This is a genomic window from Pseudomonadota bacterium (assembly GCA_013285445.1).
In the GTDB taxonomy this organism is placed as follows: Bacteria; Pseudomonadota; Gammaproteobacteria; order Xanthomonadales; family Wenzhouxiangellaceae; genus Wenzhouxiangella.
The window spans coordinates 1954240-2068255 of sequence record CP053448.1 but is presented as its reverse complement, the minus strand read 5'-3'; the positions used below and the strand labels follow the sequence as shown (position 1 = coordinate 2068255).

General features: G+C 64.1%; 103 protein-coding genes, 2 tRNA genes and 1 pseudogene (2 of these 106 running past the window's edge). 62 read left to right on the top strand and 44 right to left on the bottom strand.

The genetic code is table 11. The features are described 5' to 3' along the window. The 4 genes from HND55_09410 to HND55_09395 form a co-directional block, all read right to left on the bottom strand. Window positions 1-1064, bottom strand: partial view of a class I SAM-dependent DNA methyltransferase gene (locus HND55_09410; GenBank protein QKK02844.1) — the 5' end (the start) only. It extends 2425 nt beyond the left edge of the window; the window shows 1064 of its 3489 coding nt (coding positions 1-1064); it begins with the start codon at window positions 1062-1064; the stop codon falls past the left edge of the window. Window positions 1065-1168: 104 nt separating this feature from the next. Continuing rightward, window positions 1169-1750, bottom strand: coding sequence for a hypothetical protein (locus HND55_09405; protein QKK02843.1), 582 nt, complete (start codon window positions 1748-1750; stop codon window positions 1169-1171). Continuing rightward, entirely contained in the window at window positions 1747-2193 is a 447-nt protein-coding gene (locus HND55_09400) for a sigma-70 family RNA polymerase sigma factor (GenBank protein ID QKK04058.1), read from the bottom strand. Before HND55_09400 ends, HND55_09405 begins: the two co-directional genes overlap by 4 nt. A gap of 53 nt (window positions 2194-2246) precedes the next feature. Beyond that, window positions 2247-2990 carry a hypothetical protein gene (locus tag HND55_09395; protein QKK02842.1) on the bottom strand — a complete coding sequence of 248 codons (744 nt, stop codon included), beginning with the start codon at window positions 2988-2990 and terminating at the stop codon, window positions 2247-2249. 120 nt (window positions 2991-3110) lie between these two features. On the opposite strand from HND55_09395, the gene HND55_09390 reads away from it, so the two are divergent. Genes HND55_09390 through HND55_09370 form a run of 5 tightly spaced genes read left to right on the top strand, consistent with a single transcriptional unit; the run spans window position 3111 to window position 7838 of the window. Next, complete coding sequence (locus tag HND55_09390) at window positions 3111-4352, top strand: alpha/beta hydrolase (GenBank protein QKK02841.1); 1242 nt, start codon at window positions 3111-3113, stop codon at window positions 4350-4352. Between the two features lie 57 nt (window positions 4353-4409). Continuing rightward, window positions 4410-5315, top strand: coding sequence for an AEC family transporter (locus HND55_09385; protein ID QKK02840.1), 906 nt, complete (start codon window positions 4410-4412; stop codon window positions 5313-5315). Between the two features lie 27 nt (window positions 5316-5342). Then, entirely contained in the window at window positions 5343-5867 is a 525-nt protein-coding gene (locus HND55_09380; GenBank protein QKK02839.1) for a disulfide bond formation protein B, read from the top strand. Beyond that, window positions 5860-7233, top strand: coding sequence for a 3-deoxy-7-phosphoheptulonate synthase class II (locus HND55_09375; GenBank protein ID QKK02838.1), 1374 nt, complete (start codon window positions 5860-5862; stop codon window positions 7231-7233). Before HND55_09380 ends, HND55_09375 begins: the two co-directional genes overlap by 8 nt. Before the next feature lie 56 nt (window positions 7234-7289). Continuing rightward, entirely contained in the window at window positions 7290-7838 is a 549-nt protein-coding gene (locus HND55_09370) for a superoxide dismutase family protein (GenBank protein QKK02837.1), read from the top strand. Here HND55_09370 and HND55_09365 read toward each other — a convergent pair whose 3' ends face one another. Beyond that, window positions 7839-8816, bottom strand: a complete 978-nt coding sequence (locus HND55_09365) for a malate dehydrogenase (protein ID QKK02836.1) — start codon at window positions 8814-8816, stop codon at window positions 7839-7841. A gap of 94 nt (window positions 8817-8910) precedes the next feature. After that, window positions 8911-9291, bottom strand: coding sequence for a hypothetical protein (locus HND55_09360; GenBank protein ID QKK02835.1), 381 nt, complete (start codon window positions 9289-9291; stop codon window positions 8911-8913). Between the two features lie 193 nt (window positions 9292-9484). On the opposite strand from HND55_09360, the gene HND55_09355 reads away from it, so the two are divergent. Further along, window positions 9485-10066 carry a hypothetical protein gene (locus tag HND55_09355; GenBank protein ID QKK04057.1) on the top strand — a complete coding sequence of 194 codons (582 nt, stop codon included), beginning with the start codon at window positions 9485-9487 and terminating at the stop codon, window positions 10064-10066. Then, window positions 10063-10935, top strand: coding sequence for an acyl-CoA thioesterase II (locus tag HND55_09350; GenBank protein ID QKK02834.1), 873 nt, complete (start codon window positions 10063-10065; stop codon window positions 10933-10935). Before HND55_09355 ends, HND55_09350 begins: the two co-directional genes overlap by 4 nt. Here HND55_09350 and HND55_09345 read toward each other — a convergent pair. The 3 genes from HND55_09345 to HND55_09335 are packed head-to-tail and all read right to left on the bottom strand — an operon-like array spanning window position 10932 to window position 13579. After that, the gene (locus HND55_09345) at window positions 10932-12005 is read right to left on the bottom strand and encodes a succinylglutamate desuccinylase/aspartoacylase family protein (protein ID QKK02833.1); all 1074 of its coding nucleotides are present in this window, start codon (window positions 12003-12005) and stop codon (window positions 10932-10934) included. The two genes, HND55_09350 and HND55_09345, sit on opposite strands and share 4 nt — an antisense overlap. Continuing rightward, a complete protein-coding gene (locus HND55_09340) occupies window positions 12002-13288 on the bottom strand; it encodes a DUF4010 domain-containing protein (protein QKK02832.1) in 1287 nt (428 codons plus the stop codon). Before HND55_09340 ends, HND55_09345 begins: the two co-directional genes overlap by 4 nt. A 21-nt stretch (window positions 13289-13309) precedes the next feature. Further along, complete coding sequence (locus tag HND55_09335; protein QKK02831.1) at window positions 13310-13579, bottom strand: hypothetical protein; 270 nt, start codon at window positions 13577-13579, stop codon at window positions 13310-13312. Between the two features lie 132 nt (window positions 13580-13711). Here HND55_09335 and typA point away from each other — a divergent pair, with 132 nt between their 5' ends. From typA to prpC, 7 genes are all read left to right on the top strand, one after another. Beyond that, on the top strand, window positions 13712-15541 hold the full coding sequence (gene typA, locus HND55_09330) for a translational GTPase TypA (protein QKK02830.1): 1830 nt from the start codon (window positions 13712-13714) through the stop codon (window positions 15539-15541). Then, complete coding sequence (locus tag HND55_09325; protein QKK02829.1) at window positions 15538-16617, top strand: CapA family protein; 1080 nt, start codon at window positions 15538-15540, stop codon at window positions 16615-16617. The genes typA and HND55_09325 overlap by 4 nt, the downstream gene beginning before the upstream one ends. Next, on the top strand, window positions 16614-17306 hold the full coding sequence (locus HND55_09320; protein ID QKK02828.1) for a hypothetical protein: 693 nt from the start codon (window positions 16614-16616) through the stop codon (window positions 17304-17306). The genes HND55_09325 and HND55_09320 overlap by 4 nt, the downstream gene beginning before the upstream one ends. Before the next feature lie 331 nt (window positions 17307-17637). After that, window positions 17638-18267 (top strand): PH domain-containing protein, encoded by a 630-nt coding sequence (locus tag HND55_09315; protein ID QKK02827.1) that lies wholly within the window; start codon window positions 17638-17640, stop codon window positions 18265-18267. Further along, complete coding sequence (locus HND55_09310; GenBank protein QKK02826.1) at window positions 18254-19783, top strand: PH domain-containing protein; 1530 nt, start codon at window positions 18254-18256, stop codon at window positions 19781-19783. Before HND55_09315 ends, HND55_09310 begins: the two co-directional genes overlap by 14 nt. Before the next feature lie 70 nt (window positions 19784-19853). Then, the gene (gene prpB, locus HND55_09305; protein QKK02825.1) at window positions 19854-20738 is read left to right on the top strand and encodes a methylisocitrate lyase; all 885 of its coding nucleotides are present in this window, start codon (window positions 19854-19856) and stop codon (window positions 20736-20738) included. Continuing rightward, window positions 20735-21856 (top strand): 2-methylcitrate synthase, encoded by a 1122-nt coding sequence (gene prpC / locus HND55_09300; GenBank protein QKK02824.1) that lies wholly within the window; start codon window positions 20735-20737, stop codon window positions 21854-21856. The genes prpB and prpC overlap by 4 nt, the downstream gene beginning before the upstream one ends. Window positions 21857-22095: 239 nt before the next feature. Here prpC and HND55_09295 read toward each other — a convergent pair whose 3' ends face one another. From HND55_09295 to HND55_09285, 3 genes are read right to left on the bottom strand one after another with little or no spacing between them, the layout of a single operon-like run. Continuing rightward, a complete protein-coding gene (locus HND55_09295) occupies window positions 22096-22704 on the bottom strand; it encodes a DUF502 domain-containing protein (protein ID QKK02823.1) in 609 nt (202 codons plus the stop codon). Next, window positions 22694-22903, bottom strand: coding sequence for a hypothetical protein (locus tag HND55_09290; GenBank protein ID QKK02822.1), 210 nt, complete (start codon window positions 22901-22903; stop codon window positions 22694-22696). Before HND55_09290 ends, HND55_09295 begins: the two co-directional genes overlap by 11 nt. A 22-nt stretch (window positions 22904-22925) precedes the next feature. After that, window positions 22926-23993 (bottom strand): peptidase M14, encoded by a 1068-nt coding sequence (locus HND55_09285; GenBank protein QKK02821.1) that lies wholly within the window; start codon window positions 23991-23993, stop codon window positions 22926-22928. A 175-nt stretch (window positions 23994-24168) separates the two neighbouring features. On the opposite strand from HND55_09285, the gene HND55_09280 reads away from it, so the two are divergent. The 4 genes from HND55_09280 to HND55_09265 are packed head-to-tail and all read left to right on the top strand — an operon-like array spanning window position 24169 to window position 28722. Continuing rightward, entirely contained in the window at window positions 24169-25089 is a 921-nt protein-coding gene (locus HND55_09280; GenBank protein ID QKK02820.1) for an ABC transporter ATP-binding protein, read from the top strand. Continuing rightward, a complete protein-coding gene (locus tag HND55_09275; protein QKK02819.1) occupies window positions 25086-25826 on the top strand; it encodes an ABC transporter permease subunit in 741 nt (246 codons plus the stop codon). The genes HND55_09280 and HND55_09275 overlap by 4 nt, the downstream gene beginning before the upstream one ends. A 2-nt stretch (window positions 25827-25828) precedes the next feature. Beyond that, window positions 25829-27682 (top strand): hypothetical protein, encoded by a 1854-nt coding sequence (locus HND55_09270; protein ID QKK02818.1) that lies wholly within the window; start codon window positions 25829-25831, stop codon window positions 27680-27682. Continuing rightward, entirely contained in the window at window positions 27679-28722 is a 1044-nt protein-coding gene (locus HND55_09265) for a DUF4340 domain-containing protein (protein ID QKK02817.1), read from the top strand. The genes HND55_09270 and HND55_09265 overlap by 4 nt, the downstream gene beginning before the upstream one ends. Window positions 28723-28727: 5 nt before the next feature. On the opposite strand, the gene HND55_09260 is transcribed toward HND55_09265, so the two are convergent. Beyond that, on the bottom strand, window positions 28728-29630 hold the full coding sequence (locus HND55_09260; GenBank protein ID QKK04056.1) for a LysR family transcriptional regulator: 903 nt from the start codon (window positions 29628-29630) through the stop codon (window positions 28728-28730). Between the two features lie 663 nt (window positions 29631-30293). On the opposite strand from HND55_09260, the gene HND55_09255 reads away from it, so the two are divergent. From HND55_09255 to HND55_09245, 3 genes are all read left to right on the top strand, one after another. Then, entirely contained in the window at window positions 30294-30833 is a 540-nt protein-coding gene (locus HND55_09255; GenBank protein QKK02816.1) for a peroxiredoxin, read from the top strand. A gap of 89 nt (window positions 30834-30922) precedes the next feature. Then, window positions 30923-31480 carry an alkyl hydroperoxide reductase gene (locus HND55_09250; GenBank protein QKK02815.1) on the top strand — a complete coding sequence of 186 codons (558 nt, stop codon included), beginning with the start codon at window positions 30923-30925 and terminating at the stop codon, window positions 31478-31480. Window positions 31481-31585: 105 nt separating this feature from the next. Next, window positions 31586-31978, top strand: coding sequence for an acyl-CoA thioesterase (locus HND55_09245; protein ID QKK02814.1), 393 nt, complete (start codon window positions 31586-31588; stop codon window positions 31976-31978). Here HND55_09245 and HND55_09240 read toward each other — a convergent pair. After that, a complete protein-coding gene (locus HND55_09240) occupies window positions 31965-33071 on the bottom strand; it encodes a hypothetical protein (GenBank protein QKK02813.1) in 1107 nt (368 codons plus the stop codon). The genes HND55_09245 and HND55_09240 overlap by 14 nt on opposite strands. 126 nt (window positions 33072-33197) lie before the next feature. On the opposite strand from HND55_09240, the gene HND55_09235 reads away from it, so the two are divergent. Genes HND55_09235 through HND55_09225 form a run of 3 tightly spaced genes read left to right on the top strand, consistent with a single transcriptional unit; the run spans window position 33198 to window position 35210 of the window. Continuing rightward, window positions 33198-34208: a tryptophan--tRNA ligase gene (locus HND55_09235; GenBank protein QKK02812.1), complete on the top strand. Its 1011-nt coding sequence runs from the start codon at window positions 33198-33200 to the stop codon at window positions 34206-34208. After that, on the top strand, window positions 34205-34933 hold the full coding sequence (locus HND55_09230; protein QKK02811.1) for a fumarylacetoacetate hydrolase family protein: 729 nt from the start codon (window positions 34205-34207) through the stop codon (window positions 34931-34933). Before HND55_09235 ends, HND55_09230 begins: the two co-directional genes overlap by 4 nt. Continuing rightward, window positions 34923-35210, top strand: coding sequence for a hypothetical protein (locus HND55_09225; GenBank protein ID QKK02810.1), 288 nt, complete (start codon window positions 34923-34925; stop codon window positions 35208-35210). Before HND55_09230 ends, HND55_09225 begins: the two co-directional genes overlap by 11 nt. Window positions 35211-35423: 213 nt before the next feature. Here HND55_09225 and HND55_09220 read toward each other — a convergent pair whose 3' ends face one another. The 6 genes from HND55_09220 to pdhA all read right to left on the bottom strand — a co-directional run bounded on the left by HND55_09220 (window position 35424) and on the right by pdhA (window position 41160). Further along, on the bottom strand, window positions 35424-35972 hold the full coding sequence (locus HND55_09220; GenBank protein ID QKK02809.1) for an Hsp20/alpha crystallin family protein: 549 nt from the start codon (window positions 35970-35972) through the stop codon (window positions 35424-35426). A gap of 152 nt (window positions 35973-36124) precedes the next feature. After that, window positions 36125-37030, bottom strand: coding sequence for a 30S ribosomal protein S6--L-glutamate ligase (gene rimK / locus HND55_09215; protein QKK02808.1), 906 nt, complete (start codon window positions 37028-37030; stop codon window positions 36125-36127). 35 nt (window positions 37031-37065) lie between these two features. Next, entirely contained in the window at window positions 37066-37515 is a 450-nt protein-coding gene (locus HND55_09210) for an ATP-dependent zinc protease (protein ID QKK02807.1), read from the bottom strand. Between the two features lie 98 nt (window positions 37516-37613). Then, a complete protein-coding gene (locus HND55_09205) occupies window positions 37614-39083 on the bottom strand; it encodes a 2-oxo acid dehydrogenase subunit E2 (GenBank protein ID QKK02806.1) in 1470 nt (489 codons plus the stop codon). Further along, window positions 39080-40060, bottom strand: a complete 981-nt coding sequence (locus tag HND55_09200) for an alpha-ketoacid dehydrogenase subunit beta (GenBank protein ID QKK02805.1) — start codon at window positions 40058-40060, stop codon at window positions 39080-39082. Before HND55_09200 ends, HND55_09205 begins: the two co-directional genes overlap by 4 nt. Next, complete coding sequence (gene pdhA, locus HND55_09195) at window positions 40060-41160, bottom strand: pyruvate dehydrogenase (acetyl-transferring) E1 component subunit alpha (GenBank protein ID QKK02804.1); 1101 nt, start codon at window positions 41158-41160, stop codon at window positions 40060-40062. Before pdhA ends, HND55_09200 begins: the two co-directional genes overlap by 1 nt. Window positions 41161-41361: 201 nt before the next feature. Here pdhA and HND55_09190 point away from each other — a divergent pair, with 201 nt between their 5' ends. The 3 genes from HND55_09190 (at window position 41362) to HND55_09180 (ending at window position 46385) form a co-directional block, all read left to right on the top strand. Next, window positions 41362-44220 (top strand): penicillin acylase family protein, encoded by a 2859-nt coding sequence (locus HND55_09190; protein QKK02803.1) that lies wholly within the window; start codon window positions 41362-41364, stop codon window positions 44218-44220. Between the two features lie 149 nt (window positions 44221-44369). Next, window positions 44370-44825 (top strand): hypothetical protein, encoded by a 456-nt coding sequence (locus tag HND55_09185; protein ID QKK02802.1) that lies wholly within the window; start codon window positions 44370-44372, stop codon window positions 44823-44825. Between the two features lie 69 nt (window positions 44826-44894). Continuing rightward, entirely contained in the window at window positions 44895-46385 is a 1491-nt protein-coding gene (locus HND55_09180; protein QKK02801.1) for a wax ester/triacylglycerol synthase family O-acyltransferase, read from the top strand. Between the two features lie 73 nt (window positions 46386-46458). On the opposite strand, the gene HND55_09175 is transcribed toward HND55_09180, so the two are convergent. Next, window positions 46459-47235 (bottom strand): hypothetical protein, encoded by a 777-nt coding sequence (locus tag HND55_09175; protein ID QKK02800.1) that lies wholly within the window; start codon window positions 47233-47235, stop codon window positions 46459-46461. Between the two features lie 26 nt (window positions 47236-47261). Between HND55_09175 and HND55_09170 the strand changes: the two genes are divergently transcribed. Next, window positions 47262-47906 carry a phasin family protein gene (locus tag HND55_09170; GenBank protein ID QKK02799.1) on the top strand — a complete coding sequence of 215 codons (645 nt, stop codon included), beginning with the start codon at window positions 47262-47264 and terminating at the stop codon, window positions 47904-47906. A 144-nt stretch (window positions 47907-48050) separates the two neighbouring features. Here the strand turns inward: HND55_09170 and HND55_09165 are convergent, their stop codons facing one another. Further along, entirely contained in the window at window positions 48051-49163 is a 1113-nt protein-coding gene (locus tag HND55_09165; protein ID QKK02798.1) for an AI-2E family transporter, read from the bottom strand. A 137-nt stretch (window positions 49164-49300) separates the two neighbouring features. On the opposite strand from HND55_09165, the gene HND55_09160 reads away from it, so the two are divergent. The 4 genes from HND55_09160 to HND55_09145 all read left to right on the top strand — a co-directional run bounded on the left by HND55_09160 (window position 49301) and on the right by HND55_09145 (window position 55043). Then, the gene (locus HND55_09160; GenBank protein QKK02797.1) at window positions 49301-50578 is read left to right on the top strand and encodes an arginine deiminase; all 1278 of its coding nucleotides are present in this window, start codon (window positions 49301-49303) and stop codon (window positions 50576-50578) included. A gap of 81 nt (window positions 50579-50659) precedes the next feature. Beyond that, the gene (locus HND55_09155) at window positions 50660-52306 is read left to right on the top strand and encodes an amidohydrolase family protein (protein QKK02796.1); all 1647 of its coding nucleotides are present in this window, start codon (window positions 50660-50662) and stop codon (window positions 52304-52306) included. Beyond that, complete coding sequence (locus HND55_09150) at window positions 52303-53763, top strand: amidohydrolase family protein (GenBank protein ID QKK02795.1); 1461 nt, start codon at window positions 52303-52305, stop codon at window positions 53761-53763. Before HND55_09155 ends, HND55_09150 begins: the two co-directional genes overlap by 4 nt. 2 nt (window positions 53764-53765) lie before the next feature. Further along, complete coding sequence (locus tag HND55_09145; protein QKK02794.1) at window positions 53766-55043, top strand: amidohydrolase family protein; 1278 nt, start codon at window positions 53766-53768, stop codon at window positions 55041-55043. 872 nt (window positions 55044-55915) lie between these two features. Here the strand turns inward: HND55_09145 and HND55_09140 are convergent. After that, window positions 55916-57010 (bottom strand): PQQ-dependent sugar dehydrogenase, encoded by a 1095-nt coding sequence (locus HND55_09140; GenBank protein QKK02793.1) that lies wholly within the window; start codon window positions 57008-57010, stop codon window positions 55916-55918. Between the two features lie 110 nt (window positions 57011-57120). Here HND55_09140 and HND55_09135 point away from each other — a divergent pair. After that, a pseudogene (locus HND55_09135) lies at window positions 57121-57543 on the top strand (hypothetical protein). Between the two features lie 2 nt (window positions 57544-57545). On the opposite strand, the gene HND55_09130 reads toward HND55_09135, so the two are convergent. After that, the gene (locus tag HND55_09130; GenBank protein QKK02792.1) at window positions 57546-58178 is read right to left on the bottom strand and encodes a lysozyme-like domain containing protein; all 633 of its coding nucleotides are present in this window, start codon (window positions 58176-58178) and stop codon (window positions 57546-57548) included. Between the two features lie 102 nt (window positions 58179-58280). On the opposite strand from HND55_09130, the gene HND55_09125 reads away from it, so the two are divergent. Together HND55_09125 and HND55_09120 are read left to right on the top strand one after the other, a co-directional pair. Next, complete coding sequence (locus tag HND55_09125; protein QKK02791.1) at window positions 58281-59963, top strand: ubiquinone biosynthesis protein UbiB; 1683 nt, start codon at window positions 58281-58283, stop codon at window positions 59961-59963. Window positions 59964-60005: 42 nt separating this feature from the next. Beyond that, entirely contained in the window at window positions 60006-60656 is a 651-nt protein-coding gene (locus tag HND55_09120; protein ID QKK02790.1) for a hypothetical protein, read from the top strand. 42 nt (window positions 60657-60698) lie between these two features. Here HND55_09120 and HND55_09115 read toward each other — a convergent pair whose 3' ends face one another. Continuing rightward, window positions 60699-61277, bottom strand: coding sequence for a peroxidase-related enzyme (locus tag HND55_09115; protein ID QKK02789.1), 579 nt, complete (start codon window positions 61275-61277; stop codon window positions 60699-60701). Window positions 61278-61719: 442 nt separating this feature from the next. After that, entirely contained in the window at window positions 61720-63171 is a 1452-nt protein-coding gene (locus tag HND55_09110; GenBank protein ID QKK04055.1) for a phospholipase, read from the bottom strand. 199 nt (window positions 63172-63370) lie between these two features. Here HND55_09110 and HND55_09105 point away from each other — a divergent pair, with 199 nt between their 5' ends. From HND55_09105 to bfr, 3 genes are all read left to right on the top strand, one after another. Continuing rightward, a complete protein-coding gene (locus HND55_09105; GenBank protein QKK02788.1) occupies window positions 63371-64015 on the top strand; it encodes a gluconate 2-dehydrogenase subunit 3 family protein in 645 nt (214 codons plus the stop codon). Next, window positions 64008-65693 carry a GMC family oxidoreductase gene (locus HND55_09100; protein QKK02787.1) on the top strand — a complete coding sequence of 562 codons (1686 nt, stop codon included), beginning with the start codon at window positions 64008-64010 and terminating at the stop codon, window positions 65691-65693. The genes HND55_09105 and HND55_09100 overlap by 8 nt, the downstream gene beginning before the upstream one ends. A 79-nt stretch (window positions 65694-65772) precedes the next feature. Next, window positions 65773-66249, top strand: a complete 477-nt coding sequence (gene bfr, locus HND55_09095) for a bacterioferritin (GenBank protein QKK02786.1) — start codon at window positions 65773-65775, stop codon at window positions 66247-66249. Window position 66250: 1 nt separating this feature from the next. Here the strand turns inward: bfr and HND55_09090 are convergent, their stop codons facing one another. From HND55_09090 to serA, 7 genes are all read right to left on the bottom strand, one after another. Beyond that, a complete protein-coding gene (locus tag HND55_09090) occupies window positions 66251-66757 on the bottom strand; it encodes a DUF411 domain-containing protein (GenBank protein ID QKK02785.1) in 507 nt (168 codons plus the stop codon). A gap of 31 nt (window positions 66758-66788) precedes the next feature. Next, entirely contained in the window at window positions 66789-69929 is a 3141-nt protein-coding gene (locus HND55_09085; GenBank protein QKK02784.1) for an efflux RND transporter permease subunit, read from the bottom strand. After that, entirely contained in the window at window positions 69926-71410 is a 1485-nt protein-coding gene (locus tag HND55_09080) for an efflux RND transporter periplasmic adaptor subunit (protein QKK02783.1), read from the bottom strand. Before HND55_09080 ends, HND55_09085 begins: the two co-directional genes overlap by 4 nt. Continuing rightward, entirely contained in the window at window positions 71407-72570 is a 1164-nt protein-coding gene (locus HND55_09075; protein ID QKK02782.1) for a TolC family protein, read from the bottom strand. The genes HND55_09080 and HND55_09075 overlap by 4 nt, the downstream gene beginning before the upstream one ends. A 286-nt stretch (window positions 72571-72856) precedes the next feature. After that, on the bottom strand, window positions 72857-73267 hold the full coding sequence (locus HND55_09070) for a hypothetical protein (protein ID QKK02781.1): 411 nt from the start codon (window positions 73265-73267) through the stop codon (window positions 72857-72859). A 169-nt stretch (window positions 73268-73436) separates the two neighbouring features. Further along, complete coding sequence (locus HND55_09065; protein ID QKK02780.1) at window positions 73437-73712, bottom strand: N-acetyltransferase; 276 nt, start codon at window positions 73710-73712, stop codon at window positions 73437-73439. A gap of 14 nt (window positions 73713-73726) precedes the next feature. Next, the gene (serA, locus tag HND55_09060) at window positions 73727-74959 is read right to left on the bottom strand and encodes a phosphoglycerate dehydrogenase (GenBank protein QKK02779.1); all 1233 of its coding nucleotides are present in this window, start codon (window positions 74957-74959) and stop codon (window positions 73727-73729) included. 76 nt (window positions 74960-75035) lie between these two features. Here serA and HND55_09055 point away from each other — a divergent pair, with 76 nt between their 5' ends. Beyond that, window positions 75036-76400, top strand: a complete 1365-nt coding sequence (locus HND55_09055; GenBank protein ID QKK02778.1) for an FAD-binding oxidoreductase — start codon at window positions 75036-75038, stop codon at window positions 76398-76400. A 130-nt stretch (window positions 76401-76530) separates the two neighbouring features. Here the strand turns inward: HND55_09055 and HND55_09050 are convergent, their stop codons facing one another. The 3 genes from HND55_09050 to HND55_09040 form a co-directional block, all read right to left on the bottom strand. Further along, entirely contained in the window at window positions 76531-78339 is a 1809-nt protein-coding gene (locus HND55_09050) for a hypothetical protein (protein ID QKK02777.1), read from the bottom strand. Between the two features lie 408 nt (window positions 78340-78747). Then, window positions 78748-82173 (bottom strand): transcription-repair coupling factor, encoded by a 3426-nt coding sequence (gene mfd, locus HND55_09045; GenBank protein QKK02776.1) that lies wholly within the window; start codon window positions 82171-82173, stop codon window positions 78748-78750. A 61-nt stretch (window positions 82174-82234) separates the two neighbouring features. After that, window positions 82235-84145: a hypothetical protein gene (locus tag HND55_09040; protein QKK02775.1), complete on the bottom strand. Its 1911-nt coding sequence runs from the start codon at window positions 84143-84145 to the stop codon at window positions 82235-82237. 173 nt (window positions 84146-84318) lie between these two features. On the opposite strand from HND55_09040, the gene HND55_09035 reads away from it, so the two are divergent. From HND55_09035 to HND55_08980, 12 genes are all read left to right on the top strand, one after another. Further along, entirely contained in the window at window positions 84319-85350 is a 1032-nt protein-coding gene (locus HND55_09035; protein QKK02774.1) for a glycosyltransferase family 2 protein, read from the top strand. Window positions 85351-85410: 60 nt separating this feature from the next. Further along, window positions 85411-85487: transfer RNA gene (locus HND55_09030), tRNA-Val, on the top strand. Window positions 85488-85880: 393 nt separating this feature from the next. After that, window positions 85881-87803, top strand: coding sequence for a threonine--tRNA ligase (gene thrS, locus HND55_09025; protein QKK02773.1), 1923 nt, complete (start codon window positions 85881-85883; stop codon window positions 87801-87803). Between the two features lie 33 nt (window positions 87804-87836). After that, a complete protein-coding gene (infC, locus tag HND55_09020; GenBank protein ID QKK04054.1) occupies window positions 87837-88355 on the top strand; it encodes a translation initiation factor IF-3 in 519 nt (172 codons plus the stop codon). Between the two features lie 128 nt (window positions 88356-88483). Further along, the gene (gene rpmI, locus HND55_09015) at window positions 88484-88681 is read left to right on the top strand and encodes a 50S ribosomal protein L35 (GenBank protein QKK02772.1); all 198 of its coding nucleotides are present in this window, start codon (window positions 88484-88486) and stop codon (window positions 88679-88681) included. Window positions 88682-88693: 12 nt separating this feature from the next. Further along, window positions 88694-89050, top strand: coding sequence for a 50S ribosomal protein L20 (gene rplT / locus HND55_09010; GenBank protein QKK02771.1), 357 nt, complete (start codon window positions 88694-88696; stop codon window positions 89048-89050). Window positions 89051-89061: 11 nt separating this feature from the next. Then, entirely contained in the window at window positions 89062-90063 is a 1002-nt protein-coding gene (gene pheS / locus HND55_09005) for a phenylalanine--tRNA ligase subunit alpha (protein ID QKK02770.1), read from the top strand. A 17-nt stretch (window positions 90064-90080) separates the two neighbouring features. Beyond that, window positions 90081-92456 carry a phenylalanine--tRNA ligase subunit beta gene (pheT, locus tag HND55_09000; GenBank protein ID QKK02769.1) on the top strand — a complete coding sequence of 792 codons (2376 nt, stop codon included), beginning with the start codon at window positions 90081-90083 and terminating at the stop codon, window positions 92454-92456. 8 nt (window positions 92457-92464) lie between these two features. Then, complete coding sequence (locus tag HND55_08995) at window positions 92465-92764, top strand: integration host factor subunit alpha (GenBank protein QKK02768.1); 300 nt, start codon at window positions 92465-92467, stop codon at window positions 92762-92764. After that, entirely contained in the window at window positions 92745-93101 is a 357-nt protein-coding gene (locus HND55_08990; protein ID QKK02767.1) for a MerR family transcriptional regulator, read from the top strand. The genes HND55_08995 and HND55_08990 overlap by 20 nt, the downstream gene beginning before the upstream one ends. A gap of 98 nt (window positions 93102-93199) precedes the next feature. After that, window positions 93200-93276: transfer RNA gene (locus tag HND55_08985), tRNA-Pro, on the top strand. Between the two features lie 155 nt (window positions 93277-93431). After that, window positions 93432-94379, top strand: coding sequence for a GTP cyclohydrolase I FolE2 (locus HND55_08980; GenBank protein ID QKK04053.1), 948 nt, complete (start codon window positions 93432-93434; stop codon window positions 94377-94379). 132 nt (window positions 94380-94511) lie between these two features. Here the strand turns inward: HND55_08980 and HND55_08975 are convergent, their stop codons facing one another. The 3 genes from HND55_08975 to HND55_08965 are packed head-to-tail and all read right to left on the bottom strand — an operon-like array spanning window position 94512 to window position 97903. Continuing rightward, entirely contained in the window at window positions 94512-95423 is a 912-nt protein-coding gene (locus HND55_08975; protein ID QKK02766.1) for a hypothetical protein, read from the bottom strand. Beyond that, on the bottom strand, window positions 95407-96222 hold the full coding sequence (locus tag HND55_08970) for a M23 family metallopeptidase (protein QKK04052.1): 816 nt from the start codon (window positions 96220-96222) through the stop codon (window positions 95407-95409). The genes HND55_08975 and HND55_08970 overlap by 17 nt, the downstream gene beginning before the upstream one ends. Window positions 96223-96268: 46 nt before the next feature. Continuing rightward, window positions 96269-97903 carry a LysM peptidoglycan-binding domain-containing protein gene (locus HND55_08965; protein QKK02765.1) on the bottom strand — a complete coding sequence of 545 codons (1635 nt, stop codon included), beginning with the start codon at window positions 97901-97903 and terminating at the stop codon, window positions 96269-96271. Between the two features lie 85 nt (window positions 97904-97988). Here HND55_08965 and rnr point away from each other — a divergent pair, with 85 nt between their 5' ends. The 3 genes from rnr to HND55_08950 are packed head-to-tail and all read left to right on the top strand — an operon-like array spanning window position 97989 to window position 101432. Continuing rightward, window positions 97989-100124: a ribonuclease R gene (gene rnr / locus HND55_08960; protein ID QKK02764.1), complete on the top strand. Its 2136-nt coding sequence runs from the start codon at window positions 97989-97991 to the stop codon at window positions 100122-100124. A 19-nt stretch (window positions 100125-100143) separates the two neighbouring features. Further along, entirely contained in the window at window positions 100144-100869 is a 726-nt protein-coding gene (rlmB, locus tag HND55_08955) for a 23S rRNA (guanosine(2251)-2'-O)-methyltransferase RlmB (protein QKK04051.1), read from the top strand. Continuing rightward, window positions 100860-101432, top strand: coding sequence for a nucleoside deaminase (locus HND55_08950; protein QKK02763.1), 573 nt, complete (start codon window positions 100860-100862; stop codon window positions 101430-101432). The genes rlmB and HND55_08950 overlap by 10 nt, the downstream gene beginning before the upstream one ends. 67 nt (window positions 101433-101499) lie before the next feature. Here HND55_08950 and HND55_08945 read toward each other — a convergent pair whose 3' ends face one another. Next, on the bottom strand, window positions 101500-101862 hold the full coding sequence (locus HND55_08945; protein ID QKK02762.1) for a DUF4168 domain-containing protein: 363 nt from the start codon (window positions 101860-101862) through the stop codon (window positions 101500-101502). A gap of 133 nt (window positions 101863-101995) precedes the next feature. On the opposite strand from HND55_08945, the gene HND55_08940 reads away from it, so the two are divergent. Together HND55_08940 and HND55_08935 are read left to right on the top strand one after the other, a co-directional pair. Beyond that, window positions 101996-103465 (top strand): HAMP domain-containing protein, encoded by a 1470-nt coding sequence (locus HND55_08940; GenBank protein QKK02761.1) that lies wholly within the window; start codon window positions 101996-101998, stop codon window positions 103463-103465. After that, the gene (locus tag HND55_08935) at window positions 103462-104859 is read left to right on the top strand and encodes a sigma-54-dependent Fis family transcriptional regulator (GenBank protein QKK02760.1); all 1398 of its coding nucleotides are present in this window, start codon (window positions 103462-103464) and stop codon (window positions 104857-104859) included. The genes HND55_08940 and HND55_08935 overlap by 4 nt, the downstream gene beginning before the upstream one ends. 8 nt (window positions 104860-104867) lie before the next feature. Here HND55_08935 and HND55_08930 read toward each other — a convergent pair whose 3' ends face one another. From HND55_08930 to HND55_08920, 3 genes are all read right to left on the bottom strand, one after another. Continuing rightward, on the bottom strand, window positions 104868-105542 hold the full coding sequence (locus HND55_08930; GenBank protein ID QKK01165.1) for a pseudouridine synthase: 675 nt from the start codon (window positions 105540-105542) through the stop codon (window positions 104868-104870). A 115-nt stretch (window positions 105543-105657) separates the two neighbouring features. After that, window positions 105658-106434 (bottom strand): SMC-Scp complex subunit ScpB, encoded by a 777-nt coding sequence (scpB, locus tag HND55_08925; protein ID QKK02759.1) that lies wholly within the window; start codon window positions 106432-106434, stop codon window positions 105658-105660. Window positions 106435-106440: 6 nt separating this feature from the next. Next, window positions 106441-107223, bottom strand: a complete 783-nt coding sequence (locus tag HND55_08920; protein ID QKK04050.1) for a segregation/condensation protein A — start codon at window positions 107221-107223, stop codon at window positions 106441-106443. A gap of 156 nt (window positions 107224-107379) precedes the next feature. Between HND55_08920 and HND55_08915 the strand changes: the two genes are divergently transcribed. The 3 genes from HND55_08915 to HND55_08905 all read left to right on the top strand — a co-directional run bounded on the left by HND55_08915 (window position 107380) and on the right by HND55_08905 (window position 108768). Then, window positions 107380-107679, top strand: a complete 300-nt coding sequence (locus tag HND55_08915; protein QKK02758.1) for a YciI family protein — start codon at window positions 107380-107382, stop codon at window positions 107677-107679. Next, window positions 107676-107945, top strand: coding sequence for a BolA family transcriptional regulator (locus HND55_08910; GenBank protein ID QKK02757.1), 270 nt, complete (start codon window positions 107676-107678; stop codon window positions 107943-107945). Before HND55_08915 ends, HND55_08910 begins: the two co-directional genes overlap by 4 nt. Window positions 107946-108042: 97 nt before the next feature. Next, entirely contained in the window at window positions 108043-108768 is a 726-nt protein-coding gene (locus HND55_08905) for a peptidyl-prolyl cis-trans isomerase (protein ID QKK02756.1), read from the top strand. Between the two features lie 72 nt (window positions 108769-108840). Here HND55_08905 and queF read toward each other — a convergent pair whose 3' ends face one another. Beyond that, window positions 108841-109230 (bottom strand): NADPH-dependent 7-cyano-7-deazaguanine reductase QueF, encoded by a 390-nt coding sequence (gene queF / locus HND55_08900; protein QKK02755.1) that lies wholly within the window; start codon window positions 109228-109230, stop codon window positions 108841-108843. A gap of 66 nt (window positions 109231-109296) precedes the next feature. Between queF and smc the strand changes: the two genes are divergently transcribed. The 3 genes in view from smc to ligA are tightly spaced (at most 55 nt apart) and all read left to right on the top strand, a layout consistent with a single transcriptional unit that may run on beyond the window. Beyond that, complete coding sequence (gene smc, locus HND55_08895) at window positions 109297-112785, top strand: chromosome segregation protein SMC (protein ID QKK02754.1); 3489 nt, start codon at window positions 109297-109299, stop codon at window positions 112783-112785. 55 nt (window positions 112786-112840) lie between these two features. Continuing rightward, window positions 112841-113545: a cell division protein ZipA gene (zipA, locus tag HND55_08890; GenBank protein ID QKK02753.1), complete on the top strand. Its 705-nt coding sequence runs from the start codon at window positions 112841-112843 to the stop codon at window positions 113543-113545. 7 nt (window positions 113546-113552) lie between these two features. Continuing rightward, window positions 113553-114016: the 5' portion of an NAD-dependent DNA ligase LigA gene (gene ligA, locus HND55_08885; protein ID QKK02752.1), read on the top strand. The gene runs 1558 nt beyond the window's last position; the window shows 464 of its 2022 coding nt (coding positions 1-464); the start codon lies at window positions 113553-113555; its stop codon lies off the right edge, out of view.

The window sequence follows — 114016 nt, the reverse complement described above, 5'->3', positions numbered from 1 at the left end:
ATGACCAGGCGCTCGACGTAGGCTCGGGGCGTGTAGTGTGCGCCGAGCTTGTGGCGTTCTTCGGGGTCTAGCGCACGTTCCAACAATGTGCCGAAGATGGCCGGTTCGACCTGGCTCCAGTCGTGCTTGGCCGCGTCGATCAGCAGTTCGATCTGGTCGGCGTCGAGGGCGATCGGGTTGATGTCGACGAACAGGCTGCCGTTGAAGCGCAGGATCTCGCTGTTGAGCACGCCGCTGTAGCCGCCGGTGTTCATCGTTTCCCACAGGTTGCCGACGGCGCTGGCGAAGTGTTCGGGCGTATCTTTAAGTTTCTGGAGTAGGGCGGTGAACTCGCCGGTGGGCAGCAGGCCGACGTCCTCGCAGAACATGGTGAACAGGCAGCGCTTGATGAAGTGGGCGACGCGTTCGACCTTGTAGCCGTCCTTTTCCAGGGTGCGCGCCAGCTTGGCCAGGGTGTCGCTGATCTCGCGGGTGACGCGGGCGGCGTACTTGGACGGGTCCAGGCTGTCGGGGTCGGTCCAGATCTTCTTGAGGCGCTCGCGGACTTTTTCCTCGCGCAGGTCTTCGAGGTGGATGCGGTGCGCTCTAGGGTCCGGGAAGGGCACATAGGTCGCGCCCGAGCGGGTGAACTCGGAATAGACCTCGATGGTCTTGCCGACGTCGCAGGTCAGCAGGAAGGGCGGGCGGCCTTCCTCGGCGGGCAGGGCGCGGATGTAGGTGTCGGCCTGGGCGGCGGCGCGCAGCATGGCCTTGTCCCAGCGGCTGGATTCGTGCTTTTCGCTGACCTGCTTGGCCTCGAGCACGAAGTGGCCACGGCGGTAGAGGTCGATATAGCCGCGCGTGGTGGAGCCGTCGGGGTGGTTGATGTCGACCCGTCGTTCGAACACGTAGCCGTTCTTCGCCGGGTCGGGGCCGGCCGGCTCCGGGCCGGGCAGGTCGAGCAGCTGGCACAGCTCGGTCAGGAAGAGCTGGTAGTTGGCGCGCTCCTTGCCGCCGGTGTCGGTCCAGCGGTCGATGAAGGCCTCGACGGCCTCGGGTGTGTGCTTGTCGGTGGCGTCGTTCATGCGTGGTGGTGCCACTGCCCCTCGTTTCCGGTTTCAGAGCCTACCAGCATTGGCCTTGCGGGGGAATGCCCGGTTCGCCGGCCGGGGCCGGGCGGTTGCCTGGCTCAGCCGGAGGATGGCGGGTCGACCGCGTCGAGCTCGTGCTTGCGGCGCGTGACCCGGCGGGCGACGGCCCGCTTACGGATCAGCGTGATCAGCCAGATGCCCAGCACCAGAATGGTCGACAGCAGCCAGGACCGTGCACCTTCGCCGTCCACCAGGGCCGACTTGAAGGTTATGAGCACCGTCACGACGCAGAGTGCGGCGACGCCGACCAGGCTGGCTTGCCAGTAGCGCAATTGGCCGTCCAGACGCCGGCGCTCGTGTTCGAGCAGGGCGGCCGCGTCGGCGGGGCGCTGTACCCAGCTTCTGCGGCGCTGGCGAAACGCCCATGCGACGAACAGGCCGGCGAGTGCCGCCAGGCCACCAGCCAGCGAACGCTCCATGACGGGCAGTCCGGGCATCAGGACGGTTGCCAGGCACACTGCAATCGTGACCAGGCCAAGTACGACCTCCAGCGCGGTCACCAGCTTGTCGCGGCGATTGCGACGCCGAGCGTTCTCGAGCAGGGCATCGATATCCAGGTCCCGGGTCGCGGATGCGCGCCATTCACGGCGCCAGGCGTCGAAATCGTGATCATCACTCATGTTTTCACTCCAGGAGCAAGCAGGGCCTTGAGCTGTTTTCGGCCGCGGCTGAGGCGCTGTGCGACGGCGTTCTCCTCCAGCCCTAATGTAGCGCCGATCTCGGCATGGCTGAACCCTTCAAGCATTAGTTCCACGCATTGGCGGCTGGTCAGGGGAAGACGGCGGATCGCCCAGGTCAGATCGATGCGCTCCGTGAGCCGGCCATCGGCTGACGATAACTGTTCGGCGGTCGCTTCCGCGGTCGCTTTTCGGTCGAGAATGCGCTGGCGTTTGAGCACATGATCGACCGCCCGATTGTGTGCCACGCGGGCCACGAAGGTCTTCAGGCTGGATTCCGCTCGAAAGGCGGGCAGGGCCTTCCACAATCCCAGCACGATCTCCTGCAACAGATCTTCGCGCAGCGCAGCGTCGGCTTCGTAGCTTATGGCAATACGCGAAAGCATGGGGCCGAAGCGCTCCAGCAGCTGCCTGATGTCGTCCGTGGTGCCTGCCGGATTCACGCTTTGTGGCTCGCCTGCCGTCGCAGGTCAATATACGCAGCCAGCCCGACACACAATAGCCACGGGCCCAGCAGCAGCGTCGGTAGCAGATAGGCGGACGGCGAAATGAAGAAGACCAGCATCATCATCATGGCCACAAGAACCATCGGCGCGGCGTTGCGCAGGCACAGCCGAATGCTTGTCAGCAGGGCCGGTCCCAATGAATAGCGGTCGATCAGAATCAGCGGTGCGCTGAACATCATGATTGTCGATAGGGGTACGCCGGCGGCCAGAATAAGCCCGATCTGAAACTCGCCGGGGGGCAAATCACTCGTCGCTCGGGCAAAGATCAGCAGATCCAGGGCACCCGGGCCGAGCAGCAAGCGGCCGGCTGCCACCTGCACGAGGAAAACCAGAAGCTGGACAACTGCCAGGCCGGCCAGAGCCGCCCATGAGCCGGTGACCGCGCTAAGGGTTTGCCGGAGCCGCAGCCGTCCGCCGATGTGAAGCCGGTAGAGGGGCAGCCAGAACAGGCCGCCAAATAATCCGGCTGCGATTTTCGACAGGGTGATGCCAACGAATGGAATCGCGGTCTGGATCTGCATTTCGATGGCCAGGAGCAGAAGCATCAGGCCGAACAGGCGGCTTGGTGCGCGCCGGAACAGTTGCCATCCGGACCGCAGCCAGCCGGCGAAGCGCGCGGCTGGATGCGCCGGGGTATCGATGGCCACAGCGGCGGGAATTGTGATTGTGTCGGTCATGGGGTGCCTGGTTGCGTTTTGGTTTCGATACCCATAGACGTGCCGTGCCACGAAAACCTGACGAAGATCGCAGCGGCCAGCGCCGGACGCGGCCCGCGTTGACGTCGACGGGAAGTGTGTATGATGAATGCCCGCACTGACTGGCCGGCATCGATGAAGCCTTCCGGCACCGAACTGACTCCCTCTGATCTGCACGGCCTGAGCCTGCTGGCGGCCGATGGCGTGGTCGGGGTCAGCCGGCTGGTTGAACAGCTTCACCACACGATCGCCCGGGTCTCGCCGCCGGTGGGTTCGGCCGCTGACGCAGCCACGCGCGGCATCACCGGGCTGGTCTATCGATCGGTACGCGCCATTGCTGGCCTGGCCGGCAGCGGCGCCGGGGTGACGCTTGGCCGGTTCGCGCCGCGCGTGCCGATCGGCCGATGGCGCCGGGATGAGCTGCTCAGCGTGCTCAACGGCGTGCTGGGCGATCACCTGGAAAGCCGGGGCAACCCGCTGGCGATCGATATGCGCCTGATCTTCGACGGCGTGGCGCTGGATCTGGAAAGCGAGCTGCCGGAGCTGCTGGCGCAAGGGGCCGGCCGCAAACTGCTGGTCAGCCTGCACGGGCTGTGCATGAGCGAGTCTCGCTGGGCTCCTCCCGACCGCAATGGCAGCCTGCCAGAGGCGCTGGCGCGCATGCACGGCTACACGCCGGTGTATCTGCGCTACAACAGCGGCCGGCATATCTCGACCAATGGCGCCGAGCTGGCCTCGAAGCTGGCCAGGCTGGTCAAGATCTGGCCGCAGCCGGTCGAGCAGATCGTTTTGCTGGGGCACAGCATGGGCGGGCTGGTCGCGCGCAGCGCCTGCCATCACGGGGTCGTTGACGGCAGTGGCTGGGTCGAGGCGCTGTCGGCCATCGTTGCCCTGGGCAGCCCGCATCACGGTGCGCCGCTGGAGCGGATCGGCGATCGATTCGATCGATTGCTGGGGATCAGCCCCTACAGCGCGCCGTTTGCGCGGCTCGGGCGACTGCGCTCGGCCGGCATCACCGATCTGCGCCACGGCAATCTGTGCCGCGAGGATTGGCAGGACCGGGATCGATTCGAATCCGCCGAGGACTGCCGCCGACCGGTCGAGCTGCCTGCCCATGTTCGCCTTTGCCTGGTCGCGGCCACGCTCGATCAGCGCACCGATTCTCTGCGTTCGCGCACCATCGGCGATGGGCTGGTGCCGGTGCCCAGCGCCCTGGGCCAGCATGCCAGGCCCGAGCTCAACCTGCCGGCCCGGCCGGAACACCAGTTCGTGATTGGGCGCAGCAATCACGTGGGCCTGATCCATCACCGACGCGTTCTGCGGCAGATCCGGGACTGGGTGTAGCAAGAGCGGGTCGCGGCAGCGCCGACAGCGGCTTGAGAGACGGTATGATCGGCGCCCATGTCGGCCTATTTCGTCATCATCTCGCTGATCGTTGCCGGGCGGCTGCTGGCGCAGTGGTTTCCGGCCAGCGCGCCGGAAGTACTCAATCGGGTGGTGATCATGCTGTGCCTGCCGGCGCTGATCTTCATTCATGTGCCGACTCTCGAACCGACGCTCGATCTGCTGCCGCTGGTGATCGTGCCCTGGGCGCTGCTGGCGGTCAGTGCGGCCCTGGTCTGGCTGCTGGCGCGCCGAATGGCGCTGCGCCGGGAGTCAGTGGCCGTGCTGCTGCTGTTGCTGCCCCTGGGCAATACCTCGTTTCTGGGGTTTCCGCTGATCGAAGCGCTGCTCGGTGCCGGGTTCGTGCGCTATGCGGTGGTCTACGATCAGTTTGGATCGTTCCTGATCGTTTGCACGCACGCCCTGTTCGTGCTGGCCTGGTTCGGCACCGGGCAGCGCCCGAGCCTGCTGGCCATGGCGCGCCGGATGATCGGGTTTCCGCCGTTTCTGGCGCTGATCGCGGCGCTGCTGCTGGGCAATGCCTGGTTTCCGGAGTGGCTGATGACGCTGGCGCGGAGCTTTGCCGATATGCTGCTGCCGCTGGTCACGCTGGCAATTGGCATGAGCCTGCGCCTGCGCCTGGTACCGGCCTATCGTCGGCCGCTGATCATCGGTCTGGTCAGCAAACTGCTGCTGCTGCCCGCGGTGGCCGTGGCGTTGCTGCTCTGGCTCGATGCACGACCCGATATCGCCCGGGTTGCCACACTCGAGGCGGCCATGCCGCCGATGATTACCGCGGCGGCGCTGCTGTCTGCGGCCCGCCTGGCGCCGCAGCTGGCCGCTGCGCTGGTGGCCTGGGGCATCATGCTGTCGGCGCTGACCGTGCCGCTGTGGCACTACCTGTCGGGTTGGGTCTTCGCCTGACCCGGAGTGCTGCATTACAATAGCCCGATGATGAAACTGATTGACGGTCGTACACCATTTGCGCTGGTCTTTATGGCCTGTGCCGGTCTGCTCGGGTATGCCTACTATGCACAGTATGTGATGGGGCTGGAGCCCTGTCCGCTGTGCATTCTGCAGCGGCTGGGGTTCATGTTGATGGGCGTGTTCGCGCTGCTGGGTGCGCTGCACGGGCCGAGCGCCTGGGGGCGCTGGGTCTACGGCGTGCCGATTTTGGCCGGGGCAGGCTGGGGCATCACCACGGCCGCGCGCCACATCTGGCTGCAGAATCTGCCGGCTGACCAGGTGCCCGACTGCGGGCCCGGGCTGTACTTCATGCTCGAGTACGACTTTCCGATGATGGAAATCCTGCGCGAGGCGTTTACGGGTGCAGGCGAATGTGCCGAGGTCGACTGGCAGTTTCTCGGTCTGTCGATGCCGGTATGGACGCTGATCTGGTATGTTGGCCTTGCCGTGTTCATGCTGGGCGCGCTACTTTTGGCCAATCGAGATCCCGGACCGAGATCCCATGTCTGACAAGTCATTCAAGACCATCACCCCGGCGAAGGGCTGGCGTCCGGATTCCTGGCGGCAGAAAACGGCCCGTCAGCAGGCGACCTATCCGGATGAGACCGAATTTCGCCGCGCCTTGCTTCGGCTGGCCGCGATGCCGCCACTGGTCACCTCGTGGGAAGTGCTGTCTCTGAAAGAACAGATCGCCGAGGCCCAGGCCGGCAGGCGCTTTGTGCTGCAGGGTGGTGATTGTGCCGAACTGTTCGACGAGTGCGAGCCGAGCATCATCGCCAACCGGCTCAAAGTGCTGCTGCAGATGTCGCTGGTGCTGCTGCACGGCATGGAAAAGCCGGTCGTACGTATCGGCCGTTTCGCAGGCCAGTACGCCAAGCCCCGGTCGGCCGATACCGAAACGCGGGACGGTGTGACCCTGCCGAGTTATCGCGGTGATCTGGTCAACGCGCCAGACTTCACGGACGAGGCGCGCCGCCCCGATCCCGACCGGCTGCTGCGCGGCTACGCCAGCTCGGCAATGACCATGAATTTCGTCCGGGCACTGGTCGATGGCGGTTTTGCCGATCTGCATCATCCCGAGTACTGGAACCTGAGCTGGGTCGAACACTCCCCGCTGGCTACCGAGTTCGAGCGCATCGCCGACAGCATCGGGCACTCGGTCAGGTTCATGGAAACGATCACCGGGCGCGAGCCCGGCAGCCTCAAGCGGGTGGATTTCTTTACCTCACATGAGGCGCTGCACCTGCACTACGAGCAGGCGCTGACCCAGCGGGTGCCGCGCCAGTGGGGCTGGTTCAACCTGTCGACGCATTTTCCCTGGATCGGCATGCGCACGGCCGAAGTCGACGGTGCGCACGTCGAGCTGTTCCGCGGCATCCGCAATCCGGTCGGCATCAAGGTCGGACCCGGCATGACGGCGGGCTGGATCCGGAACCTGATCGAAGTACTCAACCCGGACGACGAGCCCGGAAGAATCGTGCTGATTCACCGGATGGGCGCCGGTCAGATCGCCGACAAGCTGCCGCCGCTGATCGAGGCGGTACAGGCCGCCGGTTCACCGGTTTTGTGGATCTGCGACCCGATGCACGGCAACACCGAGAAAACCGACAGCGGTTACAAGACCCGTCGGTTTGTCAATATCGTTTCCGAGGTCGAGCAGGCGTTCGATATTCATGCCGCCTGCGGTTCGCGCCTGGGCGGCGTGCACCTGGAGCTGACCGGAGAAAACGTCACCGAGTGCATCGGCGGCGCACGCGATCTGGCCGAGCACGATCTGTCCCGCGCCTACAAGACGACGGTCGATCCGCGCCTGAACTACGAGCAGTCGCTGGAGCTGGCCATGCGCATTGTCGGCAAGCATCGCAGCCTGGGCTGAGCGGCTTTACGGGCATCCGTTATCATGCTGCTGAATCCGACTCAGCGAGAAATCCGATGCGCACTGTTTTTCTGATAGCCACCAGCCTGATGGTGACCGGTCTGGTACTCCCCGGCAGCGCACAGGCTAACGATAGCGGTCAGCCGATGGGCGCCGAGGCGGTGTTTGTTGACCGGGCCGGCAACGAGCTTGGCCGGGCCGAACTGACGCAGGGGTCAAATGGCACCCTGGTCGATCTGCATCTCGACGGGCTGCCGGCCGGCATGAAGGCCATTCACATTCATGCCGTCGGTACCTGCGCCGATCACGGCGAAGGCTTTCAGGCCTCGACTGGCCACCTCAATCCGGATGATCGCCAGCATGGCCTGATGAACCCGGACGGACCGGACGCCGGCGATTTTCCCAACTTCTACGTGCATGAGGACGGCCGGGCGCGAGCCCAGATGTTCAATCCGCGCGCCAGCCTCGACGGCTCGACCGGCGCCCGGATTCTGGACCACGACGGCGCGGCCCTGGTCATCCACGAAAAGCCAGATGACCACCTGGCACAGCCGATCGGCGGGGCCGGCAAGCGCGTTGCCTGTGGTGTGATCGAGGCCCGGTGATCAGAGCAGGCGTTCGACCGCCTGCCGTTCTTCCCGCAGTTCCCGGTCGGTGGCGTCCAGTCGCGTCTGCGAGAACTCGTTGATCTCGAGGCCCTGGACGATGCTCCACCGGCCCTGAGCGCAGGTGCAGGGGAACGAGAAAATCACCCCCGGCTCGATGCCGTAGCTGCCGTCGGCGGTCACCGCCATCGACACCCAGTCATCGCCTTCGGTGCCCAGTGCCCAACTGCGGATATGGTCGATCGCTGCGGAGGCAGCCGAGGCCGCACTCGAGGCGCCACGCGCCTTGATGATGGCCGCGCCGCGCTGCTGAACGGTCGGGATGAAGTCGTTTTCATACCAGTCACGGTCAACCTGTTCGGTCGCCGGCTGTCCGTCGATTCGGGCGTGATGAATGTCTGGATACTGGGTGGAGGAGTGGTTGCCCCAGATGATCATCCGGTCGATGGCGGTGTGATGGACATCGGTCTTGCCGGCCAGCTGAGCCAGGGCCCGATTGTGGTCGAGTCTGGTCATGGCGGTGAAGTTCTCGGGCGGCAGATCCGGCGCGTTGGCCTGGGCGATCAGGCAGTTGGTGTTGGCCGGGTTGCCGACGACCAGCACCTTTACCTCCCGGCTGGCCACGGCGTTCAGGCTCTTGCCCTGCGGCCCGAAAATCTTGCCGTTCTCGGCCAGCAGGTCGGCGCGCTCCATGCCCGCTCCGCGCGGCTTGGCGCCGACCAGCAAGGCGTAGTCGGCATCCCTGAAGCCCTCATCGATGTCGGTCGTTGCGACAATGCCCTGGAGCAACGGAAACGCTGCGTCTTCGAGCTCCATGGCGACACCCTTGAGCGCGTCAATGGCCGGCGGAATCTCGATCAGCTGCAGAATGACAGGCTGGTCCTTACCGAGCATGTCGCCGGCGGCGATGCGGAAACAGAGCTGGTAGCCGATCTGGCCGGCCGCGCCGGTAATGGCTACGCGCACGGGTTCATTCATGGGATTGCTCCTGCTGTGATAACCGGAAAACCGGTTATTCTAGCGCAATCCCCCTCGACAAGGCGCGCCGGGGCCGGGCGCCCAGGCCGTGGCCCTATTCGATGATCTCGCGGGCGGTTGCAAGATACGCGCTGCCGCTTTGCCGAACCGTTTCGTGGTCGATGTGCTCGGAGGCCAGATGCAGGCGCTCGAGCGTTTCGGCCAGTTCCTCGAGTTCCTCGCTGATCTTGCCCAGCGCGTTCTCCAGGGTGTAGGTCAACTCGTGGATCTGGCCGAAATCCTCGAGGCTGAGTTCATCCTGTTCCATTATTTGCGCCAGTTTGGCGTTGTATTCCGAGAAATTGCTGATGGCCTGCTCGAGCGTTTCGGCCGGTTCGCCTTCGAAATGCTCGACGCGCTCGTCGCCGGCCAGCGCTGTGGCAGTCAGGGCGAAGGTCAGGGCGGCAGCGGTCAGATACAGCTTTCCAGGATTCATGCAGTGTCTCCTTTTCGGCGTGAGAAAATAGGTGTATGAAGCGCATTTTATATGATAATAATTCCCATTCATAGTGTTGCGTGGTGACCTTGGCTGAGGGGGTGCTCGCTGCCGCGATGAGTCCTGCGGCGGCCGGGTTGACTTACCCCGGGACATGCCGGATGGTTATGCGACTTTGTGATCTGGAGCGATGATGATGCGATTGCGAACGGTATCGCTGCTGCTGGCCGGCTGCCTGCTGCTGCCGTCTCTGGCGCCGGCCGAAGGGCTCGACGCGTTCTGGTCCCGCCTGCAGGCACTGTGCGGGAAAGCGTTCGAAGGCCAACTGATCGAGACCCCGGAAGGTGAGGACGGTTTTGCCGGCCAGCGCCTGGTGATGCACGTGCGCGAGTGTGGCGATGCCGTGATCCGGATTCCTTTCATGGTTGGCGAGGATCACTCACGTACCTGGGTGCTGACCCACAAGGGCGACCGCATCGAGCTCAAGCATGACCACAGGCACGAGGATGGCTCGCCCGACGAGGTCACCCTGTACGGCGGCACGACAACCAACACGGGCACTGCCGGCGCGCAGTATTTCCCGGCCGACCAGCACACCCGCGAGCTGATCGAGTCGGCCTTCTCGAACGTCTGGACGATGCGGATCGAGCCGGGCGAGCGCTTCACCTACGGTTTGTGGCGCCTGGGCACGCCGCGCGTATTCCGGATTGATTTCGATCTGGGCGAGGCCGTGGAACCGCCGCCGTCGCCCTGGGGCCGGGAGGATGAGTCGTGAACGAAAGCCTTCGGGACGTCATCGGCCTGCTCCACCTCGAGCGGCTGGAAGACAACCTGTTTCGCGGCGAGAGTCGCGATATCGGCGCACCGCAGGTCTTCGGCGGCCAGGTGCTCGGTCAGGCGCTTTCGGCCGCGCACCGGACCGTCGAGGCGCGTTTTCCGCATTCGCTGCACGCCTACTTTCTTCGGCCGGGTGATTTCAACGAGCCGGTGGTCTACCAGGTCGAGCGTTCGCGCGACGGCGGCAGCTACTCCAACCGCCGTGTGGTGGCCATTCAGCACGGCCGGCCGATCCTCAACCTGGCCGCCTCCTTTCATATCGACGAGAACGGCTTCGATCACCAGGTCGGAATGCCGCAGGTCGCCGGACCCGAGGGCCTGACCAAGAGCATCGACATCCAGGACTCGATCATCGACCGGGTGCCTGAAAAGATGCGCCGTCTGCTGGCTCATCGACCGCCGCTGGAGTTCCGGCCGGTTGAGTTGCCCAAGTTCATCGATCCCGAGGCGAGGGCGCCGAAAAAACACGTTTGGATGCGCGCCTGGGACCGGCTGCCCGACGATCCGGAGCTGCATCGCAATCTGCTGACCTACGTCTCCGACTACGAGCTGCTGGGTACCGCCACCCTGCCGCATGAAATGGACTTCAGCACCCGCCCGGTGCAGATGGCCTCGATCGATCACGCGTTGTGGTTCCACCGGCCGTTCCGCGTCGACGAGTGGCTGCTCTATGCCTGCGACAGCCCCACCAGCCACGGCGGGCGAGGCTTCAGCCGCGGACAGTTCTTTGCCCGGACCGGCGAGCTGGTGGCATCCACCGCACAGGAGGGCGTCATCCGGCCCTGGGATCCGGCCAAGGCCGCTTAGTCGCGTGGACCAGGCGCTGGTTCGGACTGACCCGTGTCGGCGTACGGATAGTCTTCGGATTCCAGGTTTTCCTGATAGCCTTCGACACGCTCGTGGGCGATATCGGTCCGGTAGAAGCTGGCGATGTGGTAGATCGCGTCGCCCTCGTTGACCAGCGGCAGGTTCAGTCGCCCGATGACAATGCCCGAAAGCGGTGCCTTGATTTCAGCCTCCTGCTCTCCGAACGGGTCGGAAACGGCGCCCAGTACAGTTTCGTCACGCGTCACGCGGTCGCCAAGCCGGGCCCAGGCACGAAACAGGCCGCTTTGCGGGGCGCGTACCCAGCTGCTTGAACGGGCGACGACCGGTGCGGGCGGCGGCTTCTTGCGTGTTCTCGACAGCATGCCGAGCGCACGCATGACGCGCAAGACGCCATCAACGCCGCCGCGGATGGCGACTTCATCGAAGCGCAGCGCCTCGCCGGCCTCGTAGAGCAGGATGGGAATGTCATGGTCCATGGCCGCCATGCGCAGGGAGCCGTCGCGCATGGCCGAATTGAGGATGACCGGCGTGCCGAATGCCCGGGCCAGGCGCAGTGTCTCCTCATCGTCGAGGTTGGCGCGAATCTGCGGCAGGTTGCCCCGATGGACCGCCCCGGTGTGCAGGTCGATGCCGTGCGTTGACGGGCTGACGATCTCGGTCATGAACAGATGGGCGACCCGCGCGGCCAGCGACCCCTTTCCCGACCCCGGAAAACTGCGGTTGAGATCGCGTCGGTCGGGGAAATAGCGCGACAGGTTGATAAAGCCGTGCAGGTTGACGATCGGCACCGCGATCAGCGTGCCCTTGAGTCGCCGAAGCGCCGGCACCTTCAGCAATCGGCGAATGATCTCCACGCCATTGAGCTCGTCACCGTGAACGGCGGCCGAGACGAACAGCACCGGGCCGGCGCGCTTGCCGCACAACACCTGGACCGGCATGGTGGTCGGTGAGTGGGTGTAGAGCCGTCCGACCTCGAGGTCGATGCTGCGGCGTTCGCCGGGTTCGACCGTGACGCCGCCGATCGTCACCGCCTTGTTGCGTGCGCTCACCCTGGGCTCCCGGTGAAGGGCGAGAAGAAAACAGCCAGCAGGGCGAGAACCGCGCCCGTTGCCAGCGGCAACAGCACGCGAAGACCCAGGGATCGACCGCCGATGACCAGCGCCATGCCGGCCTTGAGCAGGGAGTTGCTGCCGGCCGCGATCACGATGCCGGCCGCAGCCACGCGCAGAGCCACGTCCTGTTCGCTCATGCGGGCCAGCGAGATCGTGATGGCGTCAACATCGGCCAGGCCCGACGCCGCGGCCAGGGTCCACAGACCGGCATCGCCGGCCCATTCGCGCAGCGCCTGACCCAGCAGCATGATCACGGCCAGCAGCGCTCCGAAGAACAGGGCTGACTTGAGCTCCATGGGGTTTCGCATCAGTCTTGATTCGTCCGCGGTCTTGTTCGCGCCTCCGCGCATCAGGTACAAGCCCACTGGCGCCAGGGTGGCCGCGAGCAGCAGCAGTGCGGGCAGCAACAGGGGCCTGAAAAGGGGGGCATGCAGTAGCGTGGCGACGAACATCATGCGCGCGATCATCGCTCCGCAGGCCAGCAGAATGCCGGCTGCAAGCATCCTGGAGAGGTCCTGCTCGCGCGCGGCGATGCGGGAAAAGGCCAGGGTGGTTGCCGTCGACGAGGCCATGCCGCCGAACAGACCGCCGAACACGATACCGCGGCTGGCCCCGAAGACCCGGATGGCGATGTAGCCGAAAAACGAGATGCCCGCGACGAGCACGACCATCAGCCAGATGACGTAAGGGTTCAGGGCTTCCCAGGGGCCGTAGCCCTGGTTTGGAAGTATCGGCAGCAAGACCACCGAGATCAGCAGGAATATCAGGCCGGCGGTCAGTTCCTCACGTCGCAGCCGCTCAAGCCAGCCATGCAGACGCGCCTTATGGCCGAGCAGCAGCGCCATGACGATCGCCGCCGCGGCCGCCGGCGCAATCTGACCGATTCCCGCCAGCGCGCCGAGCAGGTAGGTCGCCATGGCCGCCGTTTCGCTGGTAATGCCGTAGTCGTGGCCGGCTCGCGTCGTCACCACGTAGGCGGCGGCGCTGGCGCTGGCGATGGCCAGGCCAATGAAGACCAGCCCGATCAGCCAGTATCCGTCGTCCGCGCTGATCAGGCCGACTGCGCCGCCGACCAGGCCGATCAGGGCATAGGTTCGCAGGCCAGCCACGCGCTGGCCTTCCTGACTGTCGCGTCGCTGCCAGCCACGCTCGATGCCGACCAGCAGGCCGATGGCCAGGGCGACCGCCAGGCGAACGAATTGTTCGGATTCGATGGGCATGGGCCCATCATAACCGCGGGACTATTCCTCGAAACGGTCCTGGAACAGAAAATCGGGCAGCGCTTCAAGCAGCTCGGCCCAGAAGCCCCCGGTCAGTTTCCACTGGCCGCCGGACAGTTCGCGCGGTTCGGTGGCTTCCCACTGGCCGATGGTGCCGGCCAGGGTCCAGGGGCCACCCGAGCTTTCCATCGTGCCGCCGCCGGCTATGACGTAGCGGCTGATCTCGAAGTCTCCGGCGTTGGCGGTGGCGGCCACGGCCAGCAGCAGGACGCTCAGCAGCAGTTTCTTCATGGCATGTCTCCGGACGTGCTCGAAACCGATTGTGGCCCAGTCTGGCGCACTTGGCAAGCGCACGAGACTGGCGGGTTTGCGTCAACGCGCAGGGCCCCATCGCGCCTATAATGGTCGGCTTCGCTGCGCTGGATGACAACTGACCTCATGAAGCTGCGCAATATCGCCATCATTGCCCATGTAGATCACGGGAAAACGACCCTGGTCGATCAGCTGCTCAGGCAGTCGGGCCAGTTTGCCGCGCACGAGCGCCTGACCGAGCGGGTGATGGATTCCGAGGACCAGGAGCGGGAGCGCGGTATCACCATCCTGGCCAAGAACACAGCGATCACCTGGCGCGACTGGCGCATCAATATCGTCGACACGCCCGGCCACGCCGACTTCGGTGGCGAGGTCGAGCGGGTGCTTTCCATGGTCGATTCGGTGCTGTTGCTGGTCGATGCGGTCGACGGGCCGATGCCACAGACGCGATTCGTTACCCAGAAGGCGTTTGCCATGGGGTTTCGGCCGATCGTGGTGATCAACAAGGTCGATCGGCCCGGTGCGCGGCCGGACTGGGTGCTCAATCAGACTTTCGATTTGTTCGACAAGCTGGGTGCATCCGACGAGCAGCTCGACTTTCCGGTCATTTACGCCTCGGCGCTCAACGGCTACGCCTCAACCGAGCCCGGGGTCACCAGCGGTGATCTCACGCCGCTGTTCGAGGCGCTGATCGAGCATGTGCCGGCGCCGAACGTGGATCCGGACGGGCCGTTTCAAATGCAGATCTCGAGCCTGTCGTATTCATCGTATGTCGGGCTGATCGGCATTGGCCGCGTCCAGCGCGGGCAGGTCAGGCCCAACCAGCCGGTGGCCGTGGTCAATCGCGAGGGCAGCAAGCGCTCCGGCCGCATTCTGCAGGTACTGGGCTTTAACGGTCTCAAGCGCGAAGAGATCGGTGAAGCGATGGCCGGCGACATCATTGCCGTGACCGGTATCGACGGGCTCGGGATTTCGGACACGCTATGCGACCCGGAACGGGTCGAGGCCCTGCCGCCGCTGAGCGTCGACGAGCCCACGATCCACATGACCTTCCGGGTCAACAGCTCGCCGTTTGCCGGACGCGAAGGCAAGTATCTGACCAGCCGGCAGCTCCGGGCCAGGCTGTTTCAGGAAGCCAGCCACAACGTCGCCTTGCAGGTCAGCGAAACCGAAGATCCCGAGCAGTTCGACGTCGCAGGCCGCGGTGAACTGCACCTGGCGGTGCTGATCGAAACCATGCGCCGGGAAGGCTTCGAGCTGGCCGTCTCGCGCCCGCGGGTGCGCAAGCGCGAGAGCGAGGGCAGCGAAATCCGGGAGCCCTGGGAACAGGTCGTGCTGGACTTGGACGAGCAGTACCAGGGGGCGGTGATGCAGGCGATGGGTGAGCGTCGGGGCCAGCTTCAGGACATGCAGCCGGACGGCAGGGGCCGGGTGCGGCTGGACTACATCGCCCCGGCGCGCGGCCTGATCGGGTTCCAGAGCGCCTATCGCACGATGACCTCGGGGACAGGCCTGTTTTTCCGCGTATTCGATCACTGGGGCCCGGCGACCGAGCGCGTCGCCGAGCGCGCCAACGGCACGCTGATCAGCATGGAAAACGGCACCACAGTGGCCTATGCGCTGTTCAACCTCCAGGAGCGCGGCAAGCTGTTCGTCGGTCCGGGCGAGGAGGTGTATGAGGGCCAGATCATCGGCCTGCACGCGCGCGAGAACGACCTGGTCGTGAACCCCATGAAGGCCAAGAAGCTCACCAATATCCGTGCCGCCGGGAAGGACGACAACGTTCTGCTCACGCCGCCGGTGCGCATGACGCTCGAGCAGGCCATGGAGTTCATCAACGACGATGAGCTGGTTGAAATAACGCCGGTAAACATTCGTTTGCGAAAAAGACGTCTCAAGGAGCATGAACGCAAGCGGGCCGAGCGCACGATGACTTCATGAGCCAGCGGGCCGGTATTGCCACGGCCGTGCTGGCCAGTCTGGCGCTGGCCGCGCTGCTGGTGTTCTGGTTACAGTCGTCGGCCCGGCTGCCGGTCAGGCTGGTCGCCGTGGGCGATACCAGTGGCTATCGGATGCTTGAAGAGCTTCCGCCCGGCCAGGACCCGCTCGAGCGGGTGCGAGCGTCGATCGGCGAGTCGGATGTGTTCGTGTTCAACTACGAGGGCGTGATCCTCGATACCGAAGCGCAGGCTGTCGCCTGTCCGGTTTCCAGCCATCAGTCAACTTTTTACACCGCAACGGGAATTGCAGAGCGCCTGCGTGCCGGCACCGTCAGTGTCGCCACCCTGGCCAACAATCACATTCTCGATTGCGGCCCGGACGGGATCGACAGCACGATCGCCCGGCTTCAGGCCGCCGGAATCCGGACGCTTGGTGCCGGAAGGGATCGGCCTTCGGCCTGTCGGCCGCTCAAGCTCGACCTGCGCGGGAGGAAACTTGCGCTGCTGGCCTATCTGGCGGTGCCCGGCGACGGGCTGTGTGCCGGGCCCGATCGTGCCGGTGCCGCCTGCTTCGAGCACTGTGAGGGTCCGCGCCGCATTGCCGAGTTGGCGGCCGCCGGGTACTCGGTCGTCGTGGCGCTGCACAAACACCTCGGTCCCAGCTGGACCGAGCGCGTGCATCCCGAGCACGCGGCACTGGTCGATGAGGTGATGGCCGCGGGCGCCCGGATCGTGCTTGGTCACGGCGCGCACATGCCCCAGGCGGTGCAGGCGCGGGGTGGCCGACTGGCCCTGTTCGGTCTCGGCAATTTCCTGTTCAACACCGACTATGCCATGCCCCTGGAGGCCCATCGCAGCGTGCTGGCGCACCTGTCCCTGGAGCCGGATCAGGCGAGCCTGCGCCTGGAACCCGTGATGCTGGAACGCAGCGGCCTTCCATACCCCGCGCTGCCGCATGAGGGCGATGCGATCCTCTATCGCATTGCCTGGCTGTCGGAGTCCTTCGGTACAACCTTACGCGTGCATCCGGATGCCCGGGGCTCGAGCGCGCAGCTGGTGGTGAGCCGTCACCGATGAGCACCAGCCCCCCTGGCCGTGACCGCTCCGGCGTGAGTGCCATACCCGAACCGCTTCGGATTCTGATCGGCCTTGGCATTGGCTACCTGCGCTGGGTGAGCCTGACCCCGATGGTCGTGCTGTGGGCGTTTTACGCCTTCATGGTCGTGTTCATGGTGTATGTCAATTTCGAGGATTCGTTCTGGGATGGCGTTGAACGGGGCTACGAGGTCTACAGCGAATGGTTCGGGCCGATCGCCTGGATCGAGGAGAACGCGCCCGGGCCGGAATCGGAGGGCAGGGTGCGCGATGCCGGCGAGGCCCACCAGGAGGCGCTGCAGCTTGGCCTGGAAGACGTTATGCCCTGGATTCTGAAGGCCTGGGGGATCATTGCCCTGGCCGCCTGGCTGCTCAGCCTGCTTCGCAGCCTGGTGTTCGGCCCGCGGCCTCCGCGCACGCTGCCCGAGAAGCTGCGTGTGTTGTTCATTGCTGTCGCTGCCGGCTGGATCTTGCTGTGGGTGGCCTATTTTTTCGGCCACACCACTTATCATGGCAGCATCGCTGGCTGGTTCGCTCTGTTTACCGGCGTTGCCATTCTGGTCGGCGCTGTGAGTGCCATAACGCTCATGATCAGCGAGGTTCTCGGCTTTTTGGGCAAACAGCTCGAGCCGCTGCCGGAGCGAGACAGCACTAGTGGTCCTTCAACCTGATAATTTAGGGTTCAGTTGGTCTGTCAGCGTTCAGGGCAAGGCGCGGCTCGCAGTGAATGGCCATCGCCCTTTGCAAGAGCCGGAACGCCGCCATGGACGCTGACAGACCAACCCTTCGGGGCGCTCCTGTGGCGCTCCGCTGCTGCGTTCCGCCGCTTGGCAAGGGCGATGGCCATTCCCGGCGCGGCGCGCCTTGCGGCGAAACGCCACAGGAACGCTGAACCCTAAATTATCAGGTTGAAGGACCACTAGCCCGTCATGACCATTGACACTTTGGCAGCCTTCGGAGACAGACGATAATGATTGAGTCAACGGGATGAATGGCTGCAGGATGGAGCAGGCAGAGATCTTCAGCAACGAACAGGTGGATCCTGGGGCGCTGCCCGATTTTCAGCGCGTCGAGCTGACCCCTGTGGTGCCGGCATACCTGTCCTGGGCGCTGATTACGCAGACGGCGTTCTGGTTGATTCTGGCCGGCGCGGCAGTGGCTGTCATCTGGTTGCCCCTGCCTTTCGACCCCGCCGACTGGCCTGGATCCCGAGCCTTGCCGCTGCCGTTTGTGATGCTGGCAATCATGGGTGCTGTCTACGCCCGTCTGGATGCGCGCACCCGCGCCTGGGCGCTGCGCGAGCACGACCTGGTCTACCGCCATGGTGTGGTCTGGCGCAAAACCGTGATTCTGCCGTTTGCCCGCATTCAGCACGTCGAGGCGATGCACGGGCCGCTGGAGCGCTATCTCGGCCTGATGCGCCTGAAGTGCTATACGGCTGGTGGTCTGGAGGCTGATTTGACCGTCAAGGGGCTGGATGCCGGCTCGGCGCGACGGGTCCGGCAGTATCTGCTCGAGCAGATTGGCGCTTCGGCCGATGCCGAGGTTGACGCGGCAGGAGCGTCCTCAACGCTGCCATCGTCGCAAGGCTCAGGCATGCAGGCCGGAGAGATCGGGCGTGGCTCCGACTGACGTGAATCGCTGGCAGCGCCTGGCACCCATGGCGCTGTTGTTCCTGATCATCAACGGTGGCATCAAGTTCGTTCGCGAGAATCTTTTCCTGTTTGCCGGGGCCGGCGCCGGATTTGCCTTTGTGGAGCAGCTCGGTCTGCGCGAATTCGTGCTGGGGGGCGCGGGACTGCTGCTGATCGCGGTCCTTGTGGCGCTGATTCATTACCGGCGCTTTCGTTTCCGCATCGAGGGCGATGCGATGCGTGTCCGCAGCGGCCTGATCGAGAAAAAAGACAAGCGCGTTCGCTTCGCCCGTGTCCAGAACGTGGCGCTGAGTCAGCCGATCTACTTTCGTCCCTTCGGTCTGGTGCGCTTCAGCCTGGAAACGCCGGGTGCCGAGTCCACGGAGGTCGAGCTGCCGGGCATCAGCCGCGAATTGGCGCTGGCGCTGCGCGATCGGATCGCTCTGGCCGGCAGCGAGGCAGTCGAAGTCTCAGATGCCGCCGAATCCGCACCTCCGGCTGATTCCGAGCCCGCGCCAACCTCGGCTGCAGCGTCCGGGGTGGCAGTGCACGCGCCCGGAGTCCTGCGCGTGTTCGGTCATGGCCTGGTCAGCAACCAGGTCTGGCTGATTGCCGGCGTCGCCGCCTGGCTGTTCGGCTCTCTCGAGGAGCGGGTCGAGGGGTGGATCGAGTCTACCGGCATCAGCGTAATCTGGCAGCAGCTGCTTGATGCCGGCGTGGCCGGTGTCCTGGCTTTACTGGTCATGCTGGTGGTCGGCCTGTTCACGCTGTCGGGGCTGCTATCGTTGATCCGGTTCCACGGATTCCAGCTGCATGAGCATGCCGATCGATTTGTCGCCGGTTCCGGTTTGCTGGACCGGCGGGAAAAAACGCTCCGGCGTTGCAAGCTGACCGGAATCAGTCTGCACCAGACCGCCGCGGGCAGGTTGCTGGGGCTGGCCTATATCGTTGGCCGCCAGGCGACCAGTTCGCAGAACGAGATCGATCCCCGTGGCCGGAACTTCCTGATCCCGGGGCTGGGGAAAACGGATATCGGGCTGACCGACCGTCTGATGCCGGGCCTGTCATTGCCGCAGACGTTTCGGCCAATCAGCAGTCGTTTTCGGGCCGTGTGGTGGTCACGGACCAGTGCTGTGGCTCTGGCGGTCACTGGCGTGGCCTGGTGGCACCAGCCTTCGATGCGCCTGTACCTGGCCGGCGGCCTGATCGTTCTGCTGGTGGTCCTGTGGCTGATCCACCGCCGCTGGCGCTGCTGGGGCTGGCGCTGTGATGGCGGCGTATGCTGGATCCGTCAGGGCCTGTTCGGACTGCGTCACGATGGTTTCGAACTGGCTATGGTGCAGCAGGCCGCGGTTGTCAGCACGCCTTACCAGCGGCGACACGGTTTGGCGTCGATCAAGCTGGTGTTGCCGCACGGTCACCTCGAGCTGCCCTTTGTCGATGCGCAGGCGGCCGCCGATCTGGTCAATCGTGCGATCCATGCCGCCGAAACGGCTTCGATCCATCGGGTCTGACTCGCCTCGGCGCCGGGCGGCGCCATGATAAAATAAACGGCTGTCCCCTTTCCCCGGAGTGCGTCTTCGCATGAGTGATCTCGCGCCTGGCGCCCGTTTTCGTCAACGGGTTGCCGATAATCCGCCGCTGCAGGTGGTGGGCACCGTCAACGCCTACTGCGCGCTGCTCGCCGAGCAGGCAGGGCATCAAGCCATCTACCTGTCCGGGGCCGGGGTAGCCAACTCGTCCTTTGGTCTGCCGGATTTGGGCATAACCCAGCTGGCCGATGTGGTCGAGGACGCGCGCCGGATCACATCGATCAGCGACCTGCCGCTGCTGGTCGATGTCGATACCGGCTGGGGCAGCGCCTTCAATATCGCCCGCACGGTGCGCGAGATGGAGCGCGCCGGCGTGGCAGCGATTCACCTTGAGGATCAGGTCGCGGCCAAGCGCTGCGGTCATCGCCCCAACAAGGCGCTGGTCAGCCCCGACGAGATGGCGGACCGGGTGCGTGCGGCGGTCGACGCGCGGCAGGACGCGTCCTTCGTGTTCATGGCGCGCACCGACGCTTACGCCGGCGAGGGCATGGCCGCAGCGGTCGACCGCGCCAGCCTGTACGTCGAGTGCGGTGCGGACATGATCTTCGCCGAGGCGCTGCATACCCTGGAGGAATTCGCGGAATTTGCCCGCCAGGTCGACGTGCCGGTGCTGGCCAATATCACCGAGTTTGGCAAGACGCCACTGTTTTCGGTCGCCGAACTGCGCGAAGCCGGGGCCGGGCTGGTGCTCTACCCGCTGTCGGCGTTTCGCGCCATGAGCCAGGCCGCGCTGGCCGTCTACCAGGCGATCGGACGAGACGGCCACCAGAGGAACGTGGTCGATGCCATGCAGACCCGGGACGAACTTTACGAGGTTCTCGGCTACCACGAGTTCGAGCAGAAACTGGATCAGTTGTTCAGCAAGGAGCAGTCATGACCGACAAGAAACCCGGAGCCGGCCTGCGCGGCCAGTCCGCCGGCCAGACCGAGATCTGCACCGTGGGTGCGGCCGGCAACAGCCTGCGCTATCGCGGCTACGCCGTCGACGAGCTGGCCGAGAAGGCCTCGTTCAACGAAGTCGCCCACCTGATTCTCAAGGGCCATCTGCCCAACCGTGAGGAACTGGATGCCTACACCACGCGCCTGAAGTCGCTCAGGGGCCTGCCCGACGCGCTCAAGGACGTGCTCGAGCGCATTCCCGCCAGTGCCCATCCGATGGACGTAATGCGCACCGGCTGCTCCTTCCTGGGCAACCTGGAGACCGAAGAGAGCTTCGATGCGCAGCAGGACGTGGCCGATCGTCTGCTGGCGACCTTCCCGTCGATGATTGCCTACTGGTACCGCTTCAGCCATGACGGTAAGCGCATCGACGTCGAAACCGAAGACGACAGCATCGGCGGACATTTCCTGAATCTGCTGCACGGCAAGACCCCGAGCGAGCTGCACGCGCGGGTCATGGACGTCTCGCTGATCCTGTATGCCGAGCACGAGTTCAACGCCTCGACCTTCACCGCCCGGGTGTGCGCCTCGACCCTGTCGGACATGCACAGCTGCGTGACCGGGGCGATCGGATCTCTGCGCGGCCCGCTGCACGGCGGCGCCAACGAGATGGCCATGGCCATGCTCGAGAAATACCATTCGCCCGAACAGGCGCGCGAGGATGTCTTGAGCAAGCTGGCGGCGAAGGAAAAGATCATGGGCTTCGGCCACGCCGTCTACCGCGAGAAGGACCCGCGCAACGCCATCATCCGCGAGTGGTCGCGCAAGCTGGCCGGCGACGTCGGTGACGACACGCTGTTCGCGGTCTCGGAGATCGTCGAGAAAACCATGTGGGAGGAAAAGAAGCTGTTCGCCAATGCCGACTTCTACCATGCCTCGGCCTATCACTTCATGGGCATTCCCACGAGCCTGTTCACCCCGATCTTCGTGATGTCGCGCGTGACCGGCTGGGCCGCTCACATCATGGAACAGCGTGCCAACAACCGCATCATCCGCCCGGGTGCGGACTATATCGGACCCGAAGACCGTTCCGTGCCTTCGATCGAGGAACGCTGAATCCGGGAGTGGGACGCGGTTCGGGTGTTTTCATGCGCTCATACGAAATCTTCGGTTTCCAAATCGCGCATGAAACCACCCGAACCGCTCGATTGCTGGTGATGTAACTACCGGGCGCGGTCAGACCAGCCCAAACCACTCCACGAATGGCGCCCTGGCGCCTTGGCCGGGCGATTTGGAAATCTTCGATTTCGTATGAGCCTGGCCAAGGTGCCAGGCCGCCGCCCGGCGTAAGATTCCTAACCTCCGCGTCGAGACATCGCCGCAGTCAGGATCAGTCGCAGTGCGTCCTCGAAGGGCAGGTCCATCGGCTCGCACCATTCCTTCGGTACAAAAATGGTGTAGCCGGCCACCTGGTAGCTCAACGGCAGGTAGACGGCGACCTCGCCCTCCTCGCCGAAGGGCAGGTTGGAAAAGTCCTCTCGTGTGATGAAGCCCATGACGCCGATTTTCAGCACCGGATGGCGCACCATGACCGCCTGGCTGAATCGCTCGGCGTCGTCGCCGGAAAAGTACTCCACGAAATCCTTGGTCGCCCGGAACACCGACTTGACCAGGGGCATGCGGTCGAGGATGGCCTCGCCGAGGTCGATCAGCTTGCGGAATAGCCAGACCTGGCTGAGCAGGCCGATCAGCAGGACCAGGCCGATGCCGCCGACCAGCCCCATGCCGGTGATGTACCAGTCCGCCGGCAGAACGAGCTTGATCAGCGAGCCGATGCCGCGTTCGGCTACACCCGCCAGCCACAAGACGATGAGCAGGGTAAGCGCGATCGGGATGATCGTGCCCAGGCCCTTGAGAAACAGACGGACCAGGCGCGTGACCAGGCTGTCAGATTCAGAGGTCATCGATCTGCCGCTTCAGCTTTTCGCGCTGGTCGGTGACGATCCGCTCAAGTGTCTCGATGCGTTCGCGCAGCTCGGTTTCAAGGCGGTCCAGGCGCTCAGTATCCGCACCGGTTGGGCGTTTCGATTCGAATCGGTAACGGCTGATAAGGGTGATGGCCACGATCGCGGTGATCGCAACCAGGGCGGTGTACAGGTTCATGGCATGGCTCCGGTGTGCGCGTTCATGGGCTCGATTCGGGCAACTCACGCGATTGTATCGGTTCATCGGGTAAGCGGCCGCCTATGGCGACCCGCTCCATCAGGTAGCATAGACAGTCCTGTCGAATGATGCCGGCATCAGTCGTCAGCATGGCCGGCATCATCGGTCGTCGGGTCACGATGTCCCCATTGCGGTTGCCGAACCAGTCGCGCGAGACGTTGGCGCCGTCATGGGTGATGGCGCGGAGCGCTTCGCCGGTATCGACATTGATGCTGGCCAGGCGTGTGCCGGGCGGCAGTTCGCGGAAATTGAGCTGATCGAGATCTGGCCGGAACACGATATTGGAAGCATCGGGGACGAAGCTGAAGGAATGATCGGCGGCCACGTAAAGCGTTGCAACCATGCGGAACAGTTCGATGTCCTCGGGAGCGGGGGGCTGGCCGGAAATGTGCTCGAGGTTGAGGACGGTGTCGAGGTAGGTCATGGCATGGTCGGTACCGGCCAGTTTGCCCGGGGGGCCGCATTCCAGGGTGACGGCAGGGCAGAACCTGCCGAAGGCCATCGACTGAACGCCCTGCGGCTGTGTAAAGTAGATGACGGTACGCGAAAATAGCGCGGCCAGGCGCAGCCGCTGCGGCTCGATCGCGTTGACGGCCGCGTAGTGCGGATTCTCTCCGGTGTTGTTGTGAACATCGATACTGGCGAACGGCTCAAGTGCCCGGGCATGGTCGGTGATGTGCCGGAACAGCTCATGCCAGGGGCTCGGACCGGTATCCGAGCCGGGCCAGCAGCGGTTGAAGTCCGGCTGGTCGGTCAGGTGGCGCTGGTGCCTGGAGGCGGCTCGAACGTTGGCGATCAGCAGCATCAGGCTGCGCGGCAGCGGGTCACGCGCATAGCGGCCCTTGAGCAGTCGCCTCGTCGCCTCCCAGCCCGAGATCTCATTGCCGTGCTGGAGCACGCATACGAACAGCGGCTGTGGTCGTCGCCCCGGCAGATGGATGATGGTCGGGCCACTGAGTCTGGTGTGCAGCTGATCGGCGCTGCAGTCGAGCAGTCCGTCCGGCAGGTGGTCGAGAATGGTCGGTTCCATGGATTCGCGTGTCACTTCGAGTGACATAAACTAACCGTTCTGCCGCCGGCTGGAAAGACCTGTTAGGGTGAGCGCTGAAAACCCGCGCTGCAGATCTTGAAAGCCGGGGGAACGGACCCCAATCTCCGTTCGCAATGGCCCCGGCCAAATAACCAGACCCAACGAGAACGGACGGATGCTAGCAGCCAAGAATTTGACGCGCCATTTCGGCGCCCTGGTCGCCGTGGACAACCTGTCGTTCCAGGTCGAGCCCGGCACGGTGCTCGGTTTTCTCGGGCCCAACGGGGCCGGCAAATCGACCACCATGAAAATGCTGACCGGCTTCCTCGCCCCGACCTCGGGGACGGCTGAGGTCTTTGGTCACGATATCAGCCGTTCAGCCATTCAAGCCCGGCGGATGATTGGCTACCTGCCGGAAGGAGCGCCCCTGTATGGAGAGCTGTCGGTCGACCAGTTCCTGCGCTTCGTGGCCGAGGCGCGCGGATTCGCCGGCGAGGAGCGCGTTCGCCGGGTGAAAGAGGCGGCCGACCGGCTTGAGCTGAGCGCGGTCATGGGACAGAGCATCGAGACCTTGTCAAAGGGTTTCAAGCGGCGCGTCGGGCTGGCCCAGGCCATTTTGCACGATCCGCCCACGCTGATCCTCGATGAGCCGACCGATGGCCTGGACCCCAATCAGAAACACCAGGTCCGGCAACTGATCAGGCAGATGGCTGCCGACAAGATCATCGTCATATCGACCCATATCCTTGAAGAGGTCGATGCACTGTGCAGTCGGGCAATGATCATCGCGCAGGGCAGGCTGCTGGCCGACGATACGCCGGCCGGGCTGCTGGCGCGGTCGCGCTACCACGGTGCCGTCACGCTGCAGGTCGACGATCCGGAGCGAGCCGCGTCACGACTGGGTGAGCTGACCGAGGCACGCGAGGTGGAAGTGCGCGCCGGTCGGGTCACCGTATTCCCCTCAGGGCAAGGCCACCTGTTCCAGGCGGTCAACGGCCTGGTGGATTCGCAGGGCTGGTCGGTTGAGCAGATGCAGCTCGAGTCCGGTCGGCTCGATGAAGTGTTCCGGACAGTAACGCGCGAGGAGGCGGCATGAGCATTGGCAATACCCGCACGGTCATGCGGCGCGAGCTGATCAGCTATTTCGCCACACCGGTGGCCTATGTGTTCATCGTGATCTTTCTGGTGATGTCGGCCGCCTTTACCTTCTACCTCGGCGGCTTCTTCGAGCGCGAGATTGCTGATCTGGAACCGTTTTTCCGCTTTCACCCGTGGCTGTATCTGTTCCTGGTGCCGGCCGTGGGAATGCGGCTCTGGGCCGAGGAGCGCAAGTACGGCACCATCGAGCTGCTGCTGACCCTGCCCATCAGCGTCTCCGAGGCGGTTGTCGGCAAATTCCTCGCGGCCTGGTTGTTTGTCGGCCTGGCGCTGGCTCTGACCTTTCCGATGTGGATCACGGTCAATATCCTTGGCAATCCCGACAACGGGGTCATCCTGGCGGCCTATATCGGCAGCTGGCTGATGGCCGGTGGGCTGCTGGCGATCAGTGCCTGTCTGTCGGCGACCACCCGCAACCAGATCGTGGCCTTCATTGTCTCGGTGGTGGTGTGTTTCGGCTTTCTGCTGTCCGGGCTGCCAATGGTGCTCGACCTGTTTCGCGGCTGGCTGCCGCAGGCGCTGGTCGACGGCATTGCCAATCTGAGCTTTCTGGTCCACTTCAACTCGATCTCGCGCGGCGTGATTGATCTGCGCGATATCGTCTATTTCGCCCTGGTTATCGGCTTCTGGCTGACGGCCAATCGTATCGTGCTTGAACTGAGGAAGGCGGACTGATCATGAACAGACTCTTCAGCGCAAGCGGACTGATTCTGCTCGCCATTCTGTTTCTGGCGCTCACGATCCTGACCGGCGCGCTCATCCGCGGTGCTCGCGTTGACCTGACCGAGCAGGGCCTTTACACGCTCAGCGAGGGCACGGTCAATCTGCTCGAGAGCCTGGAGGCGCCGATCACGCTGGAGTTCTATTTCAGCGAAGAGGCCAGCAGCGATCTGCCAATGGTGCGCAACTTTGCCCGCCGCGTGCAGGAATTGCTCGATGAAATGGCCGAGCGCGCCGACGGCGAGCTGCGCGTTCGCCGCATTGATCCGGCGCCGTTTTCCGAACAGGAGGATCAGGCGGCCCGCTACGGTCTCGAGGCCGTGCCGGTCAGCAATGCCGGGGATACGCTTTATCTCGGCATAGTCGGGACCAATCAGATCGACGGCCTCGAGGTGCTGCCGTTCATCTCGCCGGCGCGTGAGTCGTTTCTGGAGTACGAACTGGCGCGCATGGTCTACACCCTCAGCCAGCCCGACCGGCCACGGGTCGGTCTGCTCAGCGGCCTGCCCTTGCAGGGCGGGGTGAATATGCAGACCGGCCAGCGCAACGAGCCATGGGCCATTCATGACCAGATCCAGGAGTTGTTCGAGGTCGAACGAGTCCGGCCAACCGACGAGCAACTGCCCGATGCGCTCGATGTGCTGGTCCTGATTCATCCGCAGCAGCTATCCGACGAGCTGCTGCGCGCGATTGATCGCTTCGTGACCGAAGGCGGGCGTTTGCTGGCATTCGTCGACCCGCACGCAGAGACGGCCCAGCCGGACAATCCGGCCGATCCGATGGCGGCCATGAGTCTGGATCGTGTATCCAGCCTTGAGCCCCTGTTCGATGCCTGGGGTGTCCGGTTCTCGGACGACCGCTTCGTGGCCGACCTGGGACAGGCGCTCCAGGTCACGATCCAGGGCGCGCGCCGTGCCGTGCGCCATCCGGCGATCCTTGGCGTGTCGGGCGAAAACGTCAACGCCGATGACGTGGTCACCGGTGAGCTCGATGTCGTCAATCTGGCCAGCAGCGGGCACTTCCAGGCCGCCGAGGATAGCCAGGTCACCATCGAGCCGCTGCTGACCTCCAGTGAACAGGCCGGGCTGCTCGATGCCAGCAGTCTGCAGTTTCTCAATGATCCCTCCGAGCTGATTCCGCAGGTCGGGGTGACCGGTGAACGGATGGTGCTGGCCGCGCGGCTGAGTGGCTCGGTGCCGTCGGCCTTTAGTGACGCCGACCCGGAAAGTGAGTCCCTGTACCCCATCAACGCGATTGTGGTCGGGGACGCCGATTTGCTGGCCGATCAGTATTGGGTCCAGCGTCAGCGCTTCTTCGGCACCACGCTGCTCGATCCGTTCGCGTCCAATGGGGACTTCGTCGTCAACGCCATCGACAACCTGCTCGGTAATGCCGACCTGATCAGCGTGCGCAGCCGCGCCAGTTCGCGTCGGCCGTTCACGCTGGTCGATTCGTTGCGGCGTGAAGCCGAGCAGAATCTGCGCCAGACCGAGGAGCGGCTGGAAAACGAACTGGCCGAAACCGAGCGCCGTCTGAACGAACTGCAGCAGGCGCGCGGCGATACCGATCTGTCGATTCTGACCGCCGAGCAGGAAGCCGAGCTCGATCGATTCATGGAACAGCGCATCGAGATTCGGCGGCAGCTGCGTCAGGTCCGGCGCGAGCTTGACCGTGACATCGAGGCCCTGGGCACACGGGTCAAGTTGCTCAATATCGCGCTGATGCCGGTCCTGGTCACGGTTTTTGCGTTGCTGATTGCCTGGCGCCGACGACGCGTTGGTCGTCAGTCGGCAGGGGGTAGCTCGTCATGACGGCTCGCACGCTGATCATTCTGGGCGTTTTGACTGTGATGGCCCTGGTCGTGGCGCTGCTGGTCTCGAATCCGTCGACCCGCACGGACACGGGTATGGAAAGCGGTTATCTGCTGCCCGAACTCAGGGCCAGAATCAACGATATCGAGTCGATTGATATTGTTGCAGCCGGCGGCGAGACATCGGTTACGCTTCGTCGCGAGCGGGAACGCTGGCGAGTGCGCGAACGATTCGACTACGAAGCGGATTTTGCCGCCGTTCACGACTTGCTCAGAGACCTGGCCGAGGCACGCATCGTCGAGCAGAAGACCGACAATCCCGAATGGTATGGCCGGCTCGGTGTGGCTGATATCGCAGAGGACGGCGCCGCCGGCGTGCGAGTGGATTTTCCAGGCGCCGAACTGCCCGGCATCATCCTCGGTGATCCGGACAGTGCCGGCATCGGTCGCTACGCACGCCTGGCCGACCGGGCCCGGAGTGTGTTGATCGACCGCGATCCGGACGTGCCGACCGATCCGCTTGAGTGGCTCGAAAAGGCGATCATGGACATTCCGGCTGCCGATATCGAGGCGGTCACGCTGCGCCACCCGGATGGCGAGACCGTGGAGCTGCGCCCGGGTGACCAAGAGGGCAGCACATGGGTGGTGCTTGGGGTGCCCGAAGGCCGCGAGGCGCGTCAGGCCTGGTATCAGCGTCAGACCGCCGATGCGCTGTCATCGCTGAATATGGAGAACGTGCGTGTTCATGAAACGTTGCCCGATGATGCGGTTCGGGCACTGTTTCGGACCCGGGACGGGCTCAATTTCGTGGCCACGCTGTTTACCGATGACGACGGGCACTGGGTGCATTTCTCGGTCAGCGCCGAATTGCCGGCCACCGACGATGGAGCACTGAACGACGATCAGGCTGAACTCAGCGCCGATGCAGCCGCAGTCGACGAACGACTGTCGCCCTGGCAGTTCTCGATTGACGAGTCGCGCCATGACCGCATGACGCGTCGGCTCGAGGATTTCCTGGTTGTCGAATCGGACGAACCATAAGCGCTTCAGGGCGTGAGCAGGTCCGGATCGATTCGGCCGAAGTAATCGGCCAGCTCTTCCAGAAATGCGCTCAGCGCAGAGCTCTTGCGCCAGACCATGGCAATCGTGCGCTTCGGACCCGGGGCGCGGAACGGCCGGATGACGACATTCTCGGTATGGGCCACCGGTGGTTTGACGGCCAGGGTTGGCATCAGCGTAATGCCAGTATTTGCGGCAACCATCTGGCGGAGGGTTTCCATGCTGGTGGCGTGAAAGTCCAGTCTTTCGTGGGCGCCGGCCAGCTGGCACACCTCCAGCGCCTGGTCGCGCAGGCAGTGTCCGTCTTCAAGCAGCAGCAGTTCCTGGTCTTCGAGGTGCTCGAGCGTGATTTCGCGCTGTCCGTTGAGCGGATGGTTCTCGGGCATGGCCAGAACAAACGGCTCCTCGAACAGAACCCGCTGCTCCAGGCTGTCGTCGCCAACCGGCAGTGCGAGCAGGCCGGCGTCGAGCCGTCCTTCGGCCAGCATGGCCAGCACGTCCCCGGTCTTTTCCTCGAAAAGGCGCAAGGTCAGGCGCGGAAAGGCACGGCGTATCTGTGGCACGACGTGCGGCAGCAGGTAGGGTGCCAGAGTCGGGAAGATGCCGATGCGCACGGTGCCGCTGTGCGGATCACGAGCGCGCATGGCGGTTGCGCGGATGGCGTCGGTTTCGGCCAGGATGATCCGTGCCCGGGCAACGATTTCTTCGCCCACCGGCGTGAGCATGACCTGTCGTGGATGGCGCTCGACCAGCTGTACGTCCAGCGTTTCCTCCAGTTTGCGGATCTGGGTGCTCAGCGTGGGCTGGCTGACATGGCAGCGTTCTGCGGCACGACTGAAATGACGGGTTTCGGCGAGCGTAACCAGGTACTGCAGCGCGCGGATATTCATTGAAGCAGATGGCATTGAACGAACGCTGGATTGTTGAGTGTCATGGGCTTCATGTCAACGGTCCGGGCTGACGCGCGGCAGGCGTGTTGCTTCTGACTGGCGTCCAAATGAGCAGCCGGAAGCGGTTTGGCTGCGCGGTGTCCCGGTACAGCCGACCGTGCTCGAGCCCGGTGAGAATCTGATCTGTTCAGCCAGTTACACCGGCTATTGCATAAATTCTCGGCGCCGGACCGCTACGTTGCCCGGTATAGAAGCGTTTCCGGGCCGCGTGCTGGATGATAGTGGTATTAGCCGTACCTGCCATACCTGTGCCGGTCATGGCACCATTTGGGCTGGTGCTGATGACGCTCTTGATAGGCCTGGCTGGCCTGGGCAGGGCCGGCCGAAACAGTCTGACCGGCTAATGCCGTGAGTGAGCCCGCACGCCGGGCTCACATGACAATCCCGGCCGATGCTGTGTTGGCAGGCCGGCGGCCGTAAGGGGGTACAGGCGAAAGACGCTTGCTTGCAAGTTATACGCCTATCAATAGGCGAAGCCTATTGAAATAATCAAAATAATCAATTGGATATATACCATCATTGTCGCTATCTTATCTACCGAGAGGCGCATCGCCGGTGCGCCGGAAACGTGAAAGCATTAACGTTTACAAGGAGATCAATAACATGCTGACGATTGGTGACAAGTTCCCGAACTACAAACTGAAAGCCACGGTGGGCACCGACATCGAAACGGCCTTTACCGATATTGACAACAATACCTACGAAGGCAAGTGGCAGCTGGTGTTTTTCTACCCCAAGGATTTCACCTTTGTTTGTCCGACCGAAATCAAGGCGTTCAGCGATCTCGCCGACGAGTTTGCCGATCGTGACTGCCAGGTATTGGCCGCCAGCACCGACACCGAGTTCGTGCATCTGGCCTGGCGTCAGCATCACGACGACCTGAAGGACCTCAGGATTCCGATGCTGGCCGATGTCAAGCGCGAACTGAGCTCGGCGCTGGGCATCCTGCACCCGGATGAAGGTGTTGCGACCCGGGCGACCTTTCTGGTCGATCCGCAGGGCATCATCCGCCATGTTTCGGTAACCGACATGAATGTCGGCCGCAATCCCAAGGAAGTGCTGCGAGTTCTCGATGCGCTCCAGACCGACGAACTTTGCCCGTGCAACTGGGAGCCGGGTCAGGACACGCTTCAGGCGGCCTGATCGGTCACGCGCAGGGCACACGGCCCGTCACGGCGGAGGCAGTATCGCCTCCGCCGCTGTTTGAATGAATGCACCCGGGAGTTTCCCTTATGAGTATCGAATCGATCAAGCATCGCATTCCCGACTACGCCAGGGATTTGCGTATCAACCTCGGCAACGTGCTGGATCCGGAACGGGCCGAGGGCATGACAACAGAGCAGCTCTACGCGACGGCCCTGGCCACTGCAATCGCCAGCCGCAACAGTGAGCTGGTGGCTTCACTTGAAGCAGCTGCTGCCGAAGTGCTCGATGAGTCATGGCTCAATGCGGCGCGGGCGGCTGCCGCCATCATGGGGATGAACAACATCTATTACCGCTTCATCCACCTGGCCTCGAACGAGGAGTACGCCAGGATGCCCGCGCGTTTGCGCATGAACGTGATCGGCAATCCCGGCATCGACAAGGCAGACTTCGAACTGCTGTCGCTCGCGGTTTCAGCCGTCAACGGCTGTGGCATGTGCATCGACAGCCATGAAAAGGTGCTCAAGAACGCCGGCGTCGGTAGCGCCGTGATCCAGCACGCGGTGCGCATTGCCTCGGTCATGCACGCCGTGGCCACGGTCCTCGACGCCGAGCAGGCGAGCGCGGCCGCCAGGGCCGCTGCCTGATAGAACCGACCTGTGGTTGCACCCCGGGATCCGATTGAGCCCCGTCATTGCGCGGGGTTTTTTTGGAGCCGGCATGTGTGTTGCTGACCTCGTATACTTGCCTCCATGGACGAACAGGCCCATCGAGTCGAACGGTCGCGCACCCGCATCACCAAGCTGGTGTTTCCGCAGGACACCAATCCCATTGGCACGCTCTATGGGGGCACGGCACTGCAGTGGATGGATGAGGTGGCCTTTCTGACCGCCACGCGATTCGCCCGCTGTCAGGTCGTGACGGTTTCCATGGATCGGGTCGACTTCAAGGTCCCCATCCCGCAGGGCGCGATCGTGGAGCTGGTGGGCGAGGTCGTCAGGGTGGGCCGTACCTCGCTGGGTGTGCGCGTCCAGATTCTGGTTGAAGCCGTTGAGTCCGGTGCCCAGAAACTTGCGATCGAGGGCCACCTGGCCATGGTCGCCGTCGATGATGTAATGGAGCCGATACCGGTCATTCGCGACTGAGTGTTTCCAGGCGTTCGATTGTTGCGGCAAGGTCGGCCTCCATCGCATCGCCGCGAGCCAGCAGGTCGCCACCGACAAGAATAGCGGCCTGGCTGCCGAGTTCTTGCAGCGCCTGCGGCAGATGATCGAGCGTTTTGCCGCCGCCGATGCAAGGCAGGGTTGGGCGCATGCTTCCAAGCGGCTGGGTCAGGGCGCGGCAGGAGTCTGTGCTGTCGTCCTGACGGGATTGGATGCGACCGCCGCTGCCGGGGAAAATGCTGATATCGGCGCCAGCCAGTCGTACCAGCGTGCCCAGCGCGACCGCAGTGCGGATGCCGTGATCAGCCGGTTCGGTCAGGCTGCCGGAGAACGCGGGGTGGGCCAGCCACATCAGTCCGTGGCGTCGGGCCGCGTTTGATGCGGTTTCCAGTCCCATCACCCAGGGGCACATCACGACGCCGGCAAGGCCGCGCTCGGCCACGACCTCCAGTTGTGCATCGAGCCAGTCGCCGCTGCCGGCCACATGCGGCAGATACAGGCATCGTCGTCCAGTAATATCAGCTGCTTTTTCAATCGATTGCGCGCATAAATTAATTCTGTTTGTAAATACGTCGAGCTCGCGCTCGACCAGGTTCTGGTCGTCTTTGAGCAGGTCGCCGCCGGCGCGCGCAAACCGCAGCGCGATGTCGGCCAGCCGCTGCGGTGGTGTTCCGCGCGGCTTGAGCACGCTCATCAGCAGTCCGCGGTCGTGAACGTCGATATATTCACGAATCCCCGGGATGCCGCCTCGCGGCCCGCCCAGCTCGTCGAGCAGCGTGCGAGGCAGTTCAACATCAACCAAACGAATACGCGGGTAGAACGACACGTTGCCCCATAACAGATGCACGAGTTGCCCAAGCTGCCCGCTGGCCAGCTCGGCGGGGTAGCCGATCCGCATCGACCAACGCCCTGCAGCCAGCTCGGTGACGTCGAGCACCCGGCCAAGATAGCGCTGTGAAATCGCCGGCGAAATCAGCTCGCGCGGGGTTTCAAGACTCTGTTCCCGGGCGATGTGTTCGGCCAGCACCTCCGGATCACGCTGCGGTCGGGTGGCGATGTAGGTGGCCTTGATCACGAGAAAAACGCCTGTTGTTTGAAGTAGGTTTCGGATTGGCGACGAATGGCGACGGGAAATCGCGCAGCCTTGCAGCCCATCACGGGTAAAATAACGGCTTTTGCAGCCACGGGAAACACCAGCCGGATGACCGACAAGGCACGAGTATTGACCGGGATCACCACGACGGGTACGCCGCATCTGGGCAACTATGTTGGCGCCATCAAGCCGGCCATTGCCGCCAGCCGTGATCCACAGACCGATTCGTTCTACTTTCTGGCTGATTATCATGCCCTGGTCAAGTGTGAAGCTCCCGACCGCGTTCGGCGCTCGACTCTGGAAATTGCCGCAACCTGGCTGGCGCTGGGACTGGATACGGAACGCTCGGTGTTCTATCGCCAGTCCGATATACCGGAAATCGCGGAGCTGACCTGGCTGCTGACCTGCGTGACCGCCAAGGGTCTGATGAACCGGGCGCATGCCTACAAGGCCGCGGTTGACGAAAACCTGCAGGCGGCGGAGGACCCGGATTTGGGCATTTCCATGGGTTTGTTCTGCTACCCGGTGCTGATGGCGGCCGATATCCTGATGTTCAACGCGCATCGGGTTCCGGTCGGCCGTGACCAGCTCCAGCACCTGGAAATGGCGCGTGATATTGCCCAGCGCTTCAACCACCGCTACGGCGAGCAATTTGTTCTGCCCGAGGCGCAGATCGACGAGCATGTCGCCACGCTGCCGGGCACCGACGGGCGAAAGATGTCGAAAAGCTACGACAACACCATTCCGCTGTGGCTGTCCGGAAGGCAGCTCCGGAAGGCGATCATGAAGATCAAGACCAATTCGCAGGAGCCTGGTGAGCCCAAGGATCCGGATTCAGCCGCTGTGTTCGCGGTCTACGCCGCGTTTGCCACGCCGGAGCAGCGCGACGCGATGCGCCGGGCCTTTGCCGATGGCATCGCCTGGGGAGAGGTCAAGCAGCAGCTGTTTGAGTTGGTCGATGCGGAGCTCGCCAGTGCGCGAGAACGCTACGACGCTCTGATCAACAATCCCGAACAGGTCGAGCAAGCGCTCGAATGTGGCGCCGAGCGGGCAAGGGAAATCAGCCAGCCATTCATCGCCAGACTGCGCGAGGCGGTTGGTATCCGGGCGCTGGGATGAGTTTGCAGACGGTGCAATGGCAGCCGCCGACCCTGGCGGTTACCGATGGCAGCCTGTTTCCCGCGCGCCACGTCTGGTGCGTGGGCCGAAACTATGTTGAGCACGCGCGCGAGATGGGTGCCGAACCGGGCGAGCCGGTGTTCTTTTCAAAGCCGGCTCAGGCCCTGGTGCAGCGTGACGAGATCGCCTTTCCTCCGGATACCGGTGTCTTGCATCACGAAGTGGAGATGGTTGCCGTTGTCGGGCGCGGCGGACGGAATCTTTCGCCCGGGCAGGCGGCGCGAGCCGTGTTCGGCTATGCCGTGGGCGTCGATCTGACCCGACGCGACGTCCAGTCCCGGGCCAAGCAGGCGGGACACCCCTGGGAGATGAGCAAGGGATTCGATCAATCTGCGCCGATTGCTTCCCTGGTGCGGGCCGATTGCTGGCAGCCAAAGCCCGGTTGCCGCATCACTCTGGCCGTCAACGGTCGGCTGCACCAGCAAGCCACACTGGGCGACATGATTTGGTCGACCGGAGCGCTGCTCAGCCGGCTTTCGCAGCAGGTAACGCTTTCGGCCGGAGACGTGATTTTTACCGGCACGCCGGCCGGTGTTTCCGCACTGCAAATCGGTGATCGGGTGCGCGCCGAAATTGACGGTCTGCCGGTGCTGACATTCAGCGTTGGCGATGACGCCCGGTGCAGCGCTGCCCCGTCCAAAGGAAACGAAACTGATGGTGATTGACCTGCTGATTCTGGCCCCGGTCGTGATCTTCCTGCTGTGGCTGTATGGCTACTCGGCTCCTTCCGGACGACCGACGCGCGATCGCTGGTTGGACCGGGCCACAGCAGCCGCTGCCGTTGTGGGCGGTGTGGGTACATTGCTTGGATTGCACGCGCTACTGGATGTCGACGGCCTGGCGCGCAACGTGATCGCGGTAGCGGCCGCCTATCTGGTTTTTCTGACGCTGCTCTCACTGGGCTGGCTGCGTCGCTGGTACGCTAGCCCGCATTCTTCATGAATTCACTCGCGCCCTAGCTTGCGCCTTGTCCGCACAGCGGCTCCCGAAGGGCCGCCGCACAAGCGCCGTGGGCGGCGTTGCACTCGCTTGAATTGGCGACAGCCAGTCCTGCGCTCGCGCGCAGAGATGTTCAGAGGCTCCTTAGGTCACACTCAGCCGCCGGCAAAAAATGGGGTGGCGGGAAGCCACCCCGGTAAGTCCAGACGGCCTTGGTCAGCTGCTCTTGATCTCGATGCGGCGTCCGCGGACGGATTCGATGTCCTTGCGACGCGGAATGGTGACCTCCAGTACGCCGTTGCTGAGCTCGGCGGAAATCTGATCGCTGTCGGCATCCGCCGGAAGGGTCAGCATCCGCTCGAACCGGCCGAAACGACGTTCGACCCGGTGATACTGGTTGTCATTGCCGGTCTTGACTTCGCGCTCCTTGCGGGCACGAATGACCAGAGCATCGTCGTCGACGCTCAGATCGACGCTGTCACGATCCACGCCGGGCAGCTCGACCGAGAGCTGATAGCTGTCTTCGGTTTCGAAGATATCGAGCTGGGGCTGCATGACCGCGGCCAGGCTGGCACCGCTGCCGCTCAGGGGCTGCGAAACCGACCAGCCGGTGTTGCCGAAAAAGCTGTCGAACAGCCGGTTCATCTCGTCGTGGATACGCGCAAACGGATCGTCGCGCAACGAGTCGCCGGTCAGGCCCGAAACCGTTGGCAGGGAACCGCGTCGGAACCATTGACTCGGCGTGGTCATTTGGGTCATTGCCATACGTGTCACCTCCTCAAGACAATCAGTTAATGAATTGAGAAAGACAGACGAACAACAATGTCGTCGGCAAGCACCCTTGTGCTTGCGGTAGGTAAGGTAGGGGCATACGACAGGATTTCAAGACCCCGATTCGGCCCCCCGGGATCCCGCCTTCACCCCTTCCCGCGGGTGCGGGTCTTGTTCTTCCTTGCGTTTTTTTCGAGAAAGCCGATGATCATGCCGGCGACATCCTTGCCGGTGGCCGTTTCGATTCCTTCCAGGCCCGGCGAGGAGTTGACTTCCATGACCAGCGGACCGTGATTGGAGCGCAGCAAATCAACGCCGGCCACGTTGAGGCCCATGATGCGAGCGGCTCGCGCCGCCGTCGAGCGCTCTTCAGGCGTGATCTTGATCAGCGAAGCCGTGCCTCCCCGGTGCAGATTGGACCGGAATTCGCCCGGCTTGGCCTGCCGCTTGATGGCTGCCACCACCTTTTCTCCCACCACGAAGCAGCGGATATCGGCACCGCCGGCCTCCTTGATGTATTCCTGCACCATGATGGAAACATCCAGTCCCATGAAGGCCTCCAGCACGCTCTCGGCGGCCTTGCGCGTCTCGCACAGCACAACCCCAATGCCCTGTGTGCCTTCGAGCAGCTTGACGACCAGCGGCGCACCGCCCACCATTTCGATGACGTCGCCGATATCGTCCGGAGCGCGGGCGAACCCGGTGACCGGCAGACCGATCCCGCGGCGCGCGAGCAGCTGCAGCGAGCGCAGCTTGTCGCGCGAGCGGGTAACCGCCACCGATTCGTTGAGCGGAAAGGTTCCCATCATCTCGAACTGACGCAGCACCGCGGTTCCGTAGAAGGTGATCGAGGAGCCAATGCGCGGAATCACGGCGTCGAACGGCTCGAGCTGCTGACCCCTGAAGTGCATGGTGGGGCGATGCGAGGCGATGTTCATGTAGCAGCGCAATGTATCGACGACCTGGACGTCATGGCCGCGCTCAATGGCCGCGTCGTACAGCCGACGGGTCGAATAGATGCGGCGGCTGCGTGAGAGTATGGCGATGCGCATGGTCGGCGAGCCCCTCAGGAATGAGTTTTGATCGTTTACAGGCGCGGCTTGCCCTGCAGAAATGTGCGCGCCGGGTAGACCAGGGCGTGGTTTTCCATTGCCGTGCGACCCAGCAGCATGCGATAGCGCATTTTCTCACGATTGGTCAGGGTGATGTCCACATCCCAGCGCGAATGACCGATGACCAGAGGCGTGCGGATCGCGAAGCGCTCCTCCATCTCACCGGACGTGTTGCGTACGCGCCGAATGCGATGGAGGTCGGCCTCACAGCGCTGCCAGCGGTTGGGCTCAGGATGGCCCATGTGGACGTGAAAGACGACGCGATCGACGCCGTCGCGCTCAGTGCGCTCGATAATGCTGGCGTGCAGGGCGCAGGATCTGGCGCCCGTATCGACCCGCGCGCGCAGGCGGTCGATGCCCAGCTCGGGCAGCGCCACCCACTCGCAGGCACCGATGATCATATTGGGTGCGACGTGGCCCTTCATGCGGCTGGTTCAGAACCGGCAGCCAGAGTCCCGTCCCGGTCAGGAGGCAGATGCTCATGCCACACTCCGAACCCGGCCGCCAGGAACACCGGATGTTCCTACTCCGCCTGTGACAGGTCGTCGAGCATGGCCCGCAGAAAACGCGCTGCCTCGCCGCCGGTGACCGTCCGGTGGTCGAAGGTCAGCGACAGCGGAATCATGCGATGCACCTCGATGCCGCCGAGAACCGGGACCACTTCATGGCGCACCACGCCGGCGGCCACAATGGCCACGCACGGCGGGTTGATGATGGGCGTGGCGTAGCGGCCCGCAAATACACCGAAGTTCGACAGCATGATGGTGTAGTCCTTGAGGTCCTCCGGCGGAATGCTGCGGTTTCTGACATTGTCCTTGAGGCGATTAATTTCTGCGCGCACGTCCTCGCGCGAGCCCTTGTCAACGCCGCGCAGGCGGGCGACAAACAGTCCGTCCCCGGTATCGACCGCCATGCCCACATCCATACCCTTGTGAACCATGCGCATGTTTTGTTCATCGTCGAACCAGGCGTTGAGACCGGGTTCGGCGCGGGCGCCGGCTGCCAGGCTGCGCAGAAGCCGGTAGGTCACGTCCTCACCACTTCGCCAGGCCTGGATATCTGCATCATCCATCAGCGTGGTCGGTACCACGCGTGCATGGGACTCGCTCATTGCGCGTGCCATGGTGCGGCGCGTTCCACGCAGTGGCTGCCAGTCACCATCTGCGGCAGATGGCGCGGGCGTAGCGGTCCCGGAATCCTCCCGGCTGGCGCTGCGCGCCGGTGACTCGGCGGAAGCGGCGGACGAGGCAGCTTGCTCGTTGCCTCTCGGCTCGGGCCCGGATCCGGCCTGCTGGGACGGGGCCGCCTGGCGCACGTCCGCCGCGGTGACTACTCCGTCGGCACCGCTTGGCTCGACCCGGGTCAGATCAACGCGCAACTTGCGCGCGAGTGCGCGAACTGCTGGCGTGACCTTGACGCCGCCGATTTGGCTGGTGCGCTCGGTCAGGACTTCACCGCTGCTCTGGACGCTGCCGACCACGGTGCCCGAGTCGCTTTCGTCCTTCTCTTCGCCAGGCTCGGGACTTTCGTCTTCATCGTGGAGATGCGGCTGAGGCTCCTGGGCGGCGCTTGTTTCCTGCTGTTCCGAAGCAGACTCGGCCGGGGTGTCGATGTCGCGGTCAAAATCGCCGTCGTCAATTTCGATTTCCTCGAAGTCGGGTTCATCCTGCGAGTCGGCACCAGGCGCGCTTTCGCGTTCGTCTGATGTCGCCTGTTCTGCAGCGCTATCCTCGGCCTCGGCCGGCTCGTCGGCTTCGCCGGCGACCTCGAATTCAGCCAGTGGTGCGCCGGTCTGGATCACGTCGCCCGGGCCGCCGTGGAACTTGACAACGCGGCCCTCGAACGGGCTGGGTACCTCGACGACAGCCTTGGCCGTTTCCATCGAGACCAGCGGTTGATCGATGTCGACTTCGTCACCTTCGGACACCAGCCATTCCACTATTTCGGCATCGGGCAGCCCTTCGCCGAGATCGGGCAGATTGAAAACTTTCATGAAACCTCCAGGACCTGTTGGGCCGCGTCGACGATACGCTTGACGCTGGGCATATACTTCATCTCGTTACGGTAGAGCGGCATGACAACATCGTAGCCGCAGACGCGCTTGACCGGTGCGTGCAGATTCCAGATGCCGATGTCGGCCAGGCTGGCGGCGATCTCGGCTGCCAGACCGCAGTGTCGGGGTGCTTCCTGGACGATCACGCAGCGTCCGGTCCGTTCGACGGATTCGACGATCGTGTCCATGTCGAGGGGTTTGACCGTGGCCACATCGATGACTTCTACGCTGATGCCTTCGCCCTCGAGCTGGTCGGCGGCGGCCAGCGTTTCCTTGACCATGGCCCCCCAGGTGACCAGGGTCAGATCACTGCCGTCGCGCAAGGTATAGCACACATCCAATGGCAGTTCTTCGCCGTCGTCGGCGACTTCTTCCTTCTGCCAGCGGTAGATGCGTTTGGGTTCCATGAAGATGACCGGATCCGGGTCGCGAATGGCGGCCAGCAGCAGGCCGTAGGCCCGCGACGGCGAGGACGGGATGACCACCCGCAAACCCGGAATGTGGCCAAACAGGGTCTCGGGGCTTTCGGAGTGCAGCTCCGGTGCGTGGATGCCGCCGCCGGACGGGAAGCGCAGCACCATCGGGCACGACAGGCGTCCGCGGGTTCGGTTGCGCATACGGCTGGCGTGACAGAAGATATGGTCCAGCATCGGGATGGAAAAGCCACAGAACTGCGCTTCGGCAACCGGCTTCATGCCGTGTGCGGCCATACCGACGCTCATGCCGGCGATCATGACTTCAGCCAGCGGCGTGTCGATAACGCGTTCATCGCCGAAGCGTTCGTGCAGTCCGGCTGTGGCTCGAAACACGCCACCGTTGACGCCCACATCCTCGCCCAGCACGACGACGGCAGGGTCATCCTGCATGGCACGGGCCAGGGCCATGGTCACGCCTTCAATCAGAGTAATCGCCGCCATCAGTGATGCCCTCCGTCGTCGGCGTAGCGCTCGGCCAGCGCGCGCTGTTCCACCAGGTCATGGGGCAGCTGCTCGAACATGTGATCGAACATGGCCGTGACCGGCTGGGGATCATTCTCGATGATGTCGAAGTACTCGTCGGCGGCCTGCTGGACCCATTCCTTACATTCGACGTTCAGTGCCTCCTCCTTCTGGTCGTCCCAGGCGCCCTGGTTGATCAGGTAAGCCCTGAGGCGTTTGATCGGCTCGTTGTCCCAGGCCTGTTCGACTTCCTCGGCCGGCCGGTAGCGGCGGGCGTCGTCGGCGGTGGTGTGATCACCGAGCCGGTAGGTCAACATCTCGATCACGAATGCGCCCTTGCCCTGGCGTGCTGCGTTGACGGCCTTTTCCATGGCCCAGACGCAGGCAATCAGGTCGTTGCCGTCGACCTGGATGCTGGGCAGGCCGCCGGCGATGCCTTTCTGGGCCAGGGTGCTGGCCTTGTTCTGCTTGCTGCGCGGCACCGAAATGGCCCACTGATTATTGACAATGACCAGGACCAGCGGCAGCTTCCAGGCGCTGCCGGCGTTGATCGCCTCGAGAAAATCGCCTTTGGACGAGCCGCCATCGCCGACTATGGCGACCGCGACCCGGGTTTCCTTGCGCAGCTTGAACGCCATGGCGGCGCCCGCGGCGTGCAGGCACTGGGTGGCGATCGGCACGCACCAGGCAAAGTCGTGTCGCGGGATTTCGAAGTCATTGCCGCGTTCGTCCCCGCCCCAGTACAGCAGCACGTCGGTCAGCTTGACGCCGCGATAGAACTGGGCACCGTATTCACGGTAGGACGGCGCCAGGCAGTCCTCGTCCTTCATGGCGGCCCCGACGGCAATATGCGCAGCCTCATGACCCAGACTCGAGGCGTAGGTGCCGATCTTGCCGGTGCGCTGCAGCGTGATCGCTTTTTTGTCAAAAGTTCGGGTCAGCACCATGAGCTTGTAGAGTTCCACCAGCCGCTTGAGATCGCGCGCCAGCGCGGGAATCTGCTGGTCGTGAACCAGGGTTCCATCGGGCTTGAGAAACTGGAAATAATCGACCTTGAATGCGGCGACCGTGCGCGCCATGATGACTCCTCTTGATGATTGTGCCGGCAGCCGGAGTGCCAGGCCGGCCATTTTGAACCGGGGGCGTATTATAAGCGCAGCTTTGGCTCCGGTTAAACTCGTGCGAATCCTGTCCGGAGGCGCGCAGGTGGCGGACTTGATGTCAAGGCCGGTTTCTGTGCCATAATCGTGCATTCTGCAAAACTCTCGGGGACTCCAAGCATGAAAACAATCGCTACTCTGATCGCCGGGCTGGCTCTGGCTGTGAGCGCCCAGGCGCAAACCATTCAGGTGCCGGGCATCTCCGGCGAGGTGACCGTCTATACCGACTCCAACGGCATTCCGACCATCGTCGGAGAAACCGAAACCGACGTGAATTTCGTGCGTGGCTTCCTGCACGCCCGGGATCGGTTGTTCCAGATGGATTATCTGCGCCGGGTCGCATCCGGCACGCTGGCCGAGTTGCTTGGGCCGGCCGCACTGGCAAGTGACGTACAGCTGCGCACCCTTGGCCTGCGCCGCGGTGCGCTGGCCACCTGGGTGAATCTGGGTAGCGACGAAAAGGGCTGGGCCAAGGCCTATGCCGATGGCGTCAATGCCGCCATTGCGGCCGCCGAGGCCGCTGGCCAGCTGCCCCCGGAGTACGGTGTGCTCGAGCTGACGACGGTCGAGCCGTGGTCGCCGGTCGATTCCCTGGTGCTCGGCAAACTTCTCGCGTTCCAGCTGTCTTTCGACTCGGGCGTGGTTGACCGAACGATTCGCCTGGCGACCTACCAGGGCGTGGGCGAGGTCGTCGGCTTTGACGGTGTCGCGCTGTTTTTCGAGGATCTTTCGCGCAGCCAGCCCGAAGACGGTCGGGTGACCGTACCGGATTTCTTCGAGCGAGTCGGGATCATCCCGGTTCCCGGTGATGCCGCCTCGGTTGAAGCTGGCCATGCGCCAAAGGCATCGACCGGGTCGTCGGCCTGGAACAATCTCCCGCAGCTCGAGCCGAATGTCGTGGACAGCCTGAGCGACTACATGGAGCGGGTGCGCGATCTCCCGTTGCTGGGTTCGACTATCGGCAACGCCACCAACCGCGCCGGCAGCAACTGGTGGGTGGTGTCCGGTGAGCACACCGCCAACGGCTACCCGCTGATGGCCAATGATCCGCATCTGAGCCTCGACATGCCCGCCCTGTTCACCAATGAGAATATCGTCATTCGCGACGAGGGCCGGGTGGTCAGCGGCATCACGCTGCCCGGCACACCACTGACGCTGCTCGGCTGCAACCTGCATATCTGCTGGGGGCTGACCAATCACAACATCGATGTCACCGACTACTTTCAGGAAGACCTGCTGGTCAACGGCTACGGCCTGCCCACCCATACGCTGTTCGACGGTGAGCCCGAGCCGGTGCTCTACGCCTTCCAGAGCTATTTCGTCAACCAGATCGGTAACGAGGAAGCCAATTCGGTCGTGCGCGCCAACGTTGGCTACGACGCCGGCGGCATCACCTTCCTGGTGCCGCGCCGCAACAATGGCCCCATCGTGGCGCAGCCCGACGCCACTTCGGCGATCTCGGTGCAGTACGCCGGCTGGGGGCCGACCTTCGAACTATCGACGCTGCGCGGCTTCGAGCGGGCACGGAATATCGATGAATTCCAGGCGGCGATCGGCAACTGGACTTTTGGCTCGCAGAACGTCGTTTACGCCGATGTAGAAGGCAATATCGCCTATTTCACCACCGGTGCCGTGCCGCTGCGCGAGGATCTGCAGAGCCTGGAGGTCTCCGGTGGCGTGCCGCCGTTTTTGCTTCGCGACGGGACTGGCGCACTTGACCACGAATGGCTGCCGGCCGACGAGAACTCGCCGCGTGGATTCCCGTTCGCCGCGCTGCCGCGCTCGGAGATGCCGCACGTCATCAATCCGGAGTCGGGCTATATCGCCAACGGCAACAACGATCCGGTTGGAACGACCCTGGACAACAATCCGCTCAACCAGCTTCGGCCCGGCGGCAACGGCATCTATTACCTCAATCCGTCCTATTCGCCGCTGCGCATAGCGCGGATCGACCGGGTCCTGCAGGATCTGATCGCGCGAGGTGATATCACCGTCGACGACATGAAGGCGCTGCAGGCCAATAATCAGCTGTTCGACGCCGAGCTGCTGGTGCCGTTTCTGCTTGAAGCCTTCGAGAATGCAATGGCCGAAGGGGCCTGGCCGGGGATGGCCCAGTTTGCCGCCAGCCCGGCCATTCAGGGTGCCATGGGCTACCTGGCCGACTGGGACTTCTCGACTCCGACCGGTCTGACCGAGGGCTGGGATCCCGGTAAACCCGCCGGGGTCGACCCGACCCCCGAACAGGTGGCGAACTCGGTGGCGGCCACGATCTATGCGGCCTGGCGCGGCCAGGTCATCGCCAACACCATTGATGGCACGCTGGAAGCGCTGCAGCTTGGCGATCAGCGGCCCGGTTCGGCCGATGTCATTCGCGCGCTGCATCATCTGCTGGCCAACTTCGACAGCCTGCAGGGCTTCGGGGTTTCGGGCGTGCCGTTTTTCAATGTCGATGGTGCTCCTGACATGGCGTCAGCCCGCGATACCATTCTGCTGGCCAGCCTCGCTGGTGCGCTGGAGCGGCTGGCCGGCGACGAGTTCGCGCCGGCGTTCGGTCACTCGACCGATCTGAGCGACTATCGCTGGGGCAAGCTCCATCGCATTGTGTTCGCACACCCGCTGGGCGCCGATCCGTTCAACGTGCCCAACGGCGGCGGACTGTCCGACCTGGGCGAGGGTCTGCCCGGCGTCGCCCGCGCCGGTGGCTACCAGACCGTCGACGCGGCCTCGCACGGCGTGCGCGCCGACGGGCTCAATGACTTCATGTTCGGAGCGGGTCCGGCCCGTCGAACGGTTGCCGAGATGACGCCAGGCAAGCCCAATGTCGCCGAGATCCTTCCCGGCGGCCGCAGCGGAGTTCTGGTCAGCCCGTTCTACACCAACCAGCTGATGCGCTGGCTGGCCAACGACTATCTGCCCTTGGGCTTCGGTGAAGACGATGCCGAAGGTCTGGCCGTCAGCGTGGTGACTTTCACCCCCTGAATGCCCATGACCGCAGACACAGCGCCCGCCGATCCCCGGCGGGCGCTTTGCGTTTTTGGTGCCGGCAGTCTCCCGGTATCGGGGGAAGTGCTTGAAACCGGATGCGGTGGCTGCCATCTCTGACAGCAGTCTTCGCTTATGGAATGCACATGATCAACCTCCTGGATCGGTTCGGCCTGGCCCATACCCAGGTCACTCGGCTGCACGGGGAGCTGGCCGAGATCGTCGGCCCCGGTCAGACCTTCAGCGCCAAGGTTGAGCTCAAGCTGACGCCGCGTGAGATGGCCTACGAGGGGGACATGCCGCGCTACCAGGTCACGGCACACATGATGTGCCGGGGCAGCCGCGAGGCCGAACACGCCGACCAGCCATTGTTCACCATCGAGCTGGTCCTGCAGACGGTCTATCAGCAGTTCGATGGCGAAGCGATGCCGTTCAAGACCTTCAGCGAGAATCACGGCAGCCTGACGCGACAGCTCTATCCGTTGATTCATCATCAGCTCCAGCCGGTGTTCAAGCAGTTTGGCCTCGAGCAGGTCAAGCTGCCCTACGATCTGGCCGGCAATGCCGCGCCGGAGGCCGGCGACCATCGACAGGTTCACTGACGGGGTTCGGCGCGGCTGAAGTGCCATTGAATTGACCGATGCCGTGGCGCGTGAAAGAATCCAGCCTGAATGCAACGAGGGAACCGACTGGTGACCAGCCCGCGGCGTGAGCCAATCTCCAAGGTCGACCTGGCCTGGCTGCGAATGGAGCAGCCGAGTAACCTGATGATGATCACCGGTGTGATGGTGCTGGATGAATCGATTGATTTCGGGTGCTTCAGGGACATCATTCTCAATCGGTTCCTGGCCTTCAGGCGATTCCGGCAAAAGGCGGTCGAAAGCGCACGTGGCTGTTGGTGGGAAAACGACGAGTACTTCGAGTCCAGCGCGCACATCCTGCGCACGGCGCTGCCCGGCGATGCCGGCAAGGCCGAGCTGGAGGCTTTTGTCTCCCAGCTGGCGTCCACACCACTCGACAAGACCAAGCCGCTGTGGCAGTTCCATCTGGTCGAGAACTATGTCGAGGGGCCGGCCATCATCACGCGCATACACCATTGCTATGCTGACGGTATCGCGCTCGTCCAGGTGCTGCTGTCGCTTACGGAAACAGAGCGCGAGAAGTCCCTGAGGCTGGTCAGCCCGGAGCGCTGGAAGAAGCGCAGGGCCGAGGAGTCTAATATTTTTCGCCGGCTCATGGCTCCGGCCCGTGAAGGTATCGATGCGGTGCAGCACCTCAGCCAGAAGCTGCTGGCCGAAACGAGCACTCTCCTGCGCGAACCTCAGCAGGCCAGCGAGTATGTCGGCAGCGCCACGGAAATTCTGGCCGAATTGGCCAATGCACTGCTGCTCAGCGACGATCCACCCTCGCGTTTCAAGGGTTCACTCGGCGTGCGCAAGAACGTGGCCTGGGCCGAACCGCTGGATCTTGCGGAAGTCAAGGCGGTCGGCCGGGCGCTCGGCTGCACCGTTAACGACGTGCTGATCGCGGTCATGACCGGTGCCCTGCATCGCTATCTGGTGGCCTGTGGTGACGATCCGTCGCCGGTCAGCATGCGCGCCACCGTGCCCGTCAACCTGCGTCCGCTGGAGCATGCCCAGGAGCTGGGCAACCACTTCGGTCTGGTGTTTCTGGAACTGCCGGTGGCCGAGCACAATCCGCTTGCGCGACTTTATCAGGTCTCGGATTTCATGTATGAGCTCAAGCACTCCAAGCAGGCGGTCATGTCGCTGGGTTTGCTCGGGCTTCTTGGGATGGGTCCGGCGGCAATTCAGAAACCGGCACTTGAAATGTTCAGCCGCAAGGCGTCCACCGTGCTGACCAACGTACCCGGCCCGCAACAGCCGCTCTACCTGGCCGGCGCCCGCATTCGCGAGATGATGTTCTGGGTTCCCCAGACCGGCTCGGTCGGGATGGGGATCAGCATCATCAGCTACTGCGGTCACGTCTACTGTGGGCTGATCACCGACGACCGGCGAGTGCCCGATCCTGAAGCCGTGATGGAGTACGTGTCCGTCGAGTTCGAAAACCTGCTGCATCTGACGCTGCTGCTGGGTCCGCAGGAAGGGCGCGTCCCGGCCGAAGCGGCAGAAACCGTCCACGAGTGGATCGACGCGCTATAGACCCCAACGTTGGGCTCGAGTCTGGAGTCCATTGGGTCTCAAGTGCCCCGTTGCGGGGCTGCAGCCTCAGTTTCTAAAGAGAGTTTCTGGCGTATTCCATGTCCAGTTTCTGCATCGCATCGATCGGCTCGATGGCGGCGGCACGTTCGTAGGCGGCGTTCGACTCATCAAGGCGCTTGTCGCCGAACAACAGGTACAGGCCATTGCCATATTCGATATGGGCAATCGGCGCCTCCGGCGTGAGTTCGAGGGCTCGCTCGAAGTGTTCCATGGCGCGATCGGCGCTTGCGCCGTAGGTCATTCGACCGACCATCTTGCCGACCTTGTCGATAATTTCGGCGTGGTAGAGCCCCATTGCGGTATGCGCCTCGGCATGCTCGGGCGCCAGCTGCAGCGCCGTTTCCAGTGACTGGCGAACACGCCCGCCAATGCCCTGGGCCAGAGCTTTGGCCACGGAAATGCTCTGGCTGTAGCGCCCCAGCAGGAAGGCGCGGAAGTAGTGGGCATTGGCGTCGTCAGGAAACTCGGCGATGGCCGCCTCGGCACGCTCGATGCCTTGGCGATAGATTTCGATCTTGATCGCTTCGTCTTCTTCCAGGTAGTCGGCGTAGATTCCACTGGCCTTGTTGGCCACCGCGTGTCCGGCAGCTCCAAGCGTTTCGGCCTGCTCAACCGCAGCGGCAAAGTTGCCGGCGTGAAAGTGTCGCCAGGCACCGAGCAAGGCCTCATTGTCGGGCAGCGGTTCGGTATCGCCACGATGCAGGTCGGGCCAGGCCGCGGCCAGCCGGCTCCCGGCATAGGTGAAGGGCTTGTTGTCGTGCGGGAAGTTCGCCCAGCTTGCTGTATCCATCGTTTAGTGTGACCACTCTAGAACACATGCGTATCTTAACCCTCGAAGTCACACAAACACAGTCCGCAGCAGCGGCAAGGAGATTCGCCATTATGGCCAAGAAAACCGCCAAGAAGAAAACCGCCAAGAAAAAGGTCGCCAAGAAGAAGGTGACCCGCACAACCGCCGCCCGCAAGACGGCCACCAATCAGGCACAGGAATACGCGCACGAGATCTGGCTGGCTGGTCTGGGTGCATTTGCGCTGGCCCAGCAGGAAGGCGAGAAGTTCATCTCTCAGGGGCGCAAGAGTGTCGATGACGCTGGCCGCAAGCTGGTGGGCGAAAGCACCCGCTTGTTCGAGCGCCTGGTCAGCGAGGGCAGCAAGCTCGAAGGCAAGGGGCGCAAGTTCGCCAGCGACACCGTCGGTGGCGTGCGTGAGGACGTGGAAAGCCGCGTTGGTAAAGTCCGGGAGACCGCCCAGACCAACTGGGACAAGCTCGAGAAGGTGTTCGAGCAGCGCGTGGCCCGGGCGCTGTCGCGTCTCGGCGTGCCCACCTCGGAGGAGATCAGCAAGCTGAGTGACCGCGTGGCGGAACTCAACAAGCGCGTGCGCGAGCTGTCCGAACAGCAGAAGAAGTCCACGACGACGACGCGCAAGTCGCCGGCCAAGAGTGAATCAACCGCCTCCTGAGGGCGGTCAGGCCGGCTGACTCAGACTACCCCGAAGCAGCCCGGGCTTTCTCCCTCGGCCCGATTCCGGCTGCAATCGCTTGACCCGGACTCCGTTCCGGGTCTTTTTTGTGCGCCGGAGGCGTCGTGCCTGGCGTCATCCGGGCTACGACTGCTCCTGGTCGCCTTCCTGCTGGTAGAGCCGGCTGTTCTTGTAGCTTTGGTAGAAGAACCGCACCAGTACGGTGCCGGCTGCGGCAACCGGCAGGGCAAGCAGGATCCCGGTAAATCCGAACAGCTGACCGCCGGCCATGACCATGAATATGACCAGCACCGGGTGCAGGCCGATTCGGTCACCGACCAGCTTGGGCGTGAGCAGCAGGCTTTCGATGGTCTGGCCGATCACGAATACCGCGGCGACCGAGAGCAGAAACATGATGCTGAAGTCCTGGATGACGGCAGTGACGCCGGCCAGGAGTATGCCGATAATGGCTCCGAGGTAGGGCACGAAACTGACCAGGCCGGCAATCATGCCGATGGCAAAGGCGTTGTTCAGTCCCACGATCCACAGCCCGACGCCGTATATGAGGCCGAGGCTGATCATGACCAGGACCTGGCCGCGCAAGAAGCCGCCCAGTGCCTCATCGCACTGCGAGATCAGCCGAACGACGGTGGGTTCGACGTTACGCGGGAGCATGTCGCGCAGGGCTTCCATCAGGCGATTCCAGTCGCGCATCAGGTAGAAGGCGACCAGCGGCACCAGCACCATTCCGGTCAGCCAGACAATGAATCGGCCACCGGAACGAGTCATGGTGGTCAGCACGTTGCCGGCTGCGCTGGTGATATTGTGGAAGTACTCCTGGATCAGGCTGGTTGCGCGTTCGGCATCGAAGGTCTCCAGGTCCAGCCGAATATCCAGCCGGTCTTCGACCCAGGGCAGAACCGTTTCCTGCAGGGCCTGGAAGTAGCCCGGCAGGCGACCGAACAGCTCGGCGACTTCGCGAATCAGCACGGGAACGATGATCAGGAGTGCAACGGCCAGCAGCACAAAGGCCAGCACGAACACCAGCGCAACGGCGAGATCGCGACGGATGTGAAGGCGTTCCATCCATTCAACAACCGGGTTGGCGATATAGGCCAGCAGAATACTGATGAAAAAGGGTGTCAGGACCGGGCCGAGTAGCCAGATCAGCCAACCGGTCACCAGCAGCCCGCCCAGAAACCACAAGATCTGCGTACGGGAGATGTGCGGGAAACGCTCCGGTTGTGGGTCGGTCATGTCAGAGTACCTGGGTCGGGCGCAATGTGGTGGAAAACGCCGGCAATAGTCGCAGGGACGGTGAGCGGATGCAAGTCAGCCGATCAGCGCCTGCGGGTGCGTATAATCAGGCGTCCCGTCCAACTTCAAGCCCGGCAATGACCATTGATATCAACGTCAGTTCCGAAATTGGCCCGCTGCAGACCGTGGTTGTCCATACCCCGGGTCAGGAAATCGAGAATATGACCCCGGACACGGCTGCAGAAGTGCTCTACGATGACATTCTCAACCTGGAGCTGGCTGCCGGTGAGCATCGCCAGCTCAAGGGCGTACTGGGCTGTTTCGCCAACGTTGTCGAACTGCGGGATTTGCTGGTGGAGGTGCTCGCCATCGAGCGCGTGAGGCAGGGACTGGTGTCGGCATTGACCGGGCTGTTTGACTGTCCCGAAGTGCGCGATTATCTGCTTGATCTCTCACAGGATCAACTCGCGCGCCAGTTGATCGAGGGGACGCCCAAGCGGGCCATCAGCCTGGAGAAGTATCTGAGTTCATCGCGCTACGCCATTCCTCCGCTGCCCAACACCTTTTTCACCCGCGATGCCACCATGTGCGTCAACGATCGCATCATCATCGGTTCGATGGCCTACCGGGCTCGAGTGGCCGAGGCACTGCTGCTCAAGGCCGTCTTCAAACACCACCCCGAGATTCGCTCCGGGGGCTTCTATTTCGACGGCACCGACAACCGCGACTCGGAGGTGACCATCGAGGGCGGAGATCTGCTGGTCATCCGTGAGAACCTGGCGGTCGTTGGCTACAGCGAGCGCACCTCGGTGGCCGGAATCGACCAGCTCATGCGCGCGATCGCCTCGCAGGGTCCGATCGACAACTTCATCGTGGTCGAGATTCCGAAGACCCGTGCCACCATTCATCTCGACATGATTTTCACCATGGTCGATCACGACAAGTGTGTGGTTTTTCCGCCTCTGATCACCGGGGCCAATCGCTCGCGCGCGTTTCACTGTCGTTTTCGCGAGGGTCCGGAAGCGGACATCACCGAGTATCGCGACGTGCTTTCTGCCCTGTCGGCGGTGGGCGTGGATCTTGCGCCGGTGCCGTGCGGCGGTGATGATGATTTCCACCAGGAGCGTGAGCAGTGGGCCAGCGGGGCCAACTTTTTCGCCTTCGGCCCCGGGCAAATCCTCGGTTATCGACACAATCGCTACACGCTGGACGCCCTGTCGTCAGCCGGCTTCAACGTGGCTGACGCCGAGGATGTGATCGCCGGCAGCCGCGTAATCGGCGCCGACGAGCGTGTGGTGGTGACCATAGACGGCGCCGAGCTGACTCGTGGCGGAGGCGGCTGCCGCTGCATGACCATGCCGGTGGCCCGACATCCAATCGACCTCGGTTCTCTTCCTGAGTCAAGCGCCAACTGAACGGGACCATGACCTTTGACCCTTTTCTCGGCGCTGACCGTCGTTTAGCGTGACGGCTTGTTCAGAACGGGAGGATCGGCCTTGAAGAGGTTTTTGTTGCTCGTAGCCGCCTCGGCCTGGCTTCAGCCGGCGACGGCCCAGGAGCCGCTGCTGCGCCAGCCCGCACCGGGGGTGCACGCCATCAGCGGCGTCACGCTGGTGACAGCACCCGGGGAGACGATCGAAAACGGCATCATCGTGATCCGCGATGGCATCATCGAGTCGATCGGTGACGATCTCGCGATTCCGCCCGATGCTCGCGTACACGAATTCGACCCGAAAGAATCGGATACTCGCGTCTATCCGGGCCTGATCGACGCTTATGTTCCGATCGCCTTCCATTCAGATGAAGGTGAGGACGAAGACACGGAGGATGAATCCGGTGAACGCCTGGCGCCTGGCCGCTATCCGCATCCGCTTATCACCGCGGAGCGCAAGCTGGCCTCCGGTTTCTGGCCGGCCGAACGGGTCGAGGCACTGCGCCGGGCCGGATTTACCAGCGCCGTGATCGCGCCTGAAGATGGCCTGGTGCGCGGATCAAGCGCGCTGGTCAACCTGGGCGAGGGTGGTCTGGCCGAAAACCTGATTGCGCCTGAGCTGTTCCAGCATTTTTCCCTGCAGGCCCGGACTTCCGGGGGCGATTTCCCCAATTCCCTGATGGGCTCGATTGCCCTGTTGCGCCAGGTGCTGGCCGACGCACGATGGCAGGTCGGGGCGCGGGCGGCCTGGCACCGTGATCCCGCTCAGTCGCGACCCGCTTTTCTGGAGGGCATATCGGCCCTGGAGCCGGTGCTCTCCGGTGATGTCCCGACGGTGTTTGAATCTGCCGACATGCTCGATTCTTTGCGTGTCGCCGCGCTGGCGGCCGAGTATGGGCTTGAACCATGGATTGTCGGCCACGGCCGCGAGTACCAGCGGCTCGACTCGCTGGCGGCAGCGGGCCTGGGCCAGATTCTGCCGCTCGACTTTCCCGACGCGCCGGATGTCGACAAGCACGAACGCGATGTCAGCCTGCCCGAGCTCAGGCACTGGCACCTGGCACCGGAAAACCCCGGCCGGGTGATGGATTCGGGATTGCCGGTGGTGTTCACCACACATCCGCACGGCAGCCCGGACGGGCTGTTCCCCAACCTGGCGCGTGCCATCGAGCGCGGGCTTGATCCCGACCGTGCCCTGGCCGCGCTGACCACCGGACCGGCGAAGATGCTGGGCATCGACGATCGGGCCGGACGCCTGGTCGCCGGCTACATGGCGAATTTTGTGGTGGTTGAAGGCGAGCTGCTGGTCGAGTCGCCAACCGTGCAAGAGATCTGGGTTGACGGGCGCCGCTACGTGCTCAGCGCGCTCGAGCCGCCCGAAATCGAACCGGCCGGCCGCTGGGATATCACCCTTGTCATCGAGGGGATGGGCAATATGGAAGCCTTGCTCGATCTCGACGGCAAGGCGCCGAACCTGTCGGGCAGCTTCAGCATCATGGGTACTTCCGTGCCGCTGGCCGAGGCTCGGGTATCCGGCAGCCGACTGGACGTGCGCATCGACGGCTCTCGCCTGGGCATGCCCGGCTCGATCAGCTTCTTCCTCGATATCGAGGGCGAGCGCGGCAGCGGCAGCGGTTCCAGCCCGCAGGGCGACTTCGGCGTGCGTGGCAGGCGCAGCGGCAATCCCGACGACGTGGAGGACGCGGCATGAACAAGTTTACCCGAATGGTGCTGGCTGCGGTCGTGGCATGGGCCGCGATGCCGGCCGGCGCACACGATATCGAAGCCTGGAACAGCGCGATTCCCGAACAGCCGGATCATGTCCTGATCCGCAACACCACCCTGTGGACGGCCGGCGAGGCGGGCGTTCTGCAAGATGCCGACCTGCTGATCCGCCGCGGTAGGATCGAGCGCATCGGCCAGGACCTGAGCGCGCCGCGTGGCGCCGTCGAGATCGACGCTGACGGCCGTCACGTCACGCCCGGTCTGATCGACGCCCATTCGCACGCGGCCATCACTGGCGGGGTCAACGAATCGTCGCTGATCAGCACTGCCATGGTGCGCATCGCCGACGTGATCAACGCCGACTCGATCAATATCTACCGGCAGATGGCTGGTGGACTCACGACCATGCATCTGATGCACGGCTCGGCCAACGCCATCGGCGGCCAGAACGTGATCGTCAAGCTGCGCTGGGGCGCCGATCCTGATGACATGATCATCGAAGGGCAGCCGGGCGTGATCAAGTTCGCGCTGGGCGAAAATCCCAAGCAGAGCAACTGGCAGCCGGATACGCCGCGCTATCCTGACAGCCGTCAGGGCGTGAACCAGATCATCGACGAGAAGTTCCAGCAGGCGCGTGAGTATGCCCGCCGCCACGCCGAGCGCGGTGGCCGCAACGCGGTTCCCGCGCGGCCCGATCTGGAGATGGAGGTGCTCAACGCGATCCTTGCCGGCGAGATCGACGTGCACTCGCACGGCTATCGTGCCGACGAGTTCCTGGCTCTGATGGACACGGCCGAGCGTCACGGGTTTCGCATCAGGGCCTTTCACCATGTGCTGGAAGGCTACAAGGTGGCCGACGAAATGGCCGGGCACGGCGCTGGTGGCTCGACCTTCTCCGACTGGTACGGCTTCAAGTACGAGGCGCGCGATGCCATCCCCTACAACGCTGCGCTGATGTACGAACGCGGTGTGCTGACCAGCGTCAACTCCGACAACCCGGAGCTGGCCCGCCGTATGAATATCGAAGCGGCCAAATCGGTGCGATACGGCAGCCTCGACGCACACGAGGCGCTCAAACTGGTGACCGCCAACCCGGCCCGGCAGCTGGGCCAGGGCGAGCGCATCGGCCGGCTCGCCGAAGGGCTGGATGCTGATATCGTGGTCTGGAGCGGCCCGCCGCTGTCGATCACCAGCCGGGTTGAGCAGACCTGGATCGACGGCCGCCTGTATTTCGACCGCCAGCGCGATCTCGAGGCGCGCCAGGCCTGGGAGGCTGAACGCCAGGAGCTGATTGCGGCGGTCCGGGCCGAAAGCGAGTCGGGCGAGGACGATGCGAGCGAAGACGGTGAAGAAGCGGCCGATGCAGAAGCCGAGGAACAGACCGATCCCGACGACCCGGAACCGGGACTTGCCGTCCTGCGTCATCTGTTGGGAGGAGCCTGATCATGACTTGCATCCTCATTCGTAACGCCATCGCGGCTGTGCTGCTTGCGGCCGTCGGAACCTCGGCCCTGGCCCAACGCGTGGCCTATGTCGGCGCCACGCTTCATCCGGTCTCCGGGCCAGCAATCGAGAACGGCACGCTGCTGGTCAACAACGGCCGCATCGAAGCGCTCGGCGATCGGATCCAGGTGCCTGACGAGGTCCGTACGGTGGACCTGACGGGGCGGCACCTGTATCCCGGCCTGGTGCATGCCGGCACGGTCCTGGGCCTGACCGAGATCGGCAGCGTGGCCGGCACCGACGACACGACCGAGACTGGCAAGATCAACGCCGCCATTCGCGCAGAAATCGCGGTCAACCACGACTCCATGCTGTTTGCCCCCAACGTCAGCGGTGGCCTGTTGACGGCCAATATCATGCCGACCGGTGGACTGATTCGGGGTTCTTCAGCGGCCATCAGCCTGGCCGGTTGGAACTGGCAGGACATGACGCTCAAGGCGCCTACGGGCATGCATATCGCGTTTCCGCCGGGCGCGGCCGACGACGACAAGCACGAAGACCTCAAGCTCATCGACGAGGTGCTCGAGCAGGCGCGCGCCTGGCATAAGGCCATGCGGGCCCATCGGGAATCGGGCGCGCCACGCCCGGCACCCAACGACCAGTTCGCTGCGTTGGGCCCGCTGCTTGACGGTGATCTGCGCCTGTTTCTGCACGCCGGTACCGAGCGCGCCATGACCGCCGCCCTTGACTGGGCCAGGAAACAGGAATTCGATGACGTCGTGCTCGTTGGCGGGCCGGACCTGCAGCACCTGGCCGAACGGCTGGCCGCCAGCGATGCCGACGCGATCCTGACCGGGGTTCACTCCATGCCCGAACGCGCCTGGGAGCCCTATGACGAAGCCTACGTAGCGGCATCGCGCCTGGCCGAGGCCGGCGTGCGCTTTGCCATCACCGACGGGGGCTCGGCCTTTACCGCCGGTAACGCCCGGCATATTCCATTTCAGGCCGGCATGGCGGCCGCCTTCGGTTTGTCGGAGGAAGCGGCGCTGAAAAGTGTGACCCAGTGGCCGGCCGAGATTATCGGCGTCGGCGAGGAGCTGGGTACCCTCGATCCAGGCAAGCGCGCGACGTTCTTCGTCACTGACGGTTCACCGCTGGAGGCTACCACCAGTATCCATGGCGCCTGGATCGACGGCGAAGCGTATGATTTTTCGCGCGACCGCCAGAGACGGCTCTACGAGCGTTACCGCAACCGGCCGAGGTCGACGAGCGCGGAGTGACCGCAATCGAGCCGACCGAACCCTGTGCGTCGCGGATGCGACCGCGACCTACGGCGCTTCGGCCCGATGGTCGGGCCGTCTGATCGCGGGGTGAGTCGGGGCCGGGTCACCGACGGATCGAATCGAGCCTTGTCCGTCGCGGATGCGACCGCGACCTACGGCGCTTCGGCCCGATGGTCGGGCCGTCTGATCGCGGGGTGGGTCGGGGCCGGGTCACCGACGGATCGAATCGAGCCTTGTCCGTCGCGGATGCGACCGCGACCTGCGGCGCTCCGGCCCAATGGTCGGGCCGTCTGATCGCGGGGTGGGTCGGGGCCGGGTCACCGACGGATCGAATCGAGCCTTGTCCGTCGCGGATGCGACCGCGACCTGCGGCGCTCCGGCCCGATGGTCGGGCCGTCTGATCGCGGGGTGGGTCGGGGCCGGGTCACCGACGGATCGAATCGAGCCTTGTCCGTCGCGGATGCGACCGCGACCTGCGGCGCTCCGGCCCGATGGTCGGGCCGTCTGATCGCGGGGTAGGTCGGGGCCGCGTCCCCGACGGATCGAATCGATCCTTGTCCGTCGCGGATGCGACCGCGACCTACGGCGCTTCGGCCCGATGGTCGGGCCGTCTGATCGCGGGGTGGGTCGGGGCCGGGTCACCGACGGATCGAATCGAGCCTTGTCCGTCGCGGATGCGACCGCGACCCGCGGCGCTCCGGCCCGATGGTCGGGCCGTCTGATCGCGGGGTGGGTCGGGGCCGGGTCACCGACGGATCGAATCGAGCCTTGTCCGTCGCGGATGCGACCGCGACCCGCGGCGTTCCGGCCCGATGGTCGGGCCGTCTGATCGCGGGGTAGGTCGGGGCCGTGTCCCCGACGAATCGAACCTATAATGATGGAGTTACGCGTATAACGTCACCTGATTTCTCATCCACGAGCAGGTAAAGCGCGCCATCGGGTCCAACGCGCACGTCCCGCAACCGGCGCTCGATGCCGAGGCCAAGTGGGGTATCGGACACCACCCGCTCGCCGTCGAGCCTGATGCGGCGGATGGTCTTTTCGACCAGGCTGGCGACCAGCAGGTCTCCGTGCCAGCCGTGAAACAGGGTGCCGGCATAGCGGCTCATGCCGGCCGGCGCGATCGACGGGGTCCAGTCGATCAACGGATTGATCATGCCCGGACGGCTCTCGTAGGGCGTGACGCGCGCGCCGGAGTAGTCGACGCCTCTTGTGGTGATCGGCCAGCCGTAATTACCGCCGGGCTCGAGCAGATTGAGCTCGTCGCCGCCGCGCGGTCCGTGCTCGTGCAGCCAGACGCGGCCGCTGTCCGGCTCCACCACCAGGCCCTGCGGATTGCGGTGACCGTAGCTGAAGATTTCCGGCAGAGCGCCTTCCTGTCTGACAAACGGGTTGTCCTCAGGCACCGACCCGTCCTCGTTGAGCCGGAGCACCTTGCCCAGGTGGCTGTCGAGTCGCTGGGCGTGCTCGCGGTAGTCGAAACCGTCACCGGTGCTGATCAGCAGTGTGCCGTCGGGCAGAAAGGCCATTCGCCCACCGTAATGGACGGGCGTGTCTTTGAACGGCCGGGCCGTGAACAGCACCTCCTGGTCGATCCAGCGGCCGCTAGAGAGCCGGCCGCGAACCAGGCGGGTGGCGTTGGCTGACGACGTGCCGTGCGCCAGCGTGAGGTAGATCCAGCCGTTACTGGCGTATTCAGGATGCAGCATCAGGCCCATCAGACCGCCCTGGCTGGCCGCATAAACCGCTGGGGTCCCCTCGACGGGATCATCGAGCAGGCGGCCGTCGACGTCGATGATGCGCAAGCGCCCGGGTCGCTCGGTGACCAGCGCGCGGCCGTCGGGCAAGAAAACCATCGACCAGGGGTGTTCCAGCGGGCCGGCGAAGGGTTCGATCGTGAATTCGCTCGCTGAAGCGGTTGAGCAAAGCACCAGAAACAGGGGCAGCGTCAAAATCCGGGTCATTCGTGACTCCATTCAAAGCGGACCATGCAGGGGCAGCGATTGTGACCCGTTCAAGATAGCAAACAGCGAGCTGGTAATCTGTAGCCCCGACGATGCGCGGAGCCTGTTCGATGAACGCACTGAGATGGTTTCTGGCCTGGCTGGCCGCCGTGATCGTGACCGCGGCCGTAGGCAGCATCATTCAGACCCAGCTCAACCTGGCGCGGATCACCGAGCTGGGTCAAACGGTTTCGCTGGGTACACGGCTGATCACAACCCTGGCTGATCTGGCCGAGTTTGCGCCGATATGGGCGATCATCGTGGCGGCGGCCCTGGTGGTTGCGTTTCCGGTTGCTGCCGGGCTGTCCTGGCTCTGGCCGTCCGGTCGGGCTGTCCTCCACCTGCTGGCCGGGTTCTTCGCCGTGGTGGTCGCCTTGCTGCTGATGGACGCCATGCTGCCGGTGACCGCCATTGCAGCCGCGCGCACGGCAGCCGGCATGGTTGGAATGGCGCTGCCCGGCGTGGCCGGTGCGGCCGTCTATGTTGCCCTGTGGCCTCAGCGGCAGAAGGGCCAGAGTTTCCACCAGGCCGCGCAGCGGAAGCGATCCTCGCAGGCCGGCAGTTGACGGGCGTAGCGCTCGGCGCGCTCGGCGACCTCGCGCGCGGTTTGCTGTACCTTGGGCTTGTTCTTCCAGCTGCCGCGCTCGTAGCCGCCGTGGCCCTCGTGATAGGCCAGGTACAGGTTGAAGGCATCGTTGCGGCGAATGCCCAGGCGCTGGTGACTGGTGTAGTTGTACCAGCCGATGAAGTCCAGTGCGTCGCTCATGTCCGAGCGGCTGGCAAACCAGGCTGAGCGGCCGGTCATCTCGAGATAATCCTGCCAGGCCGGGTCCTGGGCCTGGGCATAGCCTTCCGCCGACGATGGCCGCCGCCACGGAATGAAGCCGAGCAGGCGTGTGCGTTCGGGTTTTGCACGCCCCCTGAAGGAGGATTCGCGCTGCACGATTGCCATCTGAATCGCGATGGGTACGCCCCAGCGGCGTTCACTGTCATGGGCATCGTCGTACCAGCCTGGTTCCTGCTCGAACACATCGCAGATATTGTCCTGATTTTGCACAGGGGTGGTGGCGCAGCCGGCCAGCACGCCCAGAGCAGCGAAGCAGAGCAGGATGTTCGAAGCGCGGATCATGGGCGGATTCTACCCGGTCGGCCATTGCGGCGTGAATGGGTTCGCGCGCCCTGTGGGGCGCCGATAAGCTACTCTAGGCAAGACTTCAACCGGATACAGGCCATGCTCTGGCAAGCACTCAGCGCGGCTCGCGACATCGGTCGGGTGCAGGACATCGCGTCAGTACTCATCCGCTATGGTTTCGGCGACGTGGTCCAGCGTGTCGGCATGGCCGGAGCGCTCGAACGGGCGGGAAAGGTCCTGCACTGGAAAGAAGGCGAGGAACTCGCCCAGCTCAAGCCGCCCGCGCGCTTGCGCCGGGTGCTCGAAGAGCTGGGGCCCACTTTCGTCAAGCTCGGCCAGGTGCTGGCCACGCGCGTTGACCTGTTCGGTCCGGAGTGGCTGGCCGAGCTCAGCAAGCTGCAGGACCATGCGCCCCCCGTGCCATGGGATCCGATCGAAGCGCAGCTGACCGAGGACCTGGGCGCGCCGCCCGACGAGGTGTTCGAGCGCGTAGAACGCGAGCCGCTGGCGGCCGCCTCGCTGGCCCAGGTGCATCGCGCCTGGCTCGAGGACGGGACCTGCGTCGTACTCAAGGTGCGCCGCCCCGGCATCCGGCCGGTCATCGAGGCAGATCTGAGACTGCTGAGGCGGCTGGCCGAAGTGATCGAGTCCGAGGCCAGCGATCTCAGCCATTACCGGCCGCGGCTCCTGGTCCGCCAGTTTTCGCAGTCGCTCCGGCGCGAGCTGGACTTCGCGGCCGAATGCCGAAACGCCGAGCGCATCGCCGCCAACCTGGAGGAGGATGCGGGCATCGTGGTGCCGGAGATCTGCTGGGAGTGGAGCGGCGAGCGGCTCAACGTGCAAAGCTGTCTGGAAGGCATTCCCGGCCGCGATTACGAGGGCGTCCACAAGGCCGGTCTCGATCCGCACCTGATCGCCGCGCGCGGTACCCGCGGCATCCTGTTGATGATTCTCGAGCACGGCTTTTTTCACGCCGACCCACACCCCGGGAACATCATGTATCTGCCAGACAACCGGATTGGCCTACTCGATTTCGGCATGGTCGGACGGCTGTCGGACGAGCGTCGGCACGAGGTGGCCGAGCTGTTGCATGGACTGGTCGCGCGCGACCCCGACGCTGCTTCCCGAATTCTTGTCGACTGGAGCGAGGAGTCGAACATTGACGAGGCCCGGCTGCGTGACGACGTCGCCGAGTTCATCGATCATTATCATGGCGTGCCGCTGGAAAGACTGGAGCTGGCCGACATGATCGGTGAAATCACTTCGGTGCTGCGACATCATCACCTGGTGCTGCCGCCCGACCTGGTGCTGATGTTCAAGGCGTTCATCACCCTGGAGGGCATGGGCCGGTCGCTTGATCCGGATTTCGACATGGCCGGTGAGGCGGCGCCGGTCATCGGTGACGTGCTGCGCCGCCACTACGCGCCGCTCAACGTTGCCCGCCGCTTGCAGAAAGGGCTAAGCCAGACGCTGCGGCTGCTGGGTGGCTTGCCGGATGATCTGAGCCGGTTGCTGCGCAGCGCGCGCAAGGGCCGTATCGAGGTGCATGTCGATATCAAGGCGCTCAAGGACGTCAGCCAGCGCCTGGACCGTGCAGCCAGCCGCCTGACCCTGGGCGTGGTCACCGCAGCGCTCATCATTGGTTCGGCCATCGTGCTCAACGTCCAGGGCGAGCGTGAGGCGTTTGGCTTGCCGCTGTTCGGTCTGATCGGTTTCATCGGGGCGGCTCTGGGCGGTATCTGGCTGCTCCTGTCAATCTGGAGAAGCGGGCGTGATGAGTAGCCGGGGATATGCGATCGTATATGGCCCACCGGACACGCTGCCATGATGCGCCGGCTTCTGTGGGCAGGCGCGTTCCTGCTGATCCTGTGGTGGTTCTGGCCCGCTCCAACGCCGGTCTACGAGGCCCTGGATGGCGCCGTACGCCAAGCGCCAACCTTCAATCACCAGCTCTCGGTCGACGGGCCGCCGCTGCAGCAGGCGCTGGATGATTCGCCAGGTCCGTTTTCGGCGGGCGAATTCCTGATTGAACCGGTTGCCAATTTCGAGATCGAGGCCCGCGTTCTCGGCCGAAAGCGCTACCGCAGTGGCGTCGAGGCAGAGCTCTCTCCGCTTGATGTTGCGTTTGGCTGGGGGCCGATGGCGCGTCCCGAAGTGCTCAAGAAGATCCGCATCAGCCAGAGCGGACGATTCTACCGGTGGCGGGTTGACGAGTTTCCGATCCCGCGTCGCGATATTGAGCAGCACAGTGCCAATATGCACCTGATTCCGGCCAGCGCAGGAATTGCCGATCAAATCGATCAGATCGACCCGGATCAGTTCGTGCGCCTGGGCGGCTATCTGGTCAACGTCGACCGGGCCGACGGCTGGCGCTGGCGCACGTCACTGACCCGCAGTGACACCGGTGCAGGCGCCTGTGAAATCGTGCTGGTCACGCGCGTGCAGCCCCTTCCAGATGGCGGCCGCGGCAATTGAGGCGAAGGTGTGAGCCGATCATCAGCTACCGCGCATTCGAGTTTAGATGGCTTCGGGGGGCGGGTCGACGCCCATGCCGCCTTCAAGCTTGACACCCAAGCCAAGCACCACCCGGTTGGCATAGCCGAAATAGGCCGCAACCTGATTGATTTGCAGAATGGCCGCATCATTCCAGCCGTGCGCGCGCAGCCGCTCGATGTCGGCAAGCTCGACGGTGGCCGGTGAGCGGGTCAGGCGATCGGCGTAGCGCAGTGCCGCGGCCTCTGCAGCGGTGAACGCCGGTTCGAAGCGCCCATCTCTCAGAGCCTGAATACAGCGGGCTGCTGTGCCGGAGTCGCAGGCCGCGCGCAGGCCGCGGCTGTGGTGTGCGACACAGTAGTCGCAACCGTTGATCAGGCTGACCCGGATGCCGATCGCCTCGGCCAGACGGGCATGAAGCGGATTGCGCGGGTGGTGCAGGACGCTGCGATAAAGCGCCATGTGTCCGTCAAGGGTATGTGGCAGGAGGCCATGAACCAGCAGAATATGGTCCAGCTGGCCCCGGTCACCCGCGAGTCGTTCATAGCGCCGGGCCAGAGCCTCGTCGGCCCGGTCAGCCGTGATCGAACGAATCCAGCTCACCGACTGCCTCTGGGCGCGCCACAACGCCCGTCGCGCTGTACCGGCGGGCAGGGTGTGCTGCCGTGGGAGCAGAACACACAGCAGTCGCCGGTATGGGGCCGGATCAGCGCGCCGCAGGCGGGGCAGTCGAGCAGATACTGACAGGCGTCTGTGGGCATTTTCAATGTAGCCTGGTGGCTACAGTGCGGGCAGATGATTGTAGATTGCAGCTGTAACTGTGCCATCGAATTCACGGTGTGCATCCGCCCGGCGCCAGAGCAGCATTCAGGGCCGGTACGGCAATGATCGGGAATCGGGAGTTGATGGAGGTGTCGGTGCACATGCGCTGCCCGTCAATCATGCCCTTCTCGAGTATATCGCCTCTTCGGCCCGGCGGGTCGGGCCGGAGGCCGTGCCTCTACCGGTTTTTTTCAGACGTGCGCTCGTTGCTGCGGGTGTGGCTTCAAAAGGTTGACAGACCGGTGGCCTCCATGATTCGGTATTGCCAGTAGCGCAGCCTCGATTCGTCGGCAAAACTGGAATAGGGCAGGCTGTGGATGCGTTGGGGCGTGTTGTGCCAGCGTTCGTCGAAGAATCCATTCACCGCCTGCGCGAAGGGAGCGCCGTCTGCCGCGCGCACCTGGATGTTGGTCTCGAGGTTGTAGTTGTCGAGGTTGCGCCGGGTGAAGTTGGCCGATCCGGCCAGAATCTGTTGCTCGCCTTCGCCGGACCGAAGCACGAGCATCTTTCCGTGGCACTGTTCGCCGCGGGTGTTGCACCAGCGGACATCGACCTGGTTGCGATGCAGCTCCCATGCGACCTGGCGATTCGGTATGCCGTTTTTCTCGCGGCCGAAGGCATCGCGATTGGGGTCGAGCAGAACGCGAACCGCGACGCCACGACTGCGGGCGTCGATGAGTGCACGGACCAGGTCGCGGTGAGAGAGGTAGAACATCAGCAGATCGATTCGATCACCGGCACCGGCCTGGCGAAGCATGTCCAGCGCCGCGTCACGGATTGCCGACTCGGTCAGGACCCGCACCTCCAGTTCGCCCCGGTTGCTGATCCGAGCCGGCGGCAACTCCGGCCACTGAAATCTGCCGGGGAAAGAAAACTCGACGACGGCCCGTTCGGTGGCCAGCAGGTCTTCGGCCGCAGGCCCATCGAACGCGATGGCGATGTTGTCGTGCCGGCTGCTGGCGTCGTGCGGATTGGCCGAGGTCACCAGCGCTTCCCAGCCGCTGACGCCGTGCACCACCAGCGTCTTGCGGTGATTGGCCTTGAAGTTGAGCAAGGCCAGCAGGGTGCGCAGACTGACCTTGCCCTGGTCGACCGGGTTGGGCAGCCAGCCGCCATCCTGGTCGTTGCCCAGCCACATGCAGCACAAACGCCAGGCGGCCGACCAGGCCGGATTCGGGTCACGCAGCCGCGTCAGGCGAGTTTCGACAATCGGTACGTGGACCTGCCTTAGCGCGTCGAACAGCGGCTGACGGACGCCGCGATAGAGCGTATTGAATGGATCGGTAATCAACAGGGCATGCATGCCGGGGTGGGTCAGGCGTTCCTGGGCCAGGGCATCGATAAGCTCACGCGACAGTGCACGATGCGCGTCACTGGCCTGACCGGCGAACTGATTGACCAGAAAGAAATCGCTGACGATGAGCGACTCGGCGCGCTCGATCATGGCAAAGGCAGCGTCGAAAATCTGCCGCTCGGTGTGCTGGTGGCCATTGGCGTCAAGCCATGTGCTGTCGGCCAGGAACCGGACCTCGCTGGCCGGGCGCCACGGGCCTGCGTAGTCGATGCCGGCAGGCAATGGCCGAAACAGGCCGTAGAGCAAAGCGATGAGGTAGGCGGCAGCCAGTGCAAGCAGAACATGGCGCAGCCAGCGTCGCCGCTTACGGGCGGCAGCCATCGACGCATCGGAATCGTTCACTGGGCAGAGGTACTCCTGGTGATCACGAGCCATCCGGTTCCGGTTGCAGGCTGATGTCCAGCCGCTCGCCGTGGTGGTCAGTTTACCGCAAGCCCGGGTCAGAACATGGCCCAGGTCAAGGCGACCCTTTGCTGTTTGAGTTAGTCTGACCGCATTGTTCGCCCGCCGCGAGGAATGCATGAGTCAGCCTGACGACGGACACCGCAAGCGGGGTGAATCCGGGCCGACTGGATGCACGCGGCGTGAACTGATGCGCGCCGGTGGACTGACGGCTGCCTGGCTGGCGGTGGTACCGGCCGGTGCGTTGTTTGCGTGCCGGCACATGCCGGCGCGGAGGCTGGAGGCTGAGCCCTGGCGCACGCTCGGTGCGCTTTACGGACACCTGTTGCCGGACGACGGAGACGGTCCCGGCGCCGAACAGGCCGGTACGCTGACTTACGCCCGCACGGTTTTGCCGCACACTGCCGTCGACCGGCGCGAGTTTCTGCTCGGGCGGGTCAGTGAATTCAATCAGCAAGCTCGTCAGCAGCAGGGCCGTCCGTTTGAAGACCTGACAAGCGAGCAGCGCGAAGCGTTGCTGCTGTCGTTGATCGAAGACAGCAGCTGGGAACGCTGGGTTTCGCGGCATCTCGATGTGGTCATCGAGTCCCTGCTGGCCGATCCGGTCTATGGCGGAAACATCGACGGTACGGGCTGGCGCTGGCTGGCTCACCAGCCGGGTTTTCCCGCGCCGCCGCCGGACAAGCGCTGGTATCGACTGCTCGATGACGCCTATTTCCGGCCCCGCCGCGATGTTGTCGGAGTCTGTGCCGCCCATGGATGAAGGGTTCGACGTCTGCGTCATTGGCAGTGGCGCCGGCGGTGCGCCGGTCGCCAAGACCCTGGCTGAGGCCGGTTACCGGGTGATCGTGCTCGAGAAGGGCGGCTGGTATACCGAGGACGATTTCTTCAAGGATGAGCTGGCGTGCTGTCGGCGACAGGTCTTCAAGCCGCCTGTGAGCGAGCAACCGCACGTACTTGAAACGCGCAACCGCGATGGTCAATGGGTTGCCCGGGCCGGGCGCAGCTTCTGGAACGGCAACTGCGTGGGCGGGTCGAGCAACTTCATGAGCGGCTTTTTCTTCCGACTCAAGCCCGAGGATTTTCGTCTGGCCAGCGAGTTCGGCCCGATTGATGGCGCCAACGTGGTTGACTGGCCGATCAGTTATGCCGATCTGGAGCCCTACTATGCCCGGGTCGAGACGGAGGTCGGGATCTCGGGGCGCGTGGTCGAGCATCCCAACGCCGAACCGCGGTCGACGCGCGATTTTCCCCAGCCGCCAACGCTGGAGCACCCGTTTGCCGGCGAGATCGACGCGGTTTGCATCGGCAAAGGTCTACATCCTTTGCCTACACCGCGGGCCATTCTGTCGCGGCCTTCCGGGCAGAGACGAGCCTGCGAGTACTCCGGCTATTGCGGCAGCTATGGCTGTTCGAGCGGTGCCAAGGGCAGTGCCCGTGCAGCGCTGCTCGACCGCGCCCTCGACAGCGGGTGTCTGGAGATCCGTCCCGGCATGCAGGCCAAGCGAATCATCAGCGACCAGCAGGGGCGAGCGGTTGCCGTTGAGTGCGGCGATCGCAATGGCCGAACCCGTCGTATCGAGGCGGACTTGTTCGTGGTGGCCTGTCAGGCGGTTGAAAGCGCGCGACTGCTGCTCAATTCGCGCGGGTCGCAACACCCTGACGGACTGGGCAACAATCACGGCCAGGTTGGCCGCAACCTGATTTTCTCTTCCGGTGGCGCGGGTACCGCCGAGTTCGACGTTGACGGCATGTCGGCCGGGCGCGCCGCTGCCCTGAGAACGCGCGGCCCCTTCGTCAACCGCAGTCTGCAGGACTGGTATTTCATGTATGACCTGCCCAATCGCATGGGAACCCGTCGCAAGGGCGGCACGATCGATTTCCTGATGCGCCATCCCAATCCGATCCTCAGGGCGCAGTCGAGCAAATGGGCCGGCAGCAAGCTGCGATGGGGCAGCGATCTCAAGCGTCGGCTCAAGCAGTCGTTCACCACCCGGCAGTACCTGCGTTTCGAGGTGTTCTGCGACTGGTTGCCCAATGATGACTGCCGCGTTTCACTCGATCCGACGATCCGGGACCGCTGGGACATGCCGGTCGCCCGCATTCGAACCGGCCAGCATCCGCACGATCGCCAGGTCGGTGCATTTCTGGTCAGCAAGGCGCGCCGGATTGCCGAGCTGATGGGCGCTGATCGCGTTCGATCCGGCGTGCGCCGCAACGCGTCACGCAACCTGATGGCCGGCGGCTGTCGTTTTGGCACGGATCCGGTGCATTCGGTGCTCGATCCGGACTGTCGCATTCATGGCGTGGATAACGTCTATGTCACCGACGGCAGCTTCATGCCGACCGGCGGCAGCGTGCCGTTTACCTGGACCATTTACGCCAATGCGTTCCGGGTTGCCGACCGGATTCTGGAGCGCATGCACAAGACCACGGGCTGAGTGTTACATACATGGTGTGGCCGGGAAATCCGGCCTGAGGTAAGATTCCGCTTGTCACCGGAGCCATCGTGAGGCGCTTATGCAGGGGTCAGCCAGAGTCATCGAGTATCTCAACGCCTACCTGGCCATTGAGCTGACCGGTCATCGCCAGTATCTGCGCAACTCACGAAGCTGCGCCAACTGGGGTTTTGACCGGCTGGCGGATATTCAGTACGACTATTCGGTCGAGGAAATGGAGCACGCCGCGAAACTCGCTGACCGAATCCTGTTCCTTGAGGGCGAACCGGATTTTTCGGCCAGTGCGGTCATCGAGTCAGCGGCCACGCCGATCGATCAGCTGCAGCAGGATCTGGCGCTGATCAAGCGCGCCCGCAGGGTGCTCGGTGAAGCCATTGCCCACTGCGAGCAACAGGCGGATTTTGTCAGCCGCGGGTTGCTCTCGGCCATGCTTGAAGATGAAGAGCAGCACACCGACTGGCTGGAGACCGAGCTCGAGCTGGTCGAGCGTATCGGTTTGCAAAACTACCTGCAGTCGCAGCAGTGCAAGAGCGTATAGGCTAGCGCTCACCGGTAATGGCATCGTATTGGCTGAAGACTCGAGGATTGCCGGCGTCATCGAACAGAAAAACCTTGTAGGCTGCACGGCGTTCGCCCACTTCCATGCCGGGCGAGCCAAGCGGCATGCCGGGCACGCTCAGGCCGCGCGCCTGCGGCTGCTCGGTCAGAAGCCGCAGCACATCGTCGGCCGGCACGTGGCCCTCGATGACGTAATCGCCGACCACGGCGGTGTGACAGGACGGCAGTTCGCGGGGGATGCCGAGTTCGTTCTTGATGCGGTTCATGTCGCTTGTCGGAACGGCCTCGACCAGGAAGCCGTTTTCTTCCATGTGTTTAACCCACTTGCCGCAGCAGCCGCACTGCGGGTCGTGATAGACCGTCATTTCATGGGCCGCGGAAACCGCGGGCTGCCGAGCGGTGTCGTCACCGGACTGGGCCTGGCAGGCAGCGGTCAGCAACAGGCTGGCGGCAAGCATGATGGCGGTGGTCAGTCGGTTGGGGGTCATGGTCGTTTCTCCTCGATGAATGCAGTAAGGATCAGGGAATGGCTGTCGTTTTCAGCCCGAAGGATTTCCACAGATAGTAGATGGTCGGCACCACCAGCAGCGTGAGGACCGTCACGCTGATCATGCCTCCGACCATCGGCGCGGCGATGCGACGCATGATTTCCGAGCCGGTGCCGTGGCCGAGCATGATCGGCAGCAGGCCGGCGATGATCACCGACACGGTCATCAGGATGGGGCGCACTCGCAACAGGGCGCCGTCGGTGACCGCCTGCACCAGGTCGGCGCGCGACAGAATCCGCCCGTCTTCGGCGGCTTGTGCGCGGTGGCGGGCCAGCGCCTGGTCCAGGTAGACGAGCATGAGCACGCCGATTTCCACGGCCACGCCGGCCAGCGCGATCATGCCGGCGCCGACGGCCACCGACTGGTTGTAGCCGAGCAGATAGAGCAGCCAGTAGCTTCCGACCAGCGACAGCGGCAGCGTGCCCAGGATGATCAGCACCGAGACCGGGTTGCGGAAGTTCATGAACAGCAGCAGCACGATGATGCCGACGGCGGCCGGCACCACCAGCTTGAGCCTGTCGGCGGCGCGCTGCATGAACTCGTACTGCCCGGACCAGCCCAGCGAATAGCCGGGCGGCAGCTCGACCTGTTCGGCAACGGCACGCTTGGCCCGCTGCACGTAGCCGCCCAGGTCCGGGTCGCTGACGTCGACGTAGATCCAGCCGTTAAGCCGGGCGTTCTCGGTCCGGATCACGCCGGGCCCGGTCTCGATGGCAATGTCGGCGACGGCAGAGAGCGGGATCTGGGCGCCCGTCGGGGTGACGATGGCGAGATTCTCGAGGTCGCCGAGCGAATCCCGAACGTGGCGCGGATAACGCACGCTGATCGGGTAGCGCTCCAGCCCTTCCACGCTTTCGCTGACCGACATGCCGCCCACCGCCGAGCGCACGATCTCGTGCACGTCACGGATGTTCAGCCCGAAGCGGGCGGCCTGATCGCGCAGCACGTCGACGGTGACGTAGCGCCCGCCGGTCACGCGGTCGGCGTAGACCGAGGCGGTGCCGGGCACGTCGCGCATGACCCGCTCGATCTCCTCGCCGATTTCGTTGATCACTTCCAGGTCGGCGCCGGATACCTTGATTCCGACCGGCGTCTTGATGCCCGTTGCCAGCATGTCGATGCGGTTCTTGATCGGCATGATCCAGGTATTGGTCAGGCTCGGGATCTGGACCAGCTCGTCGAGTTCGGCCTTGAGCTTGTCCATGGTCATGCCGTCGCGCCACTCGGATCTGGGCTTGAGCCGGATGGTGGTCTCGATCATGGTCAGGGGCGCCGGGTCGGTGGCGGTGTCGGCGCGGCCGGCCTTGGCGTAGGCGGTTTCGACCTCGGGTACCGTCATGATCAGACGGTTCGTCTGGCCCAGGATTTCAGCCATCTTGCCGGCCGAGGCGGCCGGGTAGGCGCTCGGCATGTAGAGCAGGTCGCCTTCGTCGAGTTCCGGCATGAACTCGCTGCCGATACGGCTGTAGGGGATCCAGGCGCTGGCAAGAATGGCCAGCGTCAGTACCACCGTCGAAATCGGGAAGCGCAGCGCGGTCGCCAGCACGGGCCGGTAGAGCGAGGTCAGGAAGCGGTTGAGCGGGTTTCTGTGCTCCGGCGTGATGCGCCCGCGGATCAGGTAGCCCATCAGCACCGGCACGAGCGTGATGGCCAGGCCGGCGGCGGCCGCCATGGCATAGGTCTTGGTGAAGGCCAGCGGCTTGAACATACGGCCTTCCTGGGCTTCCAGGGCGAAAATCGGCACGAAGCTCAGCGCGATGATCAGCAGGGAGAAAAACAGCGCCGGGCCGACCTCCACGGCCGCGTCGGCCAGCGCGTCCCAGCGCGCTTCGCCCTCGAGCTTGCCTTCGGCCTGTTCGAGGTGCTTGTGATAGTTCTCGATCATCACGATGGCCGCGTCCACCATCGCGCCGATGGCGATTGCGATGCCGCCTAAGGACATGATGTTGGCGTTGATGCCCTGGATTTGCATGACGATGAAGGCCGAGAGAATGCCCAGCGGCAGGCTCAGCACGATCACCAGCGAGGAGCGGAAGTGAAACAGGAAGACCAGGCAGACCAGCGCGACGACGATGAACTCCTCGATGAGTTTCTCGGTGAGCGTGTCGACCGCCCGGCTGATCAGTGAGGAACGGTCATAGGTCTCGACGATCTCGACGCCCTCGGGCAGTCCCTGCTTGAGCGATTCCAGTTTTTCCTTGACCCGCTCGATGGTGGCCATGGCGTTTTCGCCGAAGCGCATGACGATCACGCCCCCGACGGCTTCGCCCTCGCCGTTGAGCTCGCCGATGCCGCGGCGCAGTTCCGGCCCGAAGCGGACTTCGGCAATGTCGCCGATGCGGATGGGCACGCCCCGGTCCGAGGTCCGGATGGGGATCTCTTCGATATCGGCAAGGGAATCGATGTAGCCGGTGGCGCGCACCATGTACTCGGCCTCGGCCATTTCGATGACCCGCCCGCCGGTTTCCATGTTGCCGTTCTGGATGGCCTGGCGCACGCGCGAAAGCGGAATGTCGTGGGCGCGCAGCTTGTCCGGGTCGACCACCACCTGGTACTGGCGGACCATGCCGCCGATCGAGGCGACCTCGGAGACACCCTCGACGGTCTGCAGCTCGTATTTCAGGAACCAGTCCTGGAGCGAGCGCAGCTCGGCCAGGTCGTGCCGGCCGCTCCGGTCGACCAGGGCGTACTGGTAGACCCAGCCCACGCCCGTGGCGTCGGGCCCCAGTGCGGGCCGGGCCTCCTGCGGCAGGGTGGGGGCGACCTGGCTGAGGTATTCGAGCACGCGCGAGCGGGCCCAGTAGAGATCGGTGCCGTCCTCGAAGATGACGTAGACGAAGGAGTCGTTGAAGAACGAGTAGCCGCGCACGGTCGTCGCGCCGGGCACCGACAGCATGGCGGTGGTCAGCGGGTAGGTCACCTGGTCTTCGACCACCTGCGGCGCCTGGCCGGGATAGCTGGTCTTGACGATGACCTGCACGTCCGACAGGTCGGGAATGGCGTCGAGCGGCGTCTTGAGCATCGCGATCGTGCCCCAGGCCGCCAGCAGGGCCGACAGCATCAGAACCAGGACGCGGTTGCGGATCGACCAGCGGATGACGGCGGCGATCATGGCCGGGCTCCCGGTTCATCCTCGCTTTGCCCGTGCGCCGAGTGGTCCATTTCGGAGTGCTCCATTTCCGAGTGGTCCATCCCCGAGTGATCCATCTCCGAGTGATCCATTCCCGAGTGATCCATTCCCGAGTGGTCCATCTCCGAATGATCCGGGTCCTGCAGCGCGTCCCCGCCCTGGTGAGCGTCGTGCTGCCGATGGTCCGACGCCATGGCATCCCCATGGTCGCCATGGTCCCGATCGTGGTCCGGCCCCGCCCCGTCGTCGATCATGCGCAGCAGGCTGGCATCGCCGCTGGCTTCCGAGTCGATCAGGAACTGGCTGGAGACGACGATCCGCTCGCCTTCGTCAAGGCCTGCGGTGATCTCCGTCCAGCCATCGGATTCGATGCCGGTGGCCACTTCCGCCGGCCGGAAACGGCCCTCGCCCAGGGCCAGGATGACGCGCTCGGCCTGGCCGGTGCGGATGATGGACTGGGTCGGCACCGCGAGGGCATCGGAGCGCGGGTCGGCCGCGATCGCCACACGGGCGTACATGTTGGGCTTGAGCGTCAGGTCGGGGTTGTCGAAGGCCAGGCGCAGGCGCCCGGTGCGGGTTTCCGGGCGGATGGTCGGGTAGACGTAGTCGACCTCGCCGCGCCACTGGCGCCCCGGTTCGGCCCAGGGCAGCGCCATGACGGCCCGCTGGCCTGCTACGGCCCGGTTGACCTGGCCCTCGTAGAGATCGACGTCGACCCAGACCCTCGACAGGTCGGCGATGCTCATGATGGTGTCTCCCGGCTGGACGTACATGCCCTGGCGGACGTTGAGCTCCAGCAGGTGGCCGTCGTGGTGAGCGCGCACCGTGAACAGCCGCTCGGGCGAGCCGCGATCGCGCAGCGCGTCGATCTGCGCCGCGCTCATGCCCAGGGCCGCCAGCCGCGATTTCGACGCGGTGACGAGCGCCCGGTTGCCCATTCGCGTCGCCTGCAGAAATTCCTCCTGCGCGCTGACCAGCGCCGGGGAATAGATCTCGAACAGCGGCTGTCCGGCCGCTACCCGCGCACCTTCCGTATCGACATGCAGCACCTCGATCCAGCCCTCGGTGCGGACATGGGCATGCGCGATCCGGCTCTCGTCGGGCGTGACCAGGCCCACGGCGTCGATGTCGCGCGCCAGGTCCCTGCGCTCGACGGCGGAGGTCTTGACGCCGATGTTGTTGATCACGGCCGGGTTGATCCGGATGCCGGGCTCGCCCCGGTCGCCTCCCGGGCCGGCCTCGTCGGCGTAGACCGGGACCAGGTCCATGCCCATGGGCGACTTGCCGGGCTCGTCGCGCCGGTAGTTCGGGTCCATCGGCGCCACCCAGTAGAGTATTTCGCGCCCGGACTCTCCCGGTTGTCCCTGGCTGTCCGCATCGGGGCCGTTCAAACCCCACCAGGCCGCCAGAAATCCGAGCGCGGCAGCCGCCAGCGCAATGAGGATTACTTGCCACTTGTTCACAACTGTTCTCCCGTGAGAAAGAGAATTTGCGCCCAGGCGCTGCCGGCGCGGGCCTTCAGTTCCGCTTGTTTGATCCGTGTGTCCAGCTCGGTCAGCTGGCTGCCAATGAGTTCGGCGAAGTCGGTCTGCCCGTTGGCGTAGGTCGTCACCGACGCCTCGACCGTGTCGCGGGCGCGTTCGGCGACGACCTTTTCATACAGCGCCAGGCGTTCGCGGTAGCGTTGCCAGTCGGTTACGGCCTGTTCGAGCTGACGTCTGAGATCCAGCAGCAGCGCGTCACGCTCGAACTGGGCCGCACTGCTGCGACGAACCGCCGCGCTGTGGCGCCTGTCCTGCCGGTTGCCGGTGAACAGGGGCACCGACAGGCTCACGCCGATGCTGGCCAAATCGGGGCGTTCGGAGCGCAGGCCGTAGCCGGCCTCGACGGCCAGCCTCGGTTTGTAGGCCTGTTTGGCCAGTTCGATGCCGAGTTCGGCCGCATCGATCCGCGCCTGCTTTGCCGCGACGGCCGGGTGGGTCACCAGGCGTGGCCGAAGTTGGTTCAGATCGAGTTCCACCGCTTCGATCTCCGGCATGCGATCGGGCAGGGGGCGGTAGGCCTCGCCGCCGATATGGCGGGCCAGCGTGGCGCGCGCGCGATCGGCCAGGCGGCGGTGTTCGGCAACGCGGTCGTCGAGCAGGGCAAGCTCCAGGTCCGTGCGCAGCAGAGCCTGGGCGTGCAGTCCGCCGGCGGCGAAGCGCGATTGCAGGGACTCTATTTGCTGCTCGATGCGGCTCCGACTGTGGCGCAGCACTGCTGCCGCCTGTTCCTGCCAGGCCAGTTCCAGCCAGGCCTGGCGGGTCTCCAGCGTGATCTGGCGGCGCGCCAGCTCGGCTTGGGCATGCTCAGCTTCGGCTTCGCTGCTGCGCTGGCGTCCGCGGATAGCCAGCGTTCGCCCGGCCGGAATCTCCTGGCGCAGGCCCAGTCTGAGCGCCTGGGTCATGCCGTCCTGATCCAGGCGGAAGGTATCGGTCGGGACATTGACGACCTGGGCCGAAACCATCGGATCGGGCAGCCGGGCGTCGGCCACGGCCTCGTGTTCAAGGGCCTCGGTGCGGGCCATGAACTGCTGGACGACGGGATCGGCGGCAGCCAGGGCTATTGATACGGCGGCTTCCATCGTCAGACGTTCGCTGTCGCCGAGCGCTGTTACGGACGCTGCGGGCGAATCGCCATTGGTTGAATCGGTCGCCGGTGCCGCCGTCGACAATGTCAGCAGAACGGACAGGCAAAGCGCCAATCGTGCAGGGCGACTGGCGTCATTTGCCGATATGAGGGTTCCATGGGACATGGCGGACCTCGCTTGATGTTGCAGGTGGCAAAGGATCGCAATGCACGGACGATCCAGCGATGCCGATTTATCGCGGCATGCCGGCGCCTGTGCGGTGAGCAGGTTTGGGGGAGTATCAGGCCCGGGGTGGGCGAAGCAGAGTCGTGATGACCCTTTGAGGCGCGGAAACAAAAATGCTGGCGACGGGGCCTTGCGCGGCCGCCGTGATGGCGGGCGGATTATCTACCGGGACAAAAATACTCAGCGCGGGACAGACGCAATCGCATTTCTCGTACATATCCTGCGCGCAGTCGCCTTCCTGATCTTCGCAGCAATCGTGTTGCGGCTGCTCGGACGGCGCATGAGCAGCTGCCTGACTGTCGGCGTGGTGATTGTCTGCGTCTTGCTGGCCGCTGATGTCCGGTGCTGCCTGCGAGGACAGCCCCATTGCCATGGATGTTGCATTCATGCTCCAGGCCGACAGCCCGCCCGTCACCAGCGTAATGGCGAGCAGGCCTCGTATCAGCATAGCGATGAGAGAATGCATTGCTGGACGTTAGCACCGATCTCGGGCCGGGACAAGCGCAACGGGGCGAATTGTTTTGCGGGGCTGCCGTGTTCCACGCGGTCTGTGAGATCCCCTGTGCAGCTCATCGTTCCGGCCAGACTGGACAAGCGCTGCCCCGGGTTCCCGGCCGAGAAGGTGATTGCAAGGCTCAGATCAGGTCGGCGTATTCCGGGTGGCGCTCGATCCAGCCGGCCACGTAGGGGCAATTGGGCACGACACGAAGGTCGTTGGAACGCGCCCAGTCCAGTGCATGACGGGTGATCTCCCCGGCGATGCCCCGCCCACCGACGGCCTCGGGCACGCGCACGTGGTTCATGCTGATTGTCTTGCCGTCGATCGTGTATTCGAGCACGCACAGCTGGTTGTCGACGACGGCTTCGAAACGCTGCCGCTGGTCGTTGCGCTTGATGTCGATTGCGGTCATGCGGATCTCCTCGCTCAGTACAGGAAACGTGTGCGGATGGTTGCCGGTATGGTCTGCAGGCCGCGAATCAGGGTGGTGGCGTCGTCGGTCTCGATGTCCATGACCACGTAGCCGACGTCGGGCGTGGTTTGCAGGTACTGCGCGGCGATGTTCACCCCGGCGTCGGAAAAGATCGTATTGATCGCCTGCAGCACACCGGGTTCGTTGCGGTGGATATGCATGATGCGCCGTGCGGTCTCGTGGTCGGGCAGGGACACCTCGGGAAAGTTGACCGCACCCATGGTCGAGCCGTTGTCGGAGTAGCGCACCAGCTTGGCGGCTACGTCGAGCGCGATATTCTCCTGTGCCTCGCGGGTCGATCCGCCAACGTGAGGGGTCAGCAGCACGTTGTCCATGCCGCGCAGTTCACATTCGAACTCATCATCGGCATGGGCTGGCTCGTGCGGGAAGACATCGATGGCCGCGCCGGCCAGGTGACCCGAGCGCAGAGCATCGGCCAGCGCGGGAAGATCGACCACCCGGCCCCGGGACGCATTGATCAGATGGCTGCCGGGGCGCATGGTCTCCAGTTCACGCTGCCCGATCATGCCGCGCGTCCGATCGGTGTCGGGCACGTGCAGGGTGACGACATCGGCCTGCGCGAGCAGATCGGAGAGCCGGTCGATCGCCGTGGCGTTTCCCAGCGGCAGCTTGTCGACGATGTCGTAGTAGATCACGTTCATGCCCAGGCCTTCGGCCAGGATGCCGAGCTGCGAGCCGATATGCCCGAAACCCACGATGCCCAGGGTCTTTCCGCGCACCTCGTGTGAGCCCTTGGCCGTTTTCAGCCAGCGCCCCCGATGGGCACCGGCGTTCTTGGCCGGAACGCCGCGCATCAGCATGATGGTTTCGGCCAGCACCAGTTCGGCCACCGAGCGCGTGTTGGCGTAGGGCGCATTGAACACCGGGATGCCGCGTTTGCGTGCCTCGGGCAGATCGACCTGGTCGGTGCCGATGCAGAAGCAGCCGATTGCGGTGAGCTTCCCGGCCCGGTCGAGAACCTCTGCCGTGACCTGACTGCGTGAGCGAATGCCAAGAAAATGGGCGTCGGCTATGGCGCTGTCGAGCTCGCCCGGGCCTAGTGCCGCGCTCTCTGTGCGCAAGCTGGTGTAGCCCGACTGCCGGAGACTGGCAATGGCGCGATCGTGAATGTTCTCGAGCAGCAGAAAGTTGATGTCCTGCTTGTCCAGCGAGTAGTTTTGCTTCATGCAGTCGTTTGTTCTTCGGAGGTTGAAAGCACAAGTCTGGTGACATTCGGCCGGGCAATCAAGTCATAATTGAACAATGGTGATGTTCGACGATATCGAAACGCTCGACGATCCCGAAACCCTGGCGCAGTACGGGCGTGACTGGACCCGCTTCTGGGACGCCCTTCCGACCGCAGTGGTGTTCCCGCGCAGCACCGAAGAAGTCGCAAGCATCGTGCGCACGGCCCGGCACAGGGGTCTGAGGCTGGTGCCCAGCGGGGGCCGAACCGGACTATCCGGGGGTGCTGTGGCCTGCGAAGGGGAGGTGGTCGTTTCGCTGGAGAAAATGCGCGAGGTGCTTGAACTCGACAGGACCGAGCCCAGCCTGCGGGCCCAGGCCGGCGTGCCGGTTGGCGAACTGCAGCGGCTCGCCGCCGACGCCGGGTTCTATTACCCGGTCGACTGGGCCGCGGCCGACTCCAGCCAGCTCGGCGGATCGATTGCCACCAACGCCGGCGGGATCCGGGTACTGCGCTACGGCATGACGCGCGAGTGGGTCCGTGGCCTGAAGGTTGTGACCGGCGTCGGCGAGGTGCTGGATCTCAATCGGGGTCTGGTCAAGAACAACACCGGCCTGGACCTCAGGCACCTGATGATCGGCTCCGAAGGCGTGCTCGGCATCATCACCGAGGCGACCGTGGCGCTGACCCGGCCGCCACCGGAGCAGTCCGTGCTGCTGCTCGGTTTTTTCGGCCTGTCTTCGATCATGCCGGTGTTCACGGAACTGCGCGCCGGGCTGCGGCTGTCTGCCTTCGAGTTCTTCGACCGGCGTTCGATCGGTCATGTCTCGGCGGCCACCGGTGAAGTGTTTCCGCTCGAGGACGAATGTCCGTACTACGCGGTGGTGGAATTCGACGATCCTGGCCAGGAGAATCAGGAGCGGGCCCTTCGGCTGTTCGAGCGCCTGGTCGAAGCCGGACATGTGGCTGACGGCACCTTGAGCCAGTCCGGTACGCAAGCGCAGGCGCTCTGGCGCTGGCGCGAGTCGATCAGTGAATCAATCGGCGCGCATACGCCCTACAAGAATGACCTGTCGGTACGCGTCTCGCGGGTGCCGGAATTTCTCGAATCACTCGACCGACTGGTGGCCGAGCGCTATCCCGATTACGAGGTGGTGTGGTTCGGGCACATCGGCGACGGCAACCTGCATATGAACGTACTCAGGCCGAAAGACTGGTCGATCGACGCCTTCCATGCCGCCGGCAGGAAGCTGAGTCCGCACCTGTTCGAACTGGTGCGCCGTTTCGAGGGCAGTATCTCGGCCGAGCACGGCGTTGGTCTGCTCAAGCGCGACGACCTGCACTATAGCCGGTCGGCGGCCGAGATCGAAATGATGCGAAAGATCAAGGCCGCCTTCGACCCCGACGATATCCTCAATCCCGGGAAGATGCTCAGCAGTTGAGGCTTGTTGTCCTGCACGACCGTCCAGTTCGGGACCGTGCCCACCGGTAGGTCGGGGCGGCGTCCCCGACCGACAAGATCTACACATACATCGTGGCGTGTGCTCGATGCTTGAAAGTTGCCCTGCCGGGTCAGTCGTTGACCAGATATGGAATCACGTGCACGTAGTGGTATTGCCAGGCGTACTTGCGCGGCGGTGAGACGCGATAGCGCGGGTAGTCGGGTGTATTGCGGGTCCAGTAGTCGATCGTCCACTCGTGACTGGGTATCAGGGCGTGCACATGTTGCCGCAGCTGCTCGCGCAGCGGCTCCGCGGCGAATGCGCTGCCGATGGCAAGCAGTGAGGCCACGTCACTGCTGTGCTCGATGCCGCTCCAGGGATTGCTGTCGAGCGGTGTGCCGTCATGCCGCACTCCGTAGTAGGACACGAACTGCCCATCAATTTGCGGGCCTTCGCCACTGACCGTCCGCAGGCCCAAATCCGAGATGCAGCCGGCCAGGTCGCTCATCATGTCCGGCAGACGCGCATCGGCAGTCAGCTGCCAGGTGTTGAGGAAGGCGTACTGCAGCAGGGCCGACATCCAGGGTGAGAATCCCTTGTCACTGCCACCGTCCCAGTTGTAGATAAAGCAGCCGCCGTTGGCCTGCGGATGGGAGAGTTGGCGTGTCCGGAACGCTGCGGTGGCTTCAACCAGCTTGTCGTGCACAGCCGAATCCCCAGTGATTGCGAAAGCCGACGCATTGGCCTGCAGGGCAAACCCCCACCAGCGCTCACTGAACCAGTGGTCGCCGGCCGTGTCGGCCTGAAGGATCGGTGCGCCGCGATCGGCCGCTTCGACCACGTGCTGGGCCGTGTCGCGAAAGATCGGCAGCCCGGTCATCCACCAGGCCAGTTCCATGCCTTCGCCGTAGGAGTACTTGGGGTCTTTCCAGCTGCTGCCGATATCCGGGTTCTTGAGACGGAAGTAGCCGACGCAGTCGTTGTTGTTGCCGGCCGCCTGACATTGCTCCGGGGTATAGATGTTCTGCGCGTAGAAATGCGCGGCCCGATGCGCCTCGCGCAGTTGGTCGATGTTGCCGCTGCGCAGGTGGCCGAGATAAAACACGGCGGGACGGTCATACAGCCAGGGCTCGTAGTCGTTCTTGTAATCGATCAGACCCTGGCTGGCCGGCCAGCCTGAAGGCCCGAAGTCGTTGATTGTAGTGTAGAAAAAATCGATCTGGGCCTGATCCGTGGCCGCCATGTAGGTTCGCAGGCCGACCTTACCCAGGGCTGGCGCCAGGCCGGCGCAGCGCAGATGCTGCGGTGACCACTGCGCGAGCACCTTGGGCTCAAGTACGCCGTCTTCCGCGACATAGCTGCCGGATTCCGCCAGCTGCCAGGTCTGCTCGACCGGAACAGGGTCGGCAAGCGTCAGGCTGCGAGTCCGGTCAAGCCGCACCTCGGCGACAACCGCCTGTCCGGCACCGAAATCGATATCGGCCTGTAGCAGGACGCTGCGCAGGCTGCCCTGGTCGGATGGCTGTGTGTCGGTGCAATGCAGACCGGGCGGTGGCAGTGCGTGCCAGGTGCCCAGCGCCTCGACATGAAGCGGCTGCTCCAGGCCGTCCAGCCACAGACTGGCGCGATTCGTATCGAACAGCGCGCCCGGCGGCAGGGGCAGAGCAAAGCTGACCCGCTGCGCGCCGTCAACCCCACTGGCGGGTAGCAGTTGCAGGGCAACCGGGGGGATATGCTCGAATCGGTCCTGGAACACCTCGTCCAGGTCATCGCCGGCGATGGCCGCGGATACCAGGCCGCCAATGATGGTGATGAGCAGGATTCGGGCTCGCGCGGTGCAATCCGCCGGCGAGCTGTTGCTTCTCCAGCGCCGCGCCATCCACGCGATTACGGGATAGCGCTGGTTTGCCGCCAATCGGCCGTTACGCATGCAGTGCATTCAGATGGCTCCTGTAGGGCCTGTGTGCCAGTCAGAGCGCCCGGGCAGGTTGCGAAAATACCGCAAATTATCGGTCGGGACCCAATGCCGCAAGGTGGGCAGGTCCCGATTGCTCAGAGACATTATAAGAGGCGCCCGTCGCGGATGCGATCTGCGAACTTGGCGCCCACCGCGACAAACGAATCGACCACGCGTCCGCGCCCACCGAATCCGGCGTCACCATCACGGACGATATCCGCGGGTAGGCGCGAGGCGAAAGGCGGTAGGTCGGGGCGGCGTCCCCGACGGACGAGGTCGGAATTCGGCCCGCGTGGCGGGGTGCGCTCCGGATCTGTTCCGCGCCCGTTTGCGGCTTCCGGGGTTCCGGTTCTGCCGGCCTGGCGTGTTGGCGGTCAGGCTTGTTCGGTCTCAGGCCGCCGCGCGCTCTTCGGGAGCCAGACGCTCGAGCAGTTCCTCGGCCATGTGAAAGCGATCCTCGATTGCCTCGAACTCGCCCTTGATTCGAAGCTTGTCGTTGTCGGGCAGCTCGAAGGTGTGGGATTCCTTCTGGATCATCTTGAGCAGCTCGCCCATGTCGATATCCGGCCTGGCCTTGAACTCCGCGCGTCCGCCGGCGGGACCAACCTCAAGGCGCTTGATGCCCAGTTTCTTCGCGCGCAGTCTGAGCTCGGCAGTGGCGAACAGGTTCTTCACTTCGTTGGGCAGCAGCCCGAAGCAGTCGATCATCTCGACCTGCAGGTCGTTGAGCTGAGCGTTGCTGTCGGCCTGGCTGATGCGCTTGTAGAGCACCAGGCGCTGGTGCACGTCGGGCAGGTAGTGTTCCGGAATCATGGCGGTCAGATGCAAATCGACCTCGCTGCCGTGTGACACGGGCTCGTCTAGATCCGGCAGCTCGCCGTTTTTCAGCGCCTCGACGGCACGATTGAGCAGATCGGAGTAGAGGGCAAACCCGATCGCCTCGATTTGGCCGGACTGCTCTTCGCCGAGCAGCTCGCCGGCGCCGCGGATTTCGAGGTCATGGCTGGCCAGGGTAAATCCGGCGCCCAGTTCCTCGAGTGACTGGATGGCCTCCAGTCGCTTTTTCGCGTCGCGTGTCAGCACCTTCCAGGGCGGCGTGACGAGATAGGCATAGGCCAGATGGTGCGAGCGGCCGACGCGACCCCTGAGCTGGTGAAGCTGTGCCAGACCGAATTTATCGGCGCGGTTGATGATGATGGTGTTGGCCGTGGGCACATCGATGCCGTTTTCGATGATGGTCGAACAGACAAGCAGGTTGATGCGGCGAGCGTAGAAGTCCCGCATGGTGCGCTCCATCTCGCCGGTCGGCATCTGGCCGTGTGCCATGCCGACGCGCGCGTTGGGAAACATGGCCTCGAGTTCGGTGACCTGGCGCGCCATGCTGCGCACCTCGTTGTGCAGGAAGTAGACCTGGCCGCCGCGCTGGAACTCGCGGGTGATTGCATCCCGGATGGTTGGTGTGTCCCATTCGGAAACAAAGGTTCTCACCGCCAGGCGGCGCGCCGGTGGCGTGGCGATGATGGACAAATCTCGCAGGCCGGCCATCGACATATTGAGGGTTCGCGGAATGGGCGTTGCGGTCAGGGTGAGGAGATCGACTTCGGCCCGCAAGGCCTTGAGGCGCTCTTTCTGGCGCACGCCGAAACGCTGTTCCTCGTCGATGATGACCAGCCCGAGATCGCGGAACCGAATGTCTTTTTGCAGCAGGCGGTGCGTGCCGATGACAACATCGACAGTGCCGTCTTCGAGCCCCTTGAGCGTTGCGGCGGGTTTGGCGCCGCTGCGTGAGAGTAAATGCACGTTGACCGGCCAGTCGGCAAAGCGGTCGGCGAAGTTGCGGTAGTGCTGTTCGGCCAACAGCGTGGTCGGCGCCAGCATGGCAACCTGACGGCCGGTGTGAGCCACCACGAAGGCCGCCCGCAGGGCCACTTCGGTCTTGCCGAAGCCAACATCCCCGCAAACGACGCGGTCCATCGGCTCGTCCGAGGACAGGTCGGACAGGACCGCATCGATTGCCTGCTGCTGATCGTCGGTTTCCTCGTATTCGAAACCGGCCGCGAAACGCGCATACAGGCCGCGGTCGATGGCGAAGCTCTGACCTTTGCGTGCCGCGCGGCGGGCCTGCAGTTCGAGCAGCTCGGCAGCCGCGTCGCGGACCTTTTCCGCAGCCTTGCGACGCGTGCGCGCCCAGCGTTCGGAGCCAAGCCGGTTCAGCTCGACGCGGTCAGGATCGGCGCCGGTGTAGCGGCTGACCAGGTGCAGATCGGTGACTGGAACATAAAGCTTGTCGCCGTCGGCATATTCGAGGCACAGATATTCAGCCACCGTTTCGCCCGCGTCCAGCACGTCCAGGCCCAGGTAGCGACCGATACCGTGTTCGAGATGGACGACCAGCGCGCCGGACTGCAGGTCCGCCAGGCTCTTGATGATCGATTCGGGGTCCTGACCGCTGCGGCGCTGGCGCCGCAGCGTGCGGGTATGGCCCGGAAACAGCTCGCTTTCGGTCAGTACGGTGAGATTACTCTGTTCCAGGCGACAGCCGCCGGAGACCGGCATTTCGATCAACGCCAGCCGGTCGCTGCCGCTCATGAAGGCCGACCAGGAATCGAGTCGTGTCGGGTTCATTCCGCCGGCTCTGAGCGTGTCGTGGATCAGCTCGCGGCGGCCGGCGGTATCGGCTGCGATCAGCACGCGACCGGCCAGCATTGCCAGCTCATGCAGCGCCGCCTCGGGCTGGTTGTCAAGATCAAGTACCGGCGCAGGCGCTGCCACCGATGCGGCCGGCTTGCGCCGGGTCATGCAGACCGCAGCGTCGGACAGCAGGACGTCGGCCAGCTCGTGTGCGGGGATGAAGAGCTCCTGCGGTTTGAGGACCGGTCGCTCGAGATCGCCGCCACGCTGCTGCTGGCGGTGTTCGATTTCCTGCCAGTACCCGCGCGCCGCCTCTTCAACACCCGGCAGCACGATCAGGCGATGCGCGGTCGGCAGATAGTCGGTCAGGCTCGATGTGTGCTCGAAAAACAGCGGCAGATACTGTTCCAGGCCCTGGCCGTGGTGCCCTTCACCGACCTCCTGGTAGGGCAGGGCGCGACGCAGGTCGACGTCGAATCGATTGCGAAATGCGCGGCGAAAGGCCTGGCGGCTGTCCTCGTCAAATGGGTACTCGCGAGCCGGCAGCATGTCGATTCGCTCGAGCCTGCCGGTCGAGCGCTGGCTTTCGGCGTCAAATGTCCGGATGGACTCGATCTCGTCGTCAAACAGCTCGATTCGATACGGGTCGGAGCGTCCCATTGGCCACAGGTCCAGCACGGCCCCGCGCACGGCGAACTGGCCGGGTTGCCAGACCTGATCGCTGCTCTGGTAGCCAGCGGCATGCAGTCGGCCCCGAAATGATCCCATGTTGAGCTGTTCGCCAGCGGACAGGTTGAGACTCTGGCCCTGGACCCAGGCGACCGGCGGCAGACGCTGCATCAGTGCCGTCACCGGAGCGATGACCACGCCGCGGTCCATGCCGGGCAGTCGTGCGAGCAGGTCGAGTCGGCGCGAGATCAGGTCGGGATGCGGGGAATACAGGTCGTAAGGCAGGATTTCCCAGTCTGGAAACAGCTCGGCCTGCACTCCATCGAGCCGCTTGATATCGTCGCGCAGGGCGCGCGCGGTGTAGCCGTCGGCTGCGGCCACCAGTACGGGACCCCCCTTGCGACCGGAAAACGAGGCGATGGCCAGGGCCAGAGGCAGGCCTTCGAGCAGCGGCCACTCCTGACGTTCGCCGTCAAATCGCGGTGGATTGAGTACGGAAAAACGCTCCGGCATCACGATCAGTTTGTCCAAACCCGTTAGTGTAGCAATTCAAATCCGGTCTTCCGCGTGCAAGACCTCAATCAGTCCGGCTGTGCGTTCCCTCAACAACAACGATATCCGGCTGCATTGCCGACGGGGCATTGAAACGGACCCGCCAGCTGACGGGCTGGCCCGCAGCACAGTGGTTACAGTGGAAGACCGAGGTGACGAAATCGGAGGCTGTCGGCGTGAGGGCGCGGCCATTGGCGATCACGGCTGCGATATCGATCGTGGTCCACCAGGCATACGGGTTGGAAATCAGCAGCCAGTCCCCGGCCCGGGTCTGGAAGTCGACGATGCCTGGTACACGCTCCGGATTGCGCGGACGAGGCGGATAGTTGCCTGCCGATGCGAGTGCCACGGAATTCGGGGGGTGAACGACGCGCGCGACCGGATAGAAGATCGTCGCTTCGAGCCGACCGTCGGGGACAAGAGGCAGGGCATCCGCAACGCCCGGACCTACCGCCAGCAGATGTTCGGCGGTTGGTTCCATCCCCGCAATCCGGACCTTCGGCGTGTGGCCGGGGCATTCCAGCCAGAACACCAGATCGGTCAGACTGTCGACGATCTGGGCCAGGCCGGCGTGCACGACGATGGCCTGTTCGGTCGCGCACAGCCGGTGGGCCATCGTTGCGCTGCCGAGAAAGCTCAGCTGGGCACCGGCGCTGGTGGCGGATACTTCGGGCGAGGACAGCAAATCCAGCATAAAGGCGGCCGGAAAATGACGGTTGCCGCTGTTGTCTTTGGTCGCGAGCAGGGATGTCGTCAGCAGCGCCATGGCGGCCAGGCCGGTCACCAGGGCTAGGGGCAGGATCATCCGGTTACGGGGGCGAGGGCGGATTGCGGTCAGCCCGGCGGCCAGCACCAGGGCAGTCAGCGTTGGCGCGGCCAGCATCATGTACCAGAGCGTTTGGCTGCGCATCCACAGCGCAGCGGCGGTCTGGATGATAAGTGCGAGCAGTGCGACCGCAGCCAGCCGACGCAGGTAACCGGGTCGCAGCGTCGCCGGCAGCCCGCTCAGCGCCAGCACCACCAGCGCGACGACTGCAATCCGCAGCGCGATTCTGGCGCCCGGGACGGCATCGGTGCTCAGCAGCAGGCCGTGGCGGAAGCCCTCGACAATCACATGCCAGAACAGCACGGGCGTCTGGCCGATCGCGGCGGGATTCCAGTGTTCGCGCAGGTGTCCGGACAGGCCGGTGGTGGGCGTGTCCGGAACCGCACCGAGCAGACCGGCCAGCAGCAGGGGCAGCAGGGGCAGCAGCAGGCCGGCCAGCAACAGTCCCGCACGAACAATCCGGTCGGGCGCGGCCAGCCAGAGTACCGGCAGGATCCAGCCCAGCGCCAGGTTGGCCGGGTGCGCATGAATCAGCAGCGAAAAAACCAGCCCGAGACCCAGTGCCGAGCCGCGTCGCGGACGTTCCCAGTCTGACCAGGCGATCATCGCCAGGCCGATCACGGCGGCGGGCACCAGGTTGAAGTGGTTGAACGACAGGTATGTGAAGGTGGTCAGCCCGGGCAGCGCCAGCAGGGCAGCCAGGAACAGGCCGAATCGCCACTGCCCGATCTGCCGACCGAAAGCCAGGGCCAGCGGGAATTGCGCACCCTGCAGCAGGCCGGCCCAGGCTGCAGCGGACACCAGCCCGCCGCTGAAAATCAGCGGCGGGCTGAGCAGGTAATACCAGGCCGGACCAATGTGAGTGAAGAACCCGATTTCGGGGCCAACCAGCGGCCACTGTGTGGCTGTTGCGATCTGCTGCGCCCAATACAGGTCGCGTATGGCGTCGAGATAGGGTGCGCCCAGCGGCCCGATTGCGGCGCTGGCAAGCATCATCGAGACGACGAACAGCCAGGCCCACCATGGCGGATCGGCATCCGGGGACAGCAAGTGATCGGTGTCAGTCCGCACGGTTCCGGAAATCGAGGGCGTGTGAGATTCATGAAACATGCGGGCTGGGAATCGGCAGGAACTGGCTGTCGGCGGTCACGGAAACACAGTGTACCCGTCTGCCGGGTTGACGTCGCCGGGCCGCTGACGCGTCCTGGGCGCTGCACGCCGGCGAGCACCTCCGGGTTCGCTATACTCCACGGCACACTGGCGCAAAATCGCGGCACCGGGCAATGAGCGAATACAAGGATTCACCGACCCTGAGCGTCATCGTTCCGTGCTTCAATGAAGCCGAGACGATACCCGTCCTGATCGACATCCTGACGCCGGTGCTCGACAGAATCGATGGAGGTGCGTGTGAAGTCGTAGCGATCGACGACGGCAGCCGCGACGAGACGTTCCAGAGGCTGAGTGAATGGCGTGAATCGGATCACCGGGTGCGTGTGGTTCGCCTGTCTCGCAACTTTGGCAAGGAGGCCGCCTTGAGTTGTGGCCTGCACTTTGCCGCCGGCCGGGCGGCCGTCATTCTCGATGCGGATCTGCAGGATCCCCCCTCGCTGTTGCCGGCGATGGTCGAGAAATGGCGCCAGGGCGCCGATGTCGTGCTCGCTCGCCGGGCTGAACGTCATGGCGAGGGGTGGGTCAAGCGAATGAGCGCAGCCGCGTTCTATCGCGTCATGCAGTTGCTGGCCGGCGATGCAGTGCCGGCCAACGTTGGTGATTTCCGGCTGATGGACCGGCGCGTGATCGACGCCTTGCTGCATCTGCCTGAAAAGACGCGCTTCATGAAGGGGTTGATGAACTACGTCGGTTTTCGAATCGACACCCTGGAATACACGCGTCCCGGGCGCAGCAAGGGGATCAGTAGCTGGAATCTGTGGCGGCTGTGGAACTTTGCCCTGGAAGGTATCACCTCGTTTTCCACCGCGCCGTTGAGAACCTGGGGATATCTCGGCTTCCTGATCGCGTTTGCCGGTCTGGTTTACGCGGCCTGGATTGTGATTCGCACACTGATTTACGGCATCGATGTGCCGGGCTACGCCTCACTGGCGACCATGTTGCTGTTTTTCTCCGGGCTGCAGCTGATCAGTATCGGCATTATCGGTGAGTACCTGGCGCGGGTGTTCATCGAGACCAAGAACCGCCCGCTGTATGTGGTCGATGCCATGCAGGGCTTTGATGACGACTGGGTCGAGCGTCAGTCCGATCGGGTTGTCGGCAATATCGTTCTTCCGCGCAACAACGGCCATGCCGCGGAAGACTGAACGGGTGCCGTGCTTGTCGCTTTGGGGATGATCTGGTATGCTTCGCGGCTTGATTCTTGCGGGCGATTAGCTCAGTTGGTTAGAGCGCTGTCTTGACATGGCAGAGGTCGCTGGTTCAAATCCAGCATCGCCCACCATCGAATGCGTCCCAGCCCTTCCTGTGCACGCCGCTTTCGGCGTCGGGCAGCGCAGGCAGCGGAATCCAGGCGGTTTTCCGGAGGAAAGAAGCCAGGGGGAGCGCCGTTGAACGCGTGCTCGGAATCCTCATGTACATCGGAGTACACTGCGGTTCCTGCGCTGCGTCCGCCACCGAAAACGACGCACCCAGAAAGCGCTGGAAAGTATTCGGTTCTATCGATGCATTGAAGGGTTCTCCAATGGCGCTGGTGGGCCATGCGGGTTGGCCCGCCGAGGGCCCTGTGGCTGCGTCGAACTGAAGCGGGCCAGGCTGCATCGGCCCGCTATCGAAGCCCCTACAGGCAGGGATTTGGCCCAACCTGAGCCGCAAACTGACGGTACAATTCGCACCCATGGTTCAGATTACGCTTCCAGACGGTAGCCGCAAGGATTTCGATCATCCGGTGACGGTGCACGAGGTGGCCGAGTCCATCGGGCCGGGGCTGGCCAAGGCAGCGCTGGCCGGTGAGGTCGAGGGCCGGCTGGTCGATACCGGCCATGCCATTGACCACGACACGTCACTGCGCATCATCACAGCGCGCGACGAGGAAGGCGTGGAGATTCTCCGCCATTCCACCGCGCACCTGCTGGCGCAGGCGGTCAAGCGTCTGTTCCCCGAAACCCAGGTCACGATCGGTCCGGTCATCGAGCACGGCTTTTTCTACGATTTTGCCCGTGACGAACCGTTCCGGCCGGAAGACCTGGAACGGATCGAGCAGGAAATGGCGCGCATTGTGGCCGAGGACATTGCGGTCGAGCGTGAAGTCATGGAACGCGATGAAGCGGTTGAGTTCTTTCGCCAACAGGGCGAGGAGTACAAGGCCAGGATCATCGAGGACATTCCGGCCGACGAGACGCTGTCGCTCTACCGCCAGGGCGATTTCGTCGACCTGTGTCGGGGGCCGCATGTGCCGTCGACCGGCAAGCTTGGGGCATTCAAGCTGACCAAGCTGGCCGGTGCCTACTGGCGGGGCGATTCGGACAACGAGATGCTGCAGCGCATCTACGGCACTGCCTGGGCGGACAAAAAGCAGCTCAAGGCGCACCTCAGGCGGCTCGAAGAAGCCGAGAAGCGCGACCACCGCAAGCTGGGCGCGAAGCTGGACTTGTTTCACACCCAGCCCGAAGCCCCGGGAATGGTGTTCTGGCACGACCGTGGCTGGCGGATTTATCTGGCCATACAGCACTATGTTCGTGAACGGCTGCAACAGGCGGGCTACCAGGAAGTGCACACGCCTTCGGTGGTGGACCGAAGCCTGTGGGAAAAGTCCGGGCACTGGGATAACTTCGGCGATGACATGTTCATTACATCGTCGGAGGAGCGGGTCTATGCCATCAAGCCGATGAACTGTCCGTGTCACGTGCAGATCTTCAACCAGGGGCTCAAGAGCTATCGAGACCTGCCGCTTCGCATGGCCGAATTCGGTTCCTGTCACCGGAATGAACCTTCGGGAGCGCTGCACGGCCTGATGCGGGTGCGCAACTTTGTCCAGGATGACGCGCACATTTTCTGCACCGAAGATCAGATCCGCGACGAGGTGATCGCGTTCAACGCACTGGTCTTCGATGTCTATGCCGATTTCGGCTTCACCGATATCCTGGTCAAGCTTTCGACCCGTCCCGAGCAGCGAGTTGGTTCGGATGCAGTCTGGGACAAGGCCGAGGCGGCCCTGGCCGGGGCGCTGGAGGCAGCAGACATCGACTACGAGCTGCAGCCCGGCGAGGGTGCGTTCTACGGCCCCAAGATCGAGTTTTCGCTGACTGACTGCATTGGGCGGGTGTGGCAGTGCGGCACCATGCAGGTCGATTTTTCCATGCCCGCACGTCTGGGCGCCGAATACGTGGCCGAAGATGGCGAGCGGCGCACGCCGGTCATGCTGCATCGTGCGATTCTGGGCTCGGTCGAGCGTTTTATCGGCGTTCTGCTCGAGCACTATGCCGGCATTCTGCCGCTGTGGCTGGCGCCGCTGCAGGCCGTGGTCATGAACATCACCGATGCCCAGGCTGAATATGCCGAAGAAATCACCAACGCCCTGAATCAGCGGGGATTTCGGGTAGAATCGGACTTGCGCAACGAGAAGATCGGCTATAAAATCCGCGGCCGCACACTGGAGAAGATTCCCTATCTGCTGATCGTTGGTGATCGCGAGCTTGAAAACCGCCAGGTCGCGGTTCGGCTGCGCGACGGAACCGACCTCGGGGCAATGTCCCTGGATACGCTGGTTGCGCGCCTGTCTCGGGAGGTGGCGGCGCGCCGCCCGATCGCTGATAATTGAGCGTTAACCCGAATAGTTCGAGGAGCAGCACACATCGCAACGGATAAACAGACCCGACGCAACGAGGACATCACGGCCGCCAAGGTGCGGGTTGTAGGTCCTGAAGGCGATCAGATCGGGGTGATGGGGACCCAGGACGCGCTGACCAGGGCGCAGGAATTGGGACTGGATCTGGTGGAGATCGCGCCGCAGGCCGATCCGCCGGTTTGCCGCATCATGGACTGGGGCAAGTATCGCTTCGAGCAGTCGAAAAAGGCACAGGCGGCGCGCAAGAAGCAAAAGCAGATTCAGATCAAGGAAGTCAAGTTTCGTCCCGGCACCGATGATCATGATTATGACGTCAAGATGCGCAATTTGCTCCGCTTCATCGAGGAAGGTAACAAGGTCAAGGTCACCTTGCGCTTTCGCGGTCGGGAAATGGCTCATCAGGAACTGGGTCGGGATCTGCTCAAGCGGGTCGAGAACGATACCGCCGAGGAAACCGTCGTGGAACAGCACCCGCGCATGGAAGGGCGACAGATGGTCATGATGCTGTCGCCGAAGAAGACCTGAAGGTCGTCGTGCTGAAGAAGGGTGCCGCCAATTGGGTGGCATCGACAATTCGCTGGAATGCAGCTCGGCAAAGTGCTTGCCGCTGGTCGGCAAGCCGCTGCACGAAGGTATAAGAAAAGGAGATCGACATGCCGAAAATGAAGAGCAACCGGGGCGCGGCCAAGCGCTTCCGGGCCACCGGCAGCGGGCGCATCAAGCGCAAGCGTGCCTATCACAGCCATATCCTCACCAAGAAGGACCCGAAGCGCAAGCGGCGTTTGCGGGCGAGTACGCTGGTCGACCGCGCGGAAGAGAAAGCCGTGCGTCGGATGCTGCCAAAACTTTAACGGAGAGCGATCATGGCAAGAGTAAAAAGAGGCGTTGTCGCCCGTCGCCGTCACCGCAAGGTGCTCAGTCGTGCCAAGGGTTACTACGGTGCCCGGCGCAAGGTCTATCGCGTGGCCAAGCAGGCGGTCATCAAGGCCGGTCAGTACAGCTATCGCGATCGTCGCCAGCGCAAGCGTGACTTCCGCAGCCTGTGGATTACCCGCATCAACGCGGCCGCGCGCGAGCACGGGTTGTCCTACAGCCGGTTCATCAACGGACTGAAGCGGGCCGAGGTCGATATCGACCGCAAGGTCCTCGCCGATCTCGCGGTGAACGACAAGGCAGCGTTCCGGGCCCTGGCCGAGAAGGCCCAGTCCAGCCTGAGCTGACCGGCGCCGGTATGGAGAGTCCGGCATCGGCGCTGCTCGAGCAGGCGCTGAACGAGGTCACGGCGGCGTCCGACGAGCGAACCCTGGACCAGGTCCGGGTTCGCTACCTGGGCCGGAAGGGGGCGCTGACCGCCCGGCTGAAGTCGCTTGGGCAGCTGCCACCGGAGCAGCGGCGTGAGGCCGGCCAGGCCGTCAATCGGGCCAAGCAGGAGATCGAAGCGGCGATTGCCGAGCGCTCTGCGGCACTGGCGCGCGAGCAGCTGGATGTGCAGCTGGCCGAGGAGGCAGTCGACATCACGCTGCCGGGACGTCATCATGAGCCTGGTGGCGCCCATCCGGTCAGTCGGGCTCTGGATCGGCTGCTTGACATCTTTAGTCGTTTCGGGTTCGAGGTCGCCACCGGGCCGGAAGTCGAGGATGATTATCACAACTTCGAGGCGCTGAACTTCCCTGCGCATCACCCCGCTCGGGCCATGCACGATACCTTCTACCTGCCCGACGGGCGGCTGTTGCGCACGCACACCTCACCGGTTCAGATCCGGGTCATGGCCGAGCGCGGTGCTCCGGTGAGAATCGTCGCGCCGGGCCGGGTGTACAGGGCCGACTCCGACCAGACACATACGCCGCAGTTCCACCAGGTCGAGGGTCTGCTGGTCGACCGGGACGTCACTTTCGCGGATCTCAAGGGCATGCTCTCGGATTTCGTCAACGCGTTTTTCGAAGACGATCTGGAGATGCGCCTGCGACCGTCCTATTTTCCCTTTACCGAGCCATCGGCAGAGGTTGATGTACGCTGGCGCAACCCGGACGGCACGCCGGGCCAGTGGCTGGAGGTGCTCGGCTGCGGCATGGTGCATCCCAACGTCCTGGCCAACTGCGGGGTCGATCCGGAGCAATACACCGGCTACGCGTGGGGGCTGGGCGTGGAACGGTTCGCCATGTTGCGCTATCGGGTTGATGACTTGCGCCTGTTTTTCGAAAACGATCTGCGCTTTCTGCGCCAGTTCCGCTAGGGAGGGCGAGACCGTTCATGAAGATCAGCCACCGCTGGCTTTCCGAGTGGGTCGAAAACGACCTTGATGCACAGTCACTTGCCGAGCAATTCACCTTGTGCGGTCTCGAGGTGGATGCGGTTGAGCCGGTTGCGCCGGCGCTTGACGGCGTCGTGGTCGGCGAGATCATTGCCGTTGAGCCCCATCCCGACGCCGATCGGCTGAGGATCTGCCGTGTTGTCGGCGACTCGCAAGAACGCACGGTCGTCTGTGGCGCGCCGAACGCGCGTGCCGGACTCAAGGCGCCTCTGGCCACGCTCGGTGCATGCTTGCCGGGAGGGCTGAAGATCAAGCCGGCCCGCCTGCGCGGGGTGGCCTCCGAAGGCATGCTGTGTTCCGGGCCCGAGCTCGGCCTTGCGGAGGACGCTGACGGGCTGATGGAATTGCCGGGCGATGCGCCGGTCGGCCAGGCACTGAGCGAGTATCTACAGCTTGACGATCACGTGCTCGAGATCGACCTGACGCCCAACCGGGCCGACTGTCTCTCCGTGCGCGGCCTGGCGCGTGAGCTTGGCGCCATCACCAACCGGGCGGTGCAAGCGCCCTCGATCGAGCCGGTCGCGGCCACATCCGGGGCCCGGCTTGAGATCGAGCTTGAAGCGCCCCGCGACTGCCCGCGTTACGCTGGACGGGTCATCGAAGGCATCGATCCGACGGCGGCGACGCCGATCTGGCTGGTCGAGCGTCTGCGTCGTGCCGGCCTGCGCAGCCTCGGGCCAACCGTCGATGTCACCAACTACGTGCTGCTCGAGCTGGGTCAGCCCATGCACGCGTTTGATCTGGCCAGGCTGAGCGAGCGAATCCGGGTCCGGCGCGCCCAGTCCGGCGACCGGATCCGTCTGCTCGACGGTCAGGTGATCGAGCCGGACGAAGACATGCTGCTGATCGCCGATGCCGACAAGCCCGTGGCGCTGGCTGGAATCATGGGCGGCCTGGACACGGCGGTCAGCGATACGACCCGCGATATTCTGCTCGAATCGGCCTGGTTCCATCCGGCCACCATCAGCGGCCGTGCCCGCCGGCTGGGTCTGGCGACCGAGTCGGCTCACCGCTTTGAGCGCGGTGTCGATCCGGAACTCCAGCGGCTGGCGGTTGAACGGGCCACCCGATTGATCGTCGATATTGCCGGCGGTCGTCCCGGTCCCGTGGTCGAGGCAATCGCACGGGCGGAGCTGCCCTCACGCCCGAAGGTTGCCCTGCGCATTGAGCGGCTAAACCGCGTTTTGGGTTCGACGCTCGGCGAAGCCGAAGTCATTGATATCCTCCAGCGCCTGGAGATGGAGGTGAGCTCCAGCAGCGGCGAGCTGAGCGTGGTTCCACCGTCGGCACGGCGCGATATCGAGATCGAAGCCGACCTGATCGAGGAGGTTGCGCGCATTTACGGCTACGACCGATTGCCGGTCTCGCCGCCGGGAGGCCGGCTGCACGCGCGAGTCGGCAGTGAGAGCCGGCTGCCCGAACGACGACTCCGCGATCAGCTGATCGCGCGCGGTTTCCAGGAGATCATGACCTGGAGCTTTGTTGGCCGGGACGAACTTGATCGGATAGGGCTGGCGGGCGCTGCCCAGCCGCTGGCCAACCCGCTCAGCCGCGACATGGCGGTGTTGCGCACCAGCCTGCTGCCGGGCCTGCTGGCGACGGCTGATACAAATTTTCGCCGACAACACCTCGGGTTCAGGCTGTTCGAATGCGGCACCTGCTTCGAGCGCGACGATGACCGTTTCCGAGAAACATGGCGTATCGGCTTGCTGATGACCGGCCGGATCGGAAATGAGCACTTTAGCGGCCGACCTCGGTGGCTGGATTTCTTCGATCTGAAAGGAGAAATCGAGCATCTTCTGGCACTCAATCAGGTCACCGGTCAGGTCAGTGTGGCGCCGGCCGACAAGTCTTTTCTGCATCCCGGGCAGGGTGCGGCACTCCTGCTGGACGAGCGGCCTGCCGGCTGGTTCGGGCAGCTGCATCCAAAGCTGCAGCGCGATTTGGAGTTCGACCAGCCGGTGTTTGTGGCCGAGCTCGACGGCGCGGAAATCAGCCAGGTCAGGCTGCCTGAACACCGTCTCGCTGGCCGCTATCCGGCGGTGCGGCGGGATATTGCGGTCATCGTCGATGATCGCTATTCGGCTGCCGACGTGCTGGCCGAAGTTCGTCGCTGTGCCGGCGCGCTACTTGAAAATTGCGTGATTTTCGATCAGTATCGGGGCAAGGGAGTCGAATCCGGATGCAGAAGTCTTGCTATTGGACTGATTCTGCGCGATGTTTCTCGCACTCTCCAGGACAGGGAAGTCGATTCGCTTGTTGACGAAGTCGTTGCGGCCCTGAAAGCCCGGTTCAATGCCAAGCTGAGAGGATAAGAAAGGGGATGTCACTGACCAAAGCGGATCTGGCTGTTGCACTGTTCGATGAAGTTGGTCTGAACAAGCGCGAGGCCAAGGAGTTTGTCGATGCCTGGTTCGAGACCATTCGCCAGGCACTGGAAGACGGTGAGCATGTCAAGCTGTCGGGGTTCGGTAATTTCCAATTGCGCGACAAAAGCCAGCGTCCCGGCCGTAACCCCAAGACGGGTGAGGAGATTCCGATTTCGGCACGTCGCGTGGTGACGTTCAGGCCGGGTCAGAAACTGCGTTCGCGAGTGGAGGCCTATGCTGGATCCGCGGAGTAATCAGGAGCTGCCGCCGATCCCGGCCAAACGCTATTTCACGATCGGGGAGGTCAGCGAACTGTGCGCGGTCAAGCCGCATGTGCTGCGCTATTGGGAGCAGGAGTTTCCGCAGCTCAAGCCGGTGAAGCGCCGCGGAAACCGCCGCTATTACCAGCGTCACGACGTATTGATGGTGCGCCAGATCCGCGGTTTGTTGCATGAGCAGGGGTTTACCATCATGGGTGCACGCCAGCGTCTCGAAGGCGAGACGGCCCAGAACGACCTGTCGCGCAGCCAGCAACTGGTCAAGCAGTTGCGCATTGAGCTCGAGGAAGTGCTTCAGGTTCTGCGGCGATAGCCTCGCCCGGCGTTCCGGCCGTCGCGCACGAGCCGGGTCTTACACGGCGGCGGCGATCGCGGTAAAATGCAGTCTTTACAGTCAAATGGCTTTTCAGTCGGAGCGTAGCGCAGCCTGGTAGCGCACCACAATGGGGTTGTGGGGGTCGGGAGTTCGAATCTCCCCGCTCCGACCATTTCTTCACGGCCCGAAGCGGCCATCAACTCACATTCCATTCATGCGTAGTGATGTGCAATACCGGCCTGACGCGACAACAAGCCCATGCCGAACCCGGTTCGGCGCGGCAGGAATGGAAAGGTGCACATGAGTAATCGCCGACGAGTTGCCAACATGCCGGATATTGCCAGTCACGCCGAGACCCAGGTCGCCGGCGCCCTTGACTGGGTCGGGATGAATCAGATCGAGCTGCCGGTGCTGCTCGATGGCAGCGACGGGCGGCGAATGCAGACAACCGCCAATGTCAGCGCATTTGTCGACCTGGGCGATCCTGCCAAGCGCGGGATTCACATGTCCCGACTTTATCTGCTGCTGGACCGGGCGCTCGCCGAGCATACCGTCACTCCGGCACTGCTGCGCCACGTGCTGCGCGATTTCCTCTCCTCGCACGAGGGCCTGAGCGCAAGCGCCATGATTCGGCTGGATTTCGACTACATGATCCGGCGGCCCTCGCTGGTCAGTGACAACAGCGGCTGGAAGCGTTATCCGATCAGCGTCATCGCCGGGCTGGAAGGGCGGGGATTCGAGCTGGAGCTGTCGTTCCAGGTCAGCTACTCGAGCACCTGTCCATGCTCGGCGGCACTGGCTCGTCAACTGATTCAAAACCAGTTTCGGAAGGACTTCGGTGGGCACGGCCAGGTTGATGCCGCCAAGGTGGTTGAATGGCTGGGCAGCGAACAGGGCATCGTGGCCACGCCACACAGCCAGCGCAGCGCAGCCGACGTGCGGCTGCAGCTTGCCCCGACTTTCGAGGCGTTTCCATTCGTGGAGATGATCGACGCGATCGAGAACGCCCTCAAGACGCCGGTGCAGGCCGCCGTGAAGCGCGAGGACGAGCAGGCATTCGCCCTGCTTAATGGCCAAAACCTGATGTTCTGCGAGGACGCGGCACGCCGGGTTCAGTTCGCGCTGGAGTCGCAGGACCGCGTGGTGGACTTCTGGGCCCGCTGTCGCCATTTCGAAAGCCTGCATCCGCACAACGCCGTGGCCATCATCACAAAGGGCGTGGACGGCGGCTACAAGCCGATCGACGGCCAGCCCTCGGGCTGGCGCCACGGCTGAGCATTTACGGATTCATCCGGAATGGGCCATGGTCCGTTGGCAAAGGCCGGGCGTCGCTGAGGAATCTATTAGGGAGCCTCTTACATGGACACTGCCCGTTTTGCAAACGCCGGTTCCCAGACAAGAGGTTCCCTAATGGCGCAAGACGACCTGCAGACGCGGCAGCGTAATGCCGATGTAAACGCTATCGGCAGCACTCCAGGCTCGACCGACCAGTTCTCCAGTGTCGCCGTCGAAAGCGCTCAGGCGCAGCAAGATGTCATGGCCAGGCGCTTCGTTGGTGCGATAGAAGGCCAGCTCCAGCTCAATACCCAGGCTCATGGCGGCGGCATCCCGGGGCGTGATGCGGACAGCGGTCGTGTCCAACGCGAAGGGCGCTGCCTGGCGCCAGCTGCCGCCCTCGCGCAGCGCAGCGCGACCCTGGAACTGGCGGGAGCGGTAAAAGGCGGCGATTTGTTGCGGTACCGCAAGCTCGCCGTCAGCGACGCGTATCACCCGATCGCCGACAACGATCCGTCTGCCGTCGAAGGCGACTTCCTTGAGGAGCGCAGTCTGACTTTCCTCGCTGCCAAATCGGCACTGATCAGGGTCGGTGCGACCAACCAGCCCGCCGGTGCGCAGATGAAAGGTCATTGCGCAGCGCTGCCGACTGTGCCCGCTGGCATCAACCGGTGCGAACGTGCCGCCAAGCCGGTCCGGGCCCAGCTGGCCGTCAATCTCGACCAGGAATCGACGCGTTCCCTCGCTGGTCTGCTGTGTGAGCAGCGCGAGCAGTCCGTCGCTGTCCTCGAGCTGTTCGGTGCTCACAACCAGCTCGCCCGGCGAGGGCGCGGAATCACGATCCTGAACCCTGCTGTAGCGACCCGGAAGCACACGGCTCAACTCATCGACAATGCGGGTCAGCTGACTGTCCGACGTGCTCGTCGGCGCGCCGGTGGCGGCACAGCCAGCCACCAGGCAGGCCGACAGCGCCAGCCAGACCGTCAGCCTGGGGCCGCCAGCCGGCTGCGTGGGCGCTCTGTCGTGCTCAGCGTGCATCGGCATGAGGATTGGTTTCCCAGTCCAGCAGCAGCGCCGGGTCGATTCGCACGCTGCCCAGATTCATGCGCCAGTCGAGGTGCGGGCCCGTCACGCGCCCGGTCGCTCCGACCCGACCGATGATCTCACCCTGATCGACGCGCTGGCCGGTTTCCACGAGTATGCTGTCGAGGTGCAGGAAGGCCGACACCAGGCCGTGGCCATGATCGACGAACAGCGTGCCGCCGGAGTAATACATATCCGGGTGCGCCAGGGTAACCAAGCCAGGTGCCGGGGCACGCACCGGCGTCCCGACTGGTGCGGCGATATCGATCCCCCAGTGCGGATTCCGGGGCTGGCCGTTGAGAATGCGCTGGCTTCCGTAGACCCCGGTGACCGGCCCGATCAGCGGCCAGATGAACCCCTCGCGCCAGTCGCTGCGTGCATCCCGCCGTCGCCGCGCCTGGCCAATCAGGCGGTTGTCTTCGCGAATTCTCTCCTGGACCTCCGGCGGGGGCGTGACCTGATGGTCGGGCAGGCCATCGATGCGCTGGATGTCGAATTCCCGCGGCTCCGGGGTAAACTCGCCCTGCCAGCGCGTGCCGTCGGCCAGCAGCACTTCGACGACTGCTGGCTGGGTCGAGTCGCGGCCGAACGCAAACAGAAATCGGCCGTCGTCGGAGACCATCACCGGCTCCCCGTCAAGCCGCACCTCGCTGGCCCCTGGCGCTTGTCCCATCATCAGGCCACCCTGCTGCGCCTGACCATCGATATGCACCGGATCGGCGGCTGCCGGCAACGCAGCCAAAAACAGTCCGAGTGCCATCAGCGCCGCAGCGCAGCCAAATGGAAACGAGCAGGTCATCCGCCATTCAGGCACTGGTGTCGGCATGAATCGTCAGCTCCTGGCCTGGCTTGAGGACCGTATCCGGGTCGATGGCGTTCCAGCGCACCAGGTCGCGCACAGTGACGTCATGGCGCCGTGCGATGGTCCACAGCGAGTCACCCCGGCGCACGACGTAGCGCGTGGGGCCGGCATGGCCGCCGGCGCCTGGCTGGCTCATGTGCACGATCAGGCGCTTGCCGGGATGAATCAGAGTGCTGTTGCCGAGGCCGTTCCAGCGCCGCAGATCGGCTACTGTGACCTGGTAGCGGCGCGCAATCACCCAGAGATTCTCGCCTGGCCGGACCCGGTGCTGAAAGCGCCGGGTTGGCAGCAGGCGCTGGTGCAGACGCGTCAGCTCGGCATAGCGGTCGGCATGGGCCGGATCGACGGGCTGGGTGTCATCGGCCGCAATTCGGAGCTTCTGTCCGACCCGCAGCAAGTCACCCTGCAGACCGTTGGCTTCACGCAGCTGTCGAACGCTGGTGCCGTGGCGGGCGGCAATGTGGGACAGGGTATCACCCGGCCGGACCTCGACTGACCGCCAGGCAATCAGCTGCTCGCCCGGACTGTCGCTGGCCAATTCCGCGATGGCGGCCTCGATGCGTTCGGCGTGGCTGGCTGGAACAATGAGGTGGTGTGGCCCGCCCGGAGGCGTGATGTGGCCGTTCAGTCCGGGATTGAGCACCACGAGCTGGGCAATGTCGAGCTCGGCGGCGACCGACAGGGCCACGATGTCGATTGGCCCGGACAGCGCAACGAGCGCGATCTGCGGGCGGTCGTCCCAGACCGGCACCCGGAAGTGATAGCGCTCCGGATCGCTGAACAGGCAGGCCAGGCCGTTGAGCTTGGGAATGTAGCCCAGTGTCTCTCGCGGCAACCTGAGTTCGTGCCAACGCGGATGGTCCTTGCCGCTGCGCCGAATGGCCCGCATGACCCGGCCCTGGCCGCCATTGTAGGCCGCCAGCGCCAGATTCCAGTCGTCGAACTTGTCGTGCAGGTAAGTCAGATAGTCTAGCGCGGCGCGGGTTGACGCCCAGACATCGCGCCGACCGTCGTAGAAGCCGTTGATTTCCAGGCCCCGATCGCGCGCGGTCGAACTCAGAAATTGCCAGGCCCCGGCCGCACGTCCATGCGAATAGGCGAATGGATCGTAGGCGCTCTCGACAATCGGCAGCAGCGCAAGCTCGCCGGGCAGGCCGCGGTGTTCCAGTTCATCAACGATGTCATGAAGCCAGGGTCTGGCGCGATTGAAGACCCGGTCCATATAGTCATGGCGGTCACCGTACCAGCGGGCCCACTGCCCGGCGCGGCTGCCTTCAGGACACTCGGCAAAGGCAAAGCGCTCAACGACGCGCGACCACAGGTCTGAAGGCTGGATCTCGCTTTTCGGGCGCGTCGACTCGGGCAGTCCGAGGTCGCGGGTGGCTTCCTCGATGACCGCGAACGGATCGGGCGGCGATTCGGATCGTGGCGCAGTCGCAACTGGGCCAGGCTCGTCTGTGGCCGAGTCGTGCTGCTCGATCATGGCGCAGCCACCGGTCAGCAAGGACAGCAGGATGGCAACGCGCAGGGTTCGGGTCAGTGAACGCAAGGGCGATGGATGGGGACGCTGATCAGTCATGCCATGGTCACAGTGGGCGCAGCGGCCATTATGCGTGCAGATCAGCACAGGTCAAGCGCTTGCCGGCACGGGTACAATAGCGCCAATGACCGAAAAACAGACCGAAGTGTCCCGTGAGCGGGTCCGCGAACTGCTGCGGGAGGCCGACCGGCCGGTAACCCGAAGGCAGCTGTCTCATGTGCTGGGCCTGGACAAGGCGCAGTCTGATCTGCAGCTCAAGCCGGTGCTGACCGCCATGCTGGCCGATGGCGAAATCATTCGCAACCGACGCGCTGCCTACGGACTGCCCGACCAGATGGATCTGGTGCGCGGGCGGATCAGCGCCCATCCCGACGGCTATGGTTTCGTCGTTCCCGACGAAGGTGGCGATGATCTCTTCCTTTCGCCAAAACAGATGCGCCAGGTGTTCAACGGCGACCGGGTCCTGGCCGCCGTCACCGGAGTCGACCGGCGTGGCCGCAAGGAAGGCGGTATCGTTGAAGTGCTCGAGCGGGTTCATACACAGATTGCCGGCCGGCTGCTGATCGAAAGCGGTGTGGCCACGGTCGTGCCCGACGATCCGCGCCTGACCCAGGACATCCTGTTGACGAAAGCGGATATCGACCGGGCCTCCCCCGGCCAGATCGTCGTGGTCCGCATCGACAAGCCGCCGACCGTGCATCGTTCGGCGGTTGGGGAAATCATCGCGGTGCTTGGCAAGGCCGACGAGCCGGGTATTGCCACCGACATCGCCATCTACAGTCATGACCTGCCTGCCGAGTTTCCTGCTGCGGTTGTCCGGGCAGCCGAGGCTTGCGGCTCAGAGGTCGACCCGGATCTGGCCGCGCGGCGGCGGGATTTGCGCGATCTGCCATTGGTGACCATTGACGGCGCCGATGCCCGTGATTTCGATGACGCGGTATTTGCCGAGGCGCGCGGCTCGGGCTATCGACTGCTGGTGGCCATTGCCGATGTCGCCGAGTATGTCCGCCCGGACTCGGAGCTGGATATCGAAGCGCAAAGGCGTGGCACCTCGGTGTATTTTCCCGACCGCGTCGTACCCATGCTGCCTGAGGCGCTGTCCAACGGCCTGTGTTCACTCAATCCCGACGTGGATCGTCTGTGCGTGGTCTGCGAGATGAACCTGGACGCCAGGGGCAAGGTCAGCTCCAGCCGCTTTTACGAGGCCGTGATGCGCTCTCAGGCACGGCTGACCTACGACCAGGTCCGGCGCATCATGGAGGCCGGTGATCCCGGCCTGATCGAACGCTTCGGGCATGTACTGGGCAGTCTGCAGTGCTTGTTCGAGATCTATCGGCTGATGTTCCGGCGGCGCGAACGGCGCGGCGCACTCGACTTCGATTCGCGCCAGGCCTATTTTGAATTCGATCGCGAAGGGCGGGTGGCCAACATCCGGCTGCAGGCCCGCCATGACGCGCATCGGCTGATCGAGGAATGCATGATCGCCGCCAATGTGGAGGCGGCCCGGTTTGTCGGCCCTGCCCGGCTGCCGATGCTCTATCGGGTGCATGAGCCGCCACCGGCCGACAAGCTCGAGGGCCTTGAGGCGTTCTTGCGCGCCCACGCCATCGAGGTGCGCTGGTCGCAGGAGCCCGATCCGCAGCAGTTTGCCGCAATCCAGCGCCAGGCAGCCGGGCGCGCCGATGCCGATCTGGTCAATGCCCGCCTGCTGCGCAGCCTGAGTCTGGCCGTCTATCAGCCCGACAACAAGGGGCATTTCGGTCTGGCCCTGGAGCACTACAGTCATTTCACCTCGCCGATTCGCCGCTATCCGGACTTGCTGCTGCACCGCGCGATCAAGCATCTGTGCCGGGGCACCGATCGTTCCGCGTTCGGCTACGACCGCAGCCGCATGGAAGCGCTCGGCCAACACTGTTCATGGACTGAAAGGCGCGCAGAGGAGGCCTCGCGTGATGTCGACGAACGCCTCAAGTGCCAGTTCATGCAGCGCCATATTGGCGATGTCTTTCCCGGCATCGTGACCGGCGTAACCAGCTTTGGCCTGTTCGTCGAACTGACCGATTTTGCCGTCAGCGGGCTGGTGCATGTCACGGCGCTGCCGAACGATTACTACAGTTTCGACCCGGTCTCCTCGAGCATGACCGGCAAGCGGCGCGGCCTGCGCTACCGGCTGGCCGATCACGTGCGGGTCGAAGTTATTGGCGTATCGCTGGACGAGCGCAAGATCGACTTTCGCCTGGTCGAGCGCACGGAAAAATGACGTGAAACGCGAGCGGGTCATGGGCATCAACGCCGTCCAGGGGCTGCTCGATCATGCACCCGGACAGCTGGTGCGCGTCTGGCTGCGACCTGGCGGCAAGCGCCTGGAGACGCTCGAGGCGCGGCTGGCCGATTTGGGCGTTGCCGTCGAGCACGCCGATCAGCAGACGCTCGGGCGTCTGGCCGGAAAGGTACGCCACCAGGGCGTGATCGCGGAGTTCCGGCCGCGTGCACCCATCGACGAGCATGCGCTTGAACGCTATGTCGAATCTGCCGGCGATCAAGCGCTTCTGCTGGTGCTCGATGGCGTTCAGGATCCGCACAACCTGGGGGCGTGCCTGCGCACCGCGGCGGCGGCCGGGGCGACGGCCGTGGTGGTGCCGAAAGACCGGGCCGTGAGCCTGACGCCGGCGGCAAGGCGTGCCGCGGCAGGCGCGGCCGAACGGATTCCGCTGGCGGTCGTGACCAACCTGGCGCGCACGCTTCGTCATCTGGGCGGGCAGGGCGTCTGGCGGCTTGGCCTGGATGCCGGGGTCGAAGAGCCCCTGTTTGAAACGGAGCTGTCCGGTTCACTGGCACTGGTGCTTGGCGGTGAGGAGAAGGGGTTGCGGCGACTGACCCGGGAACACTGCGACCGTCTTGTCGCCATACCGATGCCCGGAGGCATGGAAAGCCTCAATGTGTCCGTCGCCGCCGGAATCGCTCTGTTCTCGGCGGTTGCCAGGAGGATGTCCGCGTGCCAATAAACGGTTTTCGGGTTGACTTGCCCGACTGGATGGGCGCGTTCGAGCGACGGCTGCCGGAGTGTCTGCCCGAGGCCGAGGCGCGCATGGCGGCCGCGATCAGCCTGTCGGACCAGAACGCGCGACACGATACCGGTGGACCCTTCGGGGCGCTGGTGGTCCGCATTGAAGACGGACAGGTGATCGCGCTGGGGGTCAACCGGGTCGAGCCGCAGCAATGCTCCAGTGCACATGCCGAGATCGTTGCCATGAGCATGGCCCAGCGTCGTCTCGGGCACTGGAATCTGGCGGCGGCCAGTATCGGGCCGCTGCAGCTGGTGACTTCCTGCGAGCCTTGCGCCATGTGCCTGGGCGCCATCCCCTGGTCCGGCGTGAAGTCCGTGTTGTGCGGCGCACTCACGGCCGATGCCGAGGCAGCAGGCTTTGACGAAGGCGTGCGGCCAAGTGACTGGATCGAGGTTCTAGCCCGGCGCGGCATCGATGTGCGCACTGCCGTACTGCGCGAACCGGCGGCGCGCGTGCTGGAGCGCTACGCGCGAACCGGCGGGTCGATCTACAACCCCTGAACAGGCCGGGCCGAGGGGCCCGGCCACTGCAAGCCGGCTGAGAACCCGGCGGATCTGCTGCGAGCTCTTATTGATCGAGTAGTTCAGTGAGCTTCTGCTGCAGTTCCGGATCGTTCTGAATGGCCATTGCAATCTGATTGAACGACTCGACGTCCAGGCCCGCCTCCTCGACAGCCTGGGTCATCTGCTCGTTGGCCTTGAGCTGCAGTTCGTGCGCCTTTTCGGGATCGTCGACGTTCTGCAGCCGGCCCGAGAAGTCCTGCTGAATACCCGCAATCTCGACCTGGGCATCCGCAAACTGCTCGAGCTGCTGGTCGCTGACGTCAACCGGTTCAGGCTGCTGCGCCTCATAGCCGGTTTGCGCCAGAGCGGCGCCGGCAAAGATCAGGGCGACGGTCAGGGTCATCAGGGTTGTGATCTTGCGATACATATCGAGTGCACTCCTTTGTGCTTGGTGAATGAGCAGGGTTCAATCAGCAAGTATTGTGCCGATAGCTGGGCCATATGAAAATCAGTAGCTTGCGTTCAAAGTGTCGTTCAAACCCCTCGCGGAATGTGTCATAATGGCGCATGTGCCCATAACGCAAACCCGAAACAGCCTGCGCCTGCAGCTCCTGCTGGTGATTGTCCTGCCGCTTTCGGCGGTCGGCACCGGTATGGTCTGGATGACCTACCACTCGGTCGAGGGGTGGCTGGAGCAGCGGCTGCAAAAGGAGATCGAGCTGGTCGCCAGGGCAACTCGCGTGCCGCTCGAGCGCGCGCTGCAACAGGACGATCTGGCTAGCGTTCAGCAGACGCTTGATGCGGTCTTCGAGATCGGAAGGGTCTACGGCGCCTATGTCTATGACGCTTCGGGCCAGCGCGTGGCAACGGCAGGCGATGCCCGTCCTGGGCCCCGTGAGCAGATCGAGGCAGCCGAGCTGGTCGAGCTGGGCGAGGAGATTGGGCGCTATGCGGAACTGGCCGGGGAGGACGTTTTTTCCTATTTCGTACCTCTGACCGGTCCCACCGGACGCATCGACGGCCTGCTTCAGGTGGTGCGCCTGGAAAGTGAAATGGCGAACCGACTGGCGGCATTAGGCAACGCCAGCGGACTGGCCTGGCTGGTCTTTCTGGCCGTTCTTGTGGCTGTGCTGCTGGTCGGTCACCGGCTTGCGGTCGGGCGTCACGTCGATCGCCTGGTACGCAGCATGGCCCGGATTGAAGGCGGCCATACGACGCACCGGGCAACGATCGGCGGTCCCGCCGAACTGGCCGGTGTTGGCGCCGCGCTCAACCGAATGCTTGACGGACTCGACCGCACCCAGCGGGAGCTCGCGCTGCAGCGGCGCGAGCGGCAGCGGCTGACCGAGCGCATGCGGGCCCAGGAGCATCTGGCCACGCTCGGGCGGTTTTCTTCCGGTGTCGCCCATGAGCTCGGGGCGCCGTTGACGGTCATTGATGGCGATACCCGCCGCCTGCAGAAACTGGAAGCGGCCGATGCCGAGGCGCGCCGTCGCCTGGCCCGGATCCGTGAACAAATCCAGCGCACACGCGAGCTGATCACGCAGCTCATGGAGTTTGCCCGCAGTGAGCGCAAACCGGCCGAACCGGTCAACGTCGACCGGCTCCTCCAGCGTGTACTGGCGGCTGTTCAGCCGGAGTGCGAAGCGCGCGGGATCAAGCTTGAACAGCAGATGCCGGAATCCTTGCCGGTCGTCAATGGCTGGTCAGTGCGGCTCGAACATGCGCTGCTCAATCTCCTGCGCAATGCCGTGCAGGCTGCCGATTCAAGTGTTTGTGTCGAGGTGCTCGCCAGCGCCGGGAAGGTCGTGATTGCCGTCGACGATGATGGGGATGGTGTTCCGGCGGACCAGCGCGAGCGAATCTTCGAGCCGTTCCATACCGCGCGCCAGACCGGCCGCGGTACGGGTCTCGGGCTGGCCATCGTCAAGGGGGTCGCTGATGAGCACGGTGCGATTGTGCGGGTCACGAACTCGACCCGACTTGGCGGGACGCGCTTTGAACTCCATCTTACGGACGAGCGACAATGAACGCTTCAGTATCGAGCCTCATGATTGTCGAGGATGATCAGTCGCTTGCCCAGCTGCTGGTCGAAGAACTCGAGACCGAGGGCCACCGGGTCCAGGCCTGGTCCAGCGCTGAATCCGCGTTGGCGGCCATGGACGCATTCGAACCTGACCTGGTCATCACCGATCTGCAGCTCCCGGGCAGCAGCGGACTGGCCCTGCTCGAACAGGTGCGCGGTCGACATGCGGCACCGGGAATGCTGATGATCAGCGCTTACGGCACGGTTGACCGCGCGGTGGCCGCACTCAAGGCGGGTGCCGACAATTTCCTGACCAAGCCGCTGGATATGGATCACTTCCTGATCACCGTCGATCGCATACTGGCCAACCGTCGACTGCACCGGGAAGTGCAGCGCTTCCGGCAGGTGCTCGAGCAAGCGGGTTTCCACGGCATGGAAGGCAGCAGCCGCGTCATGCGCGTGTTGTTCGACCGCATTCGGCAGGTCGCGCGCGCTGACGGGGCCGTGCTGATCAGCGGCGAATCGGGTACCGGCAAGGATCTCGCCGCGCGCGCCATTCACGCCGAGAGCGGGCGTGCGGATGCGCCGTTCCTGGTCGTCAACTGTGCCGGAGTGCCGGCCGAACTGCTCGAATCGGAATTCTTCGGTCATGCTGCCGGGGCTTTTTCGGGTGCCGACAAGGCACGTCCGGGACTGTTTCGCGAGGCCGACGGCGGTACGTTGTTTCTCGACGAGATCGGCGAAATGCCGGTGGCGCTGCAGGCCAAGCTGCTGCGCGCGCTGCAGGATGGCCATATCCGGCCGGTCGGCGCCGATCGCGAACACCAGGTCGACGTGCGTCTGATTGCCGCGAGCAATCGCGATTTACGTGACCGGGTCGATCAGGGGCACTTTCGCGAGGATCTCTATTATCGGCTCGAGGCCTTTCAGCTTGAGATACCGCCGCTGCGCGAGCGCGGCGAGGACATCGAGCTGCTGGCCATGCGTTTTCTGAGTCGTCTTGCCGCGGCCCGCGAGCGGCCGGCAAGGAAACTGGCCGGACGCACGCTTGAGCTGATCCGCAGCTATCACTGGCCCGGCAACGTTCGCGAGCTAAGCAACGCCATCGAGCGGGCGGTGACCTTTTGTCCCGGTGAAGAGATTGGCCCCGAGCACCTGCCTGAGCGGATCCGGCAGCGTGCCGGACAGCAGTCGGGAGGGGCGGGACGGCGCGGACAGGAGGAATTGCCGTCAGCACTGCTCGAGGGCGACATGCTGCCGACACTCGATGAGATTCGAAGGCGCTACGTCAGCTATGTGCTGAAGCGAGTAGACGGCAACAAGCGCCGCGCTGCGGCGTTGCTTGGCGTGGGCAGGCGAACGCTTTATCGCTGGCTGGAGGCTGCGACCGACGACTGACCGGCCGGTCATGTCGCGGCGCCTTTTGTCAGCACGAGCTCCACGGCCTTTGATGCCAGCCCGACATCCTCGCGCAGGATGCCGTGGTCGGCTGCCGCCAATATTTCGTACTGTCCGGGCCGCAGGCGGGACGGCAGAAACACCGGGCCGAATCGCACTCGCTTGAGCCGGGCAACTTGCGTACCAACGGCTTCCCACAGCCGCCTTACTTCCCGCTGGCGCCCTTCCATGATGACCACCGTGAACCAGCTGTGGCTGCCGGTCGACTCACCGGCGACGACATCACTGAAGCGGGCCGGTCCATCGTCCAGATCGACGCCATTCAAAAGCTGTTCGATCTGTTGTTGGCTGACCGTGCCGCGAATGCGACACAGGTATTCGCGGTCGACCCGGCCGGCCGGGTGCATCATGCGATTGGCCAGTTCGCCGTCGGTGGTCAGCAGCAGCAGACCGGCAGTATTGATATCGAGGCGGCCAATCGCAATCCAGCGGCCCTGTGCCGGCCGCGGCAGACGGTCGAACACGGTTGCTCGTCCCTGCGGATCGCGTCGTGTCGTGATCTCGCCTTCAGGCTTGTGGTAAACGAGGGTCTGGTGTTGGGCGGTTCGGGCAGCGACCTGCCAGCTGCGTCCGTCCAGGCCGATTCGCTGGCCGGCGCGGACACCGGTTCCAGGGCGTGCCACCTGGCCATCAACCCGAACCTCGCCACGCTCGATGCGCGCCTCGATGGTCCGCCGCGATCCGAGGCCGGCTCGAGCCAGAACTTTTTGCAGGCGCTCGTCGGCCGCGTAAGGAGCCTCAGGCTTGTCTGTTTTCGTCGGCCGGGGGTGCTTCTTCGCGTTCGTTGGCCGGCGCGACGGCCGACTGGGCCGCTTTTTCGCCGTGCGAGTCGGCCGTCCCGTCCGATGACCGGTGATCTCTGAACTCGTCCGGCTCGACGTCGGCCTGTTGCTGGTCGTGTGGCGCTTCTTGCTGCGTTTGGGTGTCATCGTTGGCGCTGCTTCGGGCCGCCTTGGCGGCATCAAAATCCAGTTCGGGTTCGAGGTTGTCGATGTCCTTGATCTCGGCCAGTGTCGGCAGTTCATCGAGCGACTTGAGGCTGAAGTAGTCGAGAAAGGTGCGCGTTGTTCCGAGCAGCTCCGGCCGTCCCGGCACGTCGCGATGGCCGACGACCCGGATCCAGTCGCGCTCTTGCAGGGTGCGCAGAATGCTGGAGCTGATCGATACACCCCGAATCTGCTCGATGTCGCTGCGCGTGATCGGCTGGCGATAGGCAATGATGGCCAGGGTTTCGAGCAGGGCGCGCGAGTAGCGCGGCGGTTTTTCCGTCCACAGCTGCGAAATGGTTGGCATGAGCCTGGCCCGGATCTGCAGCCGAAACCCGCTGCCGACCTCGATCAGCTCGACCGCACGCCCTTCCAGATCCGCGTCCAGCGCGGCAAGCGCTTCGCGCAGGGCGCCATGGCTCGGCTGTTCGTCCGGCGGAAACAGGCCGCTGAGCTGGTTGAGGCTGAGCGGGTGACCGGCCGCCAGCAGCGCACCTTCAACGATTCGTTTGAGCTCTTCGATGGGCATATCGGGTCAGAGTTGGTTTGGGGCCGGCTGGCGAACATAGATGGTACCGAACAGTTCCTGCTGTACCAGATCGATCAGGTGCTCGCGCAGCAGTTCGAGCATGGCCAGAAAGGTGACGACTGCACCTTTCCGGCCCTCCTCCAGGTCGAAGCAGTGGCTGAACTCCACGAACTGCTCACCGGCAACCAGGCTGACGATGCGGGCCATGCGCTCACGTACCGACAGCGGTTCGGCCTGAATATGGTGATGGGCCAGGATTTCAGCGCGGGCCATGACCTCGCGCAGCGCGAGCAGCACTTCGCGCAGGTCAACTTCAGGCGGTACCCGAATCGTCTCGGCGTGCTCGATTTCGGCGCTGGCCACGGCGATGTCCCGTTCCAGCCGGGGCAGGCTATCCAGGTCCTCGGCCGCCTGCTTGAAGCGCTCATACTCCTGCAGTCGTCTGACCAGCTCGGCGCGCGGGTCCTCCTCGTCTTCTTCCTCGTCGGCGCCGGGTCGCGGGAGCAGCATGCGCGACTTGATCTCGGCCAGAATCGCGGCCATGACCAGGTATTCTGCGGCCAGCTCCAGCCGCAGGTCGGTCATCATTTCGATATAGCCGATGTACTGGCGGGTGACCTCTGCAATCGGAATGTCCAGAATGTCGATATTCTGTCGCCGAATCAGATACAGCAGCAGATCCAGCGGCCCCTCGAAGGCTTCGAGAAACACTTCCAGGGCGTCGGGCGGAATGTAGAGATCATCGGGCAGCCTGAGCAGCGGTTCGCCCTGGACGACCGCAAACGGCATCTCTTCCTGCTGGGCGCCGGTTTCGACATGATTATTCATGGGGCGCAGTGTAGCGGAAACGGACCGCTACCGAGGCGATCCCCCTTACAATGGTCTGCGACCTTGCCGGCGTCGTGCCGGCCTGTTGACGATTGGACAGACCGCTAAACCGAGACCATGCTGTACATGATCGTGGGACATGATGTCGAGGACAGTGCTTCGCGGCGCGCCAGCGCGCGCGAGGCCCATCTGGCACGTATCGAAGCCCTGGTCGACGAGGGTCGACTGGTGATTGCCGGCCCCCTGCCGCACATTGATGCCCCGGATCCCGGCCCAGCGGGTTACGCCGGCTCACTGATAGTGGCGGAATTCGAAAGTCTGTCTGACGCACGTGGCTGGGCCGAGGCTGATCCCTACCTGCAGTCCGGCGCATGGGATGCCGTTGAAGTTCAGCCCTTTCGCCAGCTGCTGCCATGAGCCGCCGGGTCAGCGAAATCCGGCGCCGGCTGGAGGCGCAGCTGGCGCCTGAGAGTCTGGATGTTATCGACGAGTCGCATTTGCACCGCGGCCATCCGGGAGCTCGCGACGGGCGTGGGCATTTCCGCATTCGCATTGTCAGCGATGTCTTTCACGGCCTGCCGCGGCTGGCTCGGCATCGTCGGGTGTATGCTGCCATTGGCGATCTGATGCAGACCGATATTCACGCGCTCAATATTGAGGCAGTTTCTCCAAATGAATTGTAAATATCTGATAAGTTGTATATTTGTTTTGTTTCTTGTTGCTGCCTGTGGGCAGAATGACAAGACGGGCAGTGAAACCGCTCCCGAAGAAATCGTTTTGGTGACGGTCGACGGCGAGCCGATCACCAAGCGCATGCTGGAGCAGATCATGACCGCGCGCGGCGTGGACGAAACCGACCATGACAGCATGCGTGAGCTGTTCGACGAAATGATTCGTGTAAGGGCGGTGGCCAATGCCGCCATCGCCGAAGGACTGCATCGGGACCCGGATTTTCTGGCCGAACGTCGCCTGCGTGAGATGGAAGCCCTGTTTCGTCGCTACCTGGATCGGGCTGTCGCCCTCGAGCCGATCTCCGAGGAAGAGATTCGGGCGGTCTACGATGCCCAGCATCAGCGCGCCGGAACGACGCAGTACCGCATCGAGACGATCACCTATGCCAGCCAGGGAGAGGCCCTGGAGCAACTGGAGGCGATCGGGAGCGGCGAATTCGACTACGCTGTCGCGCGCGACCGGGCCGAAGCCGAGGGCCGCGCGATCGAGCAGCCGGGCTGGATCGACCTCAGCCAGGTGCCCGGGGAGTTTGCCGCTCAGCTTGAGGGCGCCGGTGCGGGCACGACTGTTTCTGTCCCGTTGCCGACGCCGCAAGGCTGGCGCATTGTTCGGGTAATGGATACCCGGCCGCTGCAGGCGCCACCGCTCGAGCAGGTGCGCGAGGGTATCGAACGCACGATTCGCCAGCAGCAGCGCCGCGAGGTCATCGACCGGCTCTATGAGGCGGCCGATATCGTGCCGGTGCTGCCGCTGGAGCCGGAGCAGGCGGACTGATATCGATCACGTCAACCCGGGCGTGGCCGATCTTTGTCGCCGAATACTGTCAGCCGCGCCCGGGGTGGGCGCTCAGGGCAGCGTGACCGGCTTGGCTGGCTGCCAGTCCTCGGCGCGATGTTCGACCACTACGGTGGTATAGATGCCGCCCCGGACGTTGAATTCAGCGGTCAGACGCATGAAACGCGGTTTGAGTGCCGCCACCAAATCGGCCAGGATTCGGTTGGTCACGTCTTCATGAAACGCGCCCTGGTCGCGAAAGCTCCAGATATAGGTTTTGAGCGATTTCAGTTCGACGCAAAGCGTGTCGGGAACGTAGGCGAGCCGGAGCTCGGCGAAATCGGGCTGGCCGGTCTTCGGGCACAGACAGGTAAACTCGGGCACTCGGATGCGAATGGTATAATCGCGCGCTTGCTGCGGGTTGGGAAACGTTTCGAGATCCCGGCTGGGTTCTGAGGGCATGCGGATGTATCTCGCGTCGGGCAATCGCGCCATTATTACAACAAATTCGGGCTGACACTTGAGTCAATGCGACTGACCGCCATCAAACTGTCCGGCTTCAAGTCCTTCGTGGAACCGACGACGATCAGGTTTCCGTCCAACCTGATGGGCATCGTCGGACCGAACGGCTGCGGCAAGTCCAATATCATCGACGCGGTGCGCTGGGTGATGGGCGAAAGCTCCGCGCGCCAGCTGCGCGGGGAATCGATGAGTGACGTGATCTTTTCGGGCTCGAGTGCGCGCAAGCCGGTGGCGACCGCGACGGTCGAACTGGTCTTCGACAACAGCGACGGGCGCGCTGGCGGAGAGTATGCTGATTACGCCGAGATCTCGGTCAAGCGCCAGGTCAGCCGGGATGGCCAGTCCGCCTACTATCTCAATGGCACCCGGTGCCGCCGCAAAGACATCACCCGCCTGTTTCTTGGCACCGGGCTGGGACCGCGCAGTTACGCCATCATCGAACAGGGCATGATCTCCCAGATCGTCGAGGCGCGCCCCGAGGAGCTTCGAGCCTTTCTCGAGGAAGCCGCCGGTATTTCCAAATACAAGGAAAGGCGACGCGAGACCGAGAATCGCATTCGGCACACGCGCGAGAATCTCGAGCGCCTGAGCGACTTGCGCGAGGAGGTCGGCAAGCATCTCGACAAGCTCAAACGTCAGGCAAACGCGGCCGAGCGCTACCGCAAGCTCCAGAAGCGCTACCGCCAGGACGAGGCGCGTCTGCTGGCGCTGCGCTGGCGTGAACTCAGTGCCCGTGCCGATCAGGAGCGCGCCGAGCTGCACGAAGTGGAAACGCGACTGGAAGCCAGACTGAGCGACCAGCGCAGCGCCGAAAAGGAACTCGAAGCCCTGCGTGAGCGCCAGCACAAGGCCCGCGACGTCGTGGCCGGCGTCCAGGGCGAGCTGTACGAAGTGGCCGGACAGATCGCGCGCATCGAACAGGAGATCGAACACCAGCGCGAGATTCGCCGTCGTCAGCAGACCGAATACGAAGACACCGAAACACAGCTCAATGAGCTCAAGCAGCACCTGGTGCTTGACCAGGCGCAGGTGAAAGACACTTCGGAGGAACTGGCCAGGCTGACGCCCGAGCTTGAGCAGGCCCGTCAGGCCGAGCGCGAAGCCCAGGCGGCCGTGGAGCGCATCGACGCCGAGACCGAGGACTGGCAGCAGCGCTGGCAGCGTCACCACAGCGAGGCCGGGGAGGTTTCCAGCCAGGCCGAGCTGCTGCGCCAGCGAATCGAGCATCTTGACGAGCGCATGAGCCGTGCCGCCGAGCGCATCCGGACGCTTGAAGATGATGGCGGTGAGGCACCCCACGGCGAACTGGTCTCGGAGCAGGCTGGCCTGGAACAGAAGTTGAAGGAAGCCGATGAACGGCTGGCAGAGCTCCGGGCGGCGGTCGACGAAAGACAGCAGGCCATGGCCGAGCTCGGCACGCGGATTGAAGAACAGCGTGACGCGCTCGAGCAGCTGCGTGCGCAGCGCCATGAGCGGCACGCGCGGCGGGAGTCGCTGCGGCTGCTGAACCAGGATCGTGACCATCATGGTGTGCGGGAAGCCTGGTTCAAGCGCCAGGGCCTGGACCAGCGGGCGCGTCTGCTTGAGCGCATCGACATCAACGATCCGCGCTGGAACCGCGCTGTAGAAAGCGTGCTAGGACGCTGGTTGCGGGCCGCAACCGTGGACCGGCTGCAGTCGCACCTCGGCGACGAGATGCCGGAGGCCGGCCTGATGCTGGTTGAAGACGGCGCCCAGGCAGCCGATGACAGTGAAACGCTGGCTGCGCTGGTGCAAGGGGCCGGTGCGCTGACACCGGTTCTGGCCCGGGTGGTTTGCGTCGATGACGTCGAGTCCGGTCAGCGACGCCTGGCAGAGTTGCCACAGGGTCATTCGGTGATTACGCCCGACGGGCTCTGGATGGGTCACGGCTGGCTGCGTCAGCCCCCGGCCGAGCAGGGCGATTCCGGCGTTCTCGAGCGAGAGCAGTCGATACGGGAACTGGCTGAATCGATCGCTGAGGATGACGGTCAGATAGCCGCAATCGAGCAGCGCCTGGCCGAGATGCGGTCACGGCGAGAACATACCGATGGCGAACTGGGTGATGCGCGCGCCGCGCTCGAGTCGACGCAGGCCGAACGTGCCCGGATACACGCCAGTCTGGCCGGTGTGAAGTCTCGCCTCGACAGCCTCCGGCGTCAGCGGGAGGCGGCACGCGAGGAACTTCAACGGCTGCGACAGCGCCAGGACGAAGACGGCCAAGGGGTCAGCCAGACGCGCGCCGAGCTTGAGCAGGTGCTGGAGCGTATGCGCACGTTCGAAGCGGCGCGTGAGCCACTGCGCGAACAGAAGCGCGAGCTCGACTCGCAGCGCCAGCAGGCGCGCAGCGCGCTGCTCGAGGCGCGCGAACGGCGGGAATCGCTGTCGCTGAAGGTCGGCTCCGGGCGTGCCGGGCTGGAATCCCTGCGTCAGTCGATTTCACGCATGGACAGCCAGGTCGGGCAGCTGCAGTCGCGCTACCTGGAGCTCAGTGAGGCATTGGCGCAGGGTGATGAACCGGTTGCTGCCCAGCAGCGAAAGCGCGACGGATTTCTCGAGCAGCGCCTGGCAATCGAAGCGCGGCTGCGCGAAGTGCGCGGGGACCTCGAGCAGCTCGAAAACGCCTGGCGCGAGCAGGACGAGATCCGCCAGCAGGCGGCAGCCGAAGTCGACCACATCCGCCAGGATCAGTCAGAGCGCCAGCTGGCGCTCAAGGAGACCCAGCTCAAGGCCCAGTCACTGGCCGAACGCATCGAGGGACTGGATGCCGATCTCGAAGCGTTGCTTGGTGAAATGCCCGAGGGCGTTGAAGCAGCGCAGTATCAACAGGAGCTCGAGGCGCTTGAGACGAAGATTCGCCGCCTGGAGCCGGTCAACCTGGCCGCTATCGACGAATTCAGGACTGAATCCGAGCGCAAGGAATACCTCGACCGCCAGCAGGCCGATCTCGAAGAGGCGCTGGACACGCTTGAACAGGCAATCAGCCGCATCGACCGCGACACGCGCACGCGTTTTCGCGAGACCTTCGAACAGGTCAACAAGAACATGGAAACGCTGTTCCCGCGGCTGTTCGGCGGCGGCCATGGTCACCTCGAAATGGTTGGCGATGACTGGCTTTCGGCCGGCGTGGCGATCATGGCGCGTCCGCCCGGCAAGCGGATCGCGCGTATTCATTTGCTGTCGGGAGGTGAGAAGGCGCTGACCGCTGTCGCCTTCGTGTTCGCCATCTTCAATCTCAACCCGGCGCCGTTCTGTCTGCTCGACGAGGTCGACGCACCGCTTGACGACGCCAATGTCGGACGATTCTCGGATATGGTTCGCGAGATGTCGGAACAGGTCCAGTTCGTTATCGTCACGCACAACAAGGTCACCATGGAGGTGACCTACCAGATGCTCGGGGTGACGATGCGGGAGCCCGGCGTGTCGCGACTGGTATCGGTCGACCTGGATCGTGCCGTGGCGCTGGCTGAGTCCTGAAGCCGGGAGTGTTCGGTTACACTTTTCACAGATTTCAGTCTCAAGGACGGACGGTTTGGACAATCTGCGCCTGATTCTCATTCTGATCGGATTGGTTGTCCTCGCTCTGATCGTGCTTTTTCACAAGCCTGCCGGCCAGACCCAGCGCAACCACGCCCGCTGGCGCCAGGCCGTGCGCCGGGAGCCCCACCTCGGTGAGGGCAAGACAGATTCCCGGGGCGGCGACGACGACCGTGCGGCTCACTGGCCCGATCAGTCTGAAACCGGCAGCGGTCAGGATCGTCACCATACGCGTCCGCCAGAGCTGGCCGGTGGCGCCACGGCGGAACCGCCGGACAAGATCGTCTACCTGTACATCTGCAGGCGCGGCGACAAACGCATCAGCGGCTCGGAACTGCTTGATGCGGCAATCAAGGCCGGTCTGAGCTTTGGCGAGATGAGCATCTTCCATCGTCGCCATGAAGGCGCGACCCAACCGGTCTTCAGCATGGCCAATCTGACTGCACCGGGGCACTTCAATCCAAGTCAGTGGAACCTGTTCGATACCCCGGGTGTAACCCTGTTTCTGACCCTGCCGGCACCCGTCACGGCGCTCGATGCCTGGGACGCCATGCTGGCTACGGCCCAGCGGATCAGCGGACTGCTCGACGCCGATGTGCTCGACGATGGAAAGTGCCTGCTTACGCGGCAGCGGATTGCCCAGATTCGCGAAGAGATGCGCGAATACGATCGACAGTCCGGCATGATCAAGACCGAATAACGATGTCATGAGTGCCGATTCGGGTGCGGTAGACAGGACAATCAAAGACCTGCGCGAGCAGATACGCGAACACAACTATCGCTACTACGTGCTCGACGACCCGGTCGTCTCCGATGCCGAGTATGACCGGCTGATGCGTCATCTCGAACGGCTCGAGTCGGAGCACCCGGAGCTCGTCACTCCTGATTCACCGACCCGGCGGGTCGGCGCAGCGCCGGCCGAGGGGTTCGAGACCGTGATCCACGACGTTCCGATGCTGTCGCTGGCCAACGCATTCGAACCCGACGAAGTGGCCGATTTCGACCGACGCCTCCGCGACCGGCTGGATATCGAGCAGGTCGAGTACAGCGCCGAGCCCAAGCTTGACGGGGTGGCCATTGCCCTGCGCTATGAGGGCGGCAGCCTGGCTCTGGCGGCAACCCGCGGCGATGGCCGCAGCGGAGAGAACGTCACCGCCAACGTGCGGACCAT

What these genes read in the sequence shown, in the direction of transcription:
- HND55_09405 (QKK02843.1), bottom strand. Translation starts at nt 1,750, where the DNA reads ATGAGTGATGATCACGATTTCGACGCCTGGCGCCGTGAATGGCGCGCA.
- HND55_09400 (QKK04058.1), bottom strand. Translation starts at nt 2,193, where the DNA reads ATGCTTTCGCGTATTGCCATAAGCTACGAAGCCGACGCTGCGCTGCGC.
- HND55_09395 (QKK02842.1), bottom strand. Translation starts at nt 2,990, where the DNA reads ATGACCGACACAATCACAATTCCCGCCGCTGTGGCCATCGATACCCCG.
- HND55_09390 (QKK02841.1), top strand. Translation starts at nt 3,111, where the DNA reads ATGATGAATGCCCGCACTGACTGGCCGGCATCGATGAAGCCTTCCGGC.
- HND55_09385 (QKK02840.1), top strand. Translation starts at nt 4,410, where the DNA reads ATGTCGGCCTATTTCGTCATCATCTCGCTGATCGTTGCCGGGCGGCTG.
- HND55_09380 (QKK02839.1), top strand. Translation starts at nt 5,343, where the DNA reads ATGATGAAACTGATTGACGGTCGTACACCATTTGCGCTGGTCTTTATG.
- HND55_09375 (QKK02838.1), top strand. Translation starts at nt 5,860, where the DNA reads ATGTCTGACAAGTCATTCAAGACCATCACCCCGGCGAAGGGCTGGCGT.
- HND55_09370 (QKK02837.1), top strand. Translation starts at nt 7,290, where the DNA reads ATGCGCACTGTTTTTCTGATAGCCACCAGCCTGATGGTGACCGGTCTG.
- HND55_09365 (QKK02836.1), bottom strand. Translation starts at nt 8,816, where the DNA reads ATGAATGAACCCGTGCGCGTAGCCATTACCGGCGCGGCCGGCCAGATC.
- HND55_09360 (QKK02835.1), bottom strand. Translation starts at nt 9,291, where the DNA reads ATGAATCCTGGAAAGCTGTATCTGACCGCTGCCGCCCTGACCTTCGCC.
- HND55_09355 (QKK04057.1), top strand. Translation starts at nt 9,485, where the DNA reads ATGATGCGATTGCGAACGGTATCGCTGCTGCTGGCCGGCTGCCTGCTG.
- HND55_09340 (QKK02832.1), bottom strand. Translation starts at nt 13,288, where the DNA reads ATGCCCATCGAATCCGAACAATTCGTTCGCCTGGCGGTCGCCCTGGCC.
- HND55_09335 (QKK02831.1), bottom strand. Translation starts at nt 13,579, where the DNA reads ATGAAGAAACTGCTGCTGAGCGTCCTGCTGCTGGCCGTGGCCGCCACC.
- typA (QKK02830.1), top strand. Translation starts at nt 13,712, where the DNA reads ATGACAACTGACCTCATGAAGCTGCGCAATATCGCCATCATTGCCCAT.
- HND55_09325 (QKK02829.1), top strand. Translation starts at nt 15,538, where the DNA reads ATGAGCCAGCGGGCCGGTATTGCCACGGCCGTGCTGGCCAGTCTGGCG.
- HND55_09320 (QKK02828.1), top strand. Translation starts at nt 16,614, where the DNA reads ATGAGCACCAGCCCCCCTGGCCGTGACCGCTCCGGCGTGAGTGCCATA.
- HND55_09315 (QKK02827.1), top strand. Translation starts at nt 17,638, where the DNA reads ATGGAGCAGGCAGAGATCTTCAGCAACGAACAGGTGGATCCTGGGGCG.
- prpB (QKK02825.1), top strand. Translation starts at nt 19,854, where the DNA reads ATGAGTGATCTCGCGCCTGGCGCCCGTTTTCGTCAACGGGTTGCCGAT.
- prpC (QKK02824.1), top strand. Translation starts at nt 20,735, where the DNA reads ATGACCGACAAGAAACCCGGAGCCGGCCTGCGCGGCCAGTCCGCCGGC.
- HND55_09295 (QKK02823.1), bottom strand. Translation starts at nt 22,704, where the DNA reads ATGACCTCTGAATCTGACAGCCTGGTCACGCGCCTGGTCCGTCTGTTT.
- HND55_09290 (QKK02822.1), bottom strand. Translation starts at nt 22,903, where the DNA reads ATGAACCTGTACACCGCCCTGGTTGCGATCACCGCGATCGTGGCCATC.
- HND55_09285 (QKK02821.1), bottom strand. Translation starts at nt 23,993, where the DNA reads ATGGAACCGACCATTCTCGACCACCTGCCGGACGGACTGCTCGACTGC.
- HND55_09280 (QKK02820.1), top strand. Translation starts at nt 24,169, where the DNA reads ATGCTAGCAGCCAAGAATTTGACGCGCCATTTCGGCGCCCTGGTCGCC.
- HND55_09275 (QKK02819.1), top strand. Translation starts at nt 25,086, where the DNA reads ATGAGCATTGGCAATACCCGCACGGTCATGCGGCGCGAGCTGATCAGC.
- HND55_09270 (QKK02818.1), top strand. Translation starts at nt 25,829, where the DNA reads ATGAACAGACTCTTCAGCGCAAGCGGACTGATTCTGCTCGCCATTCTG.
- HND55_09265 (QKK02817.1), top strand. Translation starts at nt 27,679, where the DNA reads ATGACGGCTCGCACGCTGATCATTCTGGGCGTTTTGACTGTGATGGCC.
- HND55_09260 (QKK04056.1), bottom strand. Translation starts at nt 29,630, where the DNA reads ATGAATATCCGCGCGCTGCAGTACCTGGTTACGCTCGCCGAAACCCGT.
- HND55_09255 (QKK02816.1), top strand. Translation starts at nt 30,294, where the DNA reads ATGCTGACGATTGGTGACAAGTTCCCGAACTACAAACTGAAAGCCACG.
- HND55_09250 (QKK02815.1), top strand. Translation starts at nt 30,923, where the DNA reads ATGAGTATCGAATCGATCAAGCATCGCATTCCCGACTACGCCAGGGAT.
- HND55_09245 (QKK02814.1), top strand. Translation starts at nt 31,586, where the DNA reads ATGGACGAACAGGCCCATCGAGTCGAACGGTCGCGCACCCGCATCACC.
- HND55_09235 (QKK02812.1), top strand. Translation starts at nt 33,198, where the DNA reads ATGACCGACAAGGCACGAGTATTGACCGGGATCACCACGACGGGTACG.
- HND55_09230 (QKK02811.1), top strand. Translation starts at nt 34,205, where the DNA reads ATGAGTTTGCAGACGGTGCAATGGCAGCCGCCGACCCTGGCGGTTACC.
- HND55_09225 (QKK02810.1), top strand. Translation starts at nt 34,923, where the DNA reads ATGGTGATTGACCTGCTGATTCTGGCCCCGGTCGTGATCTTCCTGCTG.
- HND55_09220 (QKK02809.1), bottom strand. Translation starts at nt 35,972, where the DNA reads ATGGCAATGACCCAAATGACCACGCCGAGTCAATGGTTCCGACGCGGT.
- rimK (QKK02808.1), bottom strand. Translation starts at nt 37,030, where the DNA reads ATGCGCATCGCCATACTCTCACGCAGCCGCCGCATCTATTCGACCCGT.
- HND55_09210 (QKK02807.1), bottom strand. Translation starts at nt 37,515, where the DNA reads ATGAAGGGCCACGTCGCACCCAATATGATCATCGGTGCCTGCGAGTGG.
- HND55_09205 (QKK02806.1), bottom strand. Translation starts at nt 39,083, where the DNA reads ATGAAAGTTTTCAATCTGCCCGATCTCGGCGAAGGGCTGCCCGATGCC.
- HND55_09200 (QKK02805.1), bottom strand. Translation starts at nt 40,060, where the DNA reads ATGGCGGCGATTACTCTGATTGAAGGCGTGACCATGGCCCTGGCCCGT.
- pdhA (QKK02804.1), bottom strand. Translation starts at nt 41,160, where the DNA reads ATGGCGCGCACGGTCGCCGCATTCAAGGTCGATTATTTCCAGTTTCTC.
- HND55_09190 (QKK02803.1), top strand. Translation starts at nt 41,362, where the DNA reads ATGAAAACAATCGCTACTCTGATCGCCGGGCTGGCTCTGGCTGTGAGC.
- HND55_09185 (QKK02802.1), top strand. Translation starts at nt 44,370, where the DNA reads ATGATCAACCTCCTGGATCGGTTCGGCCTGGCCCATACCCAGGTCACT.
- HND55_09180 (QKK02801.1), top strand. Translation starts at nt 44,895, where the DNA reads ATGCAACGAGGGAACCGACTGGTGACCAGCCCGCGGCGTGAGCCAATC.
- HND55_09175 (QKK02800.1), bottom strand. Translation starts at nt 47,235, where the DNA reads ATGGATACAGCAAGCTGGGCGAACTTCCCGCACGACAACAAGCCCTTC.
- HND55_09170 (QKK02799.1), top strand. Translation starts at nt 47,262, where the DNA reads ATGCGTATCTTAACCCTCGAAGTCACACAAACACAGTCCGCAGCAGCG.
- HND55_09165 (QKK02798.1), bottom strand. Translation starts at nt 49,163, where the DNA reads ATGACCGACCCACAACCGGAGCGTTTCCCGCACATCTCCCGTACGCAG.
- HND55_09160 (QKK02797.1), top strand. Translation starts at nt 49,301, where the DNA reads ATGACCATTGATATCAACGTCAGTTCCGAAATTGGCCCGCTGCAGACC.
- HND55_09150 (QKK02795.1), top strand. Translation starts at nt 52,303, where the DNA reads ATGAACAAGTTTACCCGAATGGTGCTGGCTGCGGTCGTGGCATGGGCC.
- HND55_09145 (QKK02794.1), top strand. Translation starts at nt 53,766, where the DNA reads ATGACTTGCATCCTCATTCGTAACGCCATCGCGGCTGTGCTGCTTGCG.
- HND55_09140 (QKK02793.1), bottom strand. Translation starts at nt 57,010, where the DNA reads ATGACCCGGATTTTGACGCTGCCCCTGTTTCTGGTGCTTTGCTCAACC.
- HND55_09130 (QKK02792.1), bottom strand. Translation starts at nt 58,178, where the DNA reads ATGATCCGCGCTTCGAACATCCTGCTCTGCTTCGCTGCTCTGGGCGTG.
- HND55_09125 (QKK02791.1), top strand. Translation starts at nt 58,281, where the DNA reads ATGCTCTGGCAAGCACTCAGCGCGGCTCGCGACATCGGTCGGGTGCAG.
- HND55_09120 (QKK02790.1), top strand. Translation starts at nt 60,006, where the DNA reads ATGATGCGCCGGCTTCTGTGGGCAGGCGCGTTCCTGCTGATCCTGTGG.
- HND55_09110 (QKK04055.1), bottom strand. Translation starts at nt 63,171, where the DNA reads ATGGCTGCCGCCCGTAAGCGGCGACGCTGGCTGCGCCATGTTCTGCTT.
- HND55_09105 (QKK02788.1), top strand. Translation starts at nt 63,371, where the DNA reads ATGAGTCAGCCTGACGACGGACACCGCAAGCGGGGTGAATCCGGGCCG.
- HND55_09100 (QKK02787.1), top strand. Translation starts at nt 64,008, where the DNA reads ATGGATGAAGGGTTCGACGTCTGCGTCATTGGCAGTGGCGCCGGCGGT.
- bfr (QKK02786.1), top strand. Translation starts at nt 65,773, where the DNA reads ATGCAGGGGTCAGCCAGAGTCATCGAGTATCTCAACGCCTACCTGGCC.
- HND55_09090 (QKK02785.1), bottom strand. Translation starts at nt 66,757, where the DNA reads ATGACCCCCAACCGACTGACCACCGCCATCATGCTTGCCGCCAGCCTG.
- HND55_09085 (QKK02784.1), bottom strand. Translation starts at nt 69,929, where the DNA reads ATGATCGCCGCCGTCATCCGCTGGTCGATCCGCAACCGCGTCCTGGTT.
- HND55_09075 (QKK02782.1), bottom strand. Translation starts at nt 72,570, where the DNA reads ATGGAAGCCGCCGTATCAATAGCCCTGGCTGCCGCCGATCCCGTCGTC.
- HND55_09070 (QKK02781.1), bottom strand. Translation starts at nt 73,267, where the DNA reads ATGCATTCTCTCATCGCTATGCTGATACGAGGCCTGCTCGCCATTACG.
- HND55_09065 (QKK02780.1), bottom strand. Translation starts at nt 73,712, where the DNA reads ATGACCGCAATCGACATCAAGCGCAACGACCAGCGGCAGCGTTTCGAA.
- serA (QKK02779.1), bottom strand. Translation starts at nt 74,959, where the DNA reads ATGAAGCAAAACTACTCGCTGGACAAGCAGGACATCAACTTTCTGCTG.
- HND55_09055 (QKK02778.1), top strand. Translation starts at nt 75,036, where the DNA reads ATGGTGATGTTCGACGATATCGAAACGCTCGACGATCCCGAAACCCTG.
- HND55_09050 (QKK02777.1), bottom strand. Translation starts at nt 78,339, where the DNA reads ATGCACTGCATGCGTAACGGCCGATTGGCGGCAAACCAGCGCTATCCC.
- HND55_09040 (QKK02775.1), bottom strand. Translation starts at nt 84,145, where the DNA reads ATGTTTCATGAATCTCACACGCCCTCGATTTCCGGAACCGTGCGGACT.
- HND55_09035 (QKK02774.1), top strand. Translation starts at nt 84,319, where the DNA reads ATGAGCGAATACAAGGATTCACCGACCCTGAGCGTCATCGTTCCGTGC.
- thrS (QKK02773.1), top strand. Translation starts at nt 85,881, where the DNA reads ATGGTTCAGATTACGCTTCCAGACGGTAGCCGCAAGGATTTCGATCAT.
- rpmI (QKK02772.1), top strand. Translation starts at nt 88,484, where the DNA reads ATGCCGAAAATGAAGAGCAACCGGGGCGCGGCCAAGCGCTTCCGGGCC.
- rplT (QKK02771.1), top strand. Translation starts at nt 88,694, where the DNA reads ATGGCAAGAGTAAAAAGAGGCGTTGTCGCCCGTCGCCGTCACCGCAAG.
- pheS (QKK02770.1), top strand. Translation starts at nt 89,062, where the DNA reads ATGGAGAGTCCGGCATCGGCGCTGCTCGAGCAGGCGCTGAACGAGGTC.
- pheT (QKK02769.1), top strand. Translation starts at nt 90,081, where the DNA reads ATGAAGATCAGCCACCGCTGGCTTTCCGAGTGGGTCGAAAACGACCTT.
- HND55_08995 (QKK02768.1), top strand. Translation starts at nt 92,465, where the DNA reads ATGTCACTGACCAAAGCGGATCTGGCTGTTGCACTGTTCGATGAAGTT.
- HND55_08990 (QKK02767.1), top strand. Translation starts at nt 92,745, where the DNA reads ATGCTGGATCCGCGGAGTAATCAGGAGCTGCCGCCGATCCCGGCCAAA.
- HND55_08980 (QKK04053.1), top strand. Translation starts at nt 93,432, where the DNA reads ATGCCGGATATTGCCAGTCACGCCGAGACCCAGGTCGCCGGCGCCCTT.
- HND55_08975 (QKK02766.1), bottom strand. Translation starts at nt 95,423, where the DNA reads ATGCCGATGCACGCTGAGCACGACAGAGCGCCCACGCAGCCGGCTGGC.
- HND55_08970 (QKK04052.1), bottom strand. Translation starts at nt 96,222, where the DNA reads ATGGCACTCGGACTGTTTTTGGCTGCGTTGCCGGCAGCCGCCGATCCG.
- HND55_08965 (QKK02765.1), bottom strand. Translation starts at nt 97,903, where the DNA reads ATGACTGATCAGCGTCCCCATCCATCGCCCTTGCGTTCACTGACCCGA.
- rnr (QKK02764.1), top strand. Translation starts at nt 97,989, where the DNA reads ATGACCGAAAAACAGACCGAAGTGTCCCGTGAGCGGGTCCGCGAACTG.
- rlmB (QKK04051.1), top strand. Translation starts at nt 100,144, where the DNA reads ATGGGCATCAACGCCGTCCAGGGGCTGCTCGATCATGCACCCGGACAG.
- HND55_08945 (QKK02762.1), bottom strand. Translation starts at nt 101,862, where the DNA reads ATGTATCGCAAGATCACAACCCTGATGACCCTGACCGTCGCCCTGATC.
- HND55_08940 (QKK02761.1), top strand. Translation starts at nt 101,996, where the DNA reads ATGGCGCATGTGCCCATAACGCAAACCCGAAACAGCCTGCGCCTGCAG.
- HND55_08935 (QKK02760.1), top strand. Translation starts at nt 103,462, where the DNA reads ATGAACGCTTCAGTATCGAGCCTCATGATTGTCGAGGATGATCAGTCG.
- scpB (QKK02759.1), bottom strand. Translation starts at nt 106,434, where the DNA reads ATGCCCATCGAAGAGCTCAAACGAATCGTTGAAGGTGCGCTGCTGGCG.
- HND55_08920 (QKK04050.1), bottom strand. Translation starts at nt 107,223, where the DNA reads ATGCCGTTTGCGGTCGTCCAGGGCGAACCGCTGCTCAGGCTGCCCGAT.
- HND55_08915 (QKK02758.1), top strand. Translation starts at nt 107,380, where the DNA reads ATGCTGTACATGATCGTGGGACATGATGTCGAGGACAGTGCTTCGCGG.
- HND55_08910 (QKK02757.1), top strand. Translation starts at nt 107,676, where the DNA reads ATGAGCCGCCGGGTCAGCGAAATCCGGCGCCGGCTGGAGGCGCAGCTG.
- queF (QKK02755.1), bottom strand. Translation starts at nt 109,230, where the DNA reads ATGCCCTCAGAACCCAGCCGGGATCTCGAAACGTTTCCCAACCCGCAG.
- smc (QKK02754.1), top strand. Translation starts at nt 109,297, where the DNA reads ATGCGACTGACCGCCATCAAACTGTCCGGCTTCAAGTCCTTCGTGGAA.